Source organism: Geodermatophilus sp. CPCC 205761 (genome assembly GCF_051383655.1).
In the GTDB taxonomy this organism is placed as follows: domain Bacteria; phylum Actinomycetota; class Actinomycetes; order Mycobacteriales; family Geodermatophilaceae; genus Geodermatophilus.
Genome location: NZ_JALPKQ010000017.1, coordinates 1 through 109879, shown reverse-complemented (window position 1 = coordinate 109879; position 109879 = coordinate 1). Strand labels below are relative to the sequence as shown.

Below are 109879 nucleotides of genomic sequence, written 5' to 3'. Positions count from 1 at the left end.
GCCGGCACCCGGCGGCCGGACCCGGCCCGCCCGGCCCGCCCGGCCGGCGCGTCCGGCCGCCGGGCCCGGCTCAGCTCCGCCGAGTGCCCACCACCGAGGACCGGGGCGAGGGCCGGCGGCACCGTGCTGTCCACCGTGGGGACCACCGCCAGTTCCACCCCGAAGATCGGGCGCAGGTCAGCCGCCCGGCAGGCGAGGGCGAACTTCACCGCGCCGTAGAGCCCGTCGCGGTCGGTCAGCGCCAGCGCCCGCATGCCGTGCTCGGCCGCCCGGGTGACCAGGTCGGCCGGGTGGTTGGCCCCGTACTGCATGGAGTAGCCCGAGGCGACGTGGAGGTGGACGAAGGGGTCGACAGTCACGAGTCCGACTCGCTGGCGCTCGTCGGCCGCGTTCCTGGCAGTGCTGTGTCCCTTGGTGAGCTCGCGAGCTCGCTCACTTCCCGTTCCGGTGCTCGGAGCCGCCGACCACCCGCGGCCGCGCCCGCCGGGGGGACTCGGACGCCGGGGTGCTGCCCAGGATGGTCTCGACCACGGAGAGGAAGGCGCCGACGTCGCGGACCAGGTCGTCGGCCTCCCGCTCGGTGACCGCCCGGGAGAGCCCGGCCTCCGCGGCGGCCCGCTTGGCGGCACCGGCGGCGAAGAAGGTGGCCCACTCCTCCAGTTCCGGCGCCACCTGGCCGAGCAGCACCCAGGCGCTGCGCGGCCGCCGGCGACCGGACTCCGGGCGGGTGCGGGCGGCCAGCACCGCCGCGGCAGCCCGCAGCGCGCCCAGGTGGGCGGTGGCGTAGCGCTGCCGCGCATCGGTGCTCGCCGCCGCCTCGGCCAGCGCCCGGGAGGCCTGGTCGAGCAGCTGGGTGGCCGCCGGGGGCAGCGGCGGGGGCAGGGGCAGCTGGTCGGCCATGACGCGGACGGCGCCCATCAGTCGTGCACCCGCACGAGCGACCAGCGGTTGACCGTGGACTCCCAGCTGAGGTCGAAGACACCGGCGAAGCTCATCCGTGACCGGCCGGCCCGCACCGCCTCGACCCGCCACACCTCGCGGGTGGCGACCAGCTCGGCCGAGGCGCCCCCGGCGGCCTCGGGTTCCCGCTGCCACCACGGCGCGGTCTCCACCCACGAGTCGAGCAGCTCGCCCACGACGTACCGCGACTGCCCGCGCCAGAACTGTGCCGGACCGAGCGCCCCGCGCTCGACCTGGACCTCCTCACCGACCCGACCGCCGACCCCACCCAGCACCCGGCTCATGACAGACTCCCCACCGCTCCGCGCCGCCCGGCCGGCCCCGGCCCACCGCACCGGGTGGGGAAGGACCCGGGTGCGGTGGGAGGCCGGCACGTGTGTTCGAACGCGTGTTCGAACACGTCGAGTAGACCCGACCCTGCTGACGACGTCAAGCGGGGCGCGCAGGGTGTGGCGGCGGGCGCGTCGGGGACCCCAGCGGAGGCCGGGGGGCGATGGCAGGATTCGACCCATGAGCCGACCCGAGCACCCGCGGGTGGCGGCCATCGCCCACCTCCTGGCCCAGGCCGGCGCGGCCGGGGACGTGCGCGAGCTCCCCGAGGGTGCCCGCACCGCCGCGGCGGCCGCCGCCGGGCTCGGGGTCCCGGTCGGGGCGATCGCCAACAGCCTGGTGTTCGACGTCGGCGGCGCGCCCCTGCTGGTGCTCACCAGCGGCGCCCACCGGGTCGACGTCGGGAAGGTCGCCGCGCTGCTCGGCGTCCCGGGTCTGGCCCCCGCCTCCCCCGACTTCGTCCGCCGGCACACCGGCCAGCCGATCGGCGGCGTCGCGCCGATCGGGCACCCCGAGCCGATCGGCACGCTCGTCGACGTGGAGCTGGCCAGGTACGAGCAGGTGTGGGCCGCCGCCGGGCACCCGAACGCGGTCTTCCCGACCACCTACGACGAGCTGCTGCGCCTGACCGACGGCACCGCGGCCGAGGTGGGCACCGGCCCGACCACGCTCGCCGAGGCGGCTCCGTGACCGGCACGACGCCGGCTGCCCGCGTCACCGAGCTGCCCACCCGGTGGCTGCGTGACCACATGCACGAGGCGCTCGCCATCTACGGCGCGGCCATGGGCTACGCGCCGTCGGTCGTCGCCGGCCGGTACGGCTACGCCATCCAGCACACCGAGCGCTCCGGGTTCCGCGCCGTGGGCGCGTTCGTCGAGTCCCCCGAGGGCGAGACCCTGGTCGGCTTCGGCTACGGCTACCTCGTCGCGCCCGGCCAGTGGTGGCACGACCAGGTGCGCGCCGCCCTGGACCGGCGGACGGCGAAGCGCTGGCTGCCCGGCGGCTTCGAGGTGTGCGAGCTGCACGTGCACCCCGACCACCAGAGCCGCGGGCTGGGCCGGCAGCTGCTGCACGCCCTGCTCGAGGGCCTGTCCCACCCGGCGGCCCTGCTGTCCACCCCGGACAACGACACCAAGGCCTTCCGGCTGTACCACGCCGACGGCTTCGTCGACCTCGCCCGCAACTACCACTTCCCCGGCGACTCCCGGCCGTTCGCGATCCTCGGCGCCCGCCTCCCGCTGCGGCCGCCGCCCCCGCGCTCCGACCGCGCGTGACCGGCGCCGACACCTCCGTCGACGCCGTCGTCGTCGGCGCCGGGCACAACGGGCTGGTCGCGGCCTGCTACCTGGCGCGGGCGGGACTGCGCGTGGAGGTGGTCGAGCGCGACGAGGTGCTCGGCGGGGCGGTGTCCACCGTCGAGCGGTGGCCCGGCGTGCGCGTCGACCGCGGCTCCAGCGCGCACGTCATCATCCGGCAGAGCGGCATCCCCGAGGAGCTGGAGCTCGCCGCGCACGGCCTGCGCTACGTCGACTGCGACCCGTGGGGCTTCGCTCCCGCCCCCGCGCCGGGCGACCCCGGTCCGGACGGGCGGCCGCTGGTCTTCTCCGTCGACCTCGACGCCACCTGCGCGTCGATCGAGGCGGCCTGCGGACCGGCCGACGCCGCCGCCTACCGCCGCTTCGTCGACGTGTGGGCGCCGCGCAGCCGGGCGGTGGCCGCCTCCTTCGGCCGGCGCCCCGACGCGGCCGGCCTGCTCCGCTCGTTCTGGCCGCTGGGCGCCCCGGCCGGGGGCCGGCCGCGCACCCCCGGCGGCGATCTCGCCGTCGACTTCCTCGGGTCCGGCGACGCCCTGCTCGACCGCTGGTTCACCAGCGAGCGGCTCAAGGCGGCGCTGGCCTGGTTCGGCGCGCAGTCGGGCCCACCGATGTCCGAGCCCGGCACGGCCGCGATGGTCGCCTGGGCGACCCTGCTGCACGACGTCCCACCCGGTCACCCGGTCGGCGGCTCCGGCGGGCTCACGCAGGCGCTGCGCCGCCGGCTGGAGGCCGACGGCGGGCGGGTGGTGCTCGGCGACGGCGCCGCCGCGCTGCTGGTCGAGGGCGGCCGGGTCACCGGGGTGCGGACGACGTCGGGACGGCGGGTGGCCGCCCCGGTCGTGGTCGCCGCCTGCCACGTGCTGGCCACCCGCGACCTGGCCGGCGCGCACGCCCCACCCGCCCTCGCGCGGGCCGCCCCGCCGCTGGGCAACGGCTTCGGCCTCGTCGTCCGGGCGCTGACCGACGCCCCGCCGGCCTATCCCGGCGTCCCGGCCGAGCAGGCGCTGGGCGGCCTGCAGCTGCTGTGCACCGACCGCGCCCAGCTCGCCGCGGCGCACGGCGACTGGCTGGCCGGCCGGCTGCCGCGCGAGCCGGTGCCCCTGGCGATGTGCTTCTCCGCGAGCGACGACACCCTCGCCCCGCCGGGGCAGCACGTGGTCACCGTCTGGGGGCAGTGGTACCCGTACGCGCTGGCCGACGGCACCGACTGGGACGCCCTCGCGGAGGCGGAGGCCGCCCGGCTGATCGGGGCCGTCGACCGGTTCGCCCCCGGCCTCGCCGACTCGGTACAGCGGCTGTACGTCCAGACGCCACTGTCGCTGGAACGGGAACTGTCCCTGCCGCGTGGCAACGTCATGCACGTGGAGATGGGGCTGGCCAGCATGTTCGTCCTGCGGCCCACCCCGGCGCTGTCCGGGTACCGGGTGCCCGGGCTGCCGGGGCTCTACCTCGCCGGCGCCTCCACCCACCCCGGCGGCGGGGTGTCGGGCAACTCCGGCCGGACCGCCGCCCGCGTCGTGCTGACCGACCGGGGCCTGCCCGCCCGTGCCCGCGCCGCGGCCGGTCGGGTCGCCCGCCGGCTCGGGGCCCGCGCGTGACCGGCGGGCCGGCGCTCCGCACGGGCAGCCGTGCCGCGCTGCTGCCCTGGGTGCCGGCGGTGCTGCTCGTCGTCACCGCGATCGGCTACCCGCTCACCGACGGCACCGCCCGCACCGCGGTGAGCTGGGCGATCGTGCTGCTCGGGTCGGCGCTGTCGGTCGGACACGCCGCGGTCAGCCGGGGCGCGCGCACCGGCGCCGGCGTGCTGGTGACCACGGCCGCCACGGCGGTGGTGTTCGAGGCGGTCGGCCTGGCGACCGGCGTCCCGTACGGCTCCTACACCTACAGCGACGACCTCGGCCCGACGCTGCTGGGCGTGCCGTTCCTCGTGCCGCTCGCCTGGCTGATGATGGCCTGGCCCAGCTGGCTGCTGGCCGCCCGGCTGACCCGGGACGTGCGCGCGGGGTGGCGGCGGCCGGCCCGGGTCGGCGTCGCCGCCGCCGTCTTCGCCGCCTGGGACGTCGTGCTGGACCCGCAGATGGTGCAGGCCGGGTTCTGGACGTGGGCGCACCCGCGGCCGTCGCTGCCCGGCATCGACACCGTGCCGCTGACCAACCTGGCCGGCTGGCTGCTGGCCGGGGTGGTGCTCATGACGCTCCTGGACCTCCTCGTGGAGCGCACCGCCGCCGGTCCGGCGCGCGCCGGCGACGGCGCTCCGCTGCTCGCGCTGGCGTGGATGACCCTCGGTGGCGCGCTCGCCCACGCCGGCTGGCTGGATCTGCCCGGGTCCGCGGCCTGGGGGGTCGTCCTCGCCGTCCCGGTGGTGGTGGCGCTGGTGGTCCAGGCACGGCGGGCGCGGTGACCGGGCGCGGACGGTCCCCCAGCGGTGCCGGCGGCGCCGGCCTGGTGCGCGGCCTCGCCGCGACGGCGGTCGCCGGGGCGGTGCACGCGGCGGTCAACGCGGCCCTGCTGCGGCGACCGCCGGACCGGCCGCCGCCGGTGCGCCGTCCGGTCACCGTGGTCGTCCCGGTGCGCGACGAGGAGGCGCAGGTCAGCGGCTGCCTGACCGCGGTCCTGGCCCAGCAGGGGGTGCCCGACCTGAGCGTGGTGGTGGTCGACGACGGCTCGACCGACGGCACGGCCGCGGCGGTGCGGGCGGTGGACGATCCCCGGGTGCGGCTCGTGGCCGCCGGCGACCCGCCGCCGGGCTGGCTCGGCAAGCCGCACGCCTGCGCGCGGGGTGCGGCCGGCGGGGCCGACGACGGCGTGCTGGTCTTCGTCGACGCCGACGTGCGGCTGTTCCCCGACGCGGTCGCCGGCGCGGTCGCCGTGCTCGAGGCGCACCGGCTGGACCTGGTGTCCCCGTGGCCGCGGCCGCTGACCGGCACACCGGCCGAGCGGCTGGTGCAGCCGCTCGGGCCGTGGCTGTGGGTCACCACGCTGCCGGTGCGCGTGGCCGAGCGGTCGCCGCGGCCGTCGCTGACCGCGGCCAACGGGCAGTTCCTGGTCGTGACGCGGGCGGCGTACGCGGCCGCCGGCGGGCACGCGGCGGTGCGCGGCGAGGTGATCGAGGACGTCGCGCTGGCGCGGGCGGTGAAGCGGGCCGGCGGCCGGGCGGTGCCGGTCGACGGCTCGCGGCTGGCCGCCTGCCGCATGTACGAGGGCTGGCCGGCGCTGCGGGCGGGCTACACCAAGTCGCTGTGGGGCTCGGTCGGCGGCTCGCCGGCCGCGACGGTCGCCGTGGCGGCCGGGCTGACCGCCGTGTGGGTGCTGCCGCCCGTGGCGGCGCTCCGCGGGTCCCGCGCCGGGCTGGCCGGCTACGCGGCGGGGGTCGCCTCGCGGGCGGTGTCGGCCGCCGCCACCGGCAGCCGGGTGTGGCCGGACTCGCTGGCGCACCCGCTGTCGGTGCTGCTGTTCGACGTGCTGCTGGCCGGCTCGGTCGCCGGCCGCCGCCGGGGCACGCTGTCCTGGCGCGGCCGCCCGGTCGGTCGGCGCCCGCCGGCGCGGGAGACGATGGCGGGGTGACCAGCCCGGACGCGCGCGTGGAGTTCGACCCGGCCGCCATGGACGGCAACGCCTTCTACCGCGTGCTCAACTCGGTGGTGGTGCCGCGCCCCATCGCCTGGGTCTGCAGCCGGTCGGCGGACGGTGTGCTCAACCTGGCGCCGCACTCGTTCTACACCGTCGCCTGCGTCGACCCGCCGGTCGTGCAGTTCACCTCGGTCGGCCGCAAGGACTCGCTGCGCAACGTCGAGACGACTGGCGAGTTCACCGTCAGCCTCACCCCCGAACCGCTGTTCGAGCAGGTCAACGCCACGGGCACCGACTTCCCGCACGGCGTGAGCGAGGCCGAGCAGTGCGGCGTCCGGCTCGAGGACAGCCGGCGGGTCACCGTCCCCCACGTCGCGGAGTCTCCGGTCGCGGTCGAGTGCACGCTGCACTCGACCCTGCGGCTGGGCGACAGCACCGTCGTCTTCGGCCGAGTGCAGCTGATCACGGTGTGGGAGAGCGCGGTGCGGGACGGCCGGCCGCGGATCGAGCAGCTGCAGCCGCTGGCCCGCCTGGGCGGCAACGAGTGGTCGACGATCGGCGAGGTCAGGGAGATCCGGCGGATCTCCTACCGCCGCTGGTCGGAGGACCCCTCCATCGGCGAGCACCTGCGCGACGACTGACGCTCACCCGGGCAGGTGGGGGGCGACCTCGTCGGCGGCGTCGGTGCCGAACGCGGCGGCGAACCGCTCGAGGAACGGCTGCTTGAGCAGCGTGTACTCCTGGGTGCCGATCACCTCGACCGCCTCGGTGGCCACCGCCGAGCCCAGCTGGGTGGCCCGCTCCAGACCCAGCCCCCACATCCGGCCGGCGATGAACCCGGCGCGCAGGGCGTCACCGCCGCCGGTCGGCTCCACCGGCTTGGTCTCCGGCACGGCGATCACCGAGATCGGCTCGGCGTCGGCCTGCCGGACCAGCACGCCGTCCGCCGCCCGGGTGGTGACCCACACGCCGACCCGGTGCAGCACCTCGTCGGCGGTCCACTCGGTCTTCTGCAGCAGCAGCGCCGCCTCGTACTCGTTGGTGAACAGCACGTCGGCGCCGTCCACGAGCTCGCGGATCATCTCGCCGTCGGCCCAGGCCAGCTGCTGGCTCGGGTCGGCGGCGAAGCGGTACCCGCGGGTCCGGCACTCCTGGGTGTGCCGGACCATCGCCGTCGGGTCGTTGGGGCCGATGACGACGATGTCCGGGTCGCCCACCCGCCGGGCGACCGGCGCGAGCTCGATCGCGGACGCCTCGCTCATCGCGCCCGAGTAGAACGAGGCGATCTGGTTGTTCACCGCGTCGGTGGTGCAGACGAACCGGGCGGTGTGCTTGAGCTCCGACCAGTGCACGCTGCCGGTGTCCACCCCGTGCCGGTTCAGCCAGGCCTGGTAGTCGGCGAAGTCGCTGCCGACGGCGCCGACGAGCACCGGCCCCAGCCCGAGCAGTCCCAGCCCGTAGGCCATGTTCGCGCCCGCGCCTCCGCGGTGCTGGACCAGGTCGTCCACCAGGAAGGACAGCGAGACGTTCTCCAGCTGGCCCTCGACGAACTGCTCGGTGAACTTCCCGGGGAAGGTCATGAGGTGGTCGGTGGCGATCGATCCGGTGACGACGACGGGCACGGGGCGCTCCCTCGGTGTGGCGACGGGTGGGACGTCCGGCGCGGGGTCGGGCCCAGGTGAACGGCGGGTGGCTGGCACCGCACACCCTAGGAGGCCAGCCGCCCGGACGCCCAGCGGAGTCAGTCGGCCAGCGCCCTCCGCAGCGCCGTCCCGAGCTGTGCGACGCCGGCGACGCCGAGCAGGCAGCCCGCGGCGGTGCCGCAGGTCACCACCGCCGCGACGACGTCCAGGCCGGACAGCACGCCGGCTCCGCCGAGGGTGAGACCGGTCATCGCCACCCGCGTCGGGCGCTCCCACACCGAGACCGCGCCGGTCTCGGCGACCCCCGCCTGGCCGGCGCGGGCGCGCAGGTAATCGGGCAGCCAGCACAGCGCCCCGTAGGCCGCGGCCAGCCAGCCCGGCGCGCCGGCGACCCACAGTGCGGCGGCGAACGCGGCCTCGCTGAGCCGGTCCACCGCGGAGTCCAGCACGAATCCGCGGCGCGAGGCCCGGCCGGTGGCGATCGCGAGGGCTCCGTCGAGGGAGTCGAGGACGGCGGAGACCCCCACGAGCACCCCGGCCAGCACCAACCACGGCCCGCCGGCCCAGGCCGGGACCACGGCGGTGACGGCCACGGCCAGCCCGAGCGCGGTGGCCGCGATCGGCGGCAGGCCGGCCAGCGGGCGGGCCAGCGCGTAGGCGCCCGACAGCCAGCCGCGGACCAGCCGGCTCCCGGCCGGATCCGTCCCGCCGTGCCAGTCCGCCCACGCCGCCAGGTACTCGTCCCGGCTCAGCACGGCGCTCCTCGCACCCCCGCAGTCCACCAGTCCCGCCGCCTCCGGGCACGCACCGGGCACAGTGGAGGGGTGTTCGCCGGCCTCGCACCCGCCCGCCGCCGGCTGGTGGTGGGGGTGCTGGCCCTGCTCGTCGCCGCCGTCCTGGTCGCCGCCACGGCGCTGCTGCTCGACCGGTCGCCGGGCACGGCCGGCGGGCCGATGGCCCAGGACCGGCCGGGGCCGGTCCTGCTGGTCCCGGGTTACGGCGGGTCGGTGCGGTCACTGGATCCCCTCGCCGACCGGCTGACCGCCGAGGGGCGGGACGCGACGGTCGTGCCGGTCCCCGGCGACGGCACCGGCGACCTCGCGGCCGCGGCCGACGCCCTGGCCGCCGCCGTGGACGAGGCGCTGGAGCGGACCGGAGCCGGCAGCGTCGACGTCGTCGGCTACTCGGCCGGTGGGGTGGTCGCCCGGCTCTGGGCCGCCGACGGCGGTGCCGACGTCGCCCGCCGCGTCGTGACGCTCGGCTCGCCGCACCACGGGACCACGATCGCCGACCTGGCCGGCGCCGTGGCGCCGGGCCGCTGCCCGGAGGCCTGCCGGCAGATGACGACGGGCAGCGCGCTGATCGCCGCCCTCAACGCCGGCGACGAGACCCCCGACGGCCCGGCCTGGGTGTCGATCTGGACCGAGCAGGACGAGACGGTGACCCCACCGGAGTCCGCGCGGCTGGAGGGGGCGCTGAACCTGCCGGTGCAGTCGGTCTGCGCCGGCGCCCGCGTGGGCCACGGCGACCTGCCGCGCGACCCCCTGGTGCAGGCCATGGTGCTCGCCGGGCTCGGCCCCCGGGAGCCCGCCGAGCTGGGTCCCGCCGACTGCGCGCGCCTCGGCGGCTGACGCGAGCCGACCCCGTCCCGACGCGAGGTCTCAGCTGGTGACGTCCTTGGTGGTGAAGTTCGCCCACGCCGCGGCCAGCAGCACCCCGACGTAGACGCCCTGCAGCGCCAGGCCGCGGGTGACGTCCCGCCACAGGACCGGGTCGCGGAACAGGTCGACGAAGGCCAGCCAGTAGCGCGTGGGCAGGTACGGCGCGATCGGTGAGGCGGCGTCGAGGGTGAACAGCAGCGAGGACGCGACCAGCACCGCGAGCGCGCCGAGGGCGGCGGCCAGCGGCGAGTCGGTGAGCGTGGAGAAGAACAGCCCGAAGGCGGCGACGCCGAGCATCGACACCGTCACGTACCCGATGGCCAGCAGCGTGCGCGCGAGGAGCTCCTCCGGGGTCAGCGAGGTGCCCGACACCGACGTCCCCGCGAGCGGCCGGGCGTCGAACAGCGCCGTCCCCACCAGGTAGCCGACCCCGGCCACGACGAGCACGGTGACCAGGACGAAGGCGACCACCGCGACCAGCTTGGCCACCAGCAGGCGGGTGCGGCCGGCCGGGCGGGCCAGCAGGTAGCGCAGCGTCCCGGCCTGGGCCTCCCCGGCGACCGAGTCCCCGGCCACCACGGCGACGGCGACGGGCAGGAACAGCGGCAGCACGATGGCCAGGGCGGCGAGCGGGAACAGCGCCCCGTTGGTGAGGACGGCGGACAGGAACGGCGGCCCCTCCCCCGGCCGCGGCGCGAGGTCGGTGAGCTGCAGCAGCACCGCCACGAGCACCGGCAGCGCGTTGAGGACGGCGATCGTCACCCACGTGCGCGGCCGGCCGAACAGCTTGCGCAGCTCGACGCCGATCACCGCGGCCCCTCCACCCGGTCGGGGCTGGCGCCCGCCGCGGCGAGCACCACCTCCTCCAGCGAGGGCCGCTGCAGCGCCAGCGCGGTCACCGGCACGCCCGCGCCGACGAGCAGCGCGTTGACCTCGGCCGGGTCGTCCCCGCGGACCACCACGCGGGTGCCGTCGACGGAGAGGACCCGCCCGTCGAGCACCGCCCGGGCCCGGTCGGCCGCCGGCGTGGTGACGAGGGTCGCGCCGGTGGGCGCGGTGAGCGTGGCCAGGTCGTCCTGGAGCACGAGCCGGCCGCGGTCGAGCACCCCGACCCGCGTGCACAGCTGCTCCACCTCGGCGAGCAGGTGGCTGGACAGCAAGACCGTCGTCCCGCCGCGGTGCAGGTCGAGCAGCAGCGCGCGGACCTCGGTGATGCCCTGCGGGTCCAGGCCGTTGGTCGGCTCGTCGAGCACGAGCAGCTCGGGCCGCCGCAGCAGGGCGGCCGCCAGCCCCAGCCGCTGGCGCATGCCGAGGGAGTAGGCCCGGACCGGACGGCGGCCGACGCCGCTCAGGCCGACCTGCTCGAGCACCTCGTCGATCCGCCGCCGTCGGGTGCGGCGCGGCCCGCCGGGGCCGGCGGCGTCGACCAGGGCGAGATTGGCCCGGCCGGAGAGGTGGCCGTGGTGCGCGGGCCCCTCGACCAGCGCGCCGACGCGCGGCAGCACCCGCCGGCCGGCGCGCGGCATCCGCTCCCCCAGCAGCTCCACCTCGCCGCTGGTGGGCAGCACCAGCCCGAGCAGCATGCGCACCGTCGTCGTCTTGCCCGACCCGTTGGCGCCGAGGAAGCCGTAGACGTCGCCGGCGCGGACGTCGAGGTCGATGCCGTCGACGGCGCGCAGCCGGCCGTACCGCTTGACCAGCGCGCGGGTGCGGATCACCGGGCGGCCCCGGGCAGCGCGGCGGCGGCCTCGGCCAGCGCGTCGAGGGTGACGGTCCCGGTGAGCACGTACGCGCCGCCGCGGGGCCGGTCGACCACCATCAGCCCGAGCGGGCCCGCCGACAGCCGGGCGCCGAGCTCGTCGACGACGGCGTCCGGGCTCCCGCGCAGCGCGCGGCGCAGGCCGCCGGCCAGCCGCGGCGACACCGGGGCGACCGCGAGCAGGGTGACGCCGCGGCCGTACACCCCCACGGCGGGCGGCACGCCCTCGAGCGGGCGGCGGGGCAGCCCGGCCAGCTCGCCCGGCAGCGGCACCCGCATCGCGCGCCGGCCGGCCTCGGCCAGGAGGTCGTCGGTGTCCGGCGCCGTCCCGACCGACGCCTCCGGCGGCGGGGTGAACGCCACCACCGCGGCCGGCGGGACGGCGAGGTCGAGGTCGAGGAAGCGGGTGTCCAGAGCCGCCCGGGCGGCCCCCGCGGCGACGACCTCCACCTGCAGGGGCAGGCCGGTGGCGGGGTCCACCCACACGTCGACGCGCGCCACGGAGGACGCGGGCTCGGCCGGGACCAGCCGGACGCCGAGCGCCTCCCGGCCGGCCACCCGGCGGGCGCCGATCCGGGACAGCTCCCCGTCGGCGGCCTCCGACAGCAGCCGCCGGCCGAGCGGCGCGGGCAGCAGGTCCGGCGCGGCGGGCAGGGCGAGCGCCCCGGGCCCGCCCCGGACGGCGGCGAGCCCCTCGTACTCCCAGGTCCAGGTCCCTCCGGGGTCGCGGTGCACGCCGGTCTCCCCCGCGGCGGTGAGGACGTCGACCCGGTTCTCGGTGGGCCCGCGCCACCACACCCGCATCGTCGTCCGGTCGCTGAGCAGGTCGGCGACGCCGGTCAGCTGGTCGGTCACCGGCAGGCTGAGCCCCCCGGCCGACACCGCGAAGCCGGAGAACCCCACGTCCGCGCTGGCCAGGACGGCGTCCCGCAGCTCGGCCGCGGGGACGTCGGCGTCGTCGGCGGGCAGCGCGGCCACCAGCGAGGGCAGCGCGACGAGGGTGCCGACCAGCGCTCCGACGACCGCCCAGCGCCGGACCGCCCCGTGCGCCCGCGCGGCCATGCGGCCAACGTACGTGCCGGCCGAGGTCGCGACGGCGTGGGAGCCCGCTCCGGTGCCCGACTCGGGCACCCTGGAGGGAACGGGATCGTGCGCGCGGACGGGCGACCGGCCGCGGCGGGGAGGACGAGGACATGAGTGCGGGTGGCCCCGGGGCCGAGGAGCTGTGGCCGACCCGGTACCTGACCGCCGGCCAGCTGGTGGTCCTCCGGTCGCCGCGTCCGCCGGCGTGGGCCCCGGCTCCGCCGCCGAGCTGGACCCAGCTGCGGGACGCCGCCGTCCGGCTGGACTGGCTGGACCGGATCGGCCGGGAGTGGCTGCGGCTGCCCCCGAACCAGCAACTCGCGATCGCCCTGCTGCTGTTCTTCTTCACCGCCGGGGTCGGGCTGCTCGTCCCGGTGGCCGGTGTCGTGGTGCACCGGTACCGCCGCGAGGAGGCCGCCGTGGTCCCCGCCGCGCCGCCCGCAGCCCCGCTGTCCCTGTCGCCCGAGGCCGCGCTCGCCGCCTGGGACACCACCGAGGCCCGGATCGCCGCGGCGGCCGGCCGGGCGTGGGCGGAGACGGTCCGCGAGCCGGCCTGGCAGTCGCCGTTCCTCGCGCAGAGCCGGGCGGCGTTCGACGGGCAGGCCGAGGTGGACCGGATCGTCGACCTGGCGCTGCGCATCCGGCAGGCCCGCGTGTCCCTCGGCGTCCGACCGGCCGGGCCGGCCGCGGAGTACTGGGACCGCCAGCTCACCGCCCTGGAGAACGCCGCCCGGCAGCTCGGCCGGCGCGCCGACGCCCTCATCCGCTACCGGGACCAGACGGCGCTGCTCTCCGCCGAGCTGCGCACCCTCACCGACCTCGAGCGCCTGGAGCGCAGCGCGGCCGAGATCGACGGGCTGACCATCGAGACCGCCTCCACGCCGCTCCGGGGGGACGGCGGGATCGACACCGTCGCCGAGGAGATCGCCGGCGTCCGGATGGCGATGACCGAGCTGGTCGACCTCATGACGCGCACCCGCGCCCCGCTCGCCGAGCCGCCCGACCCGTACCGGGTCTGAGGTCAGAGGACCTCGACCCGCGCCGCGTGGTCAGGGGCCCGGGCCAGCCGGGTGTCACGCGTGACCAGGGGGCAGTCGAGCGCCTCGGCGAGCGCCACGTAGGCCGCGTCGTACGCGGACAGGGTCTCCCTCAGCGACAGGGTGCGACGCCGGAGCGCGTTCCCGGCGGGCCACCGCTCCAGGGGCAGGGTCTCGAAGTCCGCGAGCAGGTCGTCCGCACGGGCGGCACCGAGCGCGTCCCGGCGCAGGAGCCCGCGGAGAGCCGACACGACCTCGTGGTCGATCAGCGCGGGGGCGTGCAGGTCCTCCGCCACGAGGCAGGTGCGTGCGGGGGGCGGTCGGGCGGGTAGAGCCCTTCCATGGCACCCATCAGTGACGCGGTCGTGGTCGACGTCCTCCGCCGGGTCGACCGGCTGACCGCCCCGCTGGTTCGCCGGCTGGGCCGGCCGGCGACCCTGCCGCAGGCCCAGCGGGACCAGTGGTGGGCCCTTCAGCTGCCCCAGGTCGCCGCCGGGATCAGCGCCGCGCCGCGGTTCGCCGGCAAGCTCGCGGACCTGTTGCCGCTGCAGAACACCGTCGGCGCGGCGGTGCAGGCCCTCGTCGTCGGCGGGGTGGCCAGTGAGCACGGGATCGAGGCGCCGGCCGAGCGGGTCGCGCTCCTGGCCCGCGTGCTGCTCGACCGGGACCTGCCCGCCGCGCGGGTCGAGCCCCTCCTGCAGCGCTCCCGGGGCAGCTACGCCGACGAGGCCTTCGGCGCCCGCAGTGACCGCGCCGGGCTGTGGGGCAACGTCCGCACACTGTGGCGGGTGGCCCGGCTGCTCGGCCGGATCGACGACACCCTCGACGCCCGCCCCAAGGGCAAGCTGCACCACCGGTTCCTGTCCAACGTCCCCGTGGTCGGGGTGCTCGGCGGCTACGCGGCCGAGCGGGAGGCCCTGCGCCGGGCCGCGGACGCCGCCGCGGCGCTGGGCCCGGTCGCCGTCAGTGGGTGACGCCGACCGCGGCCAGGTTGGCGTAGACCTCACGGGTCGCCGTCGAGCGGTTCATGGTGATGAAGTGGATGCCGGGCACACCCTCGTCCAGCAGGGTCCGGCACAGCTGCGTGGCCACCTCGACGCCGAGGGCCCGGACGGCGGCCTTGTCCTCGGGCCGGTCCCCGTCGAGCTCGGCGAACCGGGCGGCGAGGTCGGACGGGAACGCCTGCCCCGACAGCTGGACGATGCGGACGATCTGCTTGGCGTTGGTCACCGGCATGACGCCCGCGATGATCGGGACGTCGCAGCCCCGGGCCACCACCCGGTCGCGCATGCGCAGGTAGTCCTCGGGCCGGAAGAACATCTGGGTGATCGCGAAGTCGGCGCCCGACCGGCACTTGCGCACGAACATCTCGACGTCGGTCTCGAAGTCCGGCGACCGCGGGTGCCGCTCCGGGAACGCCGCCACGCCGACGCAGAAGTCGCCCATCGTCCGGATCAGCTCCACCAGCTCCGCGGCGTAGCGGAGCCCCTGCGGGTGGGCCACCCACTCCGCCTGCGGATCGGCGCCGGGCGGGTCGCCGCGCAGCGCCAGCAGGTTGCGCACACCGGCGGCGGCCAGCCGGCTGACCACGTGCCGCAGCTCGGCGACGCTGTGGTCGACGGCGGTCAGGTGGGCCAACGGCGTCATCGTCGTCTCGGTGGCGATCCGCTCGGTCACCGAGACCGTGCCCTCGCGGGTCGAGCCGCCGGCGCCGTAGGTGACCGACACGAACGACGGGTGCAGCCGCTCCAGCTCACGCAGCGCCGTCCACAGGTGCGCGGCGCCGTCGGCGCTCTTGGGCGGGAAGAACTCGAACGACCACGTCGGCCGCGCGGAGGCGAGCAGCTCTCGCACGGTGTGGGACATGGGCACAGAGGATACGGAGCACCGGGTTCCCGATCCTGCATCCACCGGGCGCTGTCCGGGCGAAGAGGTCGTGGCGAGTGCCCACGTCCGGACCCAGGAGGCTGGTGGCGATGACCCTGACCGCGGAACCACGGCCTGCGGCGGCACCCCCCGCGCACGCGGGAGATACTTGGTCGATGACCGCCGGGGCCCAGCAGCGCGCGTCGACGGCCCTCCCCCCGGCACCGCCGATCGCCGTCGCCGAGCTCGACCGCGTCCGCGCGGCCGTCTCCGCCGCGCTGAGCGGGTTCCTCGACGTCCAGCGGGAGACCCTCGCGGCCATGGACGACGCCCTGCTGCCCGTCGTCGACGAGGTGCGCGCGCTGGCCGACGGCGGCAAGCGGCTGCGCCCGCTGTTCGCCTACTGGGGCTGGCGCGGAGTGCGCCCGGAGGGCCCGACCGAGGACGACGCCGCGGTGCTGCGGGCGGTCGCGGCCCTGGAGTTCGTGCACGCCAGCGCGCTGGTCCACGACGACGTCATGGACGGCGCCCTCACCCGCCGCGGGCGCCCCGCGACCCACGTCGGCTTCGCCGGCCGGCACGGCGACGGGCGGCTCGCCGGCGACGGCGAGGCGTTCGGGGTGGGCGCCGCGATCCTCGTCGGCGACCTCGCGCTGGTCTGGTCCGACGAGCTGCTGCGCCGCTCAGGGCTGTCCCCCGCGGCGCTGACCCGCGCCCGCGCGGTGTGGGACACCATGCGCACCGAGGTCACCGCCGGCCAGTACCTCGACCTGTTGCGGGCCGCCGGCGGCCTGCCCGGCCCCCAGGGCGCGCTGACCGTGGCCCGCTACAAGAGCGCCGGCTACACGGTGCAGCGGCCGCTGCAGCTGGGGGCGGCGATCGCCGGCGCCGGCCCGTGGGCCACCGACGCGTACACCGCCGTCGGCCTCCCGCTGGGCGAGGCTTTCCAGCTCCGCGACGACGTCCTCGGGGTGTTCGGCGACCCGGCGGTGACCGGCAAGTCGGCCGACGACGACCTGCGCGAGGGCAAGCAGACGCTGCTCATCGCCCTCACCGAGGAGGCCACCGACGACGCCGGGCGCCGGCTGCTCGCCGAGCTGCTGGGCAACCCCGACGCCGGCACCGAGGACCTCGACGCCCTGCGCGCGCTCATCGAGGACACCGGTGCCCGGACCCGCGTCGAGGAGCGGATCGCCGAGCGCACCGCACTGGCGCGCACCGCGATCGCGCAGGCCCCGATCGCCGACGACGCCCGCCACGCGCTGGACGCGCTCGCCGTCGCCGCGACCAGCCGCACCGCCTGATGATCCGGACCGTCCCCGGCCGCACCGACCGCGTGGTCGTGGTCGGCGCCGGCCTGGCCGGGCTCTCGGCCGCGCTGCGGCTGCGCGGTGCCGGCCGCGAGGTCACCGTCGTCGACCGCGGCCCCGGCCCCGGCGGGCGTGCCGGCCGGATCGAGGCGGGCGGTTACGCCCTCGACACCGGGCCGTCGGTGTTCACCGCGCCCGAGCTGGTCGCCGACACCCTCGCCGCGGTCGGCGAGAAGCTCGAGGACCGGCTGCCGCTGGTGCCGCTGGAGACCACCTACCGCGCGCAGTTCGCCGACGGGTCGCGTCTCGACGTGCACGCCGACCCCGACGCCTTCGCCGCCGAGGTCGAGGCGCTGTGCGGTCCGGCCGAGGCCGCCGCGCTGCGCCGCTACCTCGCCGACCTGGCCGAGCTGTACCGGCTGCAGGTGGACACCTTCATCGACCGCAACCTCGACACCCCGCTGGACCTGCTCGGCCCCGAGCTCCTCGCGCTCGCCCGCCGCGGCGGGTTCCGCCGGCTGTCGAGCCACGTGGCCCGCGCCTTCACCGACGACCGGCTGCGCCGGCTGTTCAGCTTCCAGGCGCTGTACGCCGGGGTGAGCCCGCAGCGGGCGATCGCCGCCTACGCGGTGATCGCCCAGCTCGACATCGGTGCCGGGGTCTGGCACCCGGTCGGCGGGATCGCCGCCGTCCCCCGGGCGCTGGCGGCCGCGGCCGCCGACGCCGGGGTGGCCTTCCGGTACGGCACGGCGGTGCGAGGGCTGGAGGCCTCCGGGCGGCGGGTCACCGGCGTCCTCCTCGACGACGGCGAGCGGCTGCCGGCCGACGCCGTCGTGGTGACCGTGGACGCCCCCGAGCGCCTGGTCCCCGGGTTCTCCCGGCGCCGCAGGCCGGTGTACTCGCCGTCCTGCGTGGCCCTGCACGTCGGGGTGCGCGCCGAGCTGCCCGGTCAGGCGCACCACACGATCAGCTTCGGCGCGGCGTGGGACGAGGTCTTCCGTGAGCTCACCCGGGACGGCCGGCCGATGACCGACCCGAGCCTGCTGGTCAGCATGCCGTCGGTCACCGACCGCGGCCTGGCCCCCGACGGCGGCCAGGTGCTGAGCATCGTGGCCCCCACCCCGAACCTGGACCCGCACAGCGGCGGCAACCCCGGCCTGGACTGGACGACGCTGGGCCCGCGCTACCGCGACGAGGTGCTGGCCACCCTCGAGGCCCGCGGCTGGACCGGCCTGACTGGCGCCATCGAGGTCGAGCACCTGGACACCCCGCTGACGTGGGCGGCACAGGGCATGGCCGCCGGCACCCCGTTCGCCCTGGCCCACACCTTCGGCCAGACGGGGCCGTTCCGGACGCCGACGTTGCCGCGCCGCGGGCCGGAGAACGTCGTCCTCGCCGGCTCCTCGGTGCAGCCGGGCGTGGGCGTGCCGATGGTGGTCATCAGCGGCCGGCTGGCCGCCGAGCGGATCACCGGGCCGGCCTCGAGGGCCAGAGTGGCCACAATGGCCCCCTCGGAGGGGCGGCGATGACCGGCCTGGACCGCCCGCTCACCATGGCGCAGCGGCAGGAGCGGCTGGACGCCGCCTACCGGCACTGCGCCGCGATCGCCGCCCGGCACGGCAAGAGCTACCACCTGGCCACCCGGCTGCTCACCGCCGGCCGCCGTCCGGCCGTGCACGCCCTCTACGCGGCCGCCCGCACCGCCGACGACCTGGTCGACCACCCCGGCGCCGACCCCGCCGGCGACCTCGCCGACTGGTCCCGCGCGGTGCTCGCCGAGCTGGAGGCCGGCTGGTCCGACGACCCGGTCCGCCTCGCGCTGGTGCACACCTACCGCCGGTACGCCATCCCCGTCGAGCACCTGGTCGACTTCCTGGCCGCGATGACCAGTGACCTCGAGGTCACCGGCTACGCCGACCTGGACGCCCTCGACCGGTACATGTGGGGCTCGGCGTCGGTGATCGGGCTGCAGGTCCTGCCGGTGCTGGGCACGGCGCCGGGGGTCCTCCGCGAGGAGGCCGCGCCGCACGCGATCGCGCTGGGCGAGGCGTTCCAGCTGACCAACTTCCTGCGCGACGTCGCCGAGGACGTCGACCGCGGCCGGGTCTACCTGCCGGCCGACCTCATGGCCGCGCACGGGGTGACCCGCGGGCAGCTCGAGGAGAAGCGGTTCGACGACCGGTTCCGCGAGCTGATGCGGGAGATGGTCGCGATCGTGCGCCGCCGCTACGACGACGCCGCCCCCGGGACGCCGATGCTGGCCCCGGAGTCCCGCGACTGCGTGCGGGCGGCGACCGCCCTCTACGGCGGCATCCTCACCGAGATCGAGCGGGCCGACTACCGGGTGCTCGACCGCCGGGTGTCGGTGTCCAAGCCGCGCCGCCTGGCGGTGTTCGCCCGCCGGTTGACCGCCGCCCAGCTGGCGAGGGTGAGGGTGACCATGGCGAAGCCGAACAGCAGGTCCTCCACCGGGGCGTAGGCGATCCGCGGGCCCCAGACGGCGTCGCGGTCGTAGACGACCACCTCCAGCCCGGTGAGCACGCCGTTCACCAGCAGCTGGAAGGTCACCACGATCGCGTAGGCCACCCAGAACACCGGTCGGGTCACCATGCGGGTGCGGTACACGGCCAGGTCCACGACCAGGACGGCGACGACCGCGAGCACCGCCAGCGTCGAGTAGCTCACGGCGCGTCCGCCTCCTCCGCGGGGTAGCCGGCGTCCCAGCCGGTCACCTTCCGCACCGCCTCCAGCGCCAGCACCGAGCACAGCGGGACGACGAGGAAGAACAGCACCTCCTCGACCGGGATGCCGCCGGGCAGCCGGACGCCGAGGGTCAGGGCGCCCGAGTAGTCCCAGTGACCCTGCGCGATCGCGTACAGGACCCAGACGACGAAGACGACGAACTCCGGGACGACGGCCAGCAGCAGCCGCCGCCACCGGGCGTAGACCCGCACCCGCAGCAGCAGCTCGAGGGGGGCGGTGACGACCAGGCAGCCGGCCAGCAGCGCCAGGTACGTCAGGTGCCCCACGCGCACCCCGTCAGAACGCCAGAGCCTGGGCGCGCCGGGTGACCTCGGTGTGCCGGTCGTTGCGCAGCGCCGCCACGGGCGTGCCGGGCAGCGACTCGTCGGCGCGGAACAGCCACTCGAAGACCTCCTCGTCGCTGAACCCGCCGTCCCGGAGCACGGTGATCAGGCCGGGCAGGTGCTTGAGGACGGCGCCGTCCTGCAGGAAGTCGGCCGGTATCCGGCCGTTGCCGCTGCCGGGCACCGCCATGAGCTTGCGCTCGCGCAGCAACTGGCGGACCCGGTTGGGCGAGACCCCCAGGACTGCGGCGACCTCCGCGGGGGTGAGCGTCTCCATGGGGTCCGAGCCTATGGCCCGCTCCGGCGGGCGCCGCCGACGTCCCCCCGGGACACCGTTCCGGCCGCTCCCGGCCGCGCGGCTAGGATCGCTCCGGGGCCGTGACTGGCGCATCGAGGTGGGACCGACCACCGGGGAGCGGCCCGCACCAACCCCGCCGGGCGCCTGGGCACCTCCTGAGTCGACACCCGCGCTGGAGCCCCCCATGACCGACGTCACCGCCCCCACCGACGCCGCCACCGCATCCGCGGCCTACCGCAGTGCCCTGGAGGTCATCGGGGCCGTGGAGCCCCGCGTGGCCGAGGCCATCGGCGCCGAGCTCGCCGACCAGCGGTCCTCGCTCAAGCTCATCGCCAGCGAGAACTACGCCAGCCCGGCCGTGCTGCTGACCATGGGCAACTGGTTCAGCGACAAGTACGCCGAGGGCACCGTCGGGCACCGCTTCTACGCCGGCTGCCAGAACGTCGACACCGTCGAGGCGCTGGCCGCCGAGCACGCCCGCGAGCTGTTCGGCGCCCCCTACGCCTACGTGCAGCCGCACTCGGGCATCGACGCCAACCTGGTCGCCTTCTGGGCGGTGCTGGCCTCCCGCGTCGAGGCGCCGGCACTGGAGAAGGCCGGCGTCCGGCACGTCAACGAGCTCACCGACGCGGACTGGGCGACGCTGCGCCGGGCCCTCGGCGACCAGCGGATGCTCGGCATGTCGCTGGACGCCGGCGGCCACCTCACCCACGGCTTCCGACCCAACATCAGCGGCAAGATGTTCGAGCAGTCCTCCTACGGCACCGACCCCGCCACCGGGCTGCTCGACTACGCCGCCGTGCGCGCGCGGGCCCGCGAGTTCCGGCCACTGATCCTCATCGCCGGCTACTCCGCCTATCCGCGCCGGGTGGACTTCGCGGCCATGCGGGAGATCGCCGACGAGGTGGGTGCCACGCTGGTCGTCGACATGGCGCACTTCGCCGGGCTGGTCGCCGGCAAGGTGTTCACCGGCGACTTCGACCCGGTGCCGCACGCGCACGTCGTCACCACCACCACGCACAAGTCGCTGCGCGGGCCGCGCGGCGGCATGGTGCTCGCCCAGCCCGAGTTCGCCGACGCGGTCGACCGCGGCTGCCCGATGGTGCTCGGCGGCCCGCTGCCGCACGTCATGGCCGCGAAGGCCGTCGCGCTGGCCGAGGCGCGCCGTCCGGAGTTCGCCGGCTACGCCCAGGCGGTGGCCGACAACGCGCAGAGCCTCGCGGAGGGCCTGACCCGGCGCGGCGCCACCCTGGTGACCGGCGGCACCGACAACCACCTGGTGCTCATCGACGTCTCGAACTTCGGGCTCACCGGGCGGCAGGCGGAGTCCGCGCTGCTCGACGCCGGCATCGTCACCAACCGCAACGCCGTCCCGGCCGACCCGAACGGCGCCTGGTACACCTCCGGCATCCGGCTGGGCACGCCCGCGCTCACCACCCGCGGCTTCGGGGCGGCCGACTTCGACCGCACCGCGGAGCTGATCGTCGACGTCCTCTCGGGCACCACGCCCACCGCCACCCGCGACGGCTCGCCCTCGAAGGCCAAGTACGCGACGACGGACGGGCTGGCCGACCGGACCCGTGCCGCAGCCGCGGAGCTGCTGGCGGAGCACCCGCTCTACCCCGGCCTCGACCTGGCCTGAAGGGCAGGAGGTGGCCGGTGTGACGGGTGAACCGCCACACCGGTCACACCCGCGTGTAGGAGCGGCGAACAGCTCCGTCACTCCTACACTCGACCAGGTGGAGACCGCCGTGACCGACCCCGTGGTCGGCCTCGTCCTGGAGGGGCGCTACCACCTCCAGGAGCGGCTGGCGCGCGGCGGCATGTCGACCGTCTACGCCGCCCAGGACCTGCGGCTGCACCGGACGGTCGCGGTCAAGGTCATGGCCGAGCACCTGGCGCACGACCCCACGTTCGTCGACCGGTTCACCCGCGAGGCGCGGGCCGCGGCGATGCTCAGCCACCCCAACGTCGTCTCGGTCAGCGACCAGGGCAGCGACCAGGGCCTGGTCTTCCTCGTCATGGAGCTGGTCCGCGGGCGCACGCTGCGCGACCTCCTCCAGGCCCGCGGCCGGCTCACCATCGGCGAGGCGTTCGCCGTCCTCGAGCCCGTCCTGTCCGGCCTGACCGCCGCGCACCGCGCCGGCATCGTGCACCGCGACATCAAGCCGGAGAACGTCCTCATCGGGCAGGACGGCGTGGTGAAGGTCGCCGACTTCGGTCTGGCCCGCGCGCTCACCGGCACCGGTCAGACCAGCCACACCGGCGGCGTGCTGATCGGCACCGTCGCCTACCTCTCCCCCGAGCAGCTCGAGCGCGGCAAGGCCGACGCGCGCAGCGACGTCTACGCCGCCGGGGTCGTGCTCTTCGAGATGCTCACCGGCCACCCGCCCTACGGGGGAGACACCCCGCTCGCTGTGGCCTACCAGCACGTGCACCACGACATGCCCACGCCGTCGGACGAGGTGCCGGGCATCCCCTGGGAGGTCGACGAGCTGGTCGCCCGCACCACCCGCCGCGATCCCGCCGTCCGGCCGCTGGACGCCGGCGCCTTCCTCGCCGACCTCGAGGACGTGCGCAACGACCTCGGCATCGAGCGGGTCCCGGTGCCCACCGGCCGGAGCAACGCCGGCCCGGGCACCCTGCGCCCGACCAACCGGCCCGGCCGCCCGCGGCACCCCAGCGACCCCGGGCCCGCCGACGGCACCGAGGTGCTCGGCAGCACCGGCACGCGCCCGGGCCGCGGCTCGCGCACCTCGATGCTGCCCGGCATGGGCCCCGGCCCGACCACCGACGTGGCCGGCCGCCGCCCGCCGCTGGAGCAGCGCCGGCCCGGCGTGCCGCAGCACATCCGCCGCCGCCGCGCCCGGTTCGCCGTCGCCGTCGTCCTGCTGCTCGCGATCACCATCGGCGCGGTCGGCTGGTGGCTGGGGTCCGGCCGCTGGACGACGGTCCCGCAGCTGGTCGGCAAGGAGCAGGCGGCCGCGATCGACCTCCTGCAGGAGGCGGGGCTCACCCCCGACTGCTGCGAGGAGCAGTTCAGCGAGGAGGTCGCCGAGGGAGTCGTCATCTCCGCCGACCCCGACGGCGGTGAGGCCATCCGCGGCACCGACGTGTCGCTCGTCGTCTCCAAGGGCCCCGAGCGCTTCGAGGTCGACCCGGCGATGGTCGGCCGGCCGCTGGACGAGGTCCAGGCCGAGATCACCGATTCCATCCCCGTCGTCGCCACCGTCGTGCAGGACTACGACAACGACATCCCGGTCGGCCACGTCACCGGGTTCGAGCCCGAGGCCGGCACCGAGCTGGTGCGCGACCAGCCGCTGACCATCTTCGTCAGCCGCGGGCACGAGCCGGTGACCATCCCCGACGTCATCGGCCTGACGCCCGAGGCGGCGACGACGAACCTGGAGAACCTCGACTTCACCGTCGAGCGGACCGAGGGCCGCAGCGCCGACGTCGACGCCGGCGAGGTCATGGCGGTCACCCCGGGGGCCGGCACGCAGGCGCCGCACGAGAGCACGGTGACCATCCAGGTGTCGGTCGGGGTGCCGCAGGTGACGGTGCCGGACGTCGTCGGCAGCAGCGAGGCGGACGCGCGGGCGGCCCTGGAGGCGGCCGGGCTGAAGGTCGAGGTCAACGAGTTCTTCGGCAACCGCGTGCTGCGGCAGAGCCCGGCTGCGGGTGAGGTCGTCGACATCGGCACCCAGGTCACGATCCTGGTGACCTTCGGATAGGACGGAAGAGCTCTGCGTACTGCTCCAGGTGTGCCGCCGATCGGCGCGCACATCCAGATCAAGGGTGGACTGGCCAAGGGCGGGCTGGCCTACACCGACGCCGTCGACGCGCGCGCCGTGCAGGTCTTCGTCGGCAACCCCCGCGGCTGGCGGCTCACCGACGGCGACCCGACGCAGGACGCGCTGTTCACCGCCGGCTGCGCCGAGCGCGGCGTGCCCTCGTTCATCCACACGCCGTTCCTGGTCAACGTCGGCTCCCCCACCGAGGCCACCGTCGGGCAGTCGATCGCCACCATCGCGCACAACCTGGCCCGCGGCGCGCAGCTCGGGTGCCAGGGCGTCGTGGTGCACGCCGGTTCCGCCGTCGGCGAGGACCGCTACGACGACGCGCTGCGCCAGCTGCACGAGCGGCTCCTGCCGGTCCTCGACGCGGCCCCCGACGACGGCCCGCGACTGCTCGTCGAGCCGACGGCGGGCGGCGGCAGGTCGCTGGCCGCGACCGTCGAGGACCTCGGCCCCTACCTCGACGCGCTCGACCGGCACCCCCTGGTCGGCGTCTGCTTCGACACCTGCCACGCCTGGGCGGCCGGCCACGACCTCTCCGTCCCCGGCGGCATGACGGCCACCCTCGACGCGCTCGAGGCGAGCGTCGGTCCCGGCCGGCTCGGCCTGGTGCACGCCAACGACTCCCTCGACGAGTGCGGCTCCAAGCGGGACCGGCACACGACCATCGGGGCCGGGACCATCGGCGGCGGCGCCTACGGCACCGGCCCGTTCGCCGAGCTGCTGGCCCACCCCTCGATGGCCGGCGTCCCCCTCGTCGTGGAGACGCCCAGCGAGCGGGACGGCGTCGCGTGGGCCGGGCACGCGGGCGACATCGCGCTGCTGACGTCGCTGCGCGACGCCGGGCTGGCCGCGGCCGCCTGAGCGCGACGGGTCGACCCCCGACCGCGGTCGGCCGGCGCGTGCTGTTCGTGACCGCCGATCTGCACCGGCTGGTCGCACGGATCGCTGCCGGCCTGGCGGTGTGATCACCTCCCGTGGGTGGCGGCGGATCCGCGGCCGACACCGCCGCGGACGTGTGGTGATCACCGGCGAAGCCGAGGGCGTACGTCAGAAGTCCCGGTACAGAACCGTCCGGTGACCCTTGGCACACCGCTGAGGCTCAGCTAAGTTAGGCGTGCCTTTCCTTCCCCTGGCCTCAGGAGCGCCGCGCGTGTACGTCTGCCTCTGCTTCGCCGTCAGCGAGAACCAGCTGGCCGGTGTGATCGCCGACGGAGCGCGCACCGAGGAGGAGGTCGGTGAGGTCAGCGGCGCCGGCACCGGCTGCGGCAGCTGCCTGGACCGCATCTGCGACCGGCTGCGCGCCGCCGACCCGCTGCACGGCCTGGAGCTCCGCGAGCCCGCTGCCTGAGGACAGGCTGTGCATGGCAAGGCCGACCTGAGTTCCTCGGCTGCCGGCGATCCCCGCTAGCCTCCGTCCCAGCCGAGACAGGAGGAGCGCCATGCAGGGTGACGCACGGGTCATCGAGTACCTCAACGAGCAGCTGACCAGCGAGCTCACCGCCATCAACCAGTACTTCCTGCACGCGAAGATGCAGGCGAACTGGGGCTACAACAAGCTCGCCAAGCACACCCGTGACGAGTCCATCGAGGAGATGACCCACGCGGAGCGGCTGACCGACCGCATCCTCTTCCTCGAGGGCCTGCCGAACTACCAGAAGCTGCTGCCCCTGCGGATCGGGCAGACCGTGCGCGAGCAGTTCGAGTCCGACATGACGGTCGAGGTCGAGGTGCTGGCTCGGCTGCGCGAGGCCATCCCCTACTGCGAGTCGGTGGGTGACCGCGTCAGCAAGAACCTCTTCGAGGAGATCCTCGCCGACGAGGAGCACCACATCGACTACCTCGAGACCCAGCTGCACCTGCTCGACACCCTCGGTGAGGCGCTCTATCTGGCCGGCCAGATCGAGCACCCGACGCCCGGCGACCACGCCGAGTAGTCGCACGCGCAACGGGCCCGCACCCTCCGGGGGCGGGCCCGTCGACGTGTCCGGGACCGACGCTGCTCCCCGGGCGTCACACACGTAACGCCTCTGCGTGGTAACTGGATGTGATCTCTCCCGCCGTGTTCGCTGTCGGAGCCCCGGCCCCGGGGCCCCGATGACCGAACCCAGGAGAGTCCTGTGCCCTCGCGCCGAACCCTGGCCTCCGCCCTCGCGGCGCTGGCCGTCGCTGGTCTGGGGGCCGCGGCCGCTCCGGCGTCCGCCGCCCCTGGTGACGCCACACCCGGCTCGCCACTCAGCTCCTACATCGTCACCGTGGACCCCGGGACGCTCCCCGCGGCCGCCGCCGAGCGCGCACGGGGACTGGGTGGGCGGATCGACCACGTGTACACCGAGGCGCTGCACGGGTTCGCCGTCACGCTGGCGCCCGCCGCCGCCCGCCGTCTGGCCGACCTCCCTGGCATGGTCGAGGTCGTGGCCGACCAGCCGGTGCAGGCCACCGCGACCCAAGCCCGCGCACCCTGGGGCCTCGACCGCATCGACCAGCGCAAACTCCCCCTCAGCGGCTCCTACACCTACTCGGCCACCAGTTCCGCGGTCACCGCGTTCGTCGTCGACACGGGCATCCGCACCGCACACTCGCAGTTCGGTGGACGGGCGAGAGCGGGATACGACGCCTGGGGTGGGACCGCGCAGGACTGCAACGGCCACGGGACCCACGTCGCCGGCACCATCGGCGGGTCCACCTACGGCGTGGCCAAGGGCGTGTCGCTGGTCGCCGTGCGAGTGCTCGACTGCCGCGGCAACGGCAGCGTCGCCGGTGTCATCGCCGGCCTGGACTGGATCATCGGACACCCCGCCCCCGGGGCCGCCGTCGTGAACATGAGCCTCAGCGGCCCGGCCAGCACCGAACTCGACGAGGCGGTGGCGCGGGTCATCGCCAGCGGCGTCACCGTCGCAGTGGCCGCGGGCAACGGCGACGCGGCCGGCGTCCCGCAGGACGCCTGCAGCGTCTCCCCGGCCCGTGTCGACACCGCCCTGACCGTCGGGGCGACCGACCGGAACGACGCCGCCGCCTCCTTCAGCAACAACGGCGCGTGCGTCGACCTCTTCGCACCCGGCGTGGGGATCACCAGTGCCTGGCACACGAACAACAAGGCGACCAGCACGATCAGCGGGACGTCGATGGCCACGCCCCACGTCGCCGGGGTGGCGGCGCTGTATCTGCAGGGCGCGCCGACGGCTGTCCCGTCGGCTGTGGCCACGGCGGTCCTGAACGCCGCCTCTGACGGGGTGGTGGTCACGGACACGGGGAAGACGCCGAACGACGACCTGTTGTACAGCACCTGGTGACCGAGGCGCCGGGCCGTCCCACGAGGGGCGGCCCGGCCCCGGTTCAGCGGTCCAGGATGCCCGCGAGCACGTCGGCGGCGCGGTCGACCGCCGCCCGGTCCACGTCCAGGTGCGTGACCAGCCGGACCCGCCGCGGGCTCACCTGGGACACGAGCACGCCCTGCGCCTTCGCCGCCTCGGCGACCAGCGGCGCCGGGACGTCGTCCAGCACGACCATGTTCGTCTCGACCGTCGCCGGGTCGACCCCGAGCCGCTTGGCCAGCAGGCGCGCGTGCTCGTGGTCCCCGGCCAGCCGGGCCACGTGGTGGTCCAGCGCGTACAGCCCGGCCGCGGCGAGGACGCCGGCCTGCCGCATCCCCCCGCCGAGGCGCTTGCGCCACAGCCGGCCGGCCGCGATCCGCTCCGCCGCGGCGACCAGCACCGACCCGACCGGCGCGCCCAGTCCCTTGGACAGGCAGACCGACGCGGTGTCGGCGAGCCGTCCGTAGGTCGCCAGGTCGATCCCGGCGGCGACGGAGGCGTTGAACAGCCGGGCCCCGTCCAGGTGGACGGCCACGCCGGCCTCCCGCGACCACGCCCACAGCCGCTCGAGCTGCGCCAGCGGCTGCACCAGGCCGCCGCCGCGGTTGTGGGTGTTCTCCACGGCGATCGCGGCGGTGGCGGTCAGGTGCCAGTCGTCGCGCGGGCGCACCTGGGCGATCAGCGCGTCGGCGTCCAGCCGGCCGCTGGCCGCTGTCCCGCCCTCCTGCCCCCCACCACCAGAGACCACTGTGCGCGTCGAGATGCCGAACACCGCGGCCGCGGCACCCATCTCGTAGGTGACCACGTGCGCGTCGGCGTCGCAGAGCACCTCCTGGCCCGGCTCGCAGACCAGGCGCATGCCGATCTGGTTGCCCATGGTCCCCGAGGGCACGAACAGCGCCGCCTCGTGGCCCAGCAGGCCGGCGACCCGCTCCTCCAGCGCCCGGATCGTCGGGTCCTCGCCGTAGACGTCGTCCCCGACCTCGGCGTCGGCCATCGCCCGGCGCATGCCGGGCGACGGCCTCGTGACGGTGTCGGAGCGGAGGTCGACGAGCGCTTCAGCCACGCAGCATCTCGGCGACGAGGAAGGCCAGCTCCAGCGACTGGCCGGTGTTCAGTCGCGGGTCGCAGGCCGTCTCGTACCGGCTGTTGAGGTCCTCGTCGCTGATCTCCATCGCGCCGCCGAGGCACTCGGTGACGTCCTCGCCGGTGAGCTCGACATGGATGCCGCCCGGCCAGGTGCCCAGCGCCCGGTGGACGTCGAAGAAGCCGAGCACCTCGTCGACGATGCGGTCGAAGTGCCGGGTCTTGTAGCCGGTGGAGGACTCGTGCGTGTTGCCGTGCATCGGGTCGCACTGCCACACGACCGAGTGCCCGCTGGCGGTGACCTTCTCGACGATCGCCGGGAGGACGTCGCGGATCTTGCCGTTGCCCATCCGGCTGATCATGGTCAGCCGGCCGGGGATGCCCTCGGGATCCAGCCGCTCGACCAGCTCGGTGGCCTGCTCCGGCGTCGTCGTCGGGCCGATCTTGACGCCGATCGGGTTGGCGATCCGCGACATGAACTCCACGTGCGCACCGTCGAGCTGGCGGGTCCGCTCGCCGATCCAGACGAAGTGCGCCGACGAGGCGTAGGGCCGGCCGCCGTGCACCCGCAGCAGCGCCCGCTCGTAGTCGAGGATGAGCGCCTCGTGGCTGTTGTAGAGCTCGACGCCGCGCAGCGCGGTGTCGTCCACGCCGCACGCCTTCATGAACGCCAGCGCCCTGTCGATCTCCCGCGCGATCACCTCGTACCGCACCCCGGCCGGGGAGTTGGCGACGAAGTCCTTGTTCCAGTCGTGGACCGCGTGCAGGTCGGCCAGCCCGCCGCGCGCGTAGGCGCGGATCATGTTCATGGCCGCCGCGGAGTTGGCGTAGGCGCGCACCAGGCGGTGCGGATCCGGGATGCGCTGCTCGAGCACCGGCTCGAGCGCGTTGACCATGTCGCCCCGGTAGGAGGGCAGGCCGAGCGCGTCGATGTTCGACGACCGCGGCTTGGCGTACTGACCGGCGACCCGCCCGACCTTCACCACCGGCACGCTGGCGCCGTAGGTGAGGACGACGGCCATCTGCAGCAGCGTCCGCGTGGTGCTCTGCAGGTGCGCGTCGGTGTTGAGGTCGAAGGTCTCCGCGCAGTCGCCGCCCTGCAGCAGGAACGCCCGGCCCTGCGCCACCTCCGCCAGCCTGCCGCGCAGCTCGTCGACCTCGGAGGGGGCGACGATCGGCGGGACCGAGGAGAGGGTGGACAGGACGGAGTCCAGTGCGGCCCGGTCGGGCCACTCCGGCTGCTGGGCGGCGGGCAGCTCACGCCACCGGTCCAGGCCGGGAACCACATCCGCGGGGTCGGTGAGGGTCACGCCTCCACAGGGTACGGGTGCCCCGCCGGTCAGCCGAAGAAGACCTCCACCTCCGCGTAGCGCTCCACCGGCACCAGCTTGAGCTGAGCGGTCGCCGCCGACAGCGGCACCTGGACGATGTCGGTGCCGCGCAGGGCGACCATGACCCCGGACTGCCCGTCGTGGACCGCGTCCACGGCGGCCAGCCCGAAGCGGGTGGCCAGCACCCGGTCGAAGGGGGACGGCGTGCCGCCGCGCTGGATGTGGCCCAGCACGACCGCCCGCGCCTCGCGGCCGGTGCGGTGCTCGATCAGCGAGGCCAGCGCGGTGCCGATACCCCCGAGCCGGACGTGCCCGAAGGCGTCCTTCTCCCCCGCGGCCAGCACGAGGTCCCCGCCCTTGGCCACCGCCCCCTCGGAGACGACGACGATCGGCGAGTAGCCGGAGTCGAACCGGTGCTGGCAGTGACCGACGACGGCGTCGACGTCGAAGGGCTGCTCGGGGATGAGGACGACGGTGGCACCCCCGGCCATCCCGGCGTGCAGCGCGATCCAGCCGGCGTGCCGGCCCATGACCTCGACGACCAGCGTGCGGTGGTGGCTGTCGCCGGTGGTGTGCAGCCGGTCGATCGCCTCGGTGGCCACCCCCAGCGCGGTGTCGAAGCCGAACGTGTAGTCGGTGGCGTCCAGGTCGTTGTCGATGGTCTTCGGGACCCCGACCACCCGCACGCCGGCGTCGGCCAGCTTCGTGGCCACGCCGAGGGTGTCCTCCCCGCCGATGGGGATGAGCGCGTCGATGCTCAGCTTCTCGAGGGTGGCCATCACCCGGTCCACGCCGCCCTCCAGCGCGTACGGGTTGGTGCGGGACGTGCCGAGCACGGTGCCGCCGCGCGGCAGGATGCCGCGGACGGCGCGCAGGTCCATCGGCACGGTGTCGGCGTCGAGGACCCCGCGCCAGCCGTCGCGGAACCCGACGACCTCGTCGCCGTGCTGGCTGATGCTCTTGCGGACGACGGCTCGGATGACCGCGTTGAGGCCCGGGCAGTCACCGCCGCCGGTCAGGATGCCGATGCGCATGGGGGTCCTCCGCGGGAAGGGTTCGCGCTGCTCAGGGGTTGGTGCGGGCCATGATGCCGCACCTCGCCCGGTCGCACTCGTGAGCCGCACCATCGCCGTCTCCGGGGCCACCGGCGCCCTCGGCGGCCGGGTCGCCCGCCGCCTGGCCGGGCGGGACGACGTGGCGCTCCGGCTGGTCGTCCGCGACCCGGCCCGCGCACCGCGGCTGCCGGGCGTCTCGGTCGCGGCCGCGCCGGACGGGTACGCCGACGGCCCGGGGTTCGCAGCCGCGCTGGCCGGCGTGCACACCCTGTACCTGGTGTCCGCGGCCGAGGCCGAGGACCGCGTGCAGCAGCACCTCACCGCCGTCCGGGCCGCCGCGGACGCCGGCGTCCAGCGGATCGTCTACACCTCGTTCCTCGGCGCCGCACCCGACGCCGTCTTCACCCTGGCCCGCCAGCACGCGGTCACCGAGGACGCGATCTCTGCCACCGGCGTGCGGGCCACCTTCCTGCGGCACGCGATGTACGCCGACTTCGTGCCGTTCTTCGCCACCCTCGAGGAGGGCCGGGCGGTGATCGCCGCGCCGGCCGGCGACGGGCGGGCGGCGTTCGTGTCCCGGGACGACTGCGCCGACGTCGCGGCGGCGGCACTGCTCGACGACTCCGCCGCCCTCGACGGGCAGACGCTCGAGGTGACCGGCCCCGAGGCGCTGTCGCTGGACGACGCCGCCGCCGTCCTCACCCAGGTCTGCGGCCTGCCCGCGGTCTACCGCCGGCAGACCGTCGAGGAGGCGTGGGCGACCCGCCGGCCCTCCGGTCACCCCGACTGGGAGATCGAGGGCTGGGTGACCAGCTACCTCGCGATCGCCGCCGGGGAGCTGGCCGCCGTCACCGACGTCGTCCCCGCGCTCACCGGGCGCCCGGCGCGGACGGTGGCCGAGCACCTGCGCGCCCACCCCGGGGACTGGGCGCACCTGCGGCCCTGAGCCGGGCCGCGGAGCGGCGCCCGGCTGGAGCACAAGTGCCCTGGCCCGCGGCCCCCGGCGCGCCTAGCTTCGCCGGCGAGCGGGCTCAGCTCCGGCGCCGCTCCGCACCACAGCCGGAGGTGTCCCATGGACAGTCCCTACCGGGCCTCGGCCGACGTCCACGTGCTGCCCGCCAACCTGGAGCTCCCCGGGATGGGCGTCCTGCCGGTCAACGCCTACCTCATCACCGCCGAGGAACCGGTGCTCGTCGACACCGGCCTCGGCGTCGACGAGGACGACTTCGTCGACGCGCTGAGCTCGCTCATCGCCCCGGAGCGGCTGCGGTGGATCTGGCTCACCCACGACGACGCCGACCACACCGGCAGCCTCCGGCGCGTCATGGAGCTGGCACCGCAGGCCAGGCTGGTCACCCACGGGTTCTCGGCCCTGCGGATGTCGACGTGGTGGCCGCTGCCGATGGACCGGGTGCACGCCATCCGGCCCGGCGACGAGATCCACGTCGGGGACCGCACGCTCACCGCCGTCGCGCCGCCGCTGTTCGACAACCCGACGTCCACCGGGCTGCTCGACCGCTCCACGGGCGCGCTGTTCAGCGTCGACGCGTTCGGCGCGATCCTGCCGGAGCCGACGCAGTCGGCCGCCGACGTGCCGCCGGAGGCGCTCGCGGGCGGCATGCTCGGCTGGGCGACGTCGGACTCGCCGTGGGTGCACCTCACCGAGCCGGCCGAGTTCGGCCAGGTCCTCGACCGGGTGCGCCGGATCCGGCCCACCCGGATCTTCTCCTCGCACCTCCCCGCCGCCGAGGGGACGGCGCTCGAGGACTTCCTGGCGGTGCTGCAGCAGGTGCCGTCGGCCGAGCCCTTCGTGCCGCCGAGCGCCGACGAGTTCACCCAGCTGGTCGCCGCGCTGACCGAGATGCAGCGCGCCGGGGTGCCGGTGCCGCGGACCGAGGCCGCGCCGGAGACGACCCCCGTGCGCCCCGGCTGACCGTCGCGGAGCCTGCCCGGGTCAGCGCCGGGCGCCGTCCATCGCCTGCCACCGGGCCAGGTTGTAGCGGGCGTCCACCAGCGCGTCGTGCACACCGGCGGGCTTGGCCGGGAGCGGGGGCTGCCCCAGGTCGTCCCAGCGCTGCCGCAGCTCGCGGGTGAAGCGCGGGATCGGCCGGGGCAGCGCCGGCATCGCGCCCCACAGCTGGCACAGCGCGACGTGGTCGTAGGCGGCGAACCACGCCCACAGCTCGATCTCCTCGCCCGGGCCGGTGAGGAAGGCCAGCAGGTCGTCGCGGATCCGCTGCCGGCTGCGCCAGGCCCGGTCGGCCGGCGGCGGCAGCTGGTCGAGCACGTTGCGCCGCACCCAGGGGATCGCCCGGGCCGGGTCGAACTCGGTGCTGACCGCGTAGAACTCGCGGCCGGTCTCGTCGACGACGCCGATGCTCACCAGGTCGATCGTCGAGCCGTCCTCGATGAACTCGGTGTCGTAGAAGAACCGCCGCACACCGTCCACCGTAGGCGGCGGACCTGCGCCGACTCCGCTCCCGGTCCACTTCCAGCCGGTCGGGATAAGTTGCCCCCCATGCCGGTGCTGGCGATCGACGCGGGGACGACCGGGGTGACGGCCCTGGTCGTGGGCGAGGACGGCGAGGTCCTCTCCCGCGGGTACCGCGAGTTCGCGCAGCTGTTCCCCCGCCCGGGATGGGTCGAGCACGAGCCCGAGGACATCTGGACGGCGGCCCTCGCGGCCTGCCGGCAGGCGCTCGCCGGCACCGCCGCGCAGCCGACCTGCGTCGGGATCACCGACCAGCGGGAGACCGCGGTGGTGTGGGACCGGCGCACCGGCCGGGCCCCCCGGCCGGCCATCGTCTGGCAGGACCGGCGCACCAGCGGCATCTGCGACCGGCTCCGCGACGCCGGGCACGAGCCGCGCGTCGCCGAGCTGACCGGGCTGCGGTTGGACCCCTACTTCACCGGCACCAAGTACGCCTGGCTGGCCGGCGAGGAGCCCGGCCTGTGGGAGGGGGTCCACGGCGGGGCGCTGGCCCTGGGCACCGTCGACTCGTTCGTCGTCTCCCGGCTGACCGGCGGGGCCGCGCACGTCACCGACCCCAGCAACGCCTCCCGCACGCTGCTCTACGACCTGGAGCGCGGCGGCTGGTCCGACGAGCTGTGCGCGCTGTTCGGCGTCCCCCGGTCGGCGCTGCCCGAGGTGGTGCCCAGCTCCGGCGTCGTGGGCACCACCGACCCCGACGCGTTCCTCGGCCTGGCGCTGCCGGTCGCCGGCATCGCCGGTGACCAGCAGGCCGCGCTGTTCGGCCAGGCCTGCTACTCCCCCGGGATGAGCAAGTGCACGTACGGGACCGGCTCGTTCGTGCTCACCAACACCGGCACCTCGCCCGTCCGCTCCGGCGCCGGGCTGCTCACCACCGTGGCCTGGGACCTCGGCGACGGGCTGGTCTACGCCCTCGAGGGATCCATCTTCGTCACCGGCGCCGCCGTGCAGTGGCTGCGCGACGGGCTCGGCCTCATCGACTCCGCCGCCGAGATCGAGGGCCTGGCCCGCACCGTCCCCGACTCCGGCGACCTGGTCTTCGTCCCCGCGCTCACCGGCATGGGCGCGCCGCACTGGGACCCGCACGCACGCGGCGCGATCGTGGGCATCACCCGCGGCACCACGCGCGCACACCTCGCCCGGGCCACGCTGGAGGCGATCGCCTTCGAGGTGCGCGACGTCGTCGACGTCATGGTCACCGAGGCCGGGCTGGAGGTGCCGGAGCTGTCGGCCGACGGCGGCGCCAGCGCCAACGACCTGCTGCTGCAACTGCAGGCCGACCAGCTCGGCGTCCCGGTCCGGCGGCCGGTGGTCACCGAGACCACGGCGCTCGGCGCGGCGTTCCTCGCCGGCCTCGGTACCGGGGTCTGGGAGACCACCGACGAGCTGTCCCGCACCTGGTCCCTCGACCGCCGGTTCGAGCCCGAGCCCGGGCGCCGGGACGACGGCCGGCACACCCGCTGGCGCGACGCCGTCGGCCGCGCCGGCCGCTGGACCTCCTGACCTCCCCCTACACCTGGAGTGACACCCCCGCATGCGAGATCCAGACCTCGTCGCCTTCCTGCTGGCCCGCTTCGACGAGGACGAGGAGGCCGCCCGCTTCGTGCAGCTCAGCCCGGCGCCGACCAACCGTGCCCTCGTCGAGCACGTGCTCCGGGACGTGGAGGCCAAGCGGCAGCTGGTCCAGTACTTCCGCGACCTCGAGGGCCGGGGGCTGACCGGCGGCACGATGGACCACGCGCTGCGGCTGATCGCGCAGACCTACAGCTCGCACGCGCACTACCGCGACGAGTGGCGGCCGTGATCGGCCCCCTCCAGGGCACCGCCCCGACCCTGAGAGAGGCGGGGAGGAGGGGGTCCTCTCTCAGCCGGCCAGCGACTCCGGGGCGCGGTCCCCGGCCTCGTCGACGGGCGGCTGCATCCGCATGACGACCTCGGAGGCGCTGGCGCCCGTGGCGTCCATCGACTTCTTGACCGTGGCGCCGTAGACGTCGACGTACTCCTGCGCCGACAGCGTCATGATCTCGTACATGATCTCGTCGGTGATCGACCGCTCGACGAACCGGTCCCCGGCCAGCCCCTCGTAGCGGCTGAAGTCCAGCGGCTGGCCGAAGCGCACGCTCACCTTGGGCAGCCTGGTGCCGATGAGCGGCAGCCGGCGCCGCCGGTAGACCATCGCCACCGGGACGACGGGGACGCCGGTCTCCAGCGCCATGCGGGCGACGCCGGTCTTGCCGCGGAACAGCCGCCCGTCGGGCGAGCGGGTGCCCTCGGGGTAGATGCCCAGCAGCCCGCCGTCCTGCAGGATGCGCAGCCCGGTGCGGATCGCGTTCTCCGCGGCCGAGGCGCTGGACCGGTCGATCGGCACCTGCCCGGCGCCGGAGAAGAAGGCGCGCTGCAGGAGACCCTTCACGCCCGAGCCGGTGAAGTACTCCGCCTTGGCGAGAAAGGTGACCCGCCGGCGCACGCACAGGGGCATGAACACCCAGTCGGCCGCGGACAGGTGGTTGCTGGCCAGGATCGCCGCGCCACTCCGGGGGACGCTGTCCACGCCCTCGACCTGCGGCCTCAACACCAGCTTCACGACCGGACCGATCGCCACGAACTTGAGGAACCAGTAGAACAACACGCCTCCCTCGGGGGCTGCCAGACTAGGGAGCCCGGTGGCCGATGGACAACGTGAGGTCCCTTTCCGCCGGTCCCGCCGCCCTGCCGGTCGGCATCGCCGCCCGACGTCGAGGAGGACCTCCCGTGCCCACAGACCACGCACCCGCACCGGGCGTGCGACCCGGGGCCGAGCCGTTCGCCTTCCCGGGCGGCCCGGGCGGGAGCGGCACCGGTGTGCTGCTGGTGCACGGGTTCACCGGCTCGCCGTTCAGCATGCGGCCCTGGGGCGAGCACCTGGCCGCCGAGGGCTTCGCCGTCCGGGCGCCGCTGCTGCCCGGCCACGGCACCCGCTGGCAGGACTGCAACCTCGCCACCGAGCAGGACTGGGTGGACGCCGTCACCGGAGGACTGGACGCCCTGACCGCCGAGTGCGACCGGGTGGTCGTCGCCGGGCTGTCGATGGGCGGCACCCTGGCGATCCGGCTGGCGGAGTTGCGACCGGACGACGTCGCGGGCCTGGTGCTGGTCAACCCGTCGCTGCTGACCGAGCGGCTGGACGCCAAGCTGCTGCCGCTGCTGGCCCGGCTGACCCCCAGCTGGAAGGCCATCGCCGACGACATCAAGAAGCCCGGCGTCACCGAGCTCGCCTACCCCCAGCTGCCCACCCGCGCGGTGCTGGGCCTGCGGCGGCTCTGGACGGCGACCCGTGCCGACCTCGGCCGGGTCACCGCTCCCCTGCTGGTCTTCCGCAGCGTCACCGACCACGTCGTCGAGCCGGCATCGGTGCGGGTGCTGCTGGCCGGTGTGTCGAGCACCGACACCGCCGAGGTGCTCCTCGAGGACAGCTACCACGTGGCCACCCTCGACAACGACGCCCCACGCATCTTCGCGGACTCGGTCGACTGGATCCGCGCCCGCGTACCGGCCCTGGAGGAGGGCGCGTGAGCACGCCGCACCGCGGCCGGGGCCGCCGGGACAACGGGCTGGACGCCGCACTCTGGGCGCCGCTGCGCGACGTCGACCCGCGGGTCGGTGAGCACCTGCTCGACGTGCTGCGCGACGCCGGCATCGCCGCGTACCTGGAGCCGTCGGCGGACGTGGAGCCCTACACGCGGACCGTCTCGCTGCCGAGCCCGCCGGCCGATCGGCTCTTCGTCGACCGCGGCCGCGCCGCGGAGGCCCGCCTGCTGGTCGAGCAGCAGGCCGACGAGCACGTGCAGGAACGCACCCGGGCGCCGCGCGCGGCCCGCCTGGACGTCGACGAGGACGCCGAGTGGGCCCGGATCGTGGCCGCGTTCGAGGCCGAGAACGGCCGCCCCGGAGTCGACGAGGACCCCTCCCCCGCCGGGCCCCCGCCGCCCGCGGAGCCGGAGGTCCTCGACCGCCCGGACGAGCACTACGAGCCGCCGCCGCCCCCGCCGGTGCCGGCGCCGGCGCCCGCCTCGCTGTACGCGGTCCTGCTCATCGCGGCCGGGGCGGTCCTCGTCGTCGCCCCGCGGGTGCTGGGCCTGACCTCCGACGTGGGACTGGTGCTCGGGGTGGCCGCCGTCGTCGGCGGGGTGGCGCTGCTGGTGTCCCGCATGCGGGAGCGGTCCACGGACGACGGCGACGACGGCGCCGTGGTCTAGCGGCCCGCTCCCGGATCCGCCCCGGGTGCGAGGGGTGGGGAGGAGGGGGTCGGTTCACTAGCGTGCGACGGGTGGATGCCGCAGCGCACTCGACGACCGTCCGGCTGACCGGGCACCTGATGGACACCGGCATCCTCGCCCGGGTGCTCGACGACGTCCTCGAGTACGGCGGCGACTACCGCATCGAGGACCTCGACCTCGGCCGGGAGCACGAGGACGAGTCCCGCGCGACCGTGCGGATCAGCGCCGGCGACGCCGAACTGCTCGACCGCATCGTCATGCGGTTGCAGACCCACGGCGCCAACGCCGTCGACCCGGGGACCGCGACCACCCGCCCCGCCCCGGCCGACGGCGTCTTCCCCGAGGACTTCTACTCGACGACCAACCTGGACACCGTCGTCCGGCTGGACCGCGAGTGGGTGCCGGTCGACCGGGCCGAGATGGACTGCGGGCTGGTGGTCAGCGAGGAGGGCGGGCGGGTCGTCGTCCGCACCGTGCCGGTGAGCGACGTGCGGGCCGGGGACGCCGTGGTCTGCGGAGCGCGCGGCGTGCAGGTGCAGATGCCGCCCTCGGTGGCCCGAGGCGAGGAGGAGGCGTTCGGCTTCATGTCCTCGGCCGCCTCCAGCGAGAAGCCGCAGGTGGTGCTGGTCCGGCAGATCGCCGAGCGGATGCGGGAGGTGAAGGCGGCCGGGCGGAAGGTGCTCTGGGTGGGCGGGCCGGCCGTCGTCCACACCGGGGCGGCGCCGGCGATGGTGCGCCTGGTCGACGCCGGCTACGTCGACGTCCTGTTCGCCGGCAACGCGCTGGCCACCCACGACATCGAGTCCGCGCTGTACGGCACCTCCCTCGGCGTGGACCTGGCCAAGGGCTCGGGGGTGCCGCACGGCCACGAGCACCACATCCGGGCGATCAACACCATCCGGCGGGCGGGGTCGATCGCGGCGGCGGTCGAGTCCGGCGTCCTGACCGGCGGGGTCATGCACGCAATGGTGCGGGCCGGCAAGCCGTTCGTGCTGGTGGGGTCAGTGCGCGACGACGGCCCGCTCCCCGATGTCCACACCGACGTGATCGAGGGTCAGCGGGCCATGCGCGCCCAGCTGCCCGGCGTCGGCTTCGCGATCATGGTGGCGACGATGCTGCACGCGATCGCGACCGGGAACATCCTCCCGGCATCGGTGCCGCTGGTGTGCGTGGACATCAACCCGGCGACGGTCACCAAGCTCGCCGACCGCGGCAGCGCCCAGGCGATGGGCATCGTCACCGACATCGGCCTGTTCCTCGAGCAGCTCGCCCGCGAGCTGACGTGATGGAGGGGATCCGTCGGCGTGACGCCGACGGATCCCCTCCATCAGCCGTCGCCTTCCGCGACCGCGCGGCGCACCAGGTCGGCCGCGCCCACCAGCCCGGCCTGCGCGCCCAGCCGGGCGGCCACGACCCGCGGGCCGGGCCGGAACCCGCGGCCGGGCAGCGCCCGGTCCAGCCGCTCGCGGGCCGGGCCGAGCACCATCTCGCCGAGCACGCTGACGCCGCCGCCGATGACCACCACCTCCGGGTCGAGGACAGCGGCGAGGTCGGCGATGCCCTGCCCGAGCCAGGACCCGACCTCGGCCAGCAGCTCCAGCGCCAGCGGATCGCCCTCGGCCGCGGCCCGGGCGACGTCCTCACCGGTCAGCCGGTCGGCGTCGCCGTCCACCCGTTCCAGCAGCAGCGCCGCGGCCGCCGGCGAGTTGCGCGCCACCTCGCGGGCGGTGTGACCGAGGGCGGTGCCGCTGGCGTACTGCTCCCAGCACCCGCGGTTGCCGCAGGCGCACAGCCGCCCGTCGGGGACCACGCGCATGTGGCCCCACTCCCCCGCCACGCCGTGCGAGCCGCGCTGCAGCCGCCCGCCCATGACGATGCCCCCGCCGATGCCGGTGCCCAGGGTGATCATCAGCGCCAGGTCGGCGGCCGCAGCCGCGCCGTAGCGGTACTCCGCCCACGCGGCGGCGTCGGCGTCGTTGCCCACCCACATCGGGCGCTGCAGCCGGTCGGCGAGGTCCTTGCGCAGCGTCGAGTTCCGCCAGGCCAGGTGCGGGCTGAACAGCACGGTGTCGCCGGTCCGGTCGAACCAGCCCGCCGCGCCCACCCCGACGCCGACCAGCGGCCCCCCGTGCCAGAGCGCGAGCTCCTCGACCACCGCGACGATCGCGTCCTCGGTCTCCACCACCGACGCTCCCGGCGTGGCGCGGCGGGCGGTCGCCAGGACCGTCCCGTCGGGGGCGACGAGACCGCCGGCCACCTTCGTGCCGCCGATGTCGATGCCGAGCGCGGGCAGCTCGGCGGCGGTGCCGGTGGCGGCCACTCAGGCGATCTCGATCCGCTGCACGACCGGCTCCGCGGGCCCCTGGCCCTGCTCCGGTTCCGCGACGGGCGGCTCGGCCGGGGTGGACGCCGACTCGGCGAAGGACCGCAGCGCGGCCGACGCCGCATCCAGCAGGTCGGCCAGCGCCGCCGTCACCTCGGGACGCTCGCCGCGGACCACCGCCGCGACCTGGCAGACCGGGCACCAGCGGCAGTCGGCCGGGTGCGCGGTGGTGCCGTCCGCCGGCCCCCGGGCCTGGCCCAGGGTCTGGCCGAGGCCGGCCGCCAGTCGGCGCGCCTGCTCGAGCCAGTCGGCTGTGTCGGTCATGTGCTGCTCCCCTCGGCGGCCAGGAGGTCGGCCGGCCACTGCTGCGGATCGGGTGTGAAGGTGACCTCGAGCCGGGCCCGTGCGGTGCCGGCGTCGGCGAGGTGGCCGGAGGTGACCAGGCAACGGCGCAGCAGGGCGTCCAGGCGGACCGACCGGCGGGCGCCCGCCACGGTCACCACGAGGTCGTCGCCCCTGCGGGTCAGGTCCAGCCCCCTGCGCTCGGCGAAGGGCAGCGGCAGCACCAGCCGCCGGCCACCGTCCACCCGCTGGGTCGCCGGCCGGTACGGCGCGGCCGGGGCGGGGACGTCGTCGAGCGGCAGGAGGTCGGCCAGCGCCCGCGCGTCGCCCGGGGACGTCGGGGACTCCTCGACGCAGCGCACCGGGGCCAGCTCGGCCAGCGACGCGAGAACGGCGTCCTGCTCGGCCAGCCGCCGGGTCCACCACGGACCGTCCCCTGCGGAGGGCAGCACCCGGACGAGGACGGCCGCCGGCCGCTGCCCGTGCAGCGCCAGCGCGGTGACCGCGGTCCGCAGCGCCGGGACGACGTCCGGACGCGGAGCGGCCACGAGCCGGACCTGCGTGGTGGCGGGGTCGGCCAGGTCCACCGACCGGATCAGCCGCTCGATCCCGGGCACCGCGTCCAAGGCGACGTCGACCGGTCCCCGCTTGACCGTCCCGGCGCGGACGGCCGCGGTCCGGACGGCGCCGAGCATGCGCAGCCGGGTCGGCAGCGCCTGGTCCAGCCACCAGCGGAGCCCGGCCGGGAGGCCGACGAGCGCCGTGCCGGACTCGAGCGGGCCGGCGTCGACCACGACGGTGTCCGCCTCGCCGGCGGCCGCCGCACGGCCCAGCCGGAGCAGCTGGGCGAGCTCGACGGCGCCGGGCACGGGCACCACGGAGCTGGCCGGGGGCAGGCTGATGCCCGGGACGACGGCGGACACCTCACCGGCGGCCACCTCCCACAGCGACTCCAGCGCGCCCAGGGGCTCCGCGTGGGCGACGGTGAGCCCCGGGACGTCGGCCAGGCCGGGGAGCGGCCGGCCGGCGCGGGTGAGCAGGAGGACGCGGTCGCCACGGCGCGCGGCGCGCACCGCCGCCGCCGTGGCCAGCGTGGACGTACCGGCCCCACCGGTACCGGTGAGGAGGAGCGTGCGCACCGGGGTCAGCCCTCGACGCGCTTCTTGAGCTCCTTGAGAGCCGTGTCGAGGATGACCTTCTCCGCCTTGCGCTTGATCATGCCGAGCATCGGGATGGACAGGTCGATGGTGATCGCGTAGGTGACCTCGGTGCGGCCCGGCGCGGCCTCGGCGAGGGTGTAGGAGCCCTCCTGCCGCTTCTGCATCTGACCCTTGACCAGGTTCCACGACACCCGCCGGTCGCCGTCCCAGGTGTAGTCCAGGACGTAGTCGTCCTTGACCGCGCCGGCGTCGAGCACGAAGTGCACGCGACGGGCGCGGCCGTCGGGACCGTTCTCGAGGACCTCCACCTGCTTGGCGGCCGCCACCCACTGCGGATAGGCCGGGAAGTCAGCGATGACCGCCATGACGTCGGACGCCGGCGCCTCGACGGTGATCGACTGGGTGGACTGGTCGGCCATGCGCAGCAGGCTATCCGCTCCACCGTCACCCGACGGGAGCAACACCTGGCGCCTCGTACTCACGAGTACGCGCCGGGCCGCTAGATTTGGCCGACGTCCCGCGACCGGGGCCGCAGGCGACGGGGCCGGGGCCGGGGCGGGAGGAGAGGACGAGGCGTGCGCGAGTTCAGCGTCCCGGCGACGACCGAGGTCGGCCCTGACGAGGCCATCCCCGACCTGCTCGCCACCAACGTGGCCGAGCACCGCGACGAGGTGGGCCTCCGGGTCCAGCGCGACGGCCGGTGGGAGGACGTGACCTGGGGCGAGTTCGGTGCGCAGGTCGCCGGCGTGGCCAAGGGGCTGATCGCCTCCGGCGTCCGGCCCGGGGACCGGGTGGCCCTGCAGGCCCGGACCCGCTACGAGTGGACCGTCCTCGACTTCGCGATCTGGGCGGCCGGCGCGGTCGTCGTCCCGGTGTACGAGACCTCCAGCGCCGACCAGGTCGCCTGGATCCTCTCGGACTCCGGCGCGACCGCGGCCGTCGTCGAGCGCGCCGAGCACGCCGCCGCGGTGGAGTCGGTGCGCGACCAGGCGCCGGACCTGGCCTCCGTGTGGGTCATCGAGGACGACGCCGTGGGCACGCTCACCGCAGCGGGAGCCGACGTCCCCGACGCCGAGCTCGGCGCCCGCCGGGCGACGTTGACCTCGTCCAGCCTCGCCACGCTGATCTACACCAGCGGCACGACCGGGCGGCCCAAGGGCTGCGAGCTCACGCACGCCAACTTCCTGTTCGAGATCGGCAACGGGATGAGCCTGCTCAGCCGGTTGCTCAACGAGCGGGGCTCGCTGCTGCTGTTCATCCCGCTGGCCCACGTCCTCGCCCGGGTCCTGGAGGTCGGCGCGGTCAAGACCCGCACCGTCCTCGGGCACACCGCCGACATCAGCAACCTCGTGGCCGACCTCGCCGCGTTCCAGCCGACGTTCGTCCTCGCCGTCCCCCGGGTGTTCGAGAAGGTCTTCAACCAGGCCAAGGCGAAGGCGGAGGCCGCCGGGAAGGGCAAGATCTTCGACAAGGCCGCCCGGGTCGCCATCGACTGGTCCCGCGCCACGGACGCCGGCGGCCCCGGTCTCGCGCTGCGGGCCCAGCACGTGCTGTTCGACAAGCTGGTCTACGGCAAGCTGCGCGCCGCGCTCGGTGGTCGCTGCCTCGGAGCGGTCTCCGGCGGTGCCCCGCTCGGCGAGCGGCTCGGCCACTTCTTCCGCGGCGTCGGCGTCACCGTGTACGAGGGCTACGGGCTCACCGAGACGACCGCCGCCGCGTCGGTCAACCACGACGCCGCCTTCCGCATCGGCACCGTCGGCCGGCCGCTGCCCGGCGTCGAGACCGCCATCGCCGACGACGGCGAGATCCTGATCCGCGGCGGCATCGTCATGCGCGGCTACTGGAAGAACGAGCAGGCCACGAACGAGGCCGTCGACGCCGACGGCTGGTTCCACTCCGGCGACCTCGGAGACATCGACGGCGACGGCTTCATCACGATCACCGGGCGCAAGAAGGAGATCCTGGTGACCGCCGGCGGCAAGAACGTCGCCCCCGCGGTGCTCGAGGACCGGCTGCGCGCCCACCGGCTGATCAGCCAGTGCATCGTCGTCGGCGACCAGCGTCCGTTCATCGCCGCGCTGATCACCCTCGACGAGGAGGCGCTGCCGGCCTGGCTGGAGAGCAAGGGCAAGCCGGCCGGCACGACAGCGGCCGACCTGACCGAGGACGCCGACATCCTGGCCGAGATGGACGCCGCGGTCGCCGAGGCCAACAAGGCGGTGTCGCAGGCCGAGTCGATCAAGAAGTTCCGGGTGCTCGGCGCCGACTTCACCGAGGCCAACGGCATGCTCACGCCCAGCCTGAAGCTCAAGCGGGCGGTGGTCATGAAGGAGTTCGACGCCGACGTGGAGGCCCTCTACGCCCGGTGAGCCCGGGCTCCGCCGTCAGCCGTCCAGCAGGGCGGTGAAGGTCGCGGCGATCGTCGTCCACGACCACCGCTGCTCCACCCACGCCCGGCCGGCGGCCCCCATGGCCCGGGCGCGGGTGGGGTCGTCGAGCAGGCGGGTGATCGTCGCGGCGACGTCCGCCGGGGATCGCGGGTCGGCCACGACGTGCCCGGTGACGGCCTCCCGCACCGTCTCCGGCGCGCCGCCCGAGGTGCCCGCCACGACCGGCAGCCCGCAGGCCGCCGCCTCGAGGTAGACCATGCCCAGCCCCTCGACGTCCAGGCCGCCCCGGCGGGTGCGGCACGGCATGGCGAAGACGTCGCCGGCGGCGTAGTGCTCGGGCAGCTGCTCCGACGGCACCCCTCCGGTGAGGACGACGGAGTGCGCCAGCCCCCGGTCGGCGACCGCCCGCCGCAGCCGGGCCTCCAGCGGGCCGCCGCCGACGAGCAGCAGCCGCGCGTCCGGATGGCGGGCCAGCACCCGCGGCCAGCCGGCCAGCAGCACGTCCTGTCCCTTCCGCGGGACCAGGCGCGAGACGCAGACGACGACCGGAGCCGCACCCAGCCCGTACCGCGCGCGCACCGCCGCCCCGTCGGCGAACGGGGTGAACCGGTCGACGTCCACCCCGGGTGACAGCTGCGCCATGCGGGTGGCGCCGTCCAGCGCGGGCGCCAGGCGGCCGTGGGTGTACTCGCTGATGTAGGTGAGGACGTCGAGGCCCCGGGCGATCCGCCGCATGAGCTGCCGCGCCCCCGGCAGCGCCACCCAGCCGGTCTCGTGGCCGTGGGTGGCCCCGACCAGGTGCCGCACACCGGCGTCGCGCAGGGCCGGCGCGAGCAGGCCGAGCGGTGCGGCCGCGCCGAAGAAGGCGGTGTCGCAGCCCGAGCGGCGGGCCAGGTCGGCTGCCGCGCGGGCCGTGGCGCGGGTGGGCAACAACATGCCGGTCGGCCGGCGCACCACGGGGTACGGCAGCGCGGCGTCGTACGCCTCCCAGCCGGGCGACCGGGAGGCGAGCACGACCAGGGACTCCGGGGGGCGGCGGGCCAGCAGTGCCGCGACGAAGGTCTGGATGCCGCCCTGGCGCGGCGGGAAGTCGTTGGTGACGACCAGCGTCCTCACCCGGCGTCCTCCAGGCGCTGCCAGTCCAGCGCCATCGCGACCCGCTGCGGCCCGGTCGGGTGGGAGCCGAAGAACCACTGCCAGGCCGCGGGCGGGTCGGGGTCGGCGAGGTTGGCCGCCGCCAGCCGGTGCTGCATGGTGATGAACGCCTGCGCGTCGCCGGTGAGATCGAGCGCGTGCAGGTCGGCGCGCGCCTCGACGTGCCGCGACACCACGTTCCGAACCGGGGTGGCGACCAGCGTGCCGACCGACACCAGCAGCAGGACCAGCGGCACCACCCGCGGGTCGCCCGGTGCGTCCACACCGGCCCGGCGCAGCAGCGGCGTCCAGGACAGCAGCCACCCCAGCGCGGCCACCGCCGCGGCCGCACCCAGCGAGCCGATGAGGGTGCCGGTGAGGACGTCGTCGGTGGCCACGTGGCCCAGCTCGTGCGCGACGATCGACTCGATCTCCGCCGGGGGCAGCCGCTCGAGCGTCGTGTCGAACAGGACGACCCGGCGGGTCGACCCGAAACCGGAGACGTAGGCGTTGAGCGCGGTGGTGCGCCGGGAGGCGTCGGCGACCAGCACGTCCTCGACCGGGGTGCCGTTCTCCTCGGCCAGCTCGAGCAGGTCGGTCCGCAGCTGCCCCGCGGGCAGCGACTCGAACCGGTTGAACGCCGGCTCGATGAGCACCGGGTAGAGGAACGAGCCCGCGACGACGAGCGCGGCCGCGGCCCCGGCGGCCCAGGCCCACCAGGTCCGCGGAGCGCGGCGGGCCAGCCACACCACGACGAGCAGGACGACGGCAGTGAGCGCCGCGTCGATGGCGGTGGAGACGCCGACGTCGCGCAGCCACAGCAGCCAGGAGCGGGTGGACAGGCCGTACCGGTGCCGGACCACCTCGCCGTACGCCGACAGCGGCAGGGTGACCAGCCGACCCACCACCGCGATCGCGGCCGTGCCAAGCAGCGCCTGCCACGCCCAGCCGCCGCCGAGCGGGCGCGCCACCGCCCGGACCAGCCGGCCGCCGAGCGGGGTCAGCGCCAGGACGGCGGAGACGGCGAGGCCGAGCAGCAGCGAGGCCAGGGACGCCGGCCGGAGGGCCGCGGCGAAGGACTCCGCCCGCTCGACCACCTCCGCCGGCAGCCCGGCGCCGGGGCGGACCGGGGTGGCCCCACCGGGCGGGTCGGGCAGCAGGGACCACGGCGTCCGGACGGCGATGACGAGCACGAGGGCCGCCCCGAGCGCACCCGCGACCAGCAACGCGGCCCGGCGGGCGCTCACCTGGTCGATCCTAAGAGGACCCCGTCCTCCCCACCCCTCGCAGGCTCGCGGCGGGACCCGGGACGGGGCCGCCCGTCCTCCCCACCCCTCGCAGGCTCACGGCGGGACCCGGGACGGGGCCGCCCGTCCTCCCCGCGCTCAGCCGGGCTCAGAGGATGCGGCGCATCGCGGTGATGCTGCCCATCGAGTCGATGCCCACGACCTTGACCGGCTGGCCGGAGGTCGAGGCGTGCACCATCTGCCCGTTGCCGATGTACATCGACACGTGGCTGACCGGGCTGTAGTAGAAGAGCAGGTCGCCCGGCTGCAGCTCGGCGCGCGAGACCGACCGGCCCATCGTCGATTGCATGCGGCTCGAGTGCGGCAGGCTGACGCCGGCCGCGGCGTAGGCGTACTGGGTGAGCCCCGAGCAGTCGAAGGAGTTCGGGCCGCCGGCGCCCCACACGTACGGGTCGCCGACCTGGGCCAGCGCCGTGTCGACGGCCGCCTGCGCGGCACCGCTCGCGGCGGGCGCCGGCGCGGCGGCCGGGACCGCCTGCCCCGAGTGGGCCGTCTGCACCAGCTGCTGCTGGGGCGCCGACAGGGCGTCGTACTGCGCCCGGTAGTCGGCGATGTCGGCCTCGAGCCCGGCCTGCCGCGCGGTGACCTCGTCGAGCGCCTGCTGCGCCGCGGCCTGGGCCGCGTCGGCGCCGGCCCGCGCCTGCTCGGCGGCCGCGGCCCGCGTGGCGACGTCGGTGAGCACGTCGCCGGCGTGCCCGGCGATGACGTCGAGCGTGGCCAGCTGGGAGACGAAGTCCTCGGCCGACGCGCTGGTCATCAGCAGGTCGAACTCCGAGAGGCTCTCGCCGGTGAACGCCGCGCGGGCGACCTGGCGGATCTGGCCGTCGAGGGCGTCGAGCTGCGCCTGTGCGTCGGCGGCGGCCCGGTCGGCGTCGGCGACGGCGGCCTGCTGCTGGGCCAGGGTCTCGCGGGCCTCGTTGACCTGCTCGCTGACGGCCTCGAGCTCCTGACCGGTGCGGGCGACGAGCTCGGCGGCCTGCGCGGCGCTGCCGGCCTGCTCCGGATCGGCGACCGCGTTCGCGGGGAGGAGCGTCAGGGCCAGCGTCGCGGTGGCTCCGACGACGAGCCCGCGACCGAGGCGGCGGGCCGCGGTGGGGCGGCGGGGAACGACCGCAAGACGGGGGTGGATCGGTTCGGGGGCATGCCCCAGGGCAGCGTGAGGGGTCGCCACGGGCGGCGGCTCTCCGTTTCTTCCTCAGCAACCGCCTACCGAGTTAGCTGACGGGTTCGGGCTGGGAAGAAGCGCCCTATCTCTGCGCGCCGGCGGACCGACGCGTGTGCCCCGGCGGACCGGCGCACGCGAGAACTCACCCCAGTACTGCGGTGGGTCCCCGGTTCCCCCTGGGCACCGTGCGGCGCCTCGGGGAATTCGGCGGTGACCCGGCCGAGGTCACCTCACTGCGGGTGACGACCTCCCGGCCGGACCGGCTCACCGTAGGGGCGTGGTGTTGTTGTGACAAACGAGGCCCGCGTGGACTGTGGGATTTCCCACACGCTCGACGCGCGCCACGCCGACACCCCCGGTTCGCGCCTCGTTCCCTCGTCCGCGGCCGCGTCGGCGCCCGCCACGGCCGGCCTCACCCGGTGCGCCGCCGCGGATCCCCCGCCCGGCGCGGGGAGGTCTGGTGGCGCAGCGGCGGCACGAGGCCGCCGTCGGCCAGCGCGCGGACGGCCCGGCGCTCGACCTCGTCGAACTCCACCACCACACCCGGCGCCGGGACGACGACGTCCTCGGCGGCCGGACCGCGGCGGGCGGTCATCGGGACCACCGTCGGGTCGGTGCCCTGCCAGCCCGGTGGCGCCCCCAGCAGCACGGTCACGACGCAGTCGGCGCAGCCGTCGCCCCGGGCGGTGCAGGTGTCGCAGTCGATGAACATGACCCACTCCTCTGCTGACCGACGCCTTGGTCGTGGAGGCCCTCCATGGCCCCCGGTCGGTATGGGCAGCACGCTAGGGACGGGCACCGACAGTTCCCGGCCACCGTCGGTTCTGCCGCCCGCACGGCCGCCCGCACCGCCGTCGGCCGATCGGTCGCCGCCCGGCGAGCGTCCCCGGGACTGTCACTGCCCCGACCTACCGTCCGCCCCGTGCCCTCCTCCCCCGCCCGGCTGGCCGGGATCGCCGCAGGGACAGCCGCGCGAGCCGCCGCCGGGCTGCCGCGCTACGAGCAAGCCACGATCGACGAGCTCGGCACCCCGCTGGCGGAGGTCACGTTCGTCGTCGTCGACCTCGAGACGACCGGCGGCTCACCCAAGGACAGCGCGATCACCGAGGTCGGCGCGGTCAAGGTGCGCGGCGGCGTCGTCCTCGGCGAGTTCCAGACGCTGGTCGACCCCGGCTGTGCGATCCCGCCCTACATCAGCGTGCTGACCGGCATCACCACCACGATGGTGGCCGCGGCGCCGCGCATCGGGGCGGTCCTGCCCGCGTTCCTGGAGTTCGCGCGCGGCGCGGTCCTGGTGGCCCACAACGCTCCCTTCGACCTCGGGTTCCTCAAGGCCGCCTGCGCGGAGAGCGCCGTCCCGTGGCCGGCCTTCGCCTCGGTCGACACCGCGGTCCTCGCCCGCCGGCTGCTCACCCGCGACGAGGTGCCCAACTGCAAGCTGGCCACCCTGGCGCCCTTCTTCCGCACCGCGACCGAGCCCTGCCACCGCGCCCTGGCCGACGCCCGCGCCACCGTCGACGTGCTGCACGGGCTCTTCGAGCGGCTGGGCCCGCTCGGCATCACCAGCCTGGAGGAGCTGACCGGCCTCACCCGCCAGGTCGACCCCGACCGTCTGCGCAAGCGGCACCTGGCCGACGGCGTGCCCTCGGGGCCAGGGGTCTACGTGTTCCGCGGCCCCCGCGACGAGCCCCTCTACGTCGGGACGTCGAGCGATCTGCGCAGCCGCGTCCGCAGCTACTTCACCGCCGGGGAGCAGCGCAGCCGGATCACCGAGATGGTCGCCCTCGCCCAGCGCGTCGACACCATCTCCTGCGCGCACGACCTCGAGGCCGCCGTCCGGGAGCTGCGGCTGATCGCCGAGCAGAAGCCCCGCTACAACCGCCGCTCCCGCTTCCCCGAGCGCGCGCTCTGGGTCCGGCTGACCGACGAGCCGTTCCCGCGGCTGTCGGTCGTCCGGCGGGTGCGCCCGGGCGCCGGGGTCTTCCTCGGCCCGTTCCCCGACCGGCGCGCGGCCGACGCGGCGGTGGCCGCGATCCACGAGTCGCTGCCCCTGCGCCAGTGCACCGGCCGCATCTCCCTGCGGGTGCTCGGCACCGCCTGTGCGCTGGCCGGCATGGGCCGCTGCGGGGCACCCTGCACGGGTGCCCAGTCGGTCGACGAGTACGCCGGGATCGCCGCCGTGCTCCGCGCGGCGGTCGCCTCCGACCCGGACGCCCTGATCGCCCCGCTGCTGTCCCGCGTCGACCGGCTGGCCGCCGAGGAGCGCTACGAGGACGCCGCCGTCCTGCGCGACCGCGTCGCGGTGCTCGTCCGGGCGGTGCGCCGCCGGCAACGGCTCGCCTCGCTGGCCGCGGTGCCCGAGCTGGTCCTGGCCCGGCCCGGCTTCGACGGCGGCTGGCAGCTGTCCGTCGTCCGCCGGGGCCGGCTGGTGGCCGCCGGCTGCGCACCGCAGGGCAGTTCCGTCCGCGCCACGCTGGAGGGCCTGCTGGCGACGGCGGAGACGCCGCTGGGCCCCGACGACGAGCTGGCCGCGTCCGTGGACGAGACCGAGCTCGTGCTGCGCTGGATGGAGAAGCCGGGCACCCGCCTCGTCCAGGTGTCCGGCACGCTCGCCTGCCCGGCCCCCGGCACCGGCGGGTACAGCGCCTTCCTCGACCGCGTGGACGCCGGCCGCACCGGCCGCGACCCGTTCGCCGACGGACGCTCGCTCGGCACCCGAGCACGGCCCGAGCGGATCAGCCCCGGCCCGCGCGGGCACTCCGGTGCACCGGCCGCCCGGCTAGCATCGCCCGCGTGATCACCGCCATCGTCATGATCGACGCGGCCACCGACTCGATCCCCGAGGTGGCCCAGGCCGTCGCCGACCTCGAGGGCGTGAGCGAGGTCTACTCGGTCGCCGGCGACGTCGACCTCATCGCCGTGGTGCGGGTCCGGGAGTTCGAGCACATCGCCGACGTCGTCGCGGGGCGGATCAACAAGGTGCCCGGCGTCCTGGAGACCGACACCCACATCGCCTTCCGCGCCTACTCCCAGCACGACCTCGAGGCCGCGTTCTCCATCGGCTTCGACACCGCCGACTGACAGCCCCGTCCCAGGCCCGCGCCGGGTACACCTAGCCGCGCAGCGACCGGCTGACCGTCACCCAGCGCGTCAGCTGCGCCGCCGCGCGGCCGTCGTCGACTGCCCCGGCAGCCCGCTCCAGCCCCGCGGCCAGCGCGTCGTGCAGCCGGACGTTCCGCTCGTCGAAGGCGGCCAGCGCCGCCGCCGCGTTGAGCAGCACCGCGTCGCGCACCGGGCCGCGCTCACCCTCCACCACGCGCCGGAAGACGTCGGCGTTGAAGGCGGGGTCACCGCCGCGCAGCGCGTCGGGCGGCGGCGCCTCGATCCCCAGGGCCGACGGGTCGACCCGGTCGGGCTCCACCGTGCCGTCGCGCACGATCCACACCGTCGACGTCGTCGAGGTGGTGAGCTCGTCGAGGCCGTCGTCGCCCCGGAAGACGACGGCCCGCATGCCGCGCTGGGCCAGCACCTCGGCCATCACCGGCGCCATCCGCGGGTCGGCGCACCCGATGGCCGCGGCCACCGGCCGGGCGGGGTTGCACAGCGGGCCGAGGAAGTTGAAGACCGTGCCGATCCCCATCTCCTTGCGCGCCGGCCCGGCGTAGCGCATGCCCGGGTGGAACACCGGCGCGAAGAAGAACCCGATCCCGGCCTCCTGCACGCAGCGGGCGACCCCGGCCGCCGGCAGGTCGATGACGACGCCGAGCGCCTCCAGCACGTCGGCGGCCCCGGACGACGACGACGCGGCGCGCCCCCCGTGCTTGGCGACGGGCACCCCCGTCGCCGCCGCCACGACCGACGCCATCGAGGAGATGTTGACCGTGTGCGCCCCGTCGCCGCCGGTGCCGACGATGTCGACGCAGGCGAGCGGGAGCTCCACCGGCGTCGCGCGGTCCAGCATCGCGGCGGCCAGCCCGGCGACCTCCTCCGGCGACTCCCCCTTGGCGCGCAGGGCCACGGCGAAGGCGGCGATCTGGGCGGGCGTCGCCTCGCCGGTCATGATCTCGCGCATCGCCCAGGCGGTGTCCTCGCCGGAGAGGTCCTCGCGGGCCAGGAGCCGGGTGAACAGCGACGGCCAGGTGGGCCCGCCGGTCGGCGTGCGGGTGCTCACGGACGGACGACCGGCCGCCGCCCCACCCGGTCGCGCAGCACGTCGGCGATCACGACGGGGGCGGTGAGCGGGTCGATCGGGAAGGGCAGGGTGGCGTCGGCCCGGGACCAGTGCGCCAGCCAGCGGTCGGGCTGCCGGGCGATCAGCACGCAGACCGCCGGCCGGTCGGCCACCTCTTCCTCCAGCTGCCGGCTCAGCGCCAGGCCGCCGGTCGGCTGCGCCTCGCCGTCGAGGATGCAGAGGTCGACGCCGCCGCCGTCCACGGTGTCCACGACGTCCTCACCGGTCGCGCACTCGATCCAGGTGATCGGCCCGACGTCGGCCGCCGGCCGGCGCCCCACGGCGGTCCGGACGGCGGCGCGCACCTCCGGCCTGGAGCTGTAGACCAGGACGGTGGCCGGTGCGGCGTCGCTCACGTGTCCTCCTCGCGGGGCGTCGTTCCCGGTGCGCCGGACCCGGGCCCGCACACCGGGGCGAGCCTAGTGCCCGGCGGCGGACGTATCGGGCAGGTCACGGTGCCGCCACACCAGCCACCCGCGGTCGTGACCTTGACGGGGCCGATGCCATGATGACCTCGTGACAACGGCTCCCGTCGCGAGCGGCACCTTCGACACCTCCCGGGTGCACTCCCTGACCCGACCGAACATGGTCAGCGTCGGCACGATCATCTGGCTCTCCAGCGAGCTGATGTTCTTCGCCGGACTGTTCGCCATGTACTTCACCGCGCGCGCCCGCGCCACCGAGGGGTGGCCGCCGGAGCCGACGGAGTTGAACCTGCCGTACGCGCTGACGTTCACGATCATCCTGGTGGCCTCCTCGGTCACCTGTCAGCTCGGCGTCTTCGCCGCGGAGCAGGGCAACGTGTACGGCCTGCGCCGCTGGTTCACGATCACCTTCGTGATGGGCCTGACCTTCGTGCTCGGCCAGGCCTACGAGTACGTCCAGCTGGTGGAGGAGGGGACGTCGATCTCGTCGTCCACCTACGGGTCGGTCTTCTACCTGACGACGGGCTTCCACGGCCTCCACGTCATCGGTGGGCTCATCGCGTTCGTCTACCTGCTCATCCGGTCCACCATGGGCCGTTTCACGCCGGCACAGGCGACCGCCGCGATCGTGGTCTCCTACTACTGGCACTTCGTCGACGTCGTGTGGATCGGGCTGTTCGCCACGATCTACCTGATCCGCTAGGGAACCGGTGTCCACCACGAACCCGCAGTCCGACGCCCAGTCCGCCGACGAGTCCTCCCGCGGCCCTCGCCGCTGGTCCCGCCGGGCGGTCGAGGGCAGCCCCGCTGCCGCGGCCCGGGCCCGTCGCCGGTCCAAGCACCGTCGTCGCGTCGTCAACGTCGCCGGCCTGATGGCCGCACTCGTGCTGACCGGTGGCCTCTACTCGTTCCTCTCCCCCGCCTACGCCACGGACGAGGGCACGACGAGCGAGTCCGCCGCCGAGGCCGCCGGCCGCGAGCTGTACGAGCGCAGCTGCATCACCTGCCACGGCGACAACCTCGAGGGCGTGCCGGGCCGCGGCCCCTCGCTGATCGGCGTGGGCGAGGCGGCCGTCTACTTCCAGGTGCACACCGGCCGCATGCCGCTGGTCCGCCAGGAGGCCGACGCCCCCGACAAGCCGGCCGTGTTCTCCGACGAGGAGATCGACCAGCTGATGGCCTACGTCCAGGCCAACGGCGGCGGCCCCACCCTTCCCTCCGGCGACCTGCGCGACGGCGACCTGGCCCTGGGCGGGGAGCTGTTCCGGCTGAACTGCGCCTCCTGCCACAACTTCGTCGGCCAGGGCGGCGCGCTCTCCTCGGGCAAGGCGGCGCCGAGCCTCGAGGACTCCACCGACCTCGAGATCTACACCGCGATGCTCACCGGCCCCGAGAACATGCCGGTCTTCGGGGACAACCAGCTGACCCCCGACGAGAAGCGGGCGATCATCAACTACGTGCAGACCATCGACAGCCAGGCCGACCCGGGCGGTGCCGGCGTGGGCCGCATGGGTCCGGTCGCCGAGGGTCTGGTCATCTGGGTCGTCGGCATCGGCGTCCTGCTCTTCGGGATCTTCTGGATGGGGACCAAGGCGTGACCGTCTCCCCCGCCACCACTTCGGCCCAGCGACCGCTGACCGCCTGGATCAGCGAGGAGGAAGCGTGACTGCGCGCGACAGCCGCCCCGGTTCCACCGGCGGCGCCGACGTCGCCGGCCCGCTGCACGGCGGTCCGGACGACGACTACACCCCCGCACAGCTGGCGGCGATGCCCCGCGAGGACCTCGACCGCCTCGGTGCGCGCTACGACAGCGTCGAGATCCTGCACGTCGACCCGGGCCCGGAGCCCGGGTCGCCCGTCGAGCGGCGGGCCGTCCGCCAGGTCGGCTTCACCTTCGCGCTGTCCGGCCTGGCCGCGTTCGCCTTCGTGGTGGTCTACGTCGGTTCGGGCTGGTTCCTGCCCGACTGGCACTGGGAGATCTCCGAGACCGGCTGGAGCGCGCTGTTCACGCCGATCACCGGCGCCCTCATGGGCCTCGCGTTCATCCTCGTCGGCGTGGGCCTGGTGCTGTACACCAAGAAGCTGCTGCCGCACGAGACCGCGGTCCAGGACAAGCACGACGGCTCGCACTTCGACCGGGTCACCACCGGCGCAACCCTCGTGGGGGGCCTGCACAACAGCGGTCTGGCCCGCCGCAAGCTGATCACCCGCTCGCTGCTGTTCATGGGCGGCGGCCTCGGGCTCATGCTGATCATGCCGCTGGGCGGCCTGATCAAGAACCCGAACAAGGGCAACCCGCTGGGCACCACGAGCTGGGGCGAGGGCGTCCGGCTGGTCCGTGACGACGGCACCCCGATCCGGCCCGGCGACCAGCAGCCCGGCTCCATCGAGACCGTCTTCCCGGCCGTCCCGGGCGGGAACCGCGAGTCCGACGCCGCCACGATGCTCTTCCGGCTGCGCCCGGAGCAGGTGGCCGCCGACCAGCCCCGTCAGGGCCAGTCGGACTTCGGCTACGGCGACTACGTCGCCTACTCCAAGATCTGCACCCACGCCGGCTGCCCGGTGTCGCTGTACGAGCAGGAGACCAGCCGCATCCTGTGCCCCTGCCACCAGTCGCAGTTCGACATCACGCAGGGCGCCAAGCCGATCTTCGGCCCGGCCACCCGGCCGCTCCCGCAGCTGCCGATCACGGTCGATGACGAGGGCTACTTCGTGGCGCGCAGTGACTACATTGAGGCCGTGGGCCCCACCTACTGGAACCGGGAGCGCATCTGATGGCTCGCACCGCCACGGCGCCGGGTGTCCCGACCACGCGGCTGGGCAAGGCCGCCTTCGAGATCGACGACCGCCTGATCGTCGCAGGTCCGCTGCGCCGCACGCTGAACAAGGTCTTCCCCGACCACTGGTCGTTCCTGCTCGGCGAGATCGCGCTCTACTCGTTCATCATCCTGCTGCTGTCCGGCACGTACCTGACCTTCTTCTTCGACGCCTCCATGCGCGAGGTCGTCTACGAGGGCAGCTACGCGCCGCTGCGGGGCGTGGAGATGTCGGCCGCGTACGACTCGGCGCTGAACCTGTCGTTCGACGTCCGCGGCGGTCTGCTCATGCGGCAGATCCACCACTGGGCGGCGCTGCTGTTCGTCGCCTCGATCGTGGTGCACCTGTGCCGCATCTTCTTCACCGGCGCGTTCCGCCGCCCGCGTGAGACGAACTGGATCATCGGTGTGGTCATGCTGGTGCTGGCGCTGCTGATGGGCGTCACCGGCTACTCGCTGCCCGACGACCTGCTCTCCGGCACGGGGCTGCGGATCATCAGCGCGATCCTGCTCTCGGTCCCGGTCATCGGCACCTGGGCCCACTTCGCGGTGTTCAACGGCGACTACGTCGGCGAGAACATCATCGGCCGCTTCTACATCGTGCACGTCCTGCTGATCCCGGCGATCCTGCTGGCCCTGATCGCCGTGCACCTGCTGATCCTGGTCAAGCAGAAGCACACCCAGTTCCCCGGCGCGGGCCGCACCGAGCACAACGTGGTCGGCAGCCGGCTCTTCCCCACCTTCGCGGGCAAGGCGACCGGCCTGGTCTTCATCGTGTTCGGTGTCTGCGCCGCCCTCGGTGGGCTGGTCCAGATCAACCCCATCTGGCTGTGGGGGCCGTACAACCCGGCGCAGGTCTCCGCGGCCTCCCAGCCGGACTGGTACATCGGCTTCCTCGACGGCTCGACCCGCCTCTTCCCGGCCTGGGACATCAACCTGCCGGGTGACTACACGATCCCGGCGCTGTTCTGGCCGACGGTCGTGGTGGCCGGCCTGATGTTCACCGTCCTGGCGCTGTACCCGATGATCGAGCGGAAGCTGACCAAGGACACGGCGTCGCACCACCTGCTCCAGCGTCCGCGCGACGTGCCGGTGCGGACGGCGCTGGGCGCCATGGCGCTCTCGTTCTACCTGGTGCTGATGGTCTCCGGCGGCAACGACGTCATCGCCGACAAGTTCGACATCAGCCTCAACGCCATGACGTGGGTCGGTCGCATCGGCTGCGTCATCGTGCCGCCGATCGTCTACGTGATCACCTACCGGCTCTGCCTGGGCTTCCAGCAGCATGACCGCGAGGTGCTCGAGCACGGCATCGAGACCGGCGTCATCCGGCGCCTGCCGCACGGCGAGTTCATCGAGGTGCACCAGCCACTCGGTCCGGTCGACGAGCACGGACACGGCTCGCTGGCCTACGGCGGCGCTCCCGTGCCCAAGCGGATGAACCAGGTCGGCGGCGCACGGCGGGCCATCCGCGGCTTCTTCCGCCCCATCGAGGAGCCGGCACAGGTGGAGCTCGAGCAGCGGCGCGAGGCCGAGGGCCAGGCCGCGGCCGAGAGCGCCCGCGAGCTCACCGCCTCCGGTCGCCCGGCGGACGGCGGACGGCCGCAGGAGCCGCGCGACTGATCCACCCGGCACGCACGAGGAGGGCCCCGACGGAGCGATCCGTCGGGGCCCTCCTCGCGTCTGCCCACGTCGGCCGGCCGGGCGCCGACGGGCTCGTCCCCGGCCGTCTCGGCCCGCCGCCGCGGTGAGGCGCCGGTGGACGTCCAGGGCGAGTTCCAGCGCGTTCTCCAGGCCGAGATCGTGGCTCGGCCACAGTTGCGCGGTCCGGACCTCGATCTCCAGCGCCTCCAGCTCGCCTCACCGCCGGTCGGCCACCGCCCCGCGGAACCGCCCGGTCGGCCACCGCCCCGCGCAGCCGCCGGTCGGCCGGGCTGGACCGCCCGGACACGTCCACGACGGCCCGGCGGCCCCTCGATGAGGGCGGCGTACTCAGCCGCGTGCGCGTGGCCGCAGCCGGTGCCCCAGCAGAGCGGTCACCGCCGCCCTCTCCCCCCAGCAGCCGGGCGCAGCCCCGGAACCGCGACGACCACGACCGTAGCGGTCCTGACCGGACCGTGGACGACGAGAGCCCCTCCCCGCGCGCGGCGGAGAGGGGCCCTCGGGGTCGAGCGGGTGGCGGCTCAGCCGCTGTGCGCGTTCTGCCCCACGTAGTACTCGAAGAGCAGCCCGCCGATGGTGACCAGCAGGGCCGCCACGGCGATGAGGATCAGCCACGAGTGGAAGAACGCAAGCGCCAGACCCATCAGCGCGGCGGACAGCGCCACCGCGAAGGGCCAGTAGCTGCTCGGGCTGAAGAAGCCCAGCTCGCCGGCGCCGTCGGCGATGTCGGCGTCCTTGCGGTCCTCGGGACGGGCGTCGATGCGCCGGGACACGAACCAGAAGAACCCGCCGATGAGGGCGGTCAGCCCACCGGACAGGACCAGGGCGGTCGTGCCGATCGGCTCGCGGGCCCAGAACCCGTACACGATCGCCGCGATCGCGCAGAAGACGGCGATCCCGTTGAAGATGAGCGCTTCGACCTTCACGGCCGTCCCTCCTGCTGCGTGGTGTGCGGTGCGCGGTCGGAGCGCATCTCAGCTACCGGCCCTCTGGGCGTCGTCGACGAGGTCCCAGGCCTGCGTGGACTGGGGATCACCGGGCTGGCCGATGCTCTCGAGCGCGTCGAAGGTGCTCTGGCCGGACTCGCGGGCGGCGAGGTAGTCCTCGTAGTCCTCCGGGGACACCGCGCGGACCTCGAAGTTCATGTACGCGTGGTAGGTGCCGCACAGCTCGGCGCAGCGGCCGACGAAGGCACCCTCCTCGCGGACGGTCACCTCGAAGACGTTGTCCCGGCCGTTCTCGTTGCCCGGGATGACGTCGAGCTTGAAGAGGAACTCCGGCACCCAGAACGAGTGGATGACGTCGGCCGAGGCGAGCTCGAAGCGGATCGTCTGGTCGGTCGGCAGCACGAGGATCGGGATCTCCTCGCTGGTACCGACCGTGTTGACCGGCTCGCCGTCCTGCCCCGTGGTCTGGGGGTACACGAACTGCCAGTTCCACTTGAAGGCGTTGACGGCGATGGTGACGTCCGGGTCCTCACTGCGCTCCTGGACCCGGTTCTGCACCACGACGGTGAAGAAGAACAGCCCGGCGATGATGAGGAACGGGATGATCGTGTAGACGATCTCCAGCGGCAGGTTGTACGCCGTCTGCTTGGGGAGCTCGTCGCCGCGCTTCCGGTGGCGGACGACCGACCACAGGATCAGGCCCCACACGCCGATGCCGACGATCAGCGCCGCGATGACCGACCAGATCCACAGGTTGCGCATCTCGACGGACTCGTCGGTGATGCCGTCCGGCCAGCCCCAGCGCCAGAACTCGTTGTTCGGCGTGCACCCGGTGAGGACGACCGCCCCCAGGAGACCGAGCGCGGCGACCCGCGCGAGCCTGCTGCCTCGAGCCACTGCTCGCTGCCTCCTCGTCCTCCGTCCGGACGTCCCGGACGGTCCTCCCGGCGGGCCGTCAGCCGAGGTCCGGCAGACGGCGTCGCGCCGACCACAGTCTGCGGGGAGACTAGCCGACCCCGCATGGCGGCCGACCACCGGAGACGCGGTCCCGGCGGGTCGCGCCGTCCGGACGCCGGGGTGCGGCCCGCGCGCCGCCGGGAGGCCCCGCTCCCCCGCTCGCCACGTCCGTGAGCCGCCTCACCGCTGACCCCGGACGACGGGCCGCGCCGGTTACAGTCGAGGCCGTGTTCTCCCGGCTGCTGACCCCCAAGTGGGTGCTGATGCACCTCGTGGTGGCCGCGCTGTTCGTCGCCACGTTCTTCCTCGGCTACTGGCAGCTGACCAAGGCCGAGGCCGGGGGCGGCGCGGTGAACTGGAGCTACGCGCTGCAGTGGCCCCTCTACGGGGCCATGGGCCTGTGGTTCTACGTGCGCATGTGCCGCGAGGAGCTGCGCCGCGACCCGGACGAGGACGAGCCGGGCGCCGCGCTGGTGCTCTACCAGCGGCCGCGCATCGACACCACCGGTGACCCCGAGCTGGCCGCGTACAACGCCTACCTCGCCGAGCTGAACGAGAAGGCGCTGGGCCAGCGGAGCGACCGTGGCCGCTGAACGGACCGAGCCCGCCAGCACCCTCCCCCGGGCCCTCGCTCGTCGTGTCGGGCAGGGCGTCCCGGCCGCGCTGCTGCGCTACCGCGTCATGGCGTGGGTCGTCGGGGTGCTGCTGATCGCGCTCATCCTCGTAGCGGTGCCGCTGAAGTACGCCGGCGGGCTCGACGAGCCGGTCGCCGTCATCGGCACGCTGCACGGCTGGCTCTACGCCATCTTCTTCCTGACCGCCTGCGACCTGGCGCTGCGCGCCCGGTGGACGCTGCGGGGCACCGTCCTGGTGCTGCTCGCCGGCACCGTCCCGATCCTGTCCTTCGTCGCCGAGCGCATCGCTACCCGCAAGACCCGCGCCGGCGAGCGCGTCTGACCCCGTCCCGGCCCCGAGCCGGGACACGAGCCGACCCCCCGGAGACCTGCGCCTCATGTGCGGCTTGCTGGCCTACCTGTCCACCGACGCCGACCGGGTCGGCGCCTCCCACGTCTCGGACGTGCAGGACGCCCTGCACTGCCTGCACCACCGCGGCCCCGACGACACCGCCGTGTGGTCGGACTCCCGCGTGGTGCTCGGCTTCAACCGGCTGTCGATCATCGACCTCGAGGGCAGCCCGCAGCCGCTGCCCTACGCGCGCGACCGCTACCGGATCCTGTTCAACGGCGAGATCTACAACTACCTCGAGCTGCGCGAGGAGCTGGCCGCCGCGGGCGCCCCGCTGACCACCCACGGCGACACCGAGACGATCGTCGCCGGCTACCACATGTGGGGTCAGGACGTCGTCCGGCGGCTGCGGGGCATGTTCGCGTTCGTCATCTGGGACACCCACACCAGGACGGCGTTCGGCGCCCGCGACCCCTTCGGCATCAAGCCGCTGTTCACCGCGCGGCTGGCCGACGGCGGGCTGGTCTTCAGCTCCGAGAAGAAGGCGGTCCTGGAGATGCTCGGCGGCAGCAAGGCCGCCGGCGGCGTCGACCCCGCCTCGCTGCAGCACTACCTGACCCTGCAGTACGTGCCGGAGCCGGCGACGCTGCACCGGGGGATCCGCCGGATCGAGAGCGGCACCAGCTTCACCGTGGTGGACGGCGAGCTGCACACCAGCCGCTACTTCCACCCGACGTTTCGTCCCCAGCCGGTGCAGCAGGGCCGGGAGCAGGAGCTCTACGACCGGATCGCCGCCGCCCTCGACGAGTCGGTGGCCAAGCACATGCGCGCCGACGTCACGGTCGGCTCCTTCCTGTCCAGCGGCATCGACTCGACCGCCATCGCGGCCCTGGCGCACCGCTACAATCCCGACCTGATGACCTTCACGGTCGGCTTCGAACGGGAGTCGACGTCCGAGGTGGACATCGCCGCGGAGTCGGCGAAGACCCTCGGCGTCGAGCACGTGCCGGTGGTGATCACGGCGGAGCAGTTCGCAGCGGCGATCCCCGAGGTGGTCTGGTACCTCGACGACCCGGTCGCCGACCCCGCCCTCGTGCCGCTGTACTTCGTGGCCCGCGAGGCCCGCAAGCACGTCAAGGTGGTCCTGTCCGGCGAGGGCGCCGACGAGCTCTTCGGCGGGTACACGATCTACCGCGAGCCGCTGAGCCTGGCCTGGGCGCAGCGGTTCCCGGGGGTCGCGAAGCGGGCGATGGCGGCGCTGTCCGAGCGGCTACCCGAGGGGATGCGCGGCAAGGACCTCCTCCGCCGGGCGTCCATCCCCCTCGAGGAGCGCTACTACGGCAACGCCCGGAACTTCTCCGGTGCGGAGCTGGCCCAGCTGATGCGCGGCCACGACACCGACCTGTCGCACGTGACGGTCACCGAGGCCCTCTACCGGCAGACCCGCGAGGCGGGCTACGACGACGTGACGGCGATGCAGTACGTCGACCTGTTCACCTGGCTGCGAGGCGACATCCTGGTCAAGGCCGACAAGATGACCATGGCCAACTCGCTGGAGCTGCGGGTGCCCTTCCTCGACCCCGAGGTCTTCGCGCTCGCCAGCACCATCCCGCTCGACCAGCGGGTCCCCCGCGGCAGCGACGCCACCAAGTACGCGCTGCGGCGGGCGATGGAGCAGATCGTCCCGCCGTCGATCCTGCACCGGCGCAAGCTCGGCTTCCCCGTGCCGACGGCGGACTTCCTCGCCGGGCCGCTGCACCAGTGGGCGCGCGACATCGTGTCCGACAGCGAGACCGACGAGTGGCTCGACCGCCGCCACGTGTCCACCCTGCTCGACCGGCTGCGCGAGGCCGAGGTGCCCAGCAAGCGCATCGCCCGTCAGGTGTGGGAGGTGCTGGTCTTCATGGTCTGGCACGGGATCTTCGTCGAGGAGCGGATCCGCCCGGAGATCCCCGAGACGGTCTACCCGGTCAGGCTCTGAACACGACGGCGCCCCGGTCCCTCCGAGGAGGGGCCGGGGCGCCGTCGCGTTGGCCCCCTGCAGGGCCCCGCCGCGAGCTCAGCGAGTGGTGGGGAGCAGGGGGTCCTCTCTCAGTGGAACGAGTCGCCGCAGGCGCACGAGCCGCCGGCGTTCGGGTTGTCGATCGTGAAGCCCTGCTTCTCGATCGTGTCGACGAAGTCGATCGTCGCCCCGCCGAGGTACGGGCCGCTCATGCGGTCGACGATGACCTCGACGCCGCCGTACTCGTAGGTCTGGTCGCCGTCGAGGAACCGCTCGTCGAAGAAGAGCTGGTAGCGGAGGCCGGAGCAGCCGCCGGGCTGGACGGCGATGCGCAGACGGAGGTCGTCGCGGCCCTCCTGGTCGAGCAGCGCCTTCACCTTGGCGGCAGCGGGCTCGCTCAGGACGACGCCGGTCGCTTGGGTGTCCTGCACCGTCATGTCTTGTGTCCTCCCACGTTCGAGTGTGCCTGGGGCGGCACGTCCTGCTCCAGGCCAACACCGCCGGAGCGGGTCCTCTTCCACTGTACGGCCGACGGCCCCGCATGGACGGGGAACGGCCGAGGTCACACGTAGACTCGGGCGTGTGAAGCTCCGCCTGCCCGGGCGCCGGGACCGCGCCGAGGCCGCGTCCGCCCCCGCCGACGACGCCGTCCAGTTGGTGAAGTCGAGCGGCAAGGGTCGCCCGACGCCCAAGCGCCACGAGGCGCAGGGCCGCCGGCCCGGCCCTCCCCCGCCGCCGCCGACCACCCGCAAGGAGGCCTACCGGCGGATGCGGGAGCAGCAGGCCGCCGGCCGCGGCGCCGCCCGCGCCGGTGCGGCCCGGGGCGACGACAGCTACCTGCCCGCCCGCGACCGCGGCCCGGTGCGCAAGCTGGTGCGCGACGTCGTCGACGCCCGCCGCAACGCCGGCAGCTTGTTCCTCGTCGTCGCCGGGCTGGTGCTGATCGGGTACTTCATCCCCAACCCCGCGGTGCAGAGCTACACCGTCTTCCTGTGGTTCCTGTTCTTCCTGGTGATCATCGCCGACTCGGTCGTGCTGGGCCGGCGGATCAAGCGGAAGGTGCTCGAGCGCTTCCCGAACGACGACCACCGGATGCGGGGCCTGATCTGGTACGGCATCAGCCGCTCCACGATGGTCCGCCGGTGGCGGTTCCCGAAGGCCGAGGTCCCGGTGGGTGCGGACGTCTGAGCCGCCGCGGCTAGCGTCGGCACCGTGGAATCCAGAAGACTCGGCCGTTCCGGCCTCTCCATCTCCGCGATCGCCTACGGCAACTGGCTGACCCACGGCGGCCAGGTCGAGGAGGACGCCGCGCACGCCTGCGTGCGGGCCGCCCTCGACGCGGGCATCACGACCTTCGACACCGCCGACGTGTACGCCGGCACCCGCGCGGAGTCGGTGCTCGGCCGCGCGCTGGCCGGCCAGCGCCGCGAGGGGCTGGAGGTCTTCACCAAGGTGTACTGGCCGACCGGCCCCGGCCACAACGACCGCGGCCTGGGCCGCAAGCACGTCATCGAGAGCTGCCACGCGTCGCTCCGCCGGCTGCAGACCGACTACGTCGACCTCTACCAGGCCCACCGGTACGACCCCACGGTGCCGCTGGAGGAGACGATGACCGCCTTCGCCGACCTGGTGCGGGCGGGCAAGGCCCTCTACATCGGCGTCTCCGAGTGGCGCGCCGACGAGATCGCCGCCGGCGCCGCCCTCGCCCGCGATCTCGGCATCCAGCTGATCAGCAACCAGCCGCAGTACTCGATGCTGTGGCGGGTCATCGAGGACGAGGTCGTGCCCACCTCCGAGAAGGAGGGCGTGTCCCAGATCGTCTGGTCACCGCTGGCGCAGGGCGTGCTCACCGGCAAGTACCTGCCCGGGCAGCAGCCGCCGCCGGACAGCCGCGCGGCCGACGAGGAGGCCGGCGGCACGATCCGGCGGTTCCTGCGCGACGACGTCCTCACCCGGGTGCAGCAGCTGCGGCCGGTCGCCGAGGACGTCGGCCTGTCGATGGCCCAGCTGGCGCTCGCCTGGGTGCTGCAGAACACCAACGTCGCCGCGGCGATCATCGGTGCCACCCGGCCCGAGCAGGTGCACGACAACGTCCGGGCGGCCGGCGTGACGCTCGAGCCGGCCGTGCTGGCACGGATCGACGAGGTGCTCGGCGACGTGGTCGAGCGCGATCCGTCCCGCACCGCCCGCGGCTGACGAAGGACCCCCTGCCCCCACCGCTCGCGGGGGGGGTAGGGGGCCTGGTACGGGCTCAGGTGGCGGCCAGGCCCATCGGGCCGTAGACCTCGGTGTCGCCGTCGAACAGCGTCACGGTGGCCACCCCGCGCTCCAGCAGGAGCCGCCAGTGCTCCCCCAGCCACGACTCCGCGTCGCCCTGGTTGTCCGACGGCGGGACGTCGACCCCGACCGACGCCGGGTCGACCTCCGCCCCCGAGGGGTCCTCCAGACGCCAGTACCAGCTCATGCGGCCGAGGCTAGTGGCCGCTCTCGTCCCGTTCCCGCAGGTGTGACCTGCGCCTGGTTACCGCACCCGGCCCAGCGGGCATGTCAGGTCCTCGACAGTCCAGTTCAGGACCGGAGGACCGATGAGCCAGCCCACCGCGGGCGCCACCCGTGCGACCGCCCCACCCCAGTCCCCCGAGGACTCCTCGACCGGTCAGCTGATCGGCCAGCTCACCGAGCAGATCTCCCGCCTGGTCCGTGACGAGGCGCGACTGGCCCAGGCCGAGGTCACCCAGAAGGCCAAGCGGCTGGGCGTGGGGGCCGGCCTCTTCGGCGGCGCCGGCCTGTTCGCCTTCTTCGGGACGGCCGTGCTCATCGCCGCCGCCGTCCTGGCCCTCGCCCTCGCCCTGCCGGGCTGGCTGGCCGCGCTCATCGTCGCCGTCGTGCTGTTCGCCGTCGCGGGTGTCCTCGCCCTGATCGGCAAGAAGGACGTCGACAAGGCCACCCCACCGCTGCCCACGCAGGCCATCGCCAGCACCAAGGAAGACATCGCGACCGTGAAGGAGAGTGCGCGCCGGTGAGCACCCCCAGCAGCTCCAGCGCGGCCGGCAACGGCGCGCCGAGCGACCCCGACGCCATCAAGGCCGAGATCGAGGCCACCCGCGCGCAGCTCAGCCGCACCGTCGACGAGCTGTCGCACCGGCTGGACGTCCCTGCGCGGGCCCGGGAGAGCGCGTTCCGCGCCCGGGACACCGCGGTCGAGACGTACCGGGAGAGCCCCCCGACCGCCATCGGCGCCGGCGCCGGCCTGGCGGCCCTCATCGGGCTCCTCGTGTGGCGCCGGCGGACCAAGCACCGCCGCGTGGCCAAGCGGGCGACGAAGAAGGCCGCCAAGGCCCTCGCGGCCCGCCGCGCCGCGGCCCAGAAAGCCGCCCGCAAGACCGCCGCCAAGACCCGGAAGTCCGCCGCGAAGAGCGCGAAGAAGGCCCGCAGGACCGCGAGGAGGACGAAGTGAGCAACAAGGGAGCCAAGCTCGCCTACCGCCCGATCGGCCTGCTGGCCGGCATCCTCGCCGGTGCCGTCTCCGGGACCATCTTCAAGCAGGTGTGGAAGCGGGTCTCGCACGAGGACGACGCGCCCGACGCGCTGCAGAGCGAGTACCGGATGCGCGAGATCGTGCTGGCCGCCGCGCTGCAGGGCGCGATCTTCGCCGCCACCAAGGCCGCGATCGACCGGCTCGGCGCGCAGACGTTCACCAAGCTGACCGGCAGCTGGCCGGGCGACTGACGTGTCCGGGACCCGACACCACGAGAGCGCCGTCGACCGCATCCGGGAACGGGTCGAGGAGAAGGCCGCCCGGCGGGCCGCCGCCAAGGCCGCCGCCGAGGGCGCCGACGAGCACGGCTCACCGCCGGGGGCGGAGCGGCCACCGCCCGGGGCGCCGTCGGAGCGCGAGCTGCCGGGGATCGGCGCGGAGACACCGACCCGCATCCCGCTGCGCGGGTGGAAACAGGTGGTCAAGCGGGCGTGGGCCGAGAACAAGGCCGACAACATGCCGATCATCGCCGGCGGCGTCGCGTTCTTCGGCTTCCTCGCGGTCTTCCCCGCGCTGATCGCGACGATCTCGATCTACGGCCTGGTGGCCTCACCGGAGCAGGTGAGCGAGCAGATCGAGTCGGTGTCGGCGCAGCTGCCCGAGAGCGCGCAGGAGATCCTCAGCGAGCAGCTGACCTCGATCACCAGCAACAGCGGCGGCGCGCTGACGGTCGGGCTGGTGGTGTCGATCCTCGCCGCGCTGTGGAGCGCCTCCGGCGGGGTCGGCAACCTGATCACCGCGGTCAACATCGCCTACGACGAGGTGGAGACCCGCAACTTCATCAAGATGCGGGCCACCTCGCTGGCGCTGACGCTGGGCGCGATCGTCTTCGTGCTGATCACGATCACCCTGGTCGCCATCGTCCCCGCGGTGCTGGAGGAACTCCCGCTCGGGGTGGTCGGCACGATCCTGGCGCAGGTCGTGCGGTGGGTGCTGCTGCTCGGGGTGTTCGCCGGCGGGCTCGCGGTCGTCTACCGCGTGGCGCCCGACCGCGACTCCCCGCAACTGCGGTGGGTCAGCATCGGCTCGATCGTCGTCACCGTCGTGTGGGCGCTGGTCAGCATCGGGTTCGCGTTCTACGTGGACAACTTCGGGTCCTACAACAAGACCTACGGCGCCATCGCCGGCGTCATCGTGCTGATGCTGTGGCTGTACCTGACCTGCTACCTGGTGCTGCTGGGCGCGGAGATCAACGCCGAGGCCGAGCACCAGACCGCGCGGGACACCACCTCCGGCGAGCCCGTGCCGATGGGCGAGCGGAACGCGGTGGTGGCCGACTCCCTGCCCGACAAGCCGGAGCCGACCAAGGAGGACAAGGACCCCACCCGCAAGAACCGGTAGGGCTCAGCGCACGTGCGAGGGCACGAAGGGCGGCCGCACGACCTCCGCGGTCTGCGGCCGCCCGCGCACGTCGACGGCGAGCTCGGCGCCCTCGGCCGCGCCGGCCGCGGTGTCGAGCAGCGCCAGCGCGATCCCGGTGCGCAACGACGGCGAGAACGTGCCGCTGGTGACCTCGCCGACGCGGGTGCCGGAGCCGTCGAGCACTGCCATCCCCGGCCGCGGGATCCCCCGGCCGGTGGCCCGGAGGCCCCACAGCAGCCGCGCGGGCCCGCGCTCCTTCTCCGCCAGCAGCGCCTCCCGGCCCCAGAACGCCGGCTTGCCCCAGCCCACCGCCCAGCCGGCGCGGGCCTGCACGGGCGTGATGTCGGCGGACAGCTCGTGCCCGTGCAGGGGGTAGCCCATCTCGGTCCGCAGCGTGTCGCGGGCTCCGAGCCCGCACAGCCGCAGTCCCTCGTCCTGCCCGACGTCGACCAGCACGTCCCACAGCTCGCCGGCCTGCTCGGCGGGCACGAGCAGTTCGTAGCCGTGCTCCCCGGTGTACCCGGTCCGGCAGACGGTGACCTCCGTGTGCCCGCCCCCGGTGCCGGTCACGAACGACATGTACGGGAGCTCGCCGGGCAGTCCCAGGAAGGACAGCACCTGCGCGGACTTCGGCCCCTGGACGGCGAGGACGGCAACGTCGGTGTGCCGGTCGGTCACGCTCACCCCGGCGGGCGCCGCCTCGGTCAGCCGGGCGACGACGTCGGCGGCGTTGGCCGCGTTGGGCACCAGCAGGACGTCGTCGGGGCGGTGCAGGTAGACGATGAGGTCGTCGACCACCCCACCCGCCCGCGGGTCCCCGTCGGGCAGGCAGCACATCGTGTACTGCGCCTGACCCGGGCCGATCCGCCCGAGGTCGTTGGTCAGGCAGGAGTCGACGAACGCGGCGGCGCCCGGACCCCGAACCGTGACCGTGCCCAGGTGGGAGACGTCGAAGAGACCCACCCCGGTGCGGACGGCGGTGTGCTCGGCCAGCACCCCGCCGCCGGCGTACTCGATCGGCATCGACCAGCCCCCGAAGTCGGCCAGCTTGGCGCCGGCCGCGACGTGCCGCTCGTGCAGGGGGGAGGTCGAGGGGGCCACGGGAGCACGCTAACGCGGCCCTGCTGCGGGGGTCCCGCGGCGAGCTTGCGAGGCGCGGGGGGCAGCGGAGGCCTTTGTCTACGATCGAGCGGTGCCGCCGACGATCACCGCCACCGACCGCCCGCTCGAGAAGCTCTCCGCCGACGCCGTCGTCGTCGGCATCGGCAAGGGCCCGGACGGCCTGCTGTCCACGCCCGGCGCGGAGGCCGTCGACCGGCTGCTCGGCGGCCGCCTCCTCCCGGCGCTGGTCGACCTGGGCGCCCGGGGCGGCGAGGACGAGGTCACCCGCGTGGCCAGCCTCGGCCAGGGGCCCTTCCCGGTCGTCGCGGCCGTCGGCCTGGGCGCTCCCCAGGCGGCCGGTGGCTACACCGACGAGGCCGTCCGCCAGGCCGCCGGGGCGGCCAGCCGCGCGCTGACCGGCCGGGGTTCGGTGGTCACCCTGCTGGCCGCGGTCGGCGGGCCCCCCGACGCGCCGCGGCTGCACGCCGTGGGCGAGGGCAGCCTCCTGGGCGCCTACGAGTTCACGGCCTACAAGTCCGACCTCCGGGCCGACCGGCCCGCCCCGCCGCGGGAGTTCACCGTCGTCGTCCCCGACCACGGCGACGCGCGCGCCCCGCTGGCCCGGGCCCGGGCGGTGGCCGATGCGGTGTCCCTGGTGCGGGACCTGGTCAACACGCCGCCCAACGACCTCTTCCCCGCCGAGCTCGCCGACCGCGGCGCGGCCGCCGGCAAGAAGGCCGGGCTCACCGTCGAGGTGCTCGACGAGGAGGACCTGGCGGCCGGCCGATACGGCGGCATCCTGGCCGTCGGCGGGGGGTCGGTGCGCAAGCCGCGGCTGCTGCGGCTGACCTACAGCGGCAAGAAGGCGCGCAAGAAGATCGCGCTGGTCGGCAAGGGCATCACCTTCGACAGCGGCGGCCTGTCCATCAAGCCTGCGCTGAAGATGGAGGACATGAAGAGCGACATGGCGGGCGCGGCGGCCGTGATCGCCACCGTGTGCCTGGTCGCCGACCTCGGCCTGCCGGTCGAGGTCACCGCCACGGTGCCGATCGCCGAGAACCTGCCCAGCGGCACGGCCTACCGGCCGGCCGACGTCGTGACCTTCCGCAACGGCAAGAGGGCGGAGATCACCAACACCGACGCCGAGGGCCGGGTCGTCCTGGCCGACGCGATCGCCCGTGCCGCGGAGGACGCTCCCGACTACCTGCTCGAGACCGCGACCCTGACCGGCGCGCAGCTGGTGGCCCTGGGCTCGCGCACGTCCGGCGTGATGGGCAGCGACGAGCTGCGCGACACGGTGGTCGCCGCCTCCCGGCGCAGCGGCGAGTCGATGTGGCCGATGCCGATGCCCGCCGAGCTCCGCAAGGGCCTCGACTCGCCGGTGGCCGACTTCGTCAACGCCAACGCCGACCGGATGGGCGGGATGGTCGTCGGGGCGCACTTCCTCGCCGAGTTCGTGCCCGACGGCCTGCCGTGGGCGCACATCGACATCGCCGGGCCCAGCTACAACACCGGCTCGCCGTGGGGCTACACGCCCAAGGGCGGCACCGGTGTGCCCGTCCGGACCCTCCTCGCCACGATCGAGACGCTCATCGCCGACCGGTGAGGCGCCGGGGCGGCCGCCGTCAGGCCCCGTCCCGAGGTCGCCCCGAGCCCGCCAAGGGTGAGGAGGACGGGTTCCTCCACCTAGCCGGCGGTGGGGGGACGGTGGTCCTTCGCCCAGTCCCGCATCCGCTGCGGATAGCCGGTGATCTGAGCGTCGTACACCGGGACACCGAGGTCCCGGGACAGCCGGCGGGCCGTGTCCGGGCCGTCGATCCGCCGGCGGGTCCACTCCCCGTCGGCGGCCACGAGCACGATCGTCGTCTCGGTCACCGCGGTCCGCGGCTCCACGTAGCCCTCCACGCCTCGGCGGGTGGCGACGAACTGCTCCAGGTGGCTCAGATCGGCGCGGCCGGCGCCGCGGTCGAGGGTGCCGGGGCGGTCGCCCGCCGACCGACGACGTCGGAATCGACCCCACAGCGCCATGTCCGCTCCCGTCCCGGTCGGCGGCGGTGGCGCCGCGACACCCGCGCTGGAAACGGCACCCCCGGCCGCCGCGTTCCCGGAGTGGCAGGATGGACGCGGACGTTCCCCCTCCCGCGCGAACGGGACGGGCCACTGCATTCGAGGAGAGCTCGTGAGCGCACCCCCCTCCCCCGCCGATCTCGTCATCCTCGGTGGTGGCTCGGGTGGCTACGCCGCGGCGCTGCGTGCGGCCGAACTCGGCATGTCCGTCGTCCTCGTCGAGCGCGACAAGGTCGGTGGCACCTGCCTGCACCGGGGCTGCATCCCGACCAAGGCCCTGCTGCACAGCGGTGAGGTCGCCGACAGCGCCCGCGAGGGCGAGCAGTTCGGTGTCAAGACGTCGCTGGCCGGCATCGACATGGACGGCGTCAACGCCTACAAGGACGGCGTGGTGTCGCGGCTCTACAAGGGCCTGCAGGGCCTGATCAAGAGCCGCAAGATCAACTACGTCGAGGGCGAGGGCCGGCTGGTCTCCGCCACCGCCGTCGAGGTGAACGGGCAGCGCTACGAGGGCAAGCACGTCCTGCTGGCCACTGGTTCCTACGCGCGGACCCTGCCGGGCATCGAGATCGACGGCACCAAGGTCATCACCAGCGACCACGGGCTCAACCTGGACCGCGTACCGACGTCGGCGATCATCCTGGGCGGCGGGGTCATCGGCTGCGAGTTCGCGAGCGCCTGGACGTCCTTCGGCGTGGACGTCACGATCGTCGAGGCGCTCCCCCACCTCGTCCCGCTGGAGGACGAGGCCTCCTCCAAGCTGCTGGAGCGGGCGTTCCGCCGCCGCAAGATCGGCTTCTCCCTGGGCAGCCGCGTGGCCGGCGTCCAGACGACCGACGACGGCGTCACGGTCTCGCTGGAGAACGGCAAGGAGTTCGAGGCCGAGCTCGTGCTCGTCGCGGTCGGCCGCGGCCCGGTCAGCCAGGGGCTGGGCTACGAGGAGGCCGGCGTCGCCATGGACCGCGGCTACGTCCTCGTCGACGAGTACTGCCGGACCAACGTGCCGACGATCTCCGCTGTCGGTGACCTCATCCCCACCCTGCAGCTGGCCCACGTCGGCTTCGCCGAGGGCATCCTCGTCGCCGAGCGGCTGGCCGGGCTGAGCCCCGCTCCGATCGACTACGCCGGCGTCCCACGGATCACCTACTCCGAGCCCGAGGTCGCCTCGGTCGGCCTCACCGAGGCCCAGGCCAAGGAGAAGTTCGGCGAGGTCAAGACCCTCGTCTACGACCTCGGCGGCAACGGGCGGAGCCAGATCCTCAAGACCCAGGGCGCCGTCAAACTGGTGCAGGCCGTGGACGGTCCGATCGTCGGGGTGCACATGGTCGGCAGCCGGGTCGGCGAGCTCATCGCCGAGGCCCAGCTCATCTACAACTGGGAGGCCGAGGCCGAGGACGTCGCCGGCCTCATCCACCCGCACCCGACCCAGAGCGAGGCCCTCGGCGAGGCGCACCTGGCGCTGGCCGGCAAGCCCCTGCACGTGCACGGCTGATCCAGCACGACCTCCCACCCACCCCGCGCCAGAAGGAGCCCTCCCCCGATGCCGACGTCCGTCACCATGCCCGCCCTGGGCGAGAGCGTCACCGAGGGCACGGTCACTCGATGGCTCAAGCAGGAGGGTGAGCAGGTCGAGGTCGACGAGCCCCTCCTCGAGGTCTCGACCGACAAGGTCGACACCGAGATCCCCTCGCCGGCCGCCGGTGTGCTCACCAGGATCCTCGTGTCCGAGGACGAGACGGTCGAGGTCGGCGCCGAACTCGCGGTCATCGGCGGGGACGGCGACGGCAGCGCTCCGAGCGGCGAGGCGCCGGCCAGCGCCGCGCCGGCCCAGGAGCAGCCCGCGGCCGAGCCCGAGCCCGAGCCGGAGCCGGCGCCCCAGCCGGCCGCCGAGGCGCCCGCCCCCTCCGGGGACGCCGGTGCGGGTGGCGGCCAGGGCGGCGGCGAGGGCACCCCGGTGACCATGCCGGCGCTCGGCGAGAGCGTCACCGAGGGCACCGTCACGCGGTGGCTGAAGTCCGTCGGAGACGACGTGTCGGCCGACGAGCCGCTGCTCGAGGTCTCCACCGACAAGGTGGACACGGAGATCCCGGCCCCCGTCAGCGGGACCCTGCTGGAGATCACCGTCGGCGAGGACGAGACCGTGGAGGTCGGCGCGCAGCTGGCCGTCATCGGTAGCGGCGCCGCCGGCGGGGACAGCGCCCCCACAGCGTCCGCTCCCGCGGCGGCCGCCCCGGCACCCAGCGCGGAGCAGCCGCAGACGGCCAAGCCCGCCAGCGAGACGCCGGGCGCCGACTACGGCTCCAGTGGCGCCCTGCCGGCCGAGTCCCCGACGTCGGCGCCCGCGCCGGCCGCCTCGGCCGCCCCGCAGGCGCCCGCCGCCCCCCAGGCGCCGGCCGGTGCTCCGGCCGAGCAGCCCTCCGGTGACGGCGGCGGCCAGTACGTCACTCCGCTGGTGCGCCGGCTCGCCGCCGACAACGGCGTCGAGCTGTCCTCGGTCAAGGGCACGGGCGTCGGCGGCCGGATCCGCAAGCAGGACGTGCTCGCGGCCGCGCAGGCCGCCTCGACGCCGGCTCCCGCCGCCACCGGGGCCGGGGCCGGGCGCGCCACGACGAAGCCCTCCCCGGCGGCCATGCCCGACACCTCGCTGCGCGGCCGCACCGAGAAGCTCTCGCGGCTGCGCAGCGTCATCGCCCGCCGGATGGTGGAGTCGCTGGCGGTCAGCGCCCAGCTGACCACGGTCGTGGAGGCCGACGTCACCGCGATCGCGCGCCTGCGGGACCGGGCCAAGCGGGACTTCGAGGCCCGCGAGGGCGTCAAGCTCTCGTTCCTGCCGTTCTTCGCGAAGGCGGCGGTCGAGGCGCTCAAGGCCCACCCGGCCGTGAACTCCTCCATCGACCTCGAGGCCGGGACGGTGACCTACCACGACGCCGAGAACCTCGGGATCGCGGTGGACACCGAGCGCGGCCTGCTGGTGCCCGTCATCAGGGACGCCGGCGACCTCAGCCTCGGTGGGCTGTCCCGCAAGATCGCCGACCTGGCGGAGCGGACCCGGACCAACAAGGTGACGCCGGATGAGCTCGGTGGCGGCACGTTCACGCTGACGAACACCGGCAGCCGCGGGGCGCTGTTCGACACCCCGATCATCAACCAGCCGCAGGTGGCGATCCTCGGCACCGGAACGGTGGTCAAGCGCCCGGTGGTCGTCCAGGACGCCGACCTCGGTGAGGTCATCGCCGTCCGGTCGATGGTGTACCTGGCCCTCACCTACGACCACCGGATCGTCGACGGCGCCGACGCCGCCCGCTTCCTCACGACCGTGAAGGAGCGGCTGGAGGCCGGCCAGTTCCACGGCGAGGTCGGACTCGCCTGATCCGCTCCGATCGGGGCCCCGGCGACGGCCGGGGCCCCGATCGCGTTCCGCCGTCCGGGGGCTCTGCCGAGGAGACAGATGAAGGTCGCGGTCACCGGCTCGTCCGGACTGATCGGCTCCCGCCTGGTGCCGGCGCTGCGCGCGGACGGTCACGAGGTCATCCGGCTGGTCCGCCGCACTCCGCGGACGGCCGAGGAGCACCGGTGGGACCCTCAGCACCGGCGGATCGACCCGGCCCTGCTGGCCGACGTCGACGCGGTGGTCAACCTCGCGGGGACCCCGATCCGCCCCCGGCCCTGGACCTCCGGGTACAAGGACAGACTGCGGTCGAGCCGCCTGGACGCGACGACCACCGTCAGCCAGGCGCTCGCCGACGCCGCCGTCGCCGACCCGTCGCGCCCGCGGGTGCTGCTCTCGGCCTCCGGCATCGGCTACTACGGCGACACGGGCGACCGCGCCGTCGACGAGGACGACCCGCCGGGCACCGACTTCCTGGCCCGGCTCTGCACCGAGTGGGAGGCGGCCACGGCTCCCGCCGCCGAAGCCGGTGTCCGCGTGGTGCAACTGCGGACGGGGCTCGTCGTCGGCCGCGGGGCGCCGCTCATGCAGATCCTGGGCCTGGTCTTCCGTGCCGGGCTGGGTGGCCGCATGGGATCGGGGCGGCAGTACTGGCCGTGGATCAGCCTGGACGACGAGGTGGCCGCGATCCGCTTCCTGCTGACGGCCGACGTTTCCGGACCGGTGAACCTCACCGCGCCCGGCCCCGTGACCAACGCCGAGTTCACCCGCCGCCTGGGCCGCGTGGTTCGCCGGCCGACCGTGCTCGCCGTCCCCCGCGTGGCCCTCTCGCTCGCTCTCGGGGAGTTCGGCCGCACCGGTGTCCTGGCCGGTCAACGTGCCCTCCCCCGGAAGCTGTCGGGAGCGGGGTACGCCTGGACGCACGAGGACCTCGACGAGGCGTTCCGCGCGGCGTTGGGTCGCACCTGACTCACCGGATCCGCTCGGCCGAGTCGATGCGCCAGTCCCCGTCGACGGCCACCAGCGTCATCCGCACCTCGTCCTCACCCCGTGCGTCCACCGAGCGCCGGGCCGGCCCGTCCGGTGCCCCCACGGCCACGACGTCGTAGGCCGGCCAGGTGTCGACCACCTGGAGGGTCACCCGCCCCTGTGCGACGCCGCCGTCGACCACGGTCACCCGCAGCACCGCCGGGGTGAAGCCGCGCAGGCTCTCGCCGGCGGCGAGCAGGCTCGACACGGTCTCCCGGTCGGCGGTCGCCATCGGCGTGCCGGGCAGGTGCACCTCGTCCAGCAGGTCCACCGATCCCGTCCGGAACGCCGCCGCCCGGCGTCCGTACAGCGTGGTGAGGCGGTCCCTCCATGCCTCCGCCGAGTCGTCCTGCGCCGCCTCCCCCTGCGGCGACTCCTCGGCGGGTGGGGTGTCCGGGAGCGGCGCCGTCGTCCGCGGCGAACTGGCCGCGCGGTCGGCGAGCTCGGCTGCCCGGGCCGGTGGGGCGTCGGGTTGCGCCCACCGTCCGCCGAGCCACACCACCCCGGCGAGGACGACCCCCACTGCGACGACGACGCCGATCCGTCGGGCCGCCGTCTCCGCCGTGCCGGCCGGCAGGCGGATGCGCCGGCGCGGGGGCTCCGGCGGCTCGGCCGTGCGGCGGTGTCGACCGGGCACCTGGTGGGTCAGCTCGGTACGCGGGCCGCCGGTGCCGGCGAGGTCCTCCTCCAGCACCCTGGCCACCGGGAGCCGCACCGGCTCCGGCCGGCAGGCGTGCCTCAGGTCGAGGGCGAACGCCGCGGCCGAGCCCCGCAGGTGCGGATCCGCTGACAGCCCCCGGCCGATGACATCGCGCAGCTCCGCGGGTGCGTCGGGCGCCAGTTCGGCGAGGTCGGGGATCACCCCGTCCGCGGCCACGCGGAGCGTGTCGGCCGCCGTGGCGGCGTTCCAGGGGGCGACACCGGTGAGGGCGTGGAACGCCGCGGCGGCCACGCCGAACACGTCCGACGCCGGTCCCGGCGCGCCACCACGTGCGACCGTCGGGTCGACGTAGGCCGGTGTGACCTCACCGGCCGCGGCCTCCCCCAGCACCCGGGCCACACCCAGGTCGGTCAACACCGGCCGGCCCTCGGCCGTGAAGACGATGTTGCCGGGCGACAGGTCTCCGTGCACCACCCCGTGCTCGTGGGCGTGGGCGAGCGCGGCGGCCACCGGCGCGACGGCGGTCACCACCTCACCGGGGCGCAACCGGCCGCGACGCGCCAGCAGGGCGGCCAGGCTGCCGCCGGGGAGCAGGTCGAGGACCAGGGCGACCCGCGGCTGCGCGCCCCGGCGGGGTTGGTGCACCACGTCGACCAGCCGGACGAGGTGCGGGTGATCCAGCTCGCCCAGCAGGGCCGCCTCCCGTGCCTGCCGTTCGGGGTCGCCGGCCACCAGGACCTTGACCGCCACCGGCGGCCCGCCCGACCGCGGCACGCCCCGCCAGACCTCGCCCGATCCGCCGCGGCCCAGCAGTTCCTCCAGGCGGTAGCCGGGCACGACGGGAGCGTCTGCGGGCTCACGACGGTCGGAGGGGTCGCGGATCGGCATGGCTGGGCACCGTAGGCGCTCGGCCGTGCACACCGTCGCCGTTGTCCACAGGCCGAGCCGCCGTCCACAGTCCCCGGACCGCGCGGGTGGCCCGGTGCCTGCGGGCCTAGGTTCGTCCCGTGCCGCTGCCGACTCTTCCCGAGCCCGTGGTGCGGCACACCTGGCGATCCCACGAGCGAGGAGCTGCCTGCCCGTGCCCGCGTCCGCACCGACCATCCTGGCGACCAGCATGGGCTTCCGCACCCGTGGTCGTGGGCCCTACGACTGGGCGCCCGGACCGGTCTTCGACCTGGCGGTCGAGCTCGCCGGGCGGCCCGACCGGCCGAGGCTGTGCTATCTCGGCACCGCCACCGGCGACGACCCGGTCCGGCTGGCCGGCGTCTACGGCGCGTTCGCCGGCAGCCCGGTCGAGGTCAGCCACCTCAGCCTGTTCCCCATGCCCACCGTGCCGGACCTGCGGGCGCACCTCCTGGACCAGGACGTCGTCTGGGTCGGCGGGGGGAGTGTGGCCAACCTGCTGGCGGTGTGGCGGGTGCACGGCCTCGACGCGGTCTTCCGGGAGGTGTGGGAGGCCGGCGTGGTCCTCGGCGGGGTGTCCGCGGGATCGCTGTGCTGGCACGTCGGCGGCACCACCGACTCGTACGGGCCCGATCTCCGGCCGGTCACCGACGGCCTGGGGCTGATCCCCACGTCCAACGGCGTGCACCACGACTCGGAGGAGCAACGCCGCCCGCTCTACCACCGGCTGGTGGCCGAGGGGACGTTGCCGGCCGGGCACGCCACCGACGACGGGGTCGGGCTGGTGTACCGCGGCACCGAGCTCGTCGAGGCGGTCGCCGACCGCCCCGACAAGGCGGCCTACCGCGTCGAGCGGGGGCCGGACGGCGCGGTGGTCGAGACCCGCCTGGAGCCCCGACGCCTGCCCGAACCACGGGCATAGGGTGGAGACCGTGAGCGCGCTCGAGGTTCTCCGCCTGGGTCTGGTCGACTACGAGGAGGCGTGGGCGCGCCAGCGCGACCTGCACGCCCGCGTGGTGGAGGGCGATGCGCCCGACACCCTGCTGCTGCTCGAGCACCCCCCGGTCTACACCGCCGGCAAGCGCACCCTGCCGCACGAGCGCCCGTTCGACGGCACCCCGGTCATCGACGTGGACCGCGGCGGCAAGATCACCTGGCACGGGCCCGGCCAGCTGGTGGGCTACCCGATCGTGCGCCTGCCCGACCCGGTCGACGTCGTGGCCCACGTGCGGCGGCTGGAGAGCGCCCTCATCGACGTCTGCGCCGGGATCGGACTGGCCACCGAACGGGTCGAGGGGCGCAGCGGTGTGTGGGTGCGCGCCGACGAGCGCGGCCCGGACCGCAAGGTCGCCGCGATCGGCGTGCGGGTGGCCAGGGGCGTCGCCATGCACGGGTTCGCGCTGAACTGCGACCCCGACATGGCCGCGTTCGCCAACATGATCCCGTGCGGCATCGTCGACGCCGGTGCCACGTCGCTGACGACCGAACTGGGCCGCGACGTCCCCGTCACGGCGGTGATCGACCCGGTCGAGGCGGCGATGCGGGCCGTCCTCACCCCGGTCGGCGTGCTCGGAGGCTGAGAGCGCGGGGAGTTCCGCGCCCCCAGCCCCACGGGCTCACCCGAGGACGAAGTTGACCAGCCGGCCGGGGACGGCCACGACCCGCCGCACCGTCTTCCCCGCCAGGTGCCCGGCGATCCTCTCGTCGGCGCGGGCGGCGGCCTCCAGCGCGGCGGCGTCGGCGTCCGCCGGCACCGTGACCTGGGCACGCACCTTGCCGTTGACCTGGACGGCCACCTGCACGGTGTCCTCGACCAGCCAGCGCGCGTCCGCCACCGGGAACGGCGCCCAGGCCAGCGACGCGTCGTGGCCCAGCCGCGACCACAGCTCCTCGGCGATGTGCGGGGCCAGCGGGGCGACCAGCAGCACCAGCGGCTCGGCCACCGACCGCGGGACCGGGGAGTCCGCGCCGTAGGCCTGCGTCAGGTGGTTGGTCAGCTCGGTGATCCGGGCGATCGCGATGTTGAACCGCAGCGTCGCCATGCCGTCCCGGACGCCGTCGATCGTCCGGTGCAGCGCCCGCAGCGTCTCCTCGGAGGGCTCGACGTCCTCCGCGGCCCGCACGGCGCCGGTCTCCTCGTCCACCACCACGCGCCAGATCCGCTGCAGCAGCCGCTGCGACCCCACGACGGCCTTGGTCTCCCACGGCCGGGACTGCTCCAGCGGGCCGGTCGACATCTCGTACACGCGGAAGGTGTCGGCCCCGAAGGCGCCGATCATCTCGTCCGGCGTGACCATGTTCTTCAGGCTCTTGCCGATCTTCCCGTACTCGCGGTTGACCGGCCGGCCCTCGTGGAAGAACCGGCCCTCCTCCTCCACCACCTCGGCGGCGGGCACGTAGAAGCCGCGCTCGTCGGTGTAGGCGTAGGCCGAGATGTAGCCCTGGTTCACCAGGCGCCGGAACGGCTCCTCGCTGGAGACGTACCCCAGGTCGTGCAGCACCTTGTGCCAGAACCGCGCGTACAGCAGGTGCAGCACCGCGTGCTCGACGCCGCCGACGTACAGGTCCACCCCGCCGACGTCGCCGTCCCCGCGCGGGCCCAGCCAGTACCGTTCCAGCTCGGGGTCGACCATGTGCTCGTCGTCGCCCGGGTCCAGGTACCGCAGGTAGTACCAGCACGAGCCCGCCCAGTTGGGCATCGTGTTGGTCTCGCGCCGGTACTTCCGCGGCCCGTCGCCCAGGTCGAGCTCGACGGTGGTCCAGTCGGTCGCGCGGGACAGCGGCGGCTCGGGGGCGGAGTCGGCGTCGTCGTCGGCGAACGTCTTCGGCGAGTAGTCGTCCACCTCGGGCAGCAGCACCGGCAGCATCGACTGCGGAACGGCGATCGGCAGGTCGTTCTCGTCGTAGACGATCGGGAACGGCTCGCCCCAGTAGCGCTGCCGGCTGAACAGCCAGTCCCGCAGCTTGTACGTGGTCGTCGCCTCGCCGTGCCCGTGCCGGACCAGCCAGTCGGTGATGCGCGCGATCGCCTCGGCCTTGTCCAGACCGTCCAGCGAGACCTCGTCGTTCGACGAGTTGATCATCGGGCCCGCCCCGGTGTACGCGCCGCCCTGGAAGTCCGCCGGCGGCTGCACGGTCCGGATCACGGGCAGCCCGAACTTCTCCGCGAACTCGAAGTCCCGGATGTCCTCACCGGGCACCGCCATGATCGCGCCGGTCCCGTAGCCCATCAGGACGTAGTCGGCGACGAACACCGGCAGCTCCCGGCCGTTGACCGGGTTGACCGCCGTGACGCCCAGCCAGACACCGGTCTTGTCCCGCCCCTCGGTCTGGCGCTCCAGCTCCGACCGGCGGGAGGCCTCCCGCCGGTAGGCGGAGACGGCCTCGGCGGGCGTCGCGGCCCCGCCGGTCCAGCGGGGGTCGGTGTCCTCGGGCCAGGCGGAGGCGGTCAGCGCGTCGACCAGCGGGTGCTCCGGCGCCACCACCATGTAAGTGGCGCCGAACAGCGTGTCCGGACGGGTGGTGAAGACCTCGATGGTCTGGTCGCCGCAGCTGAAGCCGACCCGCGCACCGGTCGAGCGGCCGATCCAGTTGCGTTGCATCTGCTTCAGCGAGTCCGGCCAGTCCAGCCGGTCCAGGTCGGTCAGCAGCCGCTCGGCGTAGGCGGTGATCCGCATCATCCACTGGGTCAGCGGCCGCCGGAACACCGGGAAGTTGCCCCGCTCGGAGCGCCCGTCGGCGGTGACCTCCTCGTTGGACAGCACCGTGCCCAGACCCGGGCACCAGTTGACCGGCGCCTCGTGCAGGTAGGCCAGCCGGTGCGCGTCGACGACCTTGCGCTTCTCGACGTCGTCCAGCTCGGCCCACGGGCGGCCGGAGGGGTTGGTGCCGGGCGCGGGCGAGCGGGTGCCGGCGTCCAGCTCGGCGACCAGCTCCTCGATGCGGCGCGCCCGGCCGGCCGACTCGTCGAACCAGGAACCGAAGATCTGCAGGAAGATCCACTGGGTCCACTTGTAGTAGCCCGGGTCGATGGTCGCGAAGGTGCGGCGCTCGTCGTGGTCCACGCCCAGCCGGCGCAGCTGCGCCCGGATCGCGGCGATGTTCGCCTCGGTGGTGACCCGCGGGTGCTGGCCGGTCTGGACGGCGTACTGCTCGGCGGGCAGGCCGAAGGCGTCATAACCCATCGGGTGCAGCACGTTGTCGCCGTCCATGCGGCGGAACCGGCTGGTGACGTCCGTGCCCAGGTAGCCCAGGGGGTGCCCGACGTGCAGGCCGGCGCCCGAGGGGTACGGGAACATGTCCATCACGAAGAACTTCGGCCGGTCGGCGACCCGGTCGAAACCGTCGCTCAGCCGGCCCACCGGGTTGGGCGTGTGGAACGTCCCCTCACCCTCCCAGCGGTCCTGCCAGGCGAGCTCGATCTGCTGCGCCAGCGCCGGGGTGTACCGGTGCGGAGGGACCCCGTCGACGGCGGGATCGGTGCTCGGCTGGCTGGCCGTCTGGCTCACTGCAGGCTCCTGGGTCGCGGGTACCGGGGGCGGACATCAAAAAACCCCTCGCACAGGAGGGGTCGCCGCGCTGGCCGTGGAGAGGGCGTCAGCGCGGCCGGTGGAGGAGGAACCGCCCGGTCACGCGGCTCAGCCTACTCCGGTGCTCGACGGGATTCTCGGGCCGACCGGGGACCTCGACCTCGACGTGAGGTCGAGGTCCCGGCGCACCCGGTCCGGTCACCCGGCCTGCGGCGCCACCTCGGCGGCGACGAGGTCCAGGTGGTCGAGGTCGGCCAGGTCGAGCACCTGCAGATAGACCCTCGAGGCGCCGGCCTCGGCGTACTGCCCGAGGACGTCGACCACCTCGGCCGGCGTCCCGGCGGCACCGTGCTCCCGCAGCTCGTCGACGTCGCGCCCGATGGCGGCCGCCCGGCGGGCCAGCTCGGCCTCGTCCTTCCCCACGCAGAGCACCAGGGCGGAGCTGTAGACCACCGACGACGGGTCGCGACCGGCCTCCTCGCAGGCCGCGCGCACGCCGGCGAACAGCCGGGCGTTGTCCTCCACCGGCGCGAAGGGCACGTTGAACTCCCCCGCGTACCGGGCCGCCAGCCGCGGCGTCCGGCGCTTGCCGCGGCCGCCGACGAGGATCGGGACGCCGCCGTCCTGCACCGGCTTGGGCAGCGCCGGCGAGTCGCTGACCTGGTAGTGCCGCCCGTCGAAGGCGAACGTCTCCCCCGCCGGCGTGCCCCACAGGCCGGTGATGACCGCCAGCTGCTCCTCGTAGCGGTCGAAGCGCTCACCCAGCTCGGGGAACGGGATGCCGTAGGCGCGGTGCTCGGCCTCGAACCAGCCGGCGCCGATGCCGAGCTCCACGCGGCCACCGCTCATCTGGTCGACCTGCGCGACCGAGATGGCGAGCGGTCCGGGCAGCCGGAAGGTGGCCGCGGTCATGAGCGTGCCGAGGCGGATGCGGCTGGTCTCCCGCGCCAGCCCGGCGAGGCTGACCCACGCGTCGGTCGGGCCGGGCAGGCCGTCCCCGCCCATGGCCAGGTAGTGGTCGGAGCGGAAGAATGCGTCGAACCCGGTCTCCTCGGTCCGCCGCGCGACGGCGAGCAGGTCGTCGTAGGTGGCACCCTGCTGGGGTTCGGTGAAGATGCGTAGCTGCACCGGGGAACGCTATCCAGGTCCTGCGCCCGCCGCTCCCACTCGGGGTGTGCCCGCCGCGACGAGCGGGCAGGATGGCCGCCGACACGATCAACCGGAGGTGCATCCCGTGTTCCGCAAGAAGACGCACGGCCAGATCATCGGCGAGGAGCTCACAGAGGGCTTCAGCCACATCGGGACGGCGATGGCCGAGGCGGGCCGGGCGGCGGCGGAACAGCTGGCACCCCGCGTCGAGGCCGCCCGCGAGGCCACCGGCCCGGCGCTGGAGGCCGCGCGCGTCGCCGTCGCCCCCAAGGTCGCCGCCGCCGCGGCGGTGGCCGCGCCCGCCGTCGAGGCGGCCCGCGAGGCGCTCTCACCCCGCCTGGAGGCCGCCCGCGAGGCGGCCGCGCCACACATCGCGTCGGCGGTGACCGCCGCGCAGGCGGCGGCCACCCGGGCCGCGGCCGACTTCGGTCCGCGGGTCGAGGCGGCCCGCGAGGCGGCGCAGAAGACCCTGGCGAAGGACGTCGTCCCGCGGCTGACGGCCGCCCAGGCCGCGACGCTGGCCTACGCCACGCCGAAGGTGCTCGCCGCACGCGAGGCGGTCACCCCGGTGTTCGAGAACACCCGGGAGACGATCGCCGCGGGCCTGCACAACGCCCTCGAGGAGCTCGAGGTCCGGCGCGAGGAGATGGTGGCGAGCACGGCCGAGGCCAAGAAGCAGGCCGCGAAGAAGCGCAAGGCTCTGGAGAAGAAGTCGGCCAAGACCGCCAAGAAGGCCAAGCGCACGGCCGGCATGGAGTCGCCGAGGCGGTGGCCGTGGCTGCTCGCCGTCGTGGCGATCGGCGCGGTCGCCTTCGCCGTCCTCCGCCGGCGCAAGGACGACGAACTGTGGAACCCCGCCCCCACCGGGGACGGGCCCGTGCCCAGCTACCGGGAGGACCCCGTGCCCAGCTCCCCCAGCCACTCCGGCAAGACCGTCTCCGAGGCCACGACCGCGCCCGGCGACTCCACGCCTCCCGACAGCGACATGGGCATGCAGCCGCAGCAGCTCGCGCACGGCAGCGCGGGCCCGGTGGAGGACACCCCGTTCGCCCCCGGCGCCGAGGGCGTCGAGGACGAGCCCGGCCGTGGCGCCGCACCCGAGCCCTTCAGCGACGAGGGCCCCGGCGACGCCGGACCGACCGCCGGGCCGGCGGACCGGCAGCGCTGACCGCCACTCCACCGTTCGACCCGTCGAGGGCCCCGCTGCGCCGGCAGCGGGGCCCTCGGCGCGCCGGGAGTACCGTGGTCGATCATGAGTGAGACGGTGGCCCAGACCCCCTCCTCGGACTCCCCGATCGCACCCTCCGGCCGCAAGCTGCTGCGCCTCGAGGTCCGCAACAGCCAGGTGCCGATCGAGCGCAAGCCCGAGTGGATCAAGACCCGGCTGAAGACCGGCCCGGAGTACACCGAGCTCAAGTCGCTGGTCCGCCGCGAGGGCCTGCACACCGTGTGCGAAGAGGCCGGTTGCCCCAACATCTACGAGTGCTGGGAGGACCGCGAGGCCACCTTCCTCATCGGCGGGGACCAGTGCACGCGGCGGTGCGACTTCTGCCAGATCGACACCGGCAAGCCCGCCGCCTACGACCCCGACGAGCCGCGCCGGGTGGCCGAGAGCGTGGCGACGATGGCGCTGAAGTACGCCACCGTCACCGGCGTCGCCCGCGACGACCTCCCCGACGGCGGCGCGTGGCTGTACGCCGAGACGGTGCGGCAGATCCACGCCGCCGTCCCCGGCTGCGGGGTCGAACTGCTCATCCCCGACTTCGACGCCGATCCCGACCAGCTCGCCGAGGTCTTCTCCTCCCGGCCCGAGGTCCTGGCCCACAACGTCGAGACGGTGCCGCGGATCTTCCGCCGCATCCGCCCCGGCTTCCGCTTCGAGCGCTCCCTGGCGGTCATCACCGCGGCCCGCGAGGCCGGCCTGGTGACCAAGTCCAACCTCATCCTCGGGATGGGCGAGGAGCCGCACGAGGTGGTCGAGACGATGCGGGCCCTGCACGAGGCCGGCTGCGACCTGCTGACCATCACCCAGTACCTGCGCCCCTCCCCGCGGCACCACCCGGTGGTGCGCTGGGTGAAGCCCGACGAGTTCGTCGAGTTCCAGGCGGAAGCCGAGCGGATCGGGTTCCCCGGCGTCCTGGCCGGACCGCTGGTGCGCAGTTCCTACCGGGCCGGCCGGCTGTACCAGCAGGCGGTCGAGGCGCGCGGGCTCACCCGCACCATCTGAGGGAGTCGATCGGGCCGGTCCCTCGGGACCGGCCCGGCGCGCCCCTATCCTGAGGACATGGCGCGCAGCAAGTCCACCGACTCCCCCGCACCGACCGGCAAGGCCGGGCGGGGCCCGACCGGACGGGGCCGGGGCGCGAGCGCCTCCGGCGCGTCCTCCGCGACCGGCAAGGCGCCCAAGCTGGACAAGAACGGGCAGCCGAAGGTCGGCCGGCTGAAGAAGGCCGGCAACCAGGCCAGGATGATCCGGCAGGCCTACTCGCTGACCCGCAAGAACGACCCCAAGCTGCCCTGGATCATGCTCATCGCCTTCGTGGTGGTGGCGGGGGTCGTCGAGCTGGTCGGCATCCTCCTCGGCTCGCCGTTCCTGTTCCTGCCGATCGCGATCCTCCTGGGCGCGCTGGCCGCGCTCGTCATCTTCGGCCGCCGCGCCCAGGGCTCGGCGTACCGGCAGGTGGAGGGCCAGCCGGGCGCGGCCGCCTGGGTCCTCGAGGGCATGCGCGGGGACTGGCGGGTGACCTCCGGCGTCGCCGGCACCACCCAGCTGGACGCCGTCCACCGGGTCCTCGGGCGTCCCGGCGTGATCCTGGTGGCCGAGGGCGCTCCCTCCCGGGTCCGGCCGCTGCTGGCGCAGGAGAAGAAGAAGATCGCCCGCGTGGTCGGCGACGCCCCGATCTACGACATCATCGTCGGCGACGAGGAGGGGCAGGTGCCCCTGCGCAAGCTCAGCACGCACGTCACCAAGCTGCCGCGCAACCTCTCCGGCGGCGAGCTCAACGCGCTCGGCAAGCGGCTCTCCGCCCTGGGCGGGTCCCGGATGCCGGTGCCGGGCGGCCCGCTCCCCGGCGGCAAGCAGATGTCGGTCAGCCAGCGGCAGGTCCGCCGCCGCTGACCTGACCCTGGATGCAGAGAGCCCCACGCCGGACGGCGCGGGGCTCTCTGCATCCGCGGGCGGTCCCGCGAGCTGCGTCCGCGGGCGGTTCCGCGAGGTTCTGGAAGCTCTACCCGCGTCAGGACGCCGCCGACGCGGGCAGAGCTTCCAATGCCTCGGTCAGGCCCGAACGACGGCGGTGTCGGTGAGCCGGTCGTGCAGGCCGCGGCCGTCGGCGTCGACGACGAGGGCCGGCACGAGCAACATGAGCAGCGCCGTCCGGACGACGGCCCGCCACAGCGCCAGCCGCTCCCCGGGCCGCGGGTGCGCCAGCCGCAGCCCCAGTAGCCGCATCCCCGGCGTCTGCCCGAAGAGGGTCAGCGACCCGACGGTGACCAGGCCGAACGACAGCAGGCTCCAGTTGGCCGGCAGCGCCGGCGCGGTGAACAGACCGGCCACGAAGGCCGCGGCGACGACGTCGACGAGGAAGGCCCCCAGCCGGCTGCCAAAGGTCGCCAGCGACCCCGGCCCGTCGGACGGCAGCCCCAACGACGCGCCGCGGCGGCGCTCCTGAGAGGGTGGCTGCACGTTCCCGACCATGACCGCCAGCGTAGGACCCCCGCCGAGCCGGCCCCCGCGGCCGGCGCCCGTCCTCACCCGCGACACGCCCGGCCGTTGTTACCGGTCTGAAACACCGGAGACACTGGCGGGCAACTCCCGGCTCGTAGTTTGCGGTTCGGCTGTCCGCCCAATCCCGGAGGATCGATGTTCACCAGTCCCGACGAGGTCGCCGCTTACATCCGCGACAACGACGTCGAGTTCGTCGACGTGCGTTTCTGCGACCTGCCCGGCGTCATGCAGCACTTCACCATCCCGGCGACGGCCTTCGGCGAGGACACCTTCTCCGACGGGCTCGGCTTCGACGGTTCGTCGATCCGCGGTTTCCAGGCGATCAACGAGTCGGACATGCTGCTGCTGCCCGACGCGAACAGCGCCTTCCTCGACCCGTTCCGCCGGCACAAGACGCTGAACGTCAACTTCTTCATCCACGACCCGATCACGCGCGAGGCCTACAGCCGGGACCCGCGGAACGTGGCGAAGAAGGCCGAGGCCTACCTGGCCAGCAGCGGCATCGCCGACACCGCCTACTTCGGTCCCGAGGCGGAGTTCTACATCTTCGACTCGATCCGGCACTCCACCGGCATCAACGAGGGCTACTACCACATCGACTCGGTCGAGGGGTCCTGGAACTCCGGCGCCGCGACGATGCCGGACGGCACCCCGAACCTGGGTTACAAGACCCGCGCCAAGGGTGGCTACTTCCCGGTCGAGCCCTACGACCACTACAGCGACCTGCGCTCGACGATGATGGCCAACCTGACCAATGCCGGGCTCGAGCTCGAGCGGGGCCACCACGAGGTGGGCACCGGCGGTCAGGCGGAGATCAACTACAAGTTCGACACGCTGCTGCGCTCGGCCGACAGCCTGATGCTGTTCAAGTACATCATCAAGAACACCGCCTGGGCCGAGGGCAAGACCGCGACCTTCATGCCCAAGCCGCTGTACGGCGACAACGGCTCCGGCATGCACTGCCACCAGAGCCTCTGGAAGGACGGCGAGCCGCTCTTCCACGCCGAGACCGGCTACGCGGGCCTGTCGGACACCGCCCGCCACTACATCGGCGGCCTGCTCTCCCACGCGTCGTCCCTGCTTGCCTTCACCAACCCGACGGTGAACAGCTACCACCGGCTGGTGCCCGGCTACGAGGCGCCCATCAACCTGGTCTACTCGGCCCGCAACCGCTCGGCCTGCTGCCGCATCCCGATCTCCGGCGACAGCCCCAAGGCCAAGCGCATCGAGTTCCGCGTGCCGGACCCGTCGGCCAACCCGTACCTCGCCTTCTCGGCGATGCTGATGGCCGGCCTCGACGGCATCAAGAACAAGATCGAGCCGCCGGCGCCGGTCGACAAGGACCTCTACGAGCTGCCGCCCGAGGAGGCCCTGGGCATCGAGAAGGTCCCGGCCTCGCTGGACGCCGTCCTCGACAACCTCGAGACCGACCACGAGTACCTGATCGACGGCGGGGTGTTCACCCCCGACCTCATCGAGACCTGGATCGAGTACAAGCGGGAGCACGAGATCGACCCGATCCGCCTGCGTCCGCACCCGCACGAGTTCGCCATGTACTACGACATCTGAGCTTTACAAGCCGCTGAACAGGGTGTTCATGCCTGAGAGGCGGTAGCAGTCCCCGACGAGTCCCCACGGGCCGCCAGCACAGCACCTACGGCGGCCCGTGCGGACTCGTCGCTGTCGGGCCACAGGTGGCCGTAGGTGTCCAGCGTCGTCTTGGCGCTGCCGTGCCGAAGCCGGTGCTGGACGACCTTGACGTCGAGGCCGCTGCCGATGAGCAGCGACGCCAGGTAGTGCCGCAGATCGTGGAAGCGGAAGTCCTCGGGCAGCCCGGAGACCTTCGGCCGTGCGGAGCGGATCGCCCGCTCGAGCGCCCACGTCGACGTCTGCCGGCCGGCGCCGTCGGTGACGACGTGGTCCCCGCCCCATCGCGCCACCGCCGCCGACAGCTGCACCGACAGCTCCTGCGGGATGGGCAGGGGCGTGCGGGACGTCTCGCTCTTGAGCGGCTCGCCGTCACCCTGCTGCACCGGCCGCACGACGCCCCGCATGAAGTCGACGTCCCAGACCCGCAGCCCGACGACCTCGGCGGTCCGCAGCCCGACGAACGCCCCGAGCAGGACCGCCGGGCGCAGGTGGTCGGCGACCGCGTCGTGCAGCGCCCACACCTGCTCGGTCGTCGCGACGTACGGCCGCTGACCGCCGGCTCTTGGTGACGTGCGGCGCGAGCACGGGTTGCGCGCCAGCAGCCCGTCGTGCACGGCGTCGCTCATGACCTGCGACAGCCGCGAGTGCAGCGCGTAGACGTAGCTGTCGGCCAGGCCGGCGGCCTTGAGCTCCACCGTCCACGAGCGGACCGACGACGGCCGAACGGCAGAGAGCGGCATCGGACCGAACGCGGCGGTGATCTGAGCGACGTGCACCCTCGCCTGCCGCACCGTGCGCGGGCGGCGGGTCGCGTAGCCGGCCAGCCAGGTCGAGCACCACTCGGCACCGTCGTCCGGGCGGTCTTCGGGTCGACGTAGGTGCCAGTCACCTGGCTGGTCGTGACCTCGTCCAGCCACCGCTGCGCCTTCGACTTCTCCTTGTCGGGGAACGCCCGCGTGACCTCCTTACCCGCGGAGTCCTTGTAGCGCGCCCTATAGCGCATCCCCTCCCCGTGCCGGGCGCTCGGGACACGCTTCCCCGTGGCCGGGTCCGTGACGTACCACCGGTCCTGAATGCTGCGAAAGGCCACGAGCCTCTCCCATCTGGTGCGCGGGCACAGGGCGGTTGTCGAGCTCCGTCAGGAGGCGTGCGGCTCGCGTCCGACCCGTGCCTCGAGCGCCTCGCGGGCGAGCTGGGAGATGGTCTTGCCCTCCCGGGCGGCGATCTGAGCGGCGCGGTTGCGGACGCCGGGGGTGACGCGGAAGGCGATGCGCGGCGAGACTGCGGCATCTCCCGTGAGGGACGGGCGGCCGCCGCGGCCCCGGACCTCCTCGATGATCTCCGCGGCGCGCTGCTCGGTCAGCCGGGTTCCGTCGGCCAGCCGGACGTCGTCCTCGTCTAGGTCGACGTCCGGGCCGATCGGCGAGTCGCTGGTGACGGTCGGCGGAGTGTGCTCGGTCATGGGCGGTCTCCTCGGAGCTGGGTCGGCAGGACGTGGATGACCAGCAGGTACGGCCGCCCGCCGTCGCTTGGGTGCACCTCGAGGGCGATGACCTCCAGTTCACGCCCTCGTTCGTCGGGCCCGACGTAGAGCCAGGCATCGGCACCACTGGTCGTGGTGACCGCGGTCGGTTCGGCGGTGGCTAGGACGTACCGGGCGGAGGCTCGGCCGATGCGGTGCTTGCGCGGCGCGGTCCTGGCCGTGCTGGGAGTCGACCCAGGCGCGCAGGTCGTCGCGGCGGTAGAGGACGCGGCGGCCGAGGCGGAAGCTGCGTGGGCCGGTGCCAAGGTGGCGCTAGTAGCGCAGGGTGGCGACGGGGGTGCGCAGGAGCTCGGCGGCTTCGGTGATGGTGAGCAGCTCGGGTTCGCGGCTCGCGGTGTGGTCAGTCATGGTCGGCTCCGGTGTTCGTCGGTGGCTGGGCCTCGTCACCTGCAGACGGCGCCCATCGGAATCCGTTGGTGACAGCCGACCGCCAGATCCTGCCGGGATTCTCCAATTGGTCTGCAGTCGCCGGTGCGGCTCATCGCCCGAGGCCCGGGGCGGCGCCACCCCAGGTGAGGGACGGACCGCGACGCTCGGACTCCGGCCGCGGAACGCCGGGGTGGGCGGCGGCCGGCCGCGGTGGACCAATGCGGGGCTGGTGGGGGTCGGCGGCACGCCGTGCACGCCAGTCCTCGTGGGCTGCGGCCAGCTGGCCGGCGGGCCGGCCAAGCAGTGCAGGGTCGGTCACCAGCCGGGCGATGTGTGCCCGCGCGCCGGCCAGCTCGAGCTGAGCGGCGGAGAGGCTCTGGTCGACGTCTGCCAACCGCCCGGCCTGGCCCGGGGCACGACCGAGCGCGCCGGACCGGGCGAGCTGCTGGTCGCCTGGGGGGTCCTCGTCCCGCTGCGCCCGCTCAGGGGCCCACCCGGCGGCATGGGCGGCCTGGAGCGCGGCGACGGCGCGCCGTGTGTCGTGCTGCGACTGCAGGACGGACAGCCGGTCCAGGCAGCGCTGCTCGACCGTCCACGCCTCGGACAGGTCGGCAAGGACTTCCGCCAGCGGTCGGGGTTGCGCGTAGCGGGCGGCTTCGGTGGCCGCGAGCTGCGCGGCGTGGCCAGGGCCCAGATCGGCGCGGTCGCGGCCGAACACCGCCATCCACTGCTGCCGCGCCTCGGCTAGGTCGGCGGCCACCAGGTGCGCGGTGTTCGCGGTGCGGCCGCGGGTCATGCCGACGTAGGCCGACACGCGGCGCCGGTGTGCTCGCCGATCACCACATGCGCCGAGGTGACGGTGTCGCCCTGCACCCCGTGCGCCTTGCTGGCGTAGGTCAGCTCGACGTGGGCGGTGACGTAGCCGGCGGGCAGTACCCGCTCCCCCATCCTCGCCGGGGTGACAGCGGCGGGGACGACGCCGGTCGAGGTGACGTCGTCCGGTACGACGGCCAGCGCCCCGTGACGGTCGACGGCAGTGACGGTCCAGATGTCCCGGTTGGCCACACCCAGGCGGCGGTCGTTGCGACGGGTGGCGATCCGGTCCCCGGCACCGATCCGCTTCCCCGCCCCGGTGACCGCGACCCGCATGTCGTCGACGCGGCCGTCCGCGACAAGCCGGTCCCGGGTCGCCGAACCCAGCTCGGCGGCTTGCTCGCGGGTGTCGACAACCACCGCCACCCGCTCGTCCTTCCGCTGGCGCCCGGCGGTGACCGCGGTCAGCGCCTCCCGCAGCCCAACTGGATCGGCGTGCAGCCGGATCTGGCCGCGGGCCACTAGTGAGTCGAACACCCCGCCCGGATCTTCACCGGCGCGCATGGCCAGGGTCACGTTGGCGTACTCGACGTCCGGCCTCACCCGTCCGGTCTCGTCGGCGCGGGTGAAGCGGTGCACCTCGTCGAGGGTCACGTGGGCGGCCGGGTCGACTCGGCCGATGGCGAGGTCCAGCACGCCGCCACGGCCCACCGCGGCCAGCTGCCGGCGGTCGCCGAGCAGGGCTACCCGCACACGGCACTCATCCGCGATGACCAGCAGGGCTCGGGCGGTGTCCTGGTCGACCATGCCGGCCTCGTCCACCACCAGGACGTCCCCGGCCCGCAGCCGCGCGTTCTCCTCGGGTCCGGCATAGAGATGGCCGGTGGCCGGGTCGACCTCGCCGGGGATCAGCCTGGTCCAGGCGCCGTCGTCGGTCCAGCGCCAGCCGTGCTGGAAGGCCAGCCAGGCCGCCGACCCGGCGATGGTGCCGACCTCGGCGGAGGCGACCTTCGCGGCCTTCAAAGTGGGGGTGACAACCACCATCTGCCGTCCCTGTTTCCCCATCAGTCGACGAGCCGCAGCCAGGGTGGTGGTCTTGCCCGCGCCGGCCGCGCCTCCACCACCACGAGCGGCCGGTTCCCGGCAAGCGCGGCCGCGGTGGCGGCCTGCCCGGAATCCAGCCCCTCCCGGCCGGCCACCCAGTCCGGCTGCAGGTCGGCATTTGCACCGTGGTGGGTGCTGCGGGCGGCGAGGCGGGCGACCAGGTCGGCCTCGCCGCCCGCAGCACCGCCGGGGAGGTCCAGGCCCGGACGTGCTCGGGCACTCCGTCGCGGTCCAGCAGCGGAAGGCACCGGGCCAGGGCGCGGGCGGTGAGATGCTCGGCCAGCTCGCTACGGACCGCGGTGTCAGCGACGACGCCTGCAGCGGCGATCAGCCGTTCGGCCTCGCCGCGCAGGTCGGCGGCGTTCCAGGCCGACCGGCCGGCGGCCAGTCGGGTGAGCATCTGATCCACTGCGCCGTCGCGGTCCAGCGCGCCGACCGGTGTGGACCGGGGCTCGACCGGTGGGTCGGGGTCGCGATAGCCGAGGGCGGCCAGCTCGGCCCGCCACCGCAAAGGTGAGGTCGGGGCCGGAGCGGGGGGTGACCTTGTCCGGGCGGCCGTCGGCCCACGCCCGGGCGTCCCACGCCCGCCGCAGCCCCGGCCCCGGCGATTCGCCGGGGTGTGCCGCGGTCCAGTCGCGTTCGTAGCGGTCCAGATTGCGTCCGATCTGCGCCGCCCGGGCGCTGAACGGACCGACGTACTCGGCGAGCTCCAGTATTTCTCCAGTCGTATCGAGGGTGTAGCCGTGGGCGGCCAGCGCGGCACGGAACTGCGGATCGCAGGCGACCGCGGCGTGGCCGATTCCGTTGATGGCGGCGAGGAAGTCGCGGACGCCTACGGTGTGCCGCCCGCGCCATCGCTCGGCGGCGAAGACTCGGGCGTTGAGCTGCAGGTGCAGATGCCGGTGCGGATCTCCGGCGCGGGAGGTGTAGTGCCGCACCGTCACCGCCTCCAGCACTCCCAGCGGCACCTGCACCTGCCCGCCGCGCGGACCGACCCGGGTGGTCGCGTGCCCGGCGAGCCAGCCGATGATCTCGACGGCGGCGCGGTCCTGGGCGGCGTCGTAGGCGGCGGCGACGTCCGGGTGTACCGCGGCGGCCAGTGACCAGGACTTCGGCCCGTTGACCACCACCTCGACGAACCGCACCGCCCGCTCGTCGGTACGCAGCCGCCCGCGCGGCACGCCGGTGTCCGGGTCCTGGCCGGCCACCCAGCTCTCGTAGGTCTCCCCCATCAAGGGCACAAGCTCCTCCACGCGCGCGGCGGTGGCCGTGAAGCGGCGGGCCAAGCCGGCGCCCTCGGTCAGGTAGTAGTCATCCGCGCGTCCCCGATCGACCTCCAGGTACTGCCGGGCGGCCGTCGGCGGACCGGCGTAGACCTTCACTCCGCCGTGCATTTTCAACGCCATCCGACAATGACCAACATGTCACCCCCGGAAATGCAAGTGGGCCCCGCGAAGCGGGGCCCGCGCTACCCATGTTGGTAGCATGCGTGCCGTTCCGCAGTAAAGGCCTGGTTGTTTGCGATAAGCGTTGGTAGCTGACGGGTTGCGAGCAATCGCAGGCGTCATATCATTGGCGAGTAAGGACAGTCGCTGATCGTAGACAGGATGACGGCTGGCCGGTTCCTCTCGACGAGGACGTCCGCTGTGCCGATGGCACTGACTCGCGGGCGTCTCCGTTCTTCCGGACAGCCGGTGGGGTGATGGGTGCCGTACAGCGGATGGATGACGCAGGTCTCTCCCGGCCATGAGGAGTGGCATGAGGGTGCCCCGGTTGTCCCACCGCTGCGCGACAGGCCACCGGGCAAGTCTTACCGGACGGCCTCCCATGGACCCGTTCCGGCCCTGCGATGTTCCCAGTTAACCTTCCTCTAGGGAAACATTCGGACTTGCCGATGTGCGGACGGGTAGGAAATTCACGGAGCGACCGCAGAACCTGTCGTTCCTCCTGAGGTCCCTGATCCCGCAGAACTGACGCTCAGGAGCTGGCGATCGAGCGCCACTCATCGAGCTTCGTCGTAATCAGCTCCGCGCGGCGCTGTTGGTCGCTGCCGTCCAGAACACTCAGGTCCTCGCGCTCGGCCCGCAGGTAAACCCCGGACGTGCGCGCCCTGATGGTCGGGTCGGCGTCTGCACGGGTGGTCCAGTAGCCGGCGGCCCTGTCGATGGACTCGAGCCGGACCTCCCCGGTGCCCTCGAGCCGGGGCGCGTCGGGATGTCGGGGGCGTTCGCCGTTCCAGTAGTAGAAGATCCCCGAGGGATCCCTCATCTCCTTCGAGGCTTCGCTCCAGTAGCGCGCCGACAGCGTGCCGTCCTCCTGCCAGGCTCGGCCGTGCACCTCCAACCCGCCGTCGCGATTTCGAGAGATCCGCAGCAGGCTCACGGCCGAGGGCTCACGCTCGGTGCGCACGGTCAGGGAGTGCTGCCACCACAGCCCTTCGATGCGGGCGAGCCTGCCCTCGTTCTCGATCGCCTTGCGGAGCTTCTGGTTGATCGTCTTGATCCCCGTCGAGCTGGTCTCGGCGTACCGCACGCAGGTCAGACCGAGCAGGTCGCTGGGCAGTTTCGCGCCGTTGGCATGGAGGATGAACGTCCGTCGCATGCCGAGCGCGCCACCGAACAGACCCGCCTCGAACACCACGTTGTCGCGCGGCGAAGCCTGGCCCGGCGCCTCGCCATGGGAGGTCCAATCATCCTGGGCGAAGACCAACGCGGCGAAGTCAACCTCGCGGGTCAGCTCGACGAGCCGCTCCAGCGCGGAGGTGCCGGGGTTGAACGTCGTGGTCCACGGCTCGACGTCGGCAACCTGCGCGAGGCCGCGGGTCAGCGACTCGAGCAGGTTCGCCTGCTGGCCAGACGAGCCGAGGAAGATCCGTGGCTTCATCGCATTCTCCTGACGAGGCGACGTGCGACATACGCCGTGGCAGGCATCCTAGTAGCGGACCAGAGCCCATACTTGAGAAATCGCGTCGGATGTGTCCGGTTTTGTCAACGAAGCCGGCGGAGCGTCGTCAATTGTTTCTGCACCTCGACATCTTGATCGACTCCTTCTCGGGGACGATCTGGAGCTAGATGCCCGGATCCGCACCCTTCGGATCCTCGATGATGTCGCTGCCCTTGCCAGGCTGGTGCCCCGGGCACCGATCGACCTGAAGGAGTCGTCCCACCAAGATGAGGAAGTTTGCGGTCGCGCCGGTGAGGGTCAGACACGCAGGGACGGCGCAAGTGCCCCGGCGCGCCCGGTGAGGGCACGGCACGACGCAAGTAACCTCGGCCGATTTCGCGCGCTCGGCTCGCCGGGCCGGCCACCCTGCTGCTGTCTGCGCTTGGTCACCCCTGCGGCGCTCGCGCGTGGCTCGTCGCCCACTCGAGCGCGTAGTCGGCCACCTGCTCCCAGCCAGGCTCACCACCGGTGAAGTGTGAGCGGTCTGGGAACTCGTAGGTCTCCGTAGTCGCCTCGGAGTTGCGGTACTTCTTCGCGTTCGAGCGCTGAACCGAGGGCGGCATCAGGTGGTCCTTGCCGCCGGTGATGAACAGCAGCGGAGCACGGTCGTCCAGGTCGTAGTCGACCCAGGTCTCCTGATGGCCCGGCTTCCAGTTGGCTATCAGGCCGTAGGCCCACACCCAGTTGCCGGGTGCTGGGATGTGGAGGCGGTCGTAGGCCGCGTCGGACTCCTCCCGGCTGCACGTGTTGGCGAACGCATAGTGGAACTGCTCCTTGGTGAAGCCCACCGCGCGGTGCCGGTTGGCCGGGTTCTTGAGGATGGGGAACAACGACTTGATCTGGGACGGCGGGTTCACCCGCACGCCCTCGGGTGGCGCCGAGTCGATCACGACGGCGGCGGCGCCCAGCCCGCGGTTGATCAGGATTTGGGTGAGGGTTCCGCCGAAGGAGTGGCCCATCATGATTGGGGGCGTGTCCAAGCCCTCGACCACCTCGCTGAGATGGTCGACCGTTTCGGGGACGGACGCGTCGGCGATGATCTCGGGCTTTTCGCGCAGCGCCTCCACCTCGATCTCGAATCCCGGGTACGTCGGCACGATGACCTCGTGTCCCTTCGCCCGGTAGTACGGCACCCAATGTTCCCAGCTTCGGGCGGTCATCCAAAGCCCGTGGATCAGGACGATCGGCGGGGCCTTGGCCGTCTGCTCGCTCATGGCGCTCCTTCCGATGGGGGATGCAGCCAGCCATCGTCGGACGCTTCGAACCGAGGTGGCCAGAGCCGAAGGGATCAAGTCGCGGCCCGGCCCGGCCACGCGCTGCACCGTCTCCGTGTTCGCCCGTTTCGGCGAGCCGGCGTCCGTTTTGCCGCGCTCGCCATGGTCCTCCGCATGGAGAGTGAGCTTCCGGCCCCACACGGGATCACCCACTGACAGACGTCCGCCGTCCACACTCCCCTGCGCTCCCCACAACCCGCCCGATCCGGCTGCCGCTGGTCGAGGGAAGGGTCGGCCTCAGGCCGATCCCGAAGGGACGCGAAGCGCCCTTCCCGCGACCGAGGCAGCCGGCACGATGACCGGGTGGGACGCGCGCCGCCGATACCGCGGGCGTGCCGACGTGCGAGCCGGATTCCGGTCCGCAACCACGGGTAAAGGCAGTCAACCCCGCGCCGCGCCGTCACCGGTGTGCCTGCCACCAGTCCCCATCCAGTCCCCAAAAGGTTAAACAAGACCCATCTGTCTCCGAACGTCACCAACCATGAAGGTGCAGGTCAGACGCCATATCAACGAGGAGTCACAAGTGCTCAATCACGCGGGGGGAGTTCGCCATGTACTACGACATCTGAGTCGAACTCCGCGCTGACCTGACGAGTCCGCACGAGCCGCCAGCACCACGGCGGCTCGTGCGGACTCGTGGCTGTCGGGGCCGGCCGCGCGGCTCTCCAGCAGGAACGGAACGGCGACTACTTGTTCCGACCCACCACCCAGAGGCCGAGGACGGCGACCACGACCAGTGCGGCGATGACCGCGACGACCAGGACATCTACGTCGACCATGTGATCGGTCCCTCTCAGCGGGCGGAGGCGGCCTGAGCCGCAGCGGTCCCGGGCGCCGCGGCCAGCCCCGCCGCCCGTGTGGAGCTCCAGAGCAGCAGCCGTTCCCACGGTCCGGGAGAGGTCCGCTCGACGGAGACAGCCGTGCTCATGTCGCGGGAGGTTAGGAACCCGCCCCCCTAGACGCTGAGCTCGGAGACGCTCTTAACGAAGTTCTTGCACGTTCATGGTGCGTCGCTTGCCCTGCCGGTGAGGTCAGGCGCTCAGTCGGCGGTCTCGGCGGCGCGGGCGGCCGGTGCGGATGCCAGCGCGGTGACCGCGTCGGCAGACAACCCCAGCCCCTCCGCGACGGCCGCCTCAAAGCCGTCACCACCGAGGGCGGCCCGCAGTGCCTCCGCGGTGCGGGCGTGGGTGCCGGCGTCGGTGACCCACACCCCGACGCCGATCGACCGGCGGATCTTCTCCGCCGCCCCGAGGAGGAGGGCGCCGTGCCGGTCGTCCCCGTCCTGAGCGGCCACCGCCGCCAGCGCGTCGAGGGCGCGCGCCGAGATCTGCCGGTCGCCGGTGCCCGCCGCCGCGTAGGCCTGGCGGAAGGCCTCCCGTGCGCCGTCGAGATCACCCAGTCCCAGGCGCGCCCAGCCCAGGTTCACGGCGCCGTAGCTGAGCAGCATGTGCGGGTCAGGGGACGGGTTCAGCCGGACGCCCTCCTCGAGCAGCGGGACCGCCTCGCGGTACCGCCCCTCCACGACGAGGATGCGTCCGAGCGCGAACAGTGCGAAGGCGTACTCCCACTCCAGACCCCGCTCCCGCAGGACGGCGACCGCGGATCGCGCCAGCTGCTCCCCCGCGTCCGGATCACGCAGTGCGGTCATGACCCCCAGGAGAACGGAGTCCCGGGCGGCCCGCACCGGGTCCTCGAGGTGATCATGCAGCTCGCGGGCGGCCTGCAGCGCCGCCGTCGCTCGTGCGTAGTCGCCCTGACCGAACGCGAGGATGCCGCACACGAAGTGGGCCAGCGCCTGCCCGGCAGAGGTGAGTGACGGCCGGCTCAGGGCGGACTCCGCGAGGCGGATCCCCTCCTCGAACCGGGACAGCGCCCACCACAGCGGCCACAGACCCTCCGCCATCGCCGTCACCCGGTCTGGCTGGTCTCCGTCGAGGAACCAGCGCAGCGCCAGCCCCAGGTTCTCGGCGTCCGCGGCGAACCGGTACACAGTGTGCACCTCCGCGCGGCGGCTGAACCCGGCGAGGGACACGCTCGCCAGCCGCTCGAAGAACTCCGCGTGCATCTGGAGGACGTGGTCCGCCTCGCCGGAGGCCGACAGCCGGTCGCGAGCGAACTCCCTCACCGTCTCCAGCATGGTGAAGTGCGGATCGCCGTCCACGGTTCCACTGGCGCGGATGAGGCTCTTGTCCACCAGCGAGCCGAGCCCGTCGAGTACATCGCCGAGCGCGCCGTCGCCGCCGCACACCGCCTCGGCGGCGTCCAGGAAGAAGCCGCCGGCGAAGGTGCCGAGCCGGGCGAAGAGGACCCGCTCGCGCTCGTCCAGCAGGTCGTAGCTCCACTGCATCGTGGCGCTCAGCGTCCGCTGGCGGGCCGCCGCGTCCCGCGGGCCGCCGGTCAGCAGCGCCAGCCGCCGGTCGAGGCGCTGGAGGATCACGTCGGGGTCCAGCACGCTCACCCGGGCGGCGGCGAGCTCGATCGCGAGCGGGAGCCCGTCCAGCCGACGCGCGATCTCCCCGATGGTCCGCAGTTGGTGCGCATCGACGACGAGGTCAGGACCAGCTGCCCGGGCCCGGTCGACGAAGAGCGCCACGGCGTCGGATCCTGCGAGCTCCCCAGCGCTCAGGCCCTCGCCGACCGGCAGCGGCGGGACGGGGTAGACCCGTTCGCCGGTCAGGTGCAGGACCTCGCGGCTCGTCGCCAGCACCCGCAACTGCCCCGCCTCGGCCAGCCACCTGCCCACCAGCGGAGCGGCGTCGACGACCTGCTCGAGGTTGTCCAGCACCAGCAGCATCCGCCGCGACCGCAGGAGGTCCGCGACCGCGTCCGCCGGCGCCCGACCGAACGTCTCGGGCAACCCCAGGGCCGACGCGACCTGGCCGGGCACGGCCTCCGGCGAGCGGACGGAGGCCAGCATCACCGCCACCACACCGTCGGGGAACTCGGTCCGGACGTCCTCCGCGGCGGCCATCGCCAGACGGGTCTTCCCGATGCCTCCCGGGCCGACCAGTGTGACCAGCCGGCTGCTGCCCGTCGTCAGCAGGCCGTGGAGCTCGGCGAGCTCGGTGGCGCGCCCGACGAGCCGGTTCGGCGGGGTCGGCAGCTGCCATGTCCGGGGTGCGGCGGCCGGCGGCGCTTCCGGCGGACCGAATCGCTCGCTGAGGAGTACGGCCAGATCCTCCACGACCAGGCCGGCCAGCTCCTCGGCGCTGCCGAACCGGCGGTAGGAGAAGCCGTCCGAGGAGATCCGTTCCAACATCGCCGCCAGCCGCGGATCGCGGTTCCGCGCCGGCGTCTTGACGTAGATCAGCTTCGGCTTGTCGGCGGCGGCGAGGTACTCGTCCTCCAGGCCCGAGACCGTCTCCCCCGGCGCGATCCAGCCGTACTGGTCGCCGTAGATCCCCAGGAAGACGTGGCTCTGCCGCAGGTACGCCAGGTACAGCGCCTTCGGTGGGTGTGGGCGGGCTCCGAGCTCGAACAGCACGGCAGTCAGGTGCAGGCTGTCGATCGCCCTGCGCACGGCCACGCGCTCCGCCGCGAGCTCCTTCATGGTGGAGCTCACGAAGACCCGCACCCGCTGATCCGGGGTCTGGATGGTGGTCACCGGCGGCTGCTGCGACGCCACGGCGCCATCATGGCGGGAATCCCGCCCCGCAGGGCGCGCCCGTCACCCTGCCGTCCGAGTTCTACCGCCCGGCCGCGCACTCCAGGGTGAGCCTCCGATGGACGGGGGCGCAGGCCGGTCGGGCCGGACCCGGCTGAGCGGTCGGCTGCGCGAGGAGGCCTCGATGGCCGCGGTGCCGCTCCGGACTCTCCTCGACGTGCGTTCTCGTCGAGTTCTCCGAGCAGTTGACGAGGACCGGCCAACCGCTGTCGGCGACAGCAGCCGCGGCGGACGCCCACGCCGTTCCGCCGGCCGCGACGGTCCTGATGTGATCCGGCAATGCGCCAGGGTCGTCGCCCTTGAGCAGGTAACCGGCGACTCCCAGGGCCCGGGCCTCAGCCGCCGTCGCCGGCGTGAGACCCCCGGTGAGGATGACGACACGCACCTCCGGGTGGACGACGGCCAGCTCCCGCGTCGCTTCCAACCCGTCGGCGACCGGCATCCTCAGGTCCATCAGCACCACGTCCGGCCGGGTGCGGTCGACGGCCTCGGCCACCTGGCCGCCGTCGGAGCACTGCGCGACGACCTCGAGGTCGTCGGTGGCGGCGATCAGTCCGGCGAGAGCGTCTCGGATGAGCTGGTGGTCGTCGGCGATGAGGACCCTGATCGACATCGTTCTCCCTCGGCTCGGCTTCCCCGCCGCTGTCGTCGCTCTCAGCGGAGGTCCACCGAGCCTGAGCCACGGGAGACGGGCCGGTCAGCCCTGACCCTGGGTACCCGGGACCCCCGATCCGGGGGTCCGCGAAGGAGAGGGACAGGGCCGCTGCGACCTGCGGGTGATCGCGGCAGCCGCGGGGTCTAGCGGGTCGCCAGTACGGCGCGCAGGGCCTCGAGGGCGTTCGGGTTGATCGCGTACCAGACGTTGCGGCCGCGCTTCTCGCTGACCGCCAGCCCGCTGGCCACGATCTTCCCGAGGTGCACGGACACGGTGCCCTGGCTGCGACCGGACGGCTCGACCAGGTCGCAGGCGCAGATCGCGCCGTCGTCAGCGTTGGCGAGCAGGCTCACCAGCCGCAGCCGCACAGGGTCGGCCAGGACCGCGAACTGCCCGGCCAGGGTCTCGGCGTCGTCCTCGGTGAGCACCTCGGCGGTCAGCGGCGCGCAGCAGGCGACCACCTCGGGCGCCTGGAGCACCGGCAGCTCGCGCAGGGTCATCGGGGTCTCTCCTCGTCGTCGCCGGCCCAGCTCGGGCAGTCCCATTGACAACCGTCAATATATCGGTCACTGTCAATACGACAGTACCGCGCTCCCCCGAGATGACCGGGAGGTCACCCCATGTCCCGCATCCAGCTCGCTCTCGACGTCGACGACCTCGAGGCCGCCGTCAGCTTCTACAGCCGGCTGTTCGGAGCCGAGCCGGCCAAGCGCAAGCCCGGGTACGCGAACTTCGCGATCGACGAGCCGCCGCTCAAGCTGGTGCTGCTGGAGAACCCCGGCCGGGGCGGGTCCCTCAACCACCTCGGCGTCGAGGTCGAGTCCACCGCAGCCGTGCACGCCGAGATCGCCCGGCTGACCGGCGCGGGGCTGATCGCCGACGAGGAGATGGGCACCACCTGCTGCTACGCCACCCAGGACAAGGCGTGGCTGACCGGCCCCCGCGGAGAGCGCTGGGAGGTCTACACGGTGCTCGCCGACAGCGACACCTTCGGCACCAGTCCGCAGACCCTCATCGACGCCGGGCAGGTCCCCACCGGCGGCACCTGCTGCGGAACCGCGTAGGGCGGGCCGACAGAGACGACGGCTGGCGTCCCCGGGGCACCGGGAAGCGCAGGTGGAGCACCCCGTCGCCCTGGATGACCACCTCGGGATCCGCGAGCAGCAGGTGGCCGTCAGGGAGCGTTCCGAAGTACGGCTTCCCCCGCCCGAAGACCACCGGCACGATGTCGATCGCCACGTGGTCGATGAGTCCCAGCGCCAGCGCCTGCCCGCCGACCTCACCCGCGCCGACACCGATCTCCCCCTCGCCGGCCAGCTCCTGAGCTCGCGCGATCCCCTCCTCCACCGACGTGGCGAAGTGGTAGGGCGCCTCGGGATGCCAGCCCGTCGGCCGCGGTCGGTGCGAGACGACCACGACGTGGGAGCTCGCCGGCGGGTGACCCTCCCAGCCGTCGGTCAGGTCGAACTGGTGCCGCCCGATGACCAGCACCTCCTGGCGCGACCACATGCCGCGCACGTAGTCGGCCGAGGCCGCCGACACCCGGAACGGCGCACCGTGGACATCGGGATGGTCCTCGTCGACGAGGGGGTGGTCGCCGCTGAAGTACCAGTCGTGGAGCAGCCCCACGTCGTCGCGCTCATCGGCGATGAAGCCGTCCAGCGAGGCCACTGCGTGCAGGTACGTCGTCCCCATGCCCACTCCTCCCGCCGACGTGGATCCTCACCGGGCGCGCTCGGGACCTGCTCCTGCCAGCCACGCCAGCAGGCGGCCCCGTGACCAGCAGCGGCCGACGGCCTCGGCGTGCAGGGTCGACTGCCCGAGCACCGCCAGGCCGATGATGCTGTGGCCCGAGGCGCGGCGGTCGCCGAGTGTCGGCATCGCCGGCGCGACCCCGACCCCCTCCGCCGACACCCACGCCACCGCCCGGCCGACCGACGCCTCGTCGAGACGGTGCAGGAAGCGCCAGCGGCTCTCGAGCGGCAGGCGCGACAGCGCCCACGTCGTGGTCACGATCGGCAGGGCGCCGGCGGGCACGCGGGCGACGGCGTCGGGCAGCACATCGACGGCGTCACCTCGCAGCAGCAGCGGAGGGGCCGTCGCCGCCAACGCCATCTCCGCGTCGAGCCGCGCGAGTCCCTCCGGCTGATCCGGGGGCAGGCAGGCGCGCAACCACCGGGCGTCCTCCGCGTCGGTCACGTCGACCGGATCGGGGCCGACGCCGACCCGGGCGACGACCTCGGGCACCGCCCTCGTCGGAACGCCCCGGCCGCCCACGATCGACGACGACAGCTGCACGGGAGACGACGGGTCGCCCAGCGACTGTCCGTTGCCGTACGTGATGCCCACGCGGTCGACGCAGACGTTGAGCCCGGCCGAACCACCCACGTCGATCAGTCCGACCGCGGTCGCGCCCACCCGAGCCGCCGCCTCGGCGATCGCCGGGTACAGCACGGCGCAGCGTCCGGTCTCGAGGGTCTGCGGCTGCCGGCGCACGGCGATGGCCACGACCGCGTCGGTCATGCGCAGCAGCGTGTCGATCGCCGCGCCGGCGGCGGCGTCGCCGTCCGCAGCGGCGCAGGCCGCGGCGAGCGCCGGGGCACGGCCGGCGAGGGCCAGGTCCTGCAGCGCGGCGAGGATGACCGTGGGATTCCGCCTGCGCGCCGGTGCGGCCTCGATGGCCCGCAGCGCCTCCTCGGACTCACTCAGGGCGACGGCGACGCGCTCGTACAGCGGCGAGGTCCCGGCGGCGTCGACCTCACCGAAGTGCCGGTACACCTGGGCGAGGGTGCGGTTCTCAGCCACACGTCCGCCGATCCCTGCGGTCGGCCCTGGCCATCCCGGCGATCGTAGGCCGGGCGGTGCGCTCACGTGCCGGTGTCGCCGAGCCAGTGGGCCAGCCGGCCGCTGCGATGGACGGCGAGGATGCGCCGCTCGGTGTCGTGGCGCTCGGCGGGCCGGGTGAAGACCAGCAGGACGTCGCCGGTGCGCAGCCGGGTGGTCGGGGCGACCGCGGAGGTGGTCCCGTCGCGCGCGAGCAGACCCGGCGTCGCCCCGTCGGGGAGGCGCAGCTCGTTCATGTAGACGCCGTGCAGGCGGGAGCCGGGCAGGACCCGGACCTGCAGGAGGTCGGTGCCGAGCTCGTGCAGGGACGACGTGCCGACGTCCATGTCCAGCGGCACGCGGCGGGTCCTGTCGCGCTCCGGCGAGCCGCCGGGCACGAGACGGCGAGGGATCCCGCGGGCCAGGCGCGGTGAGGAGTAGACCGCGATCGGGCCCAGGACGGCGAGGACGAGGACGTAGCCGGCGGCGAACGAGCCGAGCCGGGCGTCGAGCCCGGCGGCCAGCGCCAGCGAGGCGAGGACCAGCGAGAACTCGCCGCGGGTCAGGACGGTGAGGCCGATGTTCGCCGCCCCCACCCGGCCGAGCCGGTGCAGCCGGGCGGCGACGATGCCGGCCACGACCGCCAGCACGACCGTCGTCCCGGCGGCGACGAGGATCTGCGGGAGCACCGCCAGGACGTCGCCGAGGTCGATGGTCAGGCCGAAGTGGAAGAAGAAGATCGCGCCGAACCCGTCGCGCAGCGGGTGGGTCAGCTGCCGCAGCCGGCGGGCGGTCGGGGTGGAGGCCAGGATCAGGCCGATCATGAACGCGCCGATGGCGTCGGAGACGCCCAGGTGCTCGCCCGCGCCGGCGGTGCTGATCGCCAGCCCCAGTGCGAGGACGACGACGATCTCCTCGTCCCTGGTGCGCATCAGCGCGCTGACCCACCGCGTCCCGAACCGCGCCACCACGGACAGCACCAGCAGGAACGCGAAGGCGACCCCCACGCCCACGACGGCGTCGAGCACGCCGGAGGCGCCGCCGAGCACCGGCTGCAGCAGGGCCAGGTAGAGGGCGAGGAAGAGGTCCTCGATGACGACGATCCCGAGGATGACGCGGGTCTCCGGGTTGCCGAGCCGCCGGGTCTCCACCAGCAGCTTGGTCACGATCGCCGACGACGAGATGCCGACGATGCCGGCCACCACGAACGCCTCCGCCGTGCCCCAGCCCAGCGCGAAGCCCAGCGCCAGCCCGCCTCCGATGTTCAGGCAGAGGTAGACCGCGGCCGCCACCGCCAGCCGCCGCCCGCCGGAGGTGAGCTGGGCGAGGGAGAACTCCAGGCCCAGGTAGAAGAGGAGGAACACCAGGCCGAGGCGGGCGACGAGCTCCAGGTCTGCCGGGTCGCCGACCAGGACGAAGCCGGGCGTGTGCGGGCCCAGCAGCACGCCGGCGAGCATGAACAGCGGGATGGTCGGCAGCCCGATGGGCACGCCGGCCCGGGCGATCAGACCGCAGACCAGGAAGGCGCCGCCGAGTGCGAGGAGTGCCTCAGCGACGTGGTGCACCCGGCCTCCTCGTGGACGTCCTCCTCCACCCGCCGACGCCACCTGCCGATCGCCGGCCCGCACGATCCTCACCGGCCGAGCGGCTGGGGCGGAATCCGTGGCAGCACCCATCTCCGGCCCGGCCGTGGCACGGGCATGGGTGCTGAACCCCATCTTCGCCGCCGGTGCTTGGCCGGCGGCCTCCCGTGCCCGAGGCTCGACGTCGTCGGACACACCAGCAGGGGGGCGGATGGCGCAGGAGGCACGGCTGAGGGCAGGGCGCGGGTTGCCGCTCTTCTGGCGCGTCTGCCTGGTCAACGGCGCCGTCTTCGCGGTCGGCACCGCAGTGCTGGCGGCCTCCCCGGCCACCGTCTCGACGCCGGTGCTGGCCCGCGAGGCCCTGGTGCTCGCCGTCGGTCTGAGCGCGATGCTGCTTGCCAACGGGCTGCTGCTGCGCACCACGCTGGGACCGCTGGACCGGCTGCGGCTCCTCATGGAGGACGTCGACCTGCTGCGCCCCGGCCAGCGCCTCCCGGAGCAGGGCAGCGGACCGGCCTCCGACCTCATCCGCAGCTTCAACGCCATGCTCGACCGGCTCGAGGCCGAGCGCGCCGCCGCCAGCGGACAGGCCCTCGCCGCTCAGGAGGCCGAGCGCCGGCGGGTGGCCCAGGAGCTGCACGACGAGGTGGGGCAGAGCCTGACCGCGGTCCTGCTGGGCCTGCGCCAGGTCGCCGACCGCGCGCCCGCGGAGCTGCAGCAGGAGGTGCAGCTCGTTCAGGAGTCCGCACGGGCCAGCCTCGACGAGGTGCGGCAGGTGGTCCGGCGGCTGCGCCCGGGCGTGCTCGACGACCTGGGACTGGTCAGCGCCCTGACCTCGCTGGTGACCGAGTACGCCCGGCTCACCGGCGTCGAGGTGTGCCGCCGGTTCTCCCCGGACCTGCCCCCGTTGGGTCCCGAGGCCGAGCTCGTCGTCTACCGGGTGGCGCAGGAGGCGCTGACCAACGTCGCCCGGCACGCCGCCGCCCGGCGGGTCCGGGTCGACCTGTCCCCCACCTTCGCCGCCGGCGACGCGGTGCAACTGCGCGTCGTCGACGACGGCCGTGGTCTCGGGGACAGCCGCGAGGGAGCCGGGATGCGCGGCATGCGGGAGCGGGCGATGCTCGTCGCCGCCACGCTCACCCTCGGCGCGCACGAGGAGGGCGGCACCGAGCTGCGGCTGCTGGTCCCGGTGCCCGGGCCGGGGGGCGGCCGGTGAACCGCCCGCCGGTCACCCGGATCCTGCTCGCCGACGACCACGCCCTCGTCCGCCGCGGCGTCCGCCTGATCCTGGACAGCGAGCCGGACCTGGCCGTCGTCGCCGAGGCCGGCGACGGTGCGGAGGCATTGGCGCTGGCCCGCGTGCACGCCATCGACCTCGCCGTCCTCGACGTCGCGATGCCCCGCCTCACCGGCCTGCAGGCCGCCCGCGAGCTGTCCCGCCGATCGCCGGACACGCGCATCCTGCTGTTGTCGATGTACGACAACGACCAGTACTTCTTCGAGGCGCTCCGCGCGGGCGCGTCGGGCTACGTGCTCAAGTCGGTCGCCGACCGCGACCTCGTCGAGGCCTGCCGGGCCGTCATGCGGGAGGAGCCGTTCATCCACCCGGATGCCCTGACCGCGCTCATGCGCGAGTACCTGCAGCGCGCCGGCCGCGGCGAACGCCTGCCCGGCAGCGTCCTGTCGGCACGCGAGGAGGAGGTCGTCAAGCTGATCGCCGAGGGCTGCTCCTCGCAGGAGATCGCCGACCTGCTGGTGATCAGCGTCAAGACCGTCGAGCGGCACCGGGCCAACGTCCTCGCCAAGCTCGAGATGCGCGACCGCACCCAGCTCACCCGCTACGCGATCCGCACCGGCCTGATCGAACCCTGAACCCCAGCCCGGGTGACGACCGCCCCGCCGTCCTGTCGGTGCCGACGGCGAGAATCCGGGGATGGCTGCCTTCTTCCTCCCGCGGGCGAGCGACGACGAGCAGGCGGAGCGGCTGTACGACGCCCTCGCCGAGTTCGCCGGCTGCGAGCCGGCCCCCGCCGGCCGGCGCGTCCACTCGATCGCCTTCACCCACGAGGGGGCCCAGTGGGTCGCCGAGGTCGGGGAGGAACTGAGCGGACGGCGGACGACCCAGCAGCTCCGCCGCGGCGAGCTGATCGAGCGCACCGAGCACCTGTCGTCGTCCTCACGGGTGCTCGCCGTCTACCCCGGCACGCCGTTCGTGGTCGTCACCGACGCCCAGCCGATCACCGGCGCGCCATCGGAGTGGGCCAACCCGTTCACCGCCCAGCCGGACCGCGTGACCTGGTTCGACGTCACGTGAGGCGCCGGGCCGACGACGTCGGTGCGGCTCAGGCAGGGACCTCCCCCGTGGCGACGACGTCCGTCGGTGCCGGCGGAGCCACCCGGCCGGGCTCGAGGCTGATGCCGTACGCCGAGTACGCGGCCGGTGGGGTGCCCGCGCCGGCGAAGGCCTGCAGGTCACCCTGCGCGTCGCCGACGTCGAACGTCCCCAGTGCCTGGGGCGAGTCGTTCCGGATCCCCCACAGCACGTAGGTGGTGTCCGAGCTGTCGTTCGCAGCCATCCCGTGGGTCACCACCTGCACCTCGTCCTCGCGGGTCAGCACCGTGGCGACAGCACGGCCCTCCGCATCGGCGAGGGCGGTGATCGTCGCGGAGCCCGGGTCCAGCAACGCCTGGACGATCTCGGCCTGCGCCTGGGCACTCGCCCGCGCCTCGTCCCGCGAGTCGACGACGACGACGAGGGCCACACCGAGTCCCACCACGGCCGCGGCCGCCGCGGCCAGCGTCGCGGCCAGGAGCCGCCGCCGCACGGGGCGGGGGCGGCTCCGGCGAGGGACGGCGATCGGAGCCGCACCTCCGGCGCGGTGCGCCGTCGCGCCCGCCGGTGACCCGCCCGGCACCGCCGGCTCCGGGTCCTGCTCGGCCTCCGCCACGGCCGCCCGCAGCCGGCTGCGGAGGTCGTCGGACGGCTCGGCCGGCGGGGCCGCTCCGGCCATCCCGGCCATGACCAGTCCGATCTCCTCGACGATCGCGGCACAGCGGGAGCACGTCGCCCGGTGCGCGGCGAACGACGCGGCGTCCTCGGGCTCCAGGGCGTGCAGTGCCCACCCCACCGCGAGCGCCTCGAACTCCTCGTGCTCCTCGTCCGGCTCCGGACCGCCGCTCATCGCTGCCCCCTCTCGACCGGACCGGCACCCCGGGCGCCGTCGGTACCGACCGCGTCCCCCAACGCGGCCCTGAGCCGCCGCATCCCGGCCAGCATCCGGGTCTTGACCGTCCCCAGCGGCACATCGGTGAGCGCCGCGACCTCGCGCTGGGTGTACCCCCCGTAGTAGGCCAGGACGAGCGCCTGGCGCTGGGACGACGGGAGGGAGCCGAGTGCCGAGCGCACCCGGTCGGAGACCACCCGGTCCAGCGCCTGGTCCTCGACGTCGTCCACCCTCGTCGGAGCGGTCAGCAGCAGATCGTCCTCGACCAGCCCCCTCCGGCGGCGCTGCGACTCCTCGCGGCGGACCGCGTCAACGGCCTTGTGGTGCACCATCGCCATCAGCCAGGCGGCCACGGTGGCCCGGGACCCGTCGAAGGCCGCCGGGTTCCGCCACACAGCGAGGAAGACCTCCTGCAGCACGTCCTCGGCCAGGGCGTCGTCGGCGAGGATCCTGCGGGCCAGGCCGAACGCCGGCCGGCGGAAGCGCTGGTAGAGGTCGTCGACGGCGGCCCGGTCACCGGCGCGGATCCGTCCGAGGAGGGTGGCGGACGCCGCGTCGTCCTCCGGCGGCCGTGCCGGACGGCTCACGGCCACCACCGTATCGCCCGTCCCTCGCGGGCACGCCCCGCCGGACCGGGCACGCCCGTCCGCCGCCGCAGCAGGCACGGCGACCCGACCTGCGAACTCCTGCGCCACGGCGGCTCCTCGTGTCCGGTGGACGTGCCCGCGAGGACGTTCGCGCCCCGGCCCGCCGGCGGTTCATCGCGTGGTGTCCCGGCGCACCGGTGAACCGGATCCCACCCAGCCGCCGAAGACCCCTCGTGACCCTCACGGACCGAGCCGCCACCCCCGCCGGCGGCGGGCAGGCCGGCCGCACGCCGCCCCGACCGGGCGGGGGCCGGCTGCCCGCCGCGCTCGCCGGTCTGCTCGCGGCCGCGGTCGCCCTCGGTGTGGCCGAGTTGGCCGCCGCGTTCGTCGGTCCCGGCTCCTCGCCGGTGGTGGCGGTCGGGGACGCCGTCATCACCGTGGTCCCCGAGCCGGTCAAGGCCTTCGCCATCGCCACGTTCGGGGAGAACGACAAGACCGCCCTCGTCGCCGGCACGCTGCTGCTCGTCGCGCTCTACGCGCTGGGCCTGGGGCTGGTCGCGCGCCGCGACCGCCGTCTCGGGGTGGCCGGCGTCCTCCTCTTCGGCCTGGCCGGCGCGCTGAGCGCGCTCCTGGGCCCGGCCGGTCGTGCGGTCGACGCGCTGCCGTCGGTCGTCGGCGCACTCGCCGGCGTCGTCGCCCTCCTGGCCCTCCTCGCACCGCTCCCCGGGCCGGGTGCGGCGCCCTCGCCCGGGCGGAGCCCCGCCGCGGTCGACCGGGGGCCGGTCGCGGACCGCGTGCGCGGGCTGCTCGGCGCCGGCGACCGCAAGGGCCCGGCACTCGACCGCCGGAGGTTCTTCCTCACCGGGGCGGTCGCGGTCGGTGTCGCCGCCGTCGCCGGCGGCGGCGGACGGCTGGTGCAGCGCCGCTTCGACGTGGCCGGCAGCCGGGCCGCGCTCGTCCTGCCGCGTCCGGTGTCCCCCGCCGCCGGACTGCCCGCCGGCGCCGACCTGTCCCGTGCCGTCGACGGCCTCACCCCGCTGTTCACGGGCAACCGCGACTTCTACCGGGTGGACACCGCGATCGTCGTCCCGCAGCTGCGGCCGGTCGACTACCGGCTCGCCCTGGCCGGCATGTTCGACTCACCCCGCACCCACTCGCTGACCGACCTCTTCGAGCGGAACGACCTGATCGAGCGGGACATCACCCTCACCTGCGTGTCCAACGAGGTCGGCGGGCGCCTGGCCGGCACGGCCCGGTGGCTCGGCGTCCCCCTCGGCGCCTTCCTGCGCGAGCACGGCGTCCGGCCGGAGTGCAGCCAGCTGGTCTGCCGGTCCGCGGACGGCATGACGATCGGCGCGCCCACGCGGTCGGCCCTGGAGGTGTCCGACGCGATGCTGGCGATCGGCATGAACGGCGAGCCGCTCCCCGTCGAGCACGGCTTCCCGGTGCGCATGCTGATCCCCGGCCTCTACGGCTACGTCTCGGCCTGCAAGTGGCTGACCCGCATCGACGCGACCACCTTCGTGGCCTTCGACCCCTACTGGGTCGAGCGCGGTTGGGCGGCCGAGGCGCCGATCAGGATCGCCTCGCGCATCGACACCCCGTCCGCGCTGCGCCGCCTGCCCGCCGGTGTCCGGCCGATCGCCGGCGTGGCGTGGGCGCAGACCCGGGGCATCGCCCGCGTCGAGGTCAAGGTCGACGACGGGGACTGGACGGAGGCCCGCCTCTCACCCGAGGTCGACGCCGACCTGTGGCGCCAGTGGGTACTGACCCACGACTTCCCGCCGGGCCCGCACACGGTGACCGTCCGGGCCACCGCGGCCGACGGCGAGGTGCAGCCCCAGGAGCGCGCCGCACCGTTCCCCGCCGGCGCGACCGGCTGGCACTCCATCCAGGTGGTCACCGGCTGACCCCTGTCGCCCGGCTCCGGCCGGGCCCCTGACCCGTCCTCCGGCACCCGCCGGCGGACGTGCCGGACCGCGCCTGCGGCCGGAGCACCACCCCGCCCGCGACGGGCCGTGACCCCGCCCGTCGCACGGAAGGACAAGGAGCACCACCTCGTGACGAGCACCCTCCTGCGCCGCGGCGCCCTCCTCACCGCCGCCGGCACCCTGGCGATCGGTCTCAGCGCCTGCGGCGCGGACGACACCACGGACAGCACTGCCGCGGCGGGCACGAGCGGCAGCGTGAGCTCCCCGGCCGACGCGAGCGGCACGATGCCCACGACCGGCGCCCCCTTCGGCGCGGGTTGCTCCGCGGTACCGGCCGACGGCGAGGGCAGCTTCGCCGGGATGACCGACGACCCGGTCGCCACCGCGGCCGGCAACAACCCCGCCCTGTCGACCCTCGTCGCCGCGGTCGGGGCGGCCGGCCTCGGCGACTCGCTGAACTCCGCGTCGGACATCACCGTGCTGGCCCCGGCGAACGCGGCGTTCGAGGCGGTCCCCGCCGATGCGCTCGACGCCCTGCTGGCCGACCGGGCACAGCTCACCGCCGTCCTCACCCACCACGTGCTCGATGGACGGCTGGCCCCCGAGGACCTGGCCGGCACGCACACCACCCTGAACGGTGACCAGGTGACCGTCCAGGGCTCGGGTGAGGACTTCACGGTCGCCGCCGACGGCACGGTCCTGGGGCAGATGGACGCCGCCGTGGTCTGCGGCAACGTGCAGACGGCCAACGCCACCGTCTACATCATCGACCAGGTGCTCGCTCCCGCCGCCGGCTGACGGGGCGCGTCCCGCTCCTGCTCCTCTCCTGGCACCACGGGGGCGCCAGGCCGCCGGCAGGACACCTCCGCGCACCGCGGCCCCGATCGAGGGCCGCGGTGCGACCGGCGGTCAGCAGCAACGGCTGACCGGCGTGCGCTCCAGTGCGTCGGCCCGCCGGCGCTCGAACTCCCGCCGGCTGATCGGCTCGTGCCCGTGCTCGGCGCAGTGCCGCAGGTAGTCGTCCCAGCGCGCCTCGCCGCTCCACTCGCGCAGGTACCAGCGCACCCCCCGCCAGGCCCGGACGGCGGCCTCGCGCCCCTGTCCGCTCACCATGCCCTCCGTTCGCTCCCGCGGGGCGCTCCGCTCCTCGCTCGTTCCTCGCTGCGATGCTCACGCCCCTGTC

The 109879-nt window shown here is 74.3% G+C and carries 108 protein-coding genes, 3 pseudogenes and 2 riboswitches; of the genes and pseudogenes, 57 read left to right on the top strand and 54 right to left on the bottom strand.

Annotation, left to right across the window (positions count from 1 at the left end):
• From MY526_RS12900 to MY526_RS12890, 3 genes are all read right to left on the bottom strand, one after another.
• On the bottom strand, nucleotides 1-359 hold a 359-nt coding region (locus MY526_RS12900), incomplete at its 3' end, for a PHP domain-containing protein (RefSeq protein ID WP_436704029.1).
• Between the two features lie 73 nt (nucleotides 360-432).
• Complete coding sequence (locus tag MY526_RS12895; RefSeq protein WP_436693434.1) at nucleotides 433-918, bottom strand: SAV_6107 family HEPN domain-containing protein; 486 nt, start codon at nucleotides 916-918, stop codon at nucleotides 433-435.
• Complete coding sequence (locus MY526_RS12890; protein ID WP_436693432.1) at nucleotides 918-1244, bottom strand: DUF6504 family protein; 327 nt, start codon at nucleotides 1242-1244, stop codon at nucleotides 918-920. Before MY526_RS12890 ends, MY526_RS12895 begins: the two co-directional genes overlap by 1 nt.
• Before the next feature lie 226 nt (nucleotides 1245-1470).
• On the opposite strand from MY526_RS12890, the gene MY526_RS12885 reads away from it, so the two are divergent.
• The 6 genes from MY526_RS12885 to MY526_RS12860 are packed head-to-tail and all read left to right on the top strand — an operon-like array spanning nucleotide 1471 to nucleotide 6817.
• Complete coding sequence (locus MY526_RS12885; protein ID WP_436693430.1) at nucleotides 1471-1980, top strand: YbaK/EbsC family protein; 510 nt, start codon at nucleotides 1471-1473, stop codon at nucleotides 1978-1980.
• Nucleotides 1977-2564, top strand: a complete 588-nt coding sequence (locus MY526_RS12880; protein WP_436693428.1) for a GNAT family N-acetyltransferase — start codon at nucleotides 1977-1979, stop codon at nucleotides 2562-2564. The genes MY526_RS12885 and MY526_RS12880 overlap by 4 nt, the downstream gene beginning before the upstream one ends.
• Nucleotides 2561-4204, top strand: a complete 1644-nt coding sequence (locus MY526_RS12875) for a phytoene desaturase family protein (RefSeq protein ID WP_436693426.1) — start codon at nucleotides 2561-2563, stop codon at nucleotides 4202-4204. Before MY526_RS12880 ends, MY526_RS12875 begins: the two co-directional genes overlap by 4 nt.
• On the top strand, nucleotides 4201-5007 hold the full coding sequence (locus MY526_RS12870; protein WP_436704028.1) for a carotenoid biosynthesis protein: 807 nt from the start codon (nucleotides 4201-4203) through the stop codon (nucleotides 5005-5007). The genes MY526_RS12875 and MY526_RS12870 overlap by 4 nt, the downstream gene beginning before the upstream one ends.
• The gene (locus tag MY526_RS12865) at nucleotides 5004-6170 is read left to right on the top strand and encodes a glycosyltransferase family 2 protein (RefSeq protein ID WP_436704027.1); all 1167 of its coding nucleotides are present in this window, start codon (nucleotides 5004-5006) and stop codon (nucleotides 6168-6170) included. Before MY526_RS12870 ends, MY526_RS12865 begins: the two co-directional genes overlap by 4 nt.
• Entirely contained in the window at nucleotides 6167-6817 is a 651-nt protein-coding gene (locus tag MY526_RS12860) for a flavin reductase family protein (RefSeq protein ID WP_436693420.1), read from the top strand. Before MY526_RS12865 ends, MY526_RS12860 begins: the two co-directional genes overlap by 4 nt.
• Before the next feature lie 3 nt (nucleotides 6818-6820).
• Here MY526_RS12860 and MY526_RS12855 read toward each other — a convergent pair whose 3' ends face one another.
• Nucleotides 6821-7798: a carbohydrate kinase family protein gene (locus tag MY526_RS12855; protein WP_436704026.1), complete on the bottom strand. Its 978-nt coding sequence runs from the start codon at nucleotides 7796-7798 to the stop codon at nucleotides 6821-6823.
• Nucleotides 7799-7917: 119 nt separating this feature from the next.
• Nucleotides 7918-8574 carry a CDP-alcohol phosphatidyltransferase family protein gene (locus MY526_RS12850; RefSeq protein ID WP_436693416.1) on the bottom strand — a complete coding sequence of 219 codons (657 nt, stop codon included), beginning with the start codon at nucleotides 8572-8574 and terminating at the stop codon, nucleotides 7918-7920.
• A gap of 69 nt (nucleotides 8575-8643) precedes the next feature.
• Here MY526_RS12850 and MY526_RS12845 point away from each other — a divergent pair, with 69 nt between their 5' ends.
• Complete coding sequence (locus MY526_RS12845) at nucleotides 8644-9450, top strand: lipase family alpha/beta hydrolase (RefSeq protein WP_436693414.1); 807 nt, start codon at nucleotides 8644-8646, stop codon at nucleotides 9448-9450.
• Between the two features lie 30 nt (nucleotides 9451-9480).
• On the opposite strand, the gene MY526_RS12840 is transcribed toward MY526_RS12845, so the two are convergent.
• Genes MY526_RS12840 through MY526_RS12830 form a run of 3 tightly spaced genes read right to left on the bottom strand, consistent with a single transcriptional unit; the run spans nucleotide 9481 to nucleotide 12301 of the window.
• Nucleotides 9481-10290 carry an ABC transporter permease gene (locus tag MY526_RS12840; protein WP_436693412.1) on the bottom strand — a complete coding sequence of 270 codons (810 nt, stop codon included), beginning with the start codon at nucleotides 10288-10290 and terminating at the stop codon, nucleotides 9481-9483.
• A complete protein-coding gene (locus tag MY526_RS12835; RefSeq protein ID WP_436704025.1) occupies nucleotides 10287-11198 on the bottom strand; it encodes an ATP-binding cassette domain-containing protein in 912 nt (303 codons plus the stop codon). Before MY526_RS12835 ends, MY526_RS12840 begins: the two co-directional genes overlap by 4 nt.
• Complete coding sequence (locus MY526_RS12830) at nucleotides 11195-12301, bottom strand: transcriptional regulator (protein WP_436704024.1); 1107 nt, start codon at nucleotides 12299-12301, stop codon at nucleotides 11195-11197. The genes MY526_RS12835 and MY526_RS12830 overlap by 4 nt, the downstream gene beginning before the upstream one ends.
• 131 nt (nucleotides 12302-12432) lie before the next feature.
• On the opposite strand from MY526_RS12830, the gene MY526_RS12825 reads away from it, so the two are divergent.
• Complete coding sequence (locus MY526_RS12825; RefSeq protein WP_436704023.1) at nucleotides 12433-13341, top strand: hypothetical protein; 909 nt, start codon at nucleotides 12433-12435, stop codon at nucleotides 13339-13341.
• Nucleotides 13342-13343: 2 nt separating this feature from the next.
• Here MY526_RS12825 and MY526_RS12820 read toward each other — a convergent pair whose 3' ends face one another.
• Nucleotides 13344-13655, bottom strand: a complete 312-nt coding sequence (locus tag MY526_RS12820; protein ID WP_436704022.1) for a type II toxin-antitoxin system VapC family toxin — start codon at nucleotides 13653-13655, stop codon at nucleotides 13344-13346.
• A 45-nt stretch (nucleotides 13656-13700) separates the two neighbouring features.
• Here MY526_RS12820 and MY526_RS12815 point away from each other — a divergent pair, with 45 nt between their 5' ends.
• Nucleotides 13701-14333, top strand: coding sequence for a hypothetical protein (locus MY526_RS12815; protein ID WP_436704021.1), 633 nt, complete (start codon nucleotides 13701-13703; stop codon nucleotides 14331-14333).
• Here MY526_RS12815 and metF read toward each other — a convergent pair.
• On the bottom strand, nucleotides 14323-15225 hold the full coding sequence (metF, locus tag MY526_RS12810; RefSeq protein WP_436693400.1) for a methylenetetrahydrofolate reductase [NAD(P)H]: 903 nt from the start codon (nucleotides 15223-15225) through the stop codon (nucleotides 14323-14325). The two genes, MY526_RS12815 and metF, sit on opposite strands and share 11 nt — an antisense overlap.
• Before the next feature lie 176 nt (nucleotides 15226-15401).
• On the opposite strand from metF, the gene MY526_RS12805 reads away from it, so the two are divergent.
• From MY526_RS12805 to MY526_RS12795, 3 genes are read left to right on the top strand one after another with little or no spacing between them, the layout of a single operon-like run.
• Complete coding sequence (locus MY526_RS12805) at nucleotides 15402-16529, top strand: polyprenyl synthetase family protein (protein ID WP_436693399.1); 1128 nt, start codon at nucleotides 15402-15404, stop codon at nucleotides 16527-16529.
• The gene (gene crtI, locus MY526_RS12800; protein WP_436704020.1) at nucleotides 16529-18064 is read left to right on the top strand and encodes a phytoene desaturase family protein; all 1536 of its coding nucleotides are present in this window, start codon (nucleotides 16529-16531) and stop codon (nucleotides 18062-18064) included. The genes MY526_RS12805 and crtI overlap by 1 nt, the downstream gene beginning before the upstream one ends.
• Entirely contained in the window at nucleotides 18061-19014 is a 954-nt protein-coding gene (locus tag MY526_RS12795; protein WP_436693395.1) for a phytoene/squalene synthase family protein, read from the top strand. The genes crtI and MY526_RS12795 overlap by 4 nt, the downstream gene beginning before the upstream one ends.
• Here the strand turns inward: MY526_RS12795 and MY526_RS12790 are convergent.
• From MY526_RS12790 to MY526_RS12780, 3 genes and pseudogenes are all read right to left on the bottom strand, one after another.
• Nucleotides 19011-19160: pseudogene (locus MY526_RS12790) on the bottom strand (lycopene cyclase domain-containing protein); the annotation flags it as partial. The gene MY526_RS12795 and the pseudogene MY526_RS12790 overlap by 4 nt on opposite strands.
• 56 nt (nucleotides 19161-19216) lie before the next feature.
• Nucleotides 19217-19564, bottom strand: a complete 348-nt coding sequence (locus MY526_RS12785; RefSeq protein ID WP_436693393.1) for a lycopene cyclase domain-containing protein — start codon at nucleotides 19562-19564, stop codon at nucleotides 19217-19219.
• A gap of 10 nt (nucleotides 19565-19574) precedes the next feature.
• Nucleotides 19575-19898: an Rv2175c family DNA-binding protein gene (locus MY526_RS12780; RefSeq protein WP_436693391.1), complete on the bottom strand. Its 324-nt coding sequence runs from the start codon at nucleotides 19896-19898 to the stop codon at nucleotides 19575-19577.
• 91 nt (nucleotides 19899-19989) lie between these two features.
• Nucleotides 19990-20076, top strand: a riboswitch (ZMP/ZTP riboswitch).
• A 27-nt stretch (nucleotides 20077-20103) separates the two neighbouring features.
• Here MY526_RS12780 and MY526_RS12775 point away from each other — a divergent pair.
• The 6 genes from MY526_RS12775 to MY526_RS12750 all read left to right on the top strand — a co-directional run bounded on the left by MY526_RS12775 (nucleotide 20104) and on the right by MY526_RS12750 (nucleotide 27009).
• Nucleotides 20104-21561, top strand: coding sequence for a glycine hydroxymethyltransferase (locus MY526_RS12775; protein ID WP_436693389.1), 1458 nt, complete (start codon nucleotides 20104-20106; stop codon nucleotides 21559-21561).
• 97 nt (nucleotides 21562-21658) lie between these two features.
• On the top strand, nucleotides 21659-23653 hold the full coding sequence (gene pknB / locus MY526_RS12770; protein ID WP_436704019.1) for a Stk1 family PASTA domain-containing Ser/Thr kinase: 1995 nt from the start codon (nucleotides 21659-21661) through the stop codon (nucleotides 23651-23653).
• A 30-nt stretch (nucleotides 23654-23683) separates the two neighbouring features.
• Nucleotides 23684-24580, top strand: coding sequence for a deoxyribonuclease IV (locus MY526_RS12765; RefSeq protein ID WP_436704018.1), 897 nt, complete (start codon nucleotides 23684-23686; stop codon nucleotides 24578-24580).
• A gap of 289 nt (nucleotides 24581-24869) precedes the next feature.
• Entirely contained in the window at nucleotides 24870-25067 is a 198-nt protein-coding gene (locus MY526_RS12760) for a (2Fe-2S)-binding protein (RefSeq protein WP_436693383.1), read from the top strand.
• Nucleotides 25068-25158: 91 nt separating this feature from the next.
• Nucleotides 25159-25653, top strand: coding sequence for a bacterioferritin (bfr, locus tag MY526_RS12755; protein ID WP_436704017.1), 495 nt, complete (start codon nucleotides 25159-25161; stop codon nucleotides 25651-25653).
• A gap of 183 nt (nucleotides 25654-25836) precedes the next feature.
• Nucleotides 25837-27009 carry a S8 family peptidase gene (locus tag MY526_RS12750; protein WP_436693379.1) on the top strand — a complete coding sequence of 391 codons (1173 nt, stop codon included), beginning with the start codon at nucleotides 25837-25839 and terminating at the stop codon, nucleotides 27007-27009.
• Between the two features lie 43 nt (nucleotides 27010-27052).
• Here the strand turns inward: MY526_RS12750 and MY526_RS12745 are convergent, their stop codons facing one another.
• The 3 genes from MY526_RS12745 to MY526_RS12735 are packed head-to-tail and all read right to left on the bottom strand — an operon-like array spanning nucleotide 27053 to nucleotide 30481.
• Complete coding sequence (locus MY526_RS12745; protein ID WP_436704016.1) at nucleotides 27053-28096, bottom strand: threonine aldolase family protein; 1044 nt, start codon at nucleotides 28094-28096, stop codon at nucleotides 27053-27055.
• Nucleotides 28089-29426, bottom strand: a complete 1338-nt coding sequence (locus MY526_RS12740) for a class II 3-deoxy-7-phosphoheptulonate synthase (protein WP_436693375.1) — start codon at nucleotides 29424-29426, stop codon at nucleotides 28089-28091. Before MY526_RS12740 ends, MY526_RS12745 begins: the two co-directional genes overlap by 8 nt.
• Before the next feature lie 29 nt (nucleotides 29427-29455).
• Nucleotides 29456-30481, bottom strand: a complete 1026-nt coding sequence (locus MY526_RS12735; RefSeq protein WP_436693373.1) for a 6-phosphofructokinase — start codon at nucleotides 30479-30481, stop codon at nucleotides 29456-29458.
• A gap of 79 nt (nucleotides 30482-30560) precedes the next feature.
• On the opposite strand from MY526_RS12735, the gene MY526_RS12730 reads away from it, so the two are divergent.
• Both MY526_RS12730 and MY526_RS12725 read left to right on the top strand, forming a co-directional pair.
• The gene (locus tag MY526_RS12730; protein ID WP_436693371.1) at nucleotides 30561-31448 is read left to right on the top strand and encodes an NmrA family NAD(P)-binding protein; all 888 of its coding nucleotides are present in this window, start codon (nucleotides 30561-30563) and stop codon (nucleotides 31446-31448) included.
• A gap of 126 nt (nucleotides 31449-31574) precedes the next feature.
• Entirely contained in the window at nucleotides 31575-32435 is an 861-nt protein-coding gene (locus tag MY526_RS12725) for an MBL fold metallo-hydrolase (RefSeq protein ID WP_436693369.1), read from the top strand.
• A 21-nt stretch (nucleotides 32436-32456) separates the two neighbouring features.
• Here MY526_RS12725 and MY526_RS12720 read toward each other — a convergent pair whose 3' ends face one another.
• Nucleotides 32457-32942 (bottom strand): polyadenylate-specific 3'-exoribonuclease AS, encoded by a 486-nt coding sequence (locus MY526_RS12720; RefSeq protein ID WP_436693367.1) that lies wholly within the window; start codon nucleotides 32940-32942, stop codon nucleotides 32457-32459.
• A gap of 78 nt (nucleotides 32943-33020) precedes the next feature.
• Between MY526_RS12720 and glpK the strand changes: the two genes are divergently transcribed.
• The gene (gene glpK, locus MY526_RS12715) at nucleotides 33021-34496 is read left to right on the top strand and encodes a glycerol kinase GlpK (RefSeq protein ID WP_436693365.1); all 1476 of its coding nucleotides are present in this window, start codon (nucleotides 33021-33023) and stop codon (nucleotides 34494-34496) included.
• Between the two features lie 31 nt (nucleotides 34497-34527).
• The gene (locus MY526_RS12710; RefSeq protein ID WP_436693363.1) at nucleotides 34528-34797 is read left to right on the top strand and encodes a DUF6221 family protein; all 270 of its coding nucleotides are present in this window, start codon (nucleotides 34528-34530) and stop codon (nucleotides 34795-34797) included.
• Between the two features lie 60 nt (nucleotides 34798-34857).
• On the opposite strand, the gene MY526_RS12705 is transcribed toward MY526_RS12710, so the two are convergent.
• Nucleotides 34858-35622 (bottom strand): lysophospholipid acyltransferase family protein, encoded by a 765-nt coding sequence (locus tag MY526_RS12705; protein WP_436693361.1) that lies wholly within the window; start codon nucleotides 35620-35622, stop codon nucleotides 34858-34860.
• A 122-nt stretch (nucleotides 35623-35744) separates the two neighbouring features.
• Between MY526_RS12705 and MY526_RS12700 the strand changes: the two genes are divergently transcribed.
• From MY526_RS12700 to MY526_RS12690, 3 genes are all read left to right on the top strand, one after another.
• Nucleotides 35745-36545, top strand: coding sequence for an alpha/beta hydrolase (locus MY526_RS12700; protein ID WP_436704015.1), 801 nt, complete (start codon nucleotides 35745-35747; stop codon nucleotides 36543-36545).
• Entirely contained in the window at nucleotides 36542-37228 is a 687-nt protein-coding gene (locus tag MY526_RS12695; RefSeq protein ID WP_436693357.1) for a hypothetical protein, read from the top strand. The genes MY526_RS12700 and MY526_RS12695 overlap by 4 nt, the downstream gene beginning before the upstream one ends.
• A 71-nt stretch (nucleotides 37229-37299) precedes the next feature.
• The gene (locus MY526_RS12690) at nucleotides 37300-38535 is read left to right on the top strand and encodes a TIGR00300 family protein (protein ID WP_436693355.1); all 1236 of its coding nucleotides are present in this window, start codon (nucleotides 37300-37302) and stop codon (nucleotides 38533-38535) included.
• A 41-nt stretch (nucleotides 38536-38576) separates the two neighbouring features.
• On the opposite strand, the gene MY526_RS12685 is transcribed toward MY526_RS12690, so the two are convergent.
• Genes MY526_RS12685 through MY526_RS12670 form a run of 4 tightly spaced genes read right to left on the bottom strand, consistent with a single transcriptional unit; the run spans nucleotide 38577 to nucleotide 41493 of the window.
• Nucleotides 38577-39569 carry an ROK family protein gene (locus tag MY526_RS12685; protein ID WP_436693353.1) on the bottom strand — a complete coding sequence of 331 codons (993 nt, stop codon included), beginning with the start codon at nucleotides 39567-39569 and terminating at the stop codon, nucleotides 38577-38579.
• Nucleotides 39570-39896, bottom strand: a complete 327-nt coding sequence (locus tag MY526_RS12680; protein ID WP_436693351.1) for a hypothetical protein — start codon at nucleotides 39894-39896, stop codon at nucleotides 39570-39572.
• On the bottom strand, nucleotides 39893-41053 hold the full coding sequence (locus MY526_RS12675; protein ID WP_436693349.1) for an ArsA family ATPase: 1161 nt from the start codon (nucleotides 41051-41053) through the stop codon (nucleotides 39893-39895). The genes MY526_RS12680 and MY526_RS12675 overlap by 4 nt, the downstream gene beginning before the upstream one ends.
• Nucleotides 41054-41058: 5 nt before the next feature.
• A complete protein-coding gene (locus tag MY526_RS12670) occupies nucleotides 41059-41493 on the bottom strand; it encodes an SRPBCC family protein (RefSeq protein WP_436693347.1) in 435 nt (144 codons plus the stop codon).
• Between the two features lie 156 nt (nucleotides 41494-41649).
• Between MY526_RS12670 and MY526_RS12665 the strand changes: the two genes are divergently transcribed.
• Nucleotides 41650-43443, top strand: coding sequence for an AMP-dependent synthetase/ligase (locus MY526_RS12665; RefSeq protein ID WP_436693345.1), 1794 nt, complete (start codon nucleotides 41650-41652; stop codon nucleotides 43441-43443).
• A 15-nt stretch (nucleotides 43444-43458) separates the two neighbouring features.
• On the opposite strand, the gene MY526_RS12660 is transcribed toward MY526_RS12665, so the two are convergent.
• The 4 genes from MY526_RS12660 to MY526_RS12645 all read right to left on the bottom strand — a co-directional run bounded on the left by MY526_RS12660 (nucleotide 43459) and on the right by MY526_RS12645 (nucleotide 47782).
• Nucleotides 43459-44580: a glycosyltransferase family 4 protein gene (locus tag MY526_RS12660; RefSeq protein WP_436693343.1), complete on the bottom strand. Its 1122-nt coding sequence runs from the start codon at nucleotides 44578-44580 to the stop codon at nucleotides 43459-43461.
• The gene (locus MY526_RS12655; protein WP_436693341.1) at nucleotides 44577-45845 is read right to left on the bottom strand and encodes a M48 family metalloprotease; all 1269 of its coding nucleotides are present in this window, start codon (nucleotides 45843-45845) and stop codon (nucleotides 44577-44579) included. The genes MY526_RS12660 and MY526_RS12655 overlap by 4 nt, the downstream gene beginning before the upstream one ends.
• A gap of 148 nt (nucleotides 45846-45993) precedes the next feature.
• Entirely contained in the window at nucleotides 45994-47076 is a 1083-nt protein-coding gene (locus tag MY526_RS12650; RefSeq protein ID WP_436693339.1) for a C40 family peptidase, read from the bottom strand.
• A gap of 16 nt (nucleotides 47077-47092) precedes the next feature.
• Nucleotides 47093-47290: riboswitch (cyclic di-AMP (ydaO/yuaA leader) on the bottom strand.
• 192 nt (nucleotides 47291-47482) lie between these two features.
• Nucleotides 47483-47782, bottom strand: a complete 300-nt coding sequence (locus tag MY526_RS12645) for a hypothetical protein (RefSeq protein ID WP_436693337.1) — start codon at nucleotides 47780-47782, stop codon at nucleotides 47483-47485.
• A gap of 210 nt (nucleotides 47783-47992) precedes the next feature.
• Here MY526_RS12645 and MY526_RS12640 point away from each other — a divergent pair, with 210 nt between their 5' ends.
• Nucleotides 47993-49867: a DEDD exonuclease domain-containing protein gene (locus tag MY526_RS12640; RefSeq protein WP_436704014.1), complete on the top strand. Its 1875-nt coding sequence runs from the start codon at nucleotides 47993-47995 to the stop codon at nucleotides 49865-49867.
• Nucleotides 49864-50151: an Lrp/AsnC family transcriptional regulator gene (locus tag MY526_RS12635; RefSeq protein WP_436693333.1), complete on the top strand. Its 288-nt coding sequence runs from the start codon at nucleotides 49864-49866 to the stop codon at nucleotides 50149-50151. The genes MY526_RS12640 and MY526_RS12635 overlap by 4 nt, the downstream gene beginning before the upstream one ends.
• A 31-nt stretch (nucleotides 50152-50182) precedes the next feature.
• Here MY526_RS12635 and trpD read toward each other — a convergent pair whose 3' ends face one another.
• Both trpD and MY526_RS12625 read right to left on the bottom strand, forming a co-directional pair.
• Complete coding sequence (gene trpD, locus MY526_RS12630; RefSeq protein ID WP_436693331.1) at nucleotides 50183-51241, bottom strand: anthranilate phosphoribosyltransferase; 1059 nt, start codon at nucleotides 51239-51241, stop codon at nucleotides 50183-50185.
• Nucleotides 51238-51657, bottom strand: coding sequence for a hypothetical protein (locus tag MY526_RS12625; protein ID WP_436693329.1), 420 nt, complete (start codon nucleotides 51655-51657; stop codon nucleotides 51238-51240). Before MY526_RS12625 ends, trpD begins: the two co-directional genes overlap by 4 nt.
• Nucleotides 51658-51817: 160 nt before the next feature.
• Here MY526_RS12625 and ctaE point away from each other — a divergent pair, with 160 nt between their 5' ends.
• The 4 genes from ctaE (at nucleotide 51818) to qcrB (ending at nucleotide 56165) form a co-directional block, all read left to right on the top strand.
• Nucleotides 51818-52429, top strand: a complete 612-nt coding sequence (ctaE, locus tag MY526_RS12620; RefSeq protein WP_436693327.1) for an aa3-type cytochrome oxidase subunit III — start codon at nucleotides 51818-51820, stop codon at nucleotides 52427-52429.
• Nucleotides 52430-52436: 7 nt separating this feature from the next.
• Entirely contained in the window at nucleotides 52437-53324 is an 888-nt protein-coding gene (qcrC, locus tag MY526_RS12615) for a cytochrome bc1 complex diheme cytochrome c subunit (protein ID WP_436704013.1), read from the top strand.
• Nucleotides 53325-53388: 64 nt separating this feature from the next.
• The gene (gene qcrA, locus MY526_RS12610; RefSeq protein WP_436693323.1) at nucleotides 53389-54501 is read left to right on the top strand and encodes a cytochrome bc1 complex Rieske iron-sulfur subunit; all 1113 of its coding nucleotides are present in this window, start codon (nucleotides 53389-53391) and stop codon (nucleotides 54499-54501) included.
• Complete coding sequence (gene qcrB, locus MY526_RS12605) at nucleotides 54501-56165, top strand: cytochrome bc1 complex cytochrome b subunit (protein ID WP_436693321.1); 1665 nt, start codon at nucleotides 54501-54503, stop codon at nucleotides 56163-56165. The genes qcrA and qcrB overlap by 1 nt, the downstream gene beginning before the upstream one ends.
• 560 nt (nucleotides 56166-56725) lie before the next feature.
• Here qcrB and MY526_RS12600 read toward each other — a convergent pair.
• Both MY526_RS12600 and ctaC read right to left on the bottom strand, forming a co-directional pair.
• Complete coding sequence (locus MY526_RS12600) at nucleotides 56726-57130, bottom strand: cytochrome c oxidase subunit 4 (protein ID WP_436693319.1); 405 nt, start codon at nucleotides 57128-57130, stop codon at nucleotides 56726-56728.
• Nucleotides 57131-57178: 48 nt separating this feature from the next.
• A complete protein-coding gene (gene ctaC, locus MY526_RS12595) occupies nucleotides 57179-58048 on the bottom strand; it encodes an aa3-type cytochrome oxidase subunit II (protein ID WP_436693317.1) in 870 nt (289 codons plus the stop codon).
• A 287-nt stretch (nucleotides 58049-58335) separates the two neighbouring features.
• Here ctaC and MY526_RS12590 point away from each other — a divergent pair, with 287 nt between their 5' ends.
• Genes MY526_RS12590 through asnB form a run of 3 tightly spaced genes read left to right on the top strand, consistent with a single transcriptional unit; the run spans nucleotide 58336 to nucleotide 61055 of the window.
• The gene (locus MY526_RS12590) at nucleotides 58336-58701 is read left to right on the top strand and encodes a metalloprotease (RefSeq protein ID WP_436693315.1); all 366 of its coding nucleotides are present in this window, start codon (nucleotides 58336-58338) and stop codon (nucleotides 58699-58701) included.
• Nucleotides 58691-59065, top strand: a complete 375-nt coding sequence (locus MY526_RS12585; protein ID WP_436693313.1) for a DUF3817 domain-containing protein — start codon at nucleotides 58691-58693, stop codon at nucleotides 59063-59065. Before MY526_RS12590 ends, MY526_RS12585 begins: the two co-directional genes overlap by 11 nt.
• A 55-nt stretch (nucleotides 59066-59120) precedes the next feature.
• Nucleotides 59121-61055, top strand: coding sequence for an asparagine synthase (glutamine-hydrolyzing) (gene asnB / locus MY526_RS12580; RefSeq protein WP_436693311.1), 1935 nt, complete (start codon nucleotides 59121-59123; stop codon nucleotides 61053-61055).
• A gap of 110 nt (nucleotides 61056-61165) precedes the next feature.
• On the opposite strand, the gene MY526_RS12575 is transcribed toward asnB, so the two are convergent.
• Entirely contained in the window at nucleotides 61166-61513 is a 348-nt protein-coding gene (locus tag MY526_RS12575; RefSeq protein WP_436693309.1) for a HesB/IscA family protein, read from the bottom strand.
• Between the two features lie 145 nt (nucleotides 61514-61658).
• Here MY526_RS12575 and MY526_RS12570 point away from each other — a divergent pair, with 145 nt between their 5' ends.
• Both MY526_RS12570 and MY526_RS12565 read left to right on the top strand, forming a co-directional pair.
• Nucleotides 61659-62264 carry a DUF3043 domain-containing protein gene (locus MY526_RS12570; protein WP_436693307.1) on the top strand — a complete coding sequence of 202 codons (606 nt, stop codon included), beginning with the start codon at nucleotides 61659-61661 and terminating at the stop codon, nucleotides 62262-62264.
• A 24-nt stretch (nucleotides 62265-62288) separates the two neighbouring features.
• Complete coding sequence (locus MY526_RS12565; RefSeq protein ID WP_436693305.1) at nucleotides 62289-63272, top strand: aldo/keto reductase family protein; 984 nt, start codon at nucleotides 62289-62291, stop codon at nucleotides 63270-63272.
• Nucleotides 63273-63327: 55 nt separating this feature from the next.
• Here MY526_RS12565 and MY526_RS12560 read toward each other — a convergent pair whose 3' ends face one another.
• A complete protein-coding gene (locus MY526_RS12560) occupies nucleotides 63328-63540 on the bottom strand; it encodes a hypothetical protein (RefSeq protein WP_436693303.1) in 213 nt (70 codons plus the stop codon).
• A gap of 121 nt (nucleotides 63541-63661) precedes the next feature.
• Between MY526_RS12560 and MY526_RS12555 the strand changes: the two genes are divergently transcribed.
• From MY526_RS12555 to MY526_RS12540, 4 genes are read left to right on the top strand one after another with little or no spacing between them, the layout of a single operon-like run.
• Nucleotides 63662-64099, top strand: a complete 438-nt coding sequence (locus MY526_RS12555; RefSeq protein ID WP_436693301.1) for a phage holin family protein — start codon at nucleotides 63662-63664, stop codon at nucleotides 64097-64099.
• On the top strand, nucleotides 64096-64533 hold the full coding sequence (locus tag MY526_RS12550; RefSeq protein ID WP_436693299.1) for a DUF3618 domain-containing protein: 438 nt from the start codon (nucleotides 64096-64098) through the stop codon (nucleotides 64531-64533). The genes MY526_RS12555 and MY526_RS12550 overlap by 4 nt, the downstream gene beginning before the upstream one ends.
• Nucleotides 64530-64805 carry a DUF4235 domain-containing protein gene (locus MY526_RS12545; RefSeq protein WP_436693297.1) on the top strand — a complete coding sequence of 92 codons (276 nt, stop codon included), beginning with the start codon at nucleotides 64530-64532 and terminating at the stop codon, nucleotides 64803-64805. The genes MY526_RS12550 and MY526_RS12545 overlap by 4 nt, the downstream gene beginning before the upstream one ends.
• Before the next feature lies 1 nt (nucleotide 64806).
• Nucleotides 64807-65955, top strand: coding sequence for a YihY/virulence factor BrkB family protein (locus MY526_RS12540; protein WP_436693295.1), 1149 nt, complete (start codon nucleotides 64807-64809; stop codon nucleotides 65953-65955).
• Nucleotides 65956-65958: 3 nt separating this feature from the next.
• Here the strand turns inward: MY526_RS12540 and gcvT are convergent, their stop codons facing one another.
• Nucleotides 65959-67077, bottom strand: coding sequence for a glycine cleavage system aminomethyltransferase GcvT (gcvT, locus tag MY526_RS12535; RefSeq protein ID WP_436693293.1), 1119 nt, complete (start codon nucleotides 67075-67077; stop codon nucleotides 65959-65961).
• 91 nt (nucleotides 67078-67168) lie between these two features.
• Here gcvT and MY526_RS12530 point away from each other — a divergent pair, with 91 nt between their 5' ends.
• Complete coding sequence (locus MY526_RS12530) at nucleotides 67169-68683, top strand: leucyl aminopeptidase (RefSeq protein WP_436704012.1); 1515 nt, start codon at nucleotides 67169-67171, stop codon at nucleotides 68681-68683.
• Between the two features lie 80 nt (nucleotides 68684-68763).
• Here the strand turns inward: MY526_RS12530 and MY526_RS12525 are convergent, their stop codons facing one another.
• Nucleotides 68764-69105, bottom strand: coding sequence for an oxidoreductase (locus MY526_RS12525; protein WP_436693289.1), 342 nt, complete (start codon nucleotides 69103-69105; stop codon nucleotides 68764-68766).
• A 151-nt stretch (nucleotides 69106-69256) separates the two neighbouring features.
• Here MY526_RS12525 and lpdA point away from each other — a divergent pair, with 151 nt between their 5' ends.
• From lpdA to MY526_RS12510, 3 genes are all read left to right on the top strand, one after another.
• Entirely contained in the window at nucleotides 69257-70636 is a 1380-nt protein-coding gene (lpdA, locus tag MY526_RS12520; RefSeq protein WP_436693287.1) for a dihydrolipoyl dehydrogenase, read from the top strand.
• Nucleotides 70637-70684: 48 nt separating this feature from the next.
• Complete coding sequence (sucB, locus tag MY526_RS12515; RefSeq protein ID WP_436693285.1) at nucleotides 70685-72514, top strand: 2-oxoglutarate dehydrogenase, E2 component, dihydrolipoamide succinyltransferase; 1830 nt, start codon at nucleotides 70685-70687, stop codon at nucleotides 72512-72514.
• Nucleotides 72515-72592: 78 nt separating this feature from the next.
• Nucleotides 72593-73501, top strand: coding sequence for a TIGR01777 family oxidoreductase (locus MY526_RS12510; protein WP_436704011.1), 909 nt, complete (start codon nucleotides 72593-72595; stop codon nucleotides 73499-73501).
• A gap of 1 nt (nucleotide 73502) precedes the next feature.
• On the opposite strand, the gene MY526_RS12505 is transcribed toward MY526_RS12510, so the two are convergent.
• On the bottom strand, nucleotides 73503-75059 hold the full coding sequence (locus MY526_RS12505) for a serine/threonine-protein kinase (protein WP_436704010.1): 1557 nt from the start codon (nucleotides 75057-75059) through the stop codon (nucleotides 73503-73505).
• 244 nt (nucleotides 75060-75303) lie between these two features.
• Between MY526_RS12505 and MY526_RS12500 the strand changes: the two genes are divergently transcribed.
• On the top strand, nucleotides 75304-76050 hold the full coding sequence (locus MY526_RS12500; protein ID WP_436693279.1) for a Type 1 glutamine amidotransferase-like domain-containing protein: 747 nt from the start codon (nucleotides 75304-75306) through the stop codon (nucleotides 76048-76050).
• Between the two features lie 10 nt (nucleotides 76051-76060).
• The gene (gene lipB / locus MY526_RS12495; RefSeq protein WP_436704009.1) at nucleotides 76061-76708 is read left to right on the top strand and encodes a lipoyl(octanoyl) transferase LipB; all 648 of its coding nucleotides are present in this window, start codon (nucleotides 76061-76063) and stop codon (nucleotides 76706-76708) included.
• Nucleotides 76709-76744: 36 nt separating this feature from the next.
• Here lipB and leuS read toward each other — a convergent pair whose 3' ends face one another.
• Nucleotides 76745-79636 carry a leucine--tRNA ligase gene (gene leuS, locus MY526_RS12490; RefSeq protein WP_436704008.1) on the bottom strand — a complete coding sequence of 964 codons (2892 nt, stop codon included), beginning with the start codon at nucleotides 79634-79636 and terminating at the stop codon, nucleotides 76745-76747.
• Nucleotides 79637-79855: 219 nt separating this feature from the next.
• The gene (locus MY526_RS12485; RefSeq protein ID WP_436704007.1) at nucleotides 79856-80785 is read right to left on the bottom strand and encodes an LLM class F420-dependent oxidoreductase; all 930 of its coding nucleotides are present in this window, start codon (nucleotides 80783-80785) and stop codon (nucleotides 79856-79858) included.
• Between the two features lie 106 nt (nucleotides 80786-80891).
• On the opposite strand from MY526_RS12485, the gene MY526_RS12480 reads away from it, so the two are divergent.
• The 3 genes from MY526_RS12480 to MY526_RS12470 all read left to right on the top strand — a co-directional run bounded on the left by MY526_RS12480 (nucleotide 80892) and on the right by MY526_RS12470 (nucleotide 83924).
• Complete coding sequence (locus MY526_RS12480) at nucleotides 80892-81974, top strand: hypothetical protein (protein ID WP_436704006.1); 1083 nt, start codon at nucleotides 80892-80894, stop codon at nucleotides 81972-81974.
• Between the two features lie 84 nt (nucleotides 81975-82058).
• Nucleotides 82059-83033, top strand: coding sequence for a lipoyl synthase (gene lipA / locus MY526_RS12475; protein ID WP_436704005.1), 975 nt, complete (start codon nucleotides 82059-82061; stop codon nucleotides 83031-83033).
• A 57-nt stretch (nucleotides 83034-83090) separates the two neighbouring features.
• On the top strand, nucleotides 83091-83924 hold the full coding sequence (locus tag MY526_RS12470) for a DUF4191 domain-containing protein (RefSeq protein WP_436690331.1): 834 nt from the start codon (nucleotides 83091-83093) through the stop codon (nucleotides 83922-83924).
• Between the two features lie 159 nt (nucleotides 83925-84083).
• Here the strand turns inward: MY526_RS12470 and MY526_RS12465 are convergent, their stop codons facing one another.
• Nucleotides 84084-84503, bottom strand: a complete 420-nt coding sequence (locus MY526_RS12465) for an RDD family protein (RefSeq protein ID WP_436690333.1) — start codon at nucleotides 84501-84503, stop codon at nucleotides 84084-84086.
• A gap of 165 nt (nucleotides 84504-84668) precedes the next feature.
• Here MY526_RS12465 and glnA point away from each other — a divergent pair, with 165 nt between their 5' ends.
• The gene (gene glnA / locus MY526_RS12460; RefSeq protein WP_436690335.1) at nucleotides 84669-86102 is read left to right on the top strand and encodes a type I glutamate--ammonia ligase; all 1434 of its coding nucleotides are present in this window, start codon (nucleotides 84669-84671) and stop codon (nucleotides 86100-86102) included.
• 26 nt (nucleotides 86103-86128) lie between these two features.
• Here the strand turns inward: glnA and MY526_RS12455 are convergent, their stop codons facing one another.
• From MY526_RS12455 to MY526_RS12410, 10 genes and pseudogenes are all read right to left on the bottom strand, one after another.
• Nucleotides 86129-86923 carry a tyrosine-type recombinase/integrase gene (locus tag MY526_RS12455; protein WP_436704004.1) on the bottom strand — a complete coding sequence of 265 codons (795 nt, stop codon included), beginning with the start codon at nucleotides 86921-86923 and terminating at the stop codon, nucleotides 86129-86131.
• A 398-nt stretch (nucleotides 86924-87321) separates the two neighbouring features.
• On the bottom strand, nucleotides 87322-87645 hold the full coding sequence (locus MY526_RS12450; protein WP_436690339.1) for a hypothetical protein: 324 nt from the start codon (nucleotides 87643-87645) through the stop codon (nucleotides 87322-87324).
• Nucleotides 87646-87861: 216 nt separating this feature from the next.
• Nucleotides 87862-88074 (bottom strand): annotated as a pseudogene (locus tag MY526_RS12445) (helix-turn-helix transcriptional regulator); the annotation flags it as partial.
• Nucleotides 88075-88204: 130 nt separating this feature from the next.
• A pseudogene (mobF, locus tag MY526_RS12440) lies at nucleotides 88205-91406 on the bottom strand (MobF family relaxase).
• 583 nt (nucleotides 91407-91989) lie between these two features.
• Nucleotides 91990-92895, bottom strand: coding sequence for a TIR domain-containing protein (locus MY526_RS12435; RefSeq protein ID WP_436690341.1), 906 nt, complete (start codon nucleotides 92893-92895; stop codon nucleotides 91990-91992).
• Between the two features lie 446 nt (nucleotides 92896-93341).
• Entirely contained in the window at nucleotides 93342-94169 is an 828-nt protein-coding gene (locus tag MY526_RS12430) for an alpha/beta hydrolase (RefSeq protein ID WP_436690343.1), read from the bottom strand.
• Between the two features lie 853 nt (nucleotides 94170-95022).
• Entirely contained in the window at nucleotides 95023-95157 is a 135-nt protein-coding gene (locus MY526_RS12425; RefSeq protein WP_436690345.1) for a hypothetical protein, read from the bottom strand.
• A 111-nt stretch (nucleotides 95158-95268) separates the two neighbouring features.
• On the bottom strand, nucleotides 95269-97854 hold the full coding sequence (locus MY526_RS12420; RefSeq protein ID WP_436704003.1) for a DUF4062 domain-containing protein: 2586 nt from the start codon (nucleotides 97852-97854) through the stop codon (nucleotides 95269-95271).
• 61 nt (nucleotides 97855-97915) lie between these two features.
• Nucleotides 97916-98506: a response regulator gene (locus tag MY526_RS12415; RefSeq protein WP_436690349.1), complete on the bottom strand. Its 591-nt coding sequence runs from the start codon at nucleotides 98504-98506 to the stop codon at nucleotides 97916-97918.
• A gap of 185 nt (nucleotides 98507-98691) precedes the next feature.
• On the bottom strand, nucleotides 98692-99048 hold the full coding sequence (locus tag MY526_RS12410) for a metalloregulator ArsR/SmtB family transcription factor (protein ID WP_436690351.1): 357 nt from the start codon (nucleotides 99046-99048) through the stop codon (nucleotides 98692-98694).
• Between the two features lie 120 nt (nucleotides 99049-99168).
• Between MY526_RS12410 and MY526_RS12405 the strand changes: the two genes are divergently transcribed.
• Nucleotides 99169-99612, top strand: coding sequence for an ArsI/CadI family heavy metal resistance metalloenzyme (locus tag MY526_RS12405; RefSeq protein WP_436704002.1), 444 nt, complete (start codon nucleotides 99169-99171; stop codon nucleotides 99610-99612).
• On the opposite strand, the gene MY526_RS12400 is transcribed toward MY526_RS12405, so the two are convergent.
• From MY526_RS12400 to MY526_RS12390, 3 genes are all read right to left on the bottom strand, one after another.
• Nucleotides 99560-100243 (bottom strand): dihydrofolate reductase family protein, encoded by a 684-nt coding sequence (locus tag MY526_RS12400; RefSeq protein WP_436690355.1) that lies wholly within the window; start codon nucleotides 100241-100243, stop codon nucleotides 99560-99562. The two genes, MY526_RS12405 and MY526_RS12400, sit on opposite strands and share 53 nt — an antisense overlap.
• A 27-nt stretch (nucleotides 100244-100270) precedes the next feature.
• On the bottom strand, nucleotides 100271-101353 hold the full coding sequence (locus MY526_RS12395; RefSeq protein WP_436704001.1) for a DUF2332 domain-containing protein: 1083 nt from the start codon (nucleotides 101351-101353) through the stop codon (nucleotides 100271-100273).
• 62 nt (nucleotides 101354-101415) lie between these two features.
• On the bottom strand, nucleotides 101416-102936 hold the full coding sequence (locus tag MY526_RS12390) for a cation:proton antiporter domain-containing protein (RefSeq protein WP_436704000.1): 1521 nt from the start codon (nucleotides 102934-102936) through the stop codon (nucleotides 101416-101418).
• A gap of 229 nt (nucleotides 102937-103165) precedes the next feature.
• Here MY526_RS12390 and MY526_RS12385 point away from each other — a divergent pair, with 229 nt between their 5' ends.
• The 3 genes from MY526_RS12385 to MY526_RS12375 all read left to right on the top strand — a co-directional run bounded on the left by MY526_RS12385 (nucleotide 103166) and on the right by MY526_RS12375 (nucleotide 105268).
• Nucleotides 103166-104170 (top strand): HAMP domain-containing sensor histidine kinase, encoded by a 1005-nt coding sequence (locus MY526_RS12385; protein ID WP_436703999.1) that lies wholly within the window; start codon nucleotides 103166-103168, stop codon nucleotides 104168-104170.
• The gene (locus tag MY526_RS12380) at nucleotides 104167-104826 is read left to right on the top strand and encodes a response regulator (protein ID WP_436690363.1); all 660 of its coding nucleotides are present in this window, start codon (nucleotides 104167-104169) and stop codon (nucleotides 104824-104826) included. Before MY526_RS12385 ends, MY526_RS12380 begins: the two co-directional genes overlap by 4 nt.
• A gap of 61 nt (nucleotides 104827-104887) precedes the next feature.
• The gene (locus tag MY526_RS12375) at nucleotides 104888-105268 is read left to right on the top strand and encodes a hypothetical protein (RefSeq protein WP_436703998.1); all 381 of its coding nucleotides are present in this window, start codon (nucleotides 104888-104890) and stop codon (nucleotides 105266-105268) included.
• A gap of 28 nt (nucleotides 105269-105296) precedes the next feature.
• On the opposite strand, the gene MY526_RS12370 is transcribed toward MY526_RS12375, so the two are convergent.
• Entirely contained in the window at nucleotides 105297-106136 is an 840-nt protein-coding gene (locus MY526_RS12370; protein WP_436703997.1) for an anti-sigma factor domain-containing protein, read from the bottom strand.
• Nucleotides 106133-106765 (bottom strand): sigma-70 family RNA polymerase sigma factor, encoded by a 633-nt coding sequence (locus tag MY526_RS12365; RefSeq protein WP_436703996.1) that lies wholly within the window; start codon nucleotides 106763-106765, stop codon nucleotides 106133-106135. The genes MY526_RS12370 and MY526_RS12365 overlap by 4 nt, the downstream gene beginning before the upstream one ends.
• 233 nt (nucleotides 106766-106998) lie before the next feature.
• Here MY526_RS12365 and MY526_RS12360 point away from each other — a divergent pair, with 233 nt between their 5' ends.
• On the top strand, nucleotides 106999-108675 hold the full coding sequence (locus tag MY526_RS12360) for a molybdopterin-dependent oxidoreductase (RefSeq protein ID WP_436703995.1): 1677 nt from the start codon (nucleotides 106999-107001) through the stop codon (nucleotides 108673-108675).
• 150 nt (nucleotides 108676-108825) lie between these two features.
• On the top strand, nucleotides 108826-109494 hold the full coding sequence (locus tag MY526_RS12355; protein WP_436703994.1) for a fasciclin domain-containing protein: 669 nt from the start codon (nucleotides 108826-108828) through the stop codon (nucleotides 109492-109494).
• 111 nt (nucleotides 109495-109605) lie between these two features.
• Here the strand turns inward: MY526_RS12355 and MY526_RS12350 are convergent, their stop codons facing one another.
• Nucleotides 109606-109806, bottom strand: coding sequence for a YbdD/YjiX family protein (locus tag MY526_RS12350; protein ID WP_436690367.1), 201 nt, complete (start codon nucleotides 109804-109806; stop codon nucleotides 109606-109608).
• Between the last annotated feature and the right edge of the window lie 73 nt (nucleotides 109807-109879).

Coding starts and splice junctions, on each gene's coding strand:
- MY526_RS12725 (WP_436693369.1), top strand. CDS start 31,575: ATGGACAGTCCCTACCGGGCCTCGGCCGACGTCCACGTGCTGCCCGCC.
- MY526_RS12470 (WP_436690331.1), top strand. CDS start 83,091: ATGGCGCGCAGCAAGTCCACCGACTCCCCCGCACCGACCGGCAAGGCC.
- MY526_RS12710 (WP_436693363.1), top strand. CDS start 34,528: ATGCGAGATCCAGACCTCGTCGCCTTCCTGCTGGCCCGCTTCGACGAG.
- MY526_RS12510 (WP_436704011.1), top strand. CDS start 72,593: ATGAAGGTCGCGGTCACCGGCTCGTCCGGACTGATCGGCTCCCGCCTG.
- MY526_RS12400 (WP_436690355.1), bottom strand. CDS start 100,243: ATGGGGACGACGTACCTGCACGCAGTGGCCTCGCTGGACGGCTTCATC.
- qcrB (WP_436693321.1), top strand. CDS start 54,501: ATGGCTCGCACCGCCACGGCGCCGGGTGTCCCGACCACGCGGCTGGGC.
- MY526_RS12895 (WP_436693434.1), bottom strand. CDS start 918: ATGGGCGCCGTCCGCGTCATGGCCGACCAGCTGCCCCTGCCCCCGCCG.
- lipA (WP_436704005.1), top strand. CDS start 82,059: ATGAGTGAGACGGTGGCCCAGACCCCCTCCTCGGACTCCCCGATCGCA.
- MY526_RS12455 (WP_436704004.1), bottom strand. CDS start 86,923: ATGCCGCTCTCTGCCGTTCGGCCGTCGTCGGTCCGCTCGTGGACGGTG.
- MY526_RS12525 (WP_436693289.1), bottom strand. CDS start 69,105: ATGGCGCTGTGGGGTCGATTCCGACGTCGTCGGTCGGCGGGCGACCGC.
- MY526_RS12680 (WP_436693351.1), bottom strand. CDS start 39,896: ATGACCGACACAGCCGACTGGCTCGAGCAGGCGCGCCGACTGGCGGCC.
- MY526_RS12370 (WP_436703997.1), bottom strand. CDS start 106,136: ATGAGCGGCGGTCCGGAGCCGGACGAGGAGCACGAGGAGTTCGAGGCG.
- metF (WP_436693400.1), bottom strand. CDS start 15,225: ATGTCCCACACCGTGCGAGAGCTGCTCGCCTCCGCGCGGCCGACGTGG.
- MY526_RS12450 (WP_436690339.1), bottom strand. CDS start 87,645: ATGACCGAGCACACTCCGCCGACCGTCACCAGCGACTCGCCGATCGGC.
- MY526_RS12645 (WP_436693337.1), bottom strand. CDS start 47,782: ATGTTCATCGACTGCGACACCTGCACCGCCCGGGGCGACGGCTGCGCC.
- MY526_RS12795 (WP_436693395.1), top strand. CDS start 18,061: ATGACCGGCCTGGACCGCCCGCTCACCATGGCGCAGCGGCAGGAGCGG.
- MY526_RS12575 (WP_436693309.1), bottom strand. CDS start 61,513: ATGACGGTGCAGGACACCCAAGCGACCGGCGTCGTCCTGAGCGAGCCC.
- MY526_RS12815 (WP_436704021.1), top strand. CDS start 13,701: ATGGCACCCATCAGTGACGCGGTCGTGGTCGACGTCCTCCGCCGGGTC.
- MY526_RS12670 (WP_436693347.1), bottom strand. CDS start 41,493: ATGGCCGACCAGTCCACCCAGTCGATCACCGTCGAGGCGCCGGCGTCC.
- MY526_RS12405 (WP_436704002.1), top strand. CDS start 99,169: ATGTCCCGCATCCAGCTCGCTCTCGACGTCGACGACCTCGAGGCCGCC.
- MY526_RS12780 (WP_436693391.1), bottom strand. CDS start 19,898: ATGGAGACGCTCACCCCCGCGGAGGTCGCCGCAGTCCTGGGGGTCTCG.
- MY526_RS12375 (WP_436703998.1), top strand. CDS start 104,888: ATGGCTGCCTTCTTCCTCCCGCGGGCGAGCGACGACGAGCAGGCGGAG.
- MY526_RS12385 (WP_436703999.1), top strand. CDS start 103,166: ATGGCGCAGGAGGCACGGCTGAGGGCAGGGCGCGGGTTGCCGCTCTTC.
- MY526_RS12775 (WP_436693389.1), top strand. CDS start 20,104: ATGACCGACGTCACCGCCCCCACCGACGCCGCCACCGCATCCGCGGCC.
- MY526_RS12465 (WP_436690333.1), bottom strand. CDS start 84,503: ATGGTCGGGAACGTGCAGCCACCCTCTCAGGAGCGCCGCCGCGGCGCG.
- MY526_RS12410 (WP_436690351.1), bottom strand. CDS start 99,048: ATGACCCTGCGCGAGCTGCCGGTGCTCCAGGCGCCCGAGGTGGTCGCC.
- MY526_RS12415 (WP_436690349.1), bottom strand. CDS start 98,506: ATGTCGATCAGGGTCCTCATCGCCGACGACCACCAGCTCATCCGAGAC.
- MY526_RS12825 (WP_436704023.1), top strand. CDS start 12,433: ATGAGTGCGGGTGGCCCCGGGGCCGAGGAGCTGTGGCCGACCCGGTAC.
- glnA (WP_436690335.1), top strand. CDS start 84,669: ATGTTCACCAGTCCCGACGAGGTCGCCGCTTACATCCGCGACAACGAC.
- MY526_RS12805 (WP_436693399.1), top strand. CDS start 15,402: ATGACCGCCGGGGCCCAGCAGCGCGCGTCGACGGCCCTCCCCCCGGCA.
- glpK (WP_436693365.1), top strand. CDS start 33,021: ATGCCGGTGCTGGCGATCGACGCGGGGACGACCGGGGTGACGGCCCTG.
- bfr (WP_436704017.1), top strand. CDS start 25,159: ATGCAGGGTGACGCACGGGTCATCGAGTACCTCAACGAGCAGCTGACC.
- MY526_RS12735 (WP_436693373.1), bottom strand. CDS start 30,481: ATGCGCATCGGCATCCTGACCGGCGGCGGTGACTGCCCGGGCCTCAAC.
- MY526_RS12555 (WP_436693301.1), top strand. CDS start 63,662: ATGAGCCAGCCCACCGCGGGCGCCACCCGTGCGACCGCCCCACCCCAG.
- MY526_RS12560 (WP_436693303.1), bottom strand. CDS start 63,540: ATGAGCTGGTACTGGCGTCTGGAGGACCCCTCGGGGGCGGAGGTCGAC.
- crtI (WP_436704020.1), top strand. CDS start 16,529: ATGATCCGGACCGTCCCCGGCCGCACCGACCGCGTGGTCGTGGTCGGC.
- MY526_RS12425 (WP_436690345.1), bottom strand. CDS start 95,157: ATGAGCACGGCTGTCTCCGTCGAGCGGACCTCTCCCGGACCGTGGGAA.
- MY526_RS12885 (WP_436693430.1), top strand. CDS start 1,471: ATGAGCCGACCCGAGCACCCGCGGGTGGCGGCCATCGCCCACCTCCTG.
- sucB (WP_436693285.1), top strand. CDS start 70,685: ATGCCGACGTCCGTCACCATGCCCGCCCTGGGCGAGAGCGTCACCGAG.
- MY526_RS12435 (WP_436690341.1), bottom strand. CDS start 92,895: ATGAAGCCACGGATCTTCCTCGGCTCGTCTGGCCAGCAGGCGAACCTG.
- MY526_RS12430 (WP_436690343.1), bottom strand. CDS start 94,169: ATGAGCGAGCAGACGGCCAAGGCCCCGCCGATCGTCCTGATCCACGGG.
- asnB (WP_436693311.1), top strand. CDS start 59,121: ATGTGCGGCTTGCTGGCCTACCTGTCCACCGACGCCGACCGGGTCGGC.
- MY526_RS12890 (WP_436693432.1), bottom strand. CDS start 1,244: ATGAGCCGGGTGCTGGGTGGGGTCGGCGGTCGGGTCGGTGAGGAGGTC.
- MY526_RS12830 (WP_436704024.1), bottom strand. CDS start 12,301: ATGGCCGCGCGGGCGCACGGGGCGGTCCGGCGCTGGGCGGTCGTCGGA.